Origin of the sequence: Streptomyces sp. CB01249 (assembly GCF_001905735.1) — a bacterium.
Taxonomy (GTDB): Bacteria; Actinomycetota; Actinomycetes; order Streptomycetales; family Streptomycetaceae; genus Streptomyces.
On record NZ_LISW01000004.1, the window covers coordinates 170,961 to 285,397 of the forward strand.

At 70.3% G+C, this 114,437-nt stretch carries 106 protein-coding genes and 3 tRNA genes (2 of these 109 cut by a window edge); 60 read left to right on the top strand and 49 right to left on the bottom strand.

Annotation, left to right across the window (positions count from 1 at the left end; all coding sequences use genetic code 11):
- From AMK18_RS20345 to AMK18_RS20365, 5 genes are all read left to right on the top strand, one after another.
- Positions 1-374 carry the 3' portion of a phage holin family protein gene (locus AMK18_RS20345; RefSeq protein WP_018101858.1) on the top strand. 4 nt of this gene lie to the left of the window's left edge, so the window shows 374 of its 378 coding nt (coding positions 5-378); its start codon lies off the left edge, out of view; it ends in the stop codon at positions 372-374.
- 86 nt (positions 375-460) lie between these two features.
- The gene (locus AMK18_RS20350) at positions 461-1,591 is read left to right on the top strand and encodes a cystathionine gamma-lyase (RefSeq protein ID WP_073863840.1); all 1,131 of its coding nucleotides are present in this window, start codon (positions 461-463) and stop codon (positions 1,589-1,591) included.
- A 212-nt stretch (positions 1,592-1,803) separates the two neighbouring features.
- On the top strand, positions 1,804-2,700 hold the full coding sequence (locus AMK18_RS20355) for a LysR family transcriptional regulator (protein ID WP_073863841.1): 897 nt from the start codon (positions 1,804-1,806) through the stop codon (positions 2,698-2,700).
- A 63-nt stretch (positions 2,701-2,763) separates the two neighbouring features.
- Positions 2,764-3,243: an NUDIX domain-containing protein gene (locus AMK18_RS20360; protein WP_073863842.1), complete on the top strand. Its 480-nt coding sequence runs from the start codon at positions 2,764-2,766 to the stop codon at positions 3,241-3,243.
- A gap of 138 nt (positions 3,244-3,381) precedes the next feature.
- Positions 3,382-4,266: a GNAT family N-acetyltransferase gene (locus AMK18_RS20365; RefSeq protein ID WP_073863843.1), complete on the top strand. Its 885-nt coding sequence runs from the start codon at positions 3,382-3,384 to the stop codon at positions 4,264-4,266.
- 10 nt (positions 4,267-4,276) lie between these two features.
- Here the strand turns inward: AMK18_RS20365 and AMK18_RS20370 are convergent, their stop codons facing one another.
- Positions 4,277-5,488 (bottom strand): MFS transporter, encoded by a 1,212-nt coding sequence (locus AMK18_RS20370; protein WP_073863844.1) that lies wholly within the window; start codon positions 5,486-5,488, stop codon positions 4,277-4,279.
- A 137-nt stretch (positions 5,489-5,625) separates the two neighbouring features.
- On the opposite strand from AMK18_RS20370, the gene AMK18_RS20375 reads away from it, so the two are divergent.
- Genes AMK18_RS20375 through AMK18_RS20385 form a run of 3 tightly spaced genes read left to right on the top strand, consistent with a single transcriptional unit; the run spans position 5,626 to position 7,761 of the window.
- Positions 5,626-6,087 (top strand): MarR family winged helix-turn-helix transcriptional regulator, encoded by a 462-nt coding sequence (locus tag AMK18_RS20375; protein ID WP_018101864.1) that lies wholly within the window; start codon positions 5,626-5,628, stop codon positions 6,085-6,087.
- A 28-nt stretch (positions 6,088-6,115) separates the two neighbouring features.
- Complete coding sequence (locus tag AMK18_RS20380; protein ID WP_018101865.1) at positions 6,116-6,568, top strand: GNAT family N-acetyltransferase; 453 nt, start codon at positions 6,116-6,118, stop codon at positions 6,566-6,568.
- Positions 6,569-6,597: 29 nt separating this feature from the next.
- On the top strand, positions 6,598-7,761 hold the full coding sequence (locus AMK18_RS20385; protein ID WP_073863845.1) for a winged helix DNA-binding domain-containing protein: 1,164 nt from the start codon (positions 6,598-6,600) through the stop codon (positions 7,759-7,761).
- A gap of 64 nt (positions 7,762-7,825) precedes the next feature.
- On the opposite strand, the gene AMK18_RS20390 is transcribed toward AMK18_RS20385, so the two are convergent.
- Positions 7,826-9,208 (bottom strand): serine hydrolase domain-containing protein, encoded by a 1,383-nt coding sequence (locus AMK18_RS20390; RefSeq protein WP_073864205.1) that lies wholly within the window; start codon positions 9,206-9,208, stop codon positions 7,826-7,828.
- A 59-nt stretch (positions 9,209-9,267) separates the two neighbouring features.
- Positions 9,268-10,746, bottom strand: coding sequence for a replicative DNA helicase (gene dnaB / locus AMK18_RS20395; RefSeq protein ID WP_018101868.1), 1,479 nt, complete (start codon positions 10,744-10,746; stop codon positions 9,268-9,270).
- Between the two features lie 459 nt (positions 10,747-11,205).
- On the opposite strand from dnaB, the gene AMK18_RS20400 reads away from it, so the two are divergent.
- Positions 11,206-12,543 carry an MATE family efflux transporter gene (locus AMK18_RS20400; protein WP_018101869.1) on the top strand — a complete coding sequence of 446 codons (1,338 nt, stop codon included), beginning with the start codon at positions 11,206-11,208 and terminating at the stop codon, positions 12,541-12,543.
- Positions 12,544-12,629: 86 nt separating this feature from the next.
- Here the strand turns inward: AMK18_RS20400 and rplI are convergent, their stop codons facing one another.
- The 4 genes from rplI to rpsF all read right to left on the bottom strand — a co-directional run bounded on the left by rplI (position 12,630) and on the right by rpsF (position 14,342).
- A complete protein-coding gene (rplI, locus tag AMK18_RS20405) occupies positions 12,630-13,076 on the bottom strand; it encodes a 50S ribosomal protein L9 (RefSeq protein ID WP_018101870.1) in 447 nt (148 codons plus the stop codon).
- 18 nt (positions 13,077-13,094) lie between these two features.
- Positions 13,095-13,331 (bottom strand): 30S ribosomal protein S18, encoded by a 237-nt coding sequence (gene rpsR, locus AMK18_RS20410; protein ID WP_003967857.1) that lies wholly within the window; start codon positions 13,329-13,331, stop codon positions 13,095-13,097.
- Positions 13,332-13,374: 43 nt separating this feature from the next.
- Positions 13,375-13,977 (bottom strand): single-stranded DNA-binding protein, encoded by a 603-nt coding sequence (locus AMK18_RS20415; RefSeq protein WP_018101871.1) that lies wholly within the window; start codon positions 13,975-13,977, stop codon positions 13,375-13,377.
- A gap of 74 nt (positions 13,978-14,051) precedes the next feature.
- On the bottom strand, positions 14,052-14,342 hold the full coding sequence (gene rpsF / locus AMK18_RS20420; protein WP_018101872.1) for a 30S ribosomal protein S6: 291 nt from the start codon (positions 14,340-14,342) through the stop codon (positions 14,052-14,054).
- A gap of 278 nt (positions 14,343-14,620) precedes the next feature.
- Here rpsF and AMK18_RS20425 point away from each other — a divergent pair, with 278 nt between their 5' ends.
- The 3 genes from AMK18_RS20425 (at position 14,621) to AMK18_RS20435 (ending at position 17,354) form a co-directional block, all read left to right on the top strand.
- On the top strand, positions 14,621-14,935 hold the full coding sequence (locus tag AMK18_RS20425; RefSeq protein ID WP_073863846.1) for a hypothetical protein: 315 nt from the start codon (positions 14,621-14,623) through the stop codon (positions 14,933-14,935).
- 162 nt (positions 14,936-15,097) lie between these two features.
- A complete protein-coding gene (locus AMK18_RS20430; protein ID WP_018101874.1) occupies positions 15,098-16,216 on the top strand; it encodes a lipid II:glycine glycyltransferase FemX in 1,119 nt (372 codons plus the stop codon).
- Positions 16,217-16,322: 106 nt separating this feature from the next.
- Positions 16,323-17,354 (top strand): alanine racemase, encoded by a 1,032-nt coding sequence (locus AMK18_RS20435; protein ID WP_018101875.1) that lies wholly within the window; start codon positions 16,323-16,325, stop codon positions 17,352-17,354.
- 22 nt (positions 17,355-17,376) lie between these two features.
- On the opposite strand, the gene AMK18_RS20440 is transcribed toward AMK18_RS20435, so the two are convergent.
- Positions 17,377-18,882: a glycosyltransferase family 87 protein gene (locus tag AMK18_RS20440; RefSeq protein ID WP_073863847.1), complete on the bottom strand. Its 1,506-nt coding sequence runs from the start codon at positions 18,880-18,882 to the stop codon at positions 17,377-17,379.
- An 88-nt stretch (positions 18,883-18,970) separates the two neighbouring features.
- Positions 18,971-21,730 carry a transglycosylase domain-containing protein gene (locus AMK18_RS20445; protein WP_073863848.1) on the bottom strand — a complete coding sequence of 920 codons (2,760 nt, stop codon included), beginning with the start codon at positions 21,728-21,730 and terminating at the stop codon, positions 18,971-18,973.
- Between the two features lie 387 nt (positions 21,731-22,117).
- Between AMK18_RS20445 and AMK18_RS20450 the strand changes: the two genes are divergently transcribed.
- The 4 genes from AMK18_RS20450 (at position 22,118) to AMK18_RS20465 (ending at position 25,958) form a co-directional block, all read left to right on the top strand.
- Entirely contained in the window at positions 22,118-22,822 is a 705-nt protein-coding gene (locus tag AMK18_RS20450) for a PadR family transcriptional regulator (RefSeq protein WP_018101878.1), read from the top strand.
- Between the two features lie 62 nt (positions 22,823-22,884).
- Positions 22,885-23,967 carry an inositol-3-phosphate synthase gene (locus AMK18_RS20455; protein ID WP_018101879.1) on the top strand — a complete coding sequence of 361 codons (1,083 nt, stop codon included), beginning with the start codon at positions 22,885-22,887 and terminating at the stop codon, positions 23,965-23,967.
- Between the two features lie 114 nt (positions 23,968-24,081).
- A complete protein-coding gene (locus AMK18_RS20460) occupies positions 24,082-25,347 on the top strand; it encodes an MFS transporter (RefSeq protein WP_073863849.1) in 1,266 nt (421 codons plus the stop codon).
- Positions 25,348-25,391: 44 nt separating this feature from the next.
- Complete coding sequence (locus AMK18_RS20465) at positions 25,392-25,958, top strand: LppU/SCO3897 family protein (protein ID WP_018101881.1); 567 nt, start codon at positions 25,392-25,394, stop codon at positions 25,956-25,958.
- Positions 25,959-26,085: 127 nt separating this feature from the next.
- Here AMK18_RS20465 and AMK18_RS20470 read toward each other — a convergent pair whose 3' ends face one another.
- Positions 26,086-27,528, bottom strand: coding sequence for a CCA tRNA nucleotidyltransferase (locus AMK18_RS20470; RefSeq protein ID WP_073863850.1), 1,443 nt, complete (start codon positions 27,526-27,528; stop codon positions 26,086-26,088).
- A gap of 181 nt (positions 27,529-27,709) precedes the next feature.
- On the opposite strand from AMK18_RS20470, the gene AMK18_RS20475 reads away from it, so the two are divergent.
- The 3 genes from AMK18_RS20475 to AMK18_RS20485 all read left to right on the top strand — a co-directional run bounded on the left by AMK18_RS20475 (position 27,710) and on the right by AMK18_RS20485 (position 34,047).
- Positions 27,710-30,007 (top strand): DUF6049 family protein, encoded by a 2,298-nt coding sequence (locus tag AMK18_RS20475; RefSeq protein WP_073863851.1) that lies wholly within the window; start codon positions 27,710-27,712, stop codon positions 30,005-30,007.
- Between the two features lie 49 nt (positions 30,008-30,056).
- Complete coding sequence (gene murJ / locus AMK18_RS20480) at positions 30,057-32,213, top strand: murein biosynthesis integral membrane protein MurJ (RefSeq protein ID WP_073863852.1); 2,157 nt, start codon at positions 30,057-30,059, stop codon at positions 32,211-32,213.
- Between the two features lie 133 nt (positions 32,214-32,346).
- Positions 32,347-34,047 (top strand): protein kinase family protein, encoded by a 1,701-nt coding sequence (locus AMK18_RS20485; protein ID WP_073863853.1) that lies wholly within the window; start codon positions 32,347-32,349, stop codon positions 34,045-34,047.
- 84 nt (positions 34,048-34,131) lie between these two features.
- Here AMK18_RS20485 and AMK18_RS20490 read toward each other — a convergent pair whose 3' ends face one another.
- Positions 34,132-34,584: a DUF2690 domain-containing protein gene (locus tag AMK18_RS20490; protein ID WP_073863854.1), complete on the bottom strand. Its 453-nt coding sequence runs from the start codon at positions 34,582-34,584 to the stop codon at positions 34,132-34,134.
- Between the two features lie 155 nt (positions 34,585-34,739).
- Here AMK18_RS20490 and sigM point away from each other — a divergent pair, with 155 nt between their 5' ends.
- The 4 genes from sigM to trxA all read left to right on the top strand — a co-directional run bounded on the left by sigM (position 34,740) and on the right by trxA (position 37,956).
- Positions 34,740-35,477, top strand: coding sequence for an RNA polymerase sigma factor SigM (sigM, locus tag AMK18_RS20495; protein WP_073863855.1), 738 nt, complete (start codon positions 34,740-34,742; stop codon positions 35,475-35,477).
- The gene (locus tag AMK18_RS20500; RefSeq protein ID WP_073863856.1) at positions 35,474-36,469 is read left to right on the top strand and encodes an anti-sigma factor family protein; all 996 of its coding nucleotides are present in this window, start codon (positions 35,474-35,476) and stop codon (positions 36,467-36,469) included. Before sigM ends, AMK18_RS20500 begins: the two co-directional genes overlap by 4 nt.
- Positions 36,470-36,601: 132 nt before the next feature.
- The gene (trxB, locus tag AMK18_RS20505; RefSeq protein WP_018101889.1) at positions 36,602-37,567 is read left to right on the top strand and encodes a thioredoxin-disulfide reductase; all 966 of its coding nucleotides are present in this window, start codon (positions 36,602-36,604) and stop codon (positions 37,565-37,567) included.
- Positions 37,568-37,617: 50 nt separating this feature from the next.
- Positions 37,618-37,956, top strand: a complete 339-nt coding sequence (gene trxA, locus AMK18_RS20510; protein WP_018101890.1) for a thioredoxin — start codon at positions 37,618-37,620, stop codon at positions 37,954-37,956.
- Between the two features lie 89 nt (positions 37,957-38,045).
- On the opposite strand, the gene AMK18_RS20515 is transcribed toward trxA, so the two are convergent.
- The 9 genes from AMK18_RS20515 to rpmH form a co-directional block, all read right to left on the bottom strand.
- Positions 38,046-38,663 carry a GNAT family N-acetyltransferase gene (locus AMK18_RS20515; RefSeq protein ID WP_073863857.1) on the bottom strand — a complete coding sequence of 206 codons (618 nt, stop codon included), beginning with the start codon at positions 38,661-38,663 and terminating at the stop codon, positions 38,046-38,048.
- A 161-nt stretch (positions 38,664-38,824) separates the two neighbouring features.
- Positions 38,825-39,907 (bottom strand): ParB/RepB/Spo0J family partition protein, encoded by a 1,083-nt coding sequence (locus AMK18_RS20520; RefSeq protein ID WP_026171361.1) that lies wholly within the window; start codon positions 39,905-39,907, stop codon positions 38,825-38,827.
- Positions 39,904-40,980, bottom strand: coding sequence for a ParA family protein (locus tag AMK18_RS20525; RefSeq protein ID WP_073863858.1), 1,077 nt, complete (start codon positions 40,978-40,980; stop codon positions 39,904-39,906). Before AMK18_RS20525 ends, AMK18_RS20520 begins: the two co-directional genes overlap by 4 nt.
- 204 nt (positions 40,981-41,184) lie before the next feature.
- A complete protein-coding gene (rsmG, locus tag AMK18_RS20530) occupies positions 41,185-41,901 on the bottom strand; it encodes a 16S rRNA (guanine(527)-N(7))-methyltransferase RsmG (protein WP_018101894.1) in 717 nt (238 codons plus the stop codon).
- Positions 41,902-42,009: 108 nt separating this feature from the next.
- Positions 42,010-42,519 carry a Jag family protein gene (locus tag AMK18_RS20535; protein ID WP_018101895.1) on the bottom strand — a complete coding sequence of 170 codons (510 nt, stop codon included), beginning with the start codon at positions 42,517-42,519 and terminating at the stop codon, positions 42,010-42,012.
- Between the two features lie 14 nt (positions 42,520-42,533).
- The gene (yidC, locus tag AMK18_RS20540; RefSeq protein ID WP_073863859.1) at positions 42,534-43,793 is read right to left on the bottom strand and encodes a membrane protein insertase YidC; all 1,260 of its coding nucleotides are present in this window, start codon (positions 43,791-43,793) and stop codon (positions 42,534-42,536) included.
- Between the two features lie 3 nt (positions 43,794-43,796).
- On the bottom strand, positions 43,797-44,156 hold the full coding sequence (gene yidD, locus AMK18_RS20545) for a membrane protein insertion efficiency factor YidD (protein WP_073863860.1): 360 nt from the start codon (positions 44,154-44,156) through the stop codon (positions 43,797-43,799).
- Positions 44,153-44,524, bottom strand: coding sequence for a ribonuclease P protein component (rnpA, locus tag AMK18_RS20550; RefSeq protein WP_073863861.1), 372 nt, complete (start codon positions 44,522-44,524; stop codon positions 44,153-44,155). Before rnpA ends, yidD begins: the two co-directional genes overlap by 4 nt.
- A gap of 21 nt (positions 44,525-44,545) precedes the next feature.
- A complete protein-coding gene (gene rpmH / locus AMK18_RS20555; protein ID WP_006348049.1) occupies positions 44,546-44,683 on the bottom strand; it encodes a 50S ribosomal protein L34 in 138 nt (45 codons plus the stop codon).
- Between the two features lie 382 nt (positions 44,684-45,065).
- On the opposite strand from rpmH, the gene dnaA reads away from it, so the two are divergent.
- The 9 genes from dnaA to AMK18_RS20605 all read left to right on the top strand — a co-directional run bounded on the left by dnaA (position 45,066) and on the right by AMK18_RS20605 (position 57,713).
- A complete protein-coding gene (gene dnaA, locus AMK18_RS20560; protein ID WP_073863862.1) occupies positions 45,066-46,865 on the top strand; it encodes a chromosomal replication initiator protein DnaA in 1,800 nt (599 codons plus the stop codon).
- A 952-nt stretch (positions 46,866-47,817) separates the two neighbouring features.
- On the top strand, positions 47,818-48,948 hold the full coding sequence (gene dnaN, locus AMK18_RS20570) for a DNA polymerase III subunit beta (protein ID WP_018101898.1): 1,131 nt from the start codon (positions 47,818-47,820) through the stop codon (positions 48,946-48,948).
- A gap of 128 nt (positions 48,949-49,076) precedes the next feature.
- Complete coding sequence (gnd, locus tag AMK18_RS20575; RefSeq protein WP_026171362.1) at positions 49,077-49,955, top strand: phosphogluconate dehydrogenase (NAD(+)-dependent, decarboxylating); 879 nt, start codon at positions 49,077-49,079, stop codon at positions 49,953-49,955.
- An 84-nt stretch (positions 49,956-50,039) separates the two neighbouring features.
- The gene (gene recF / locus AMK18_RS20580) at positions 50,040-51,170 is read left to right on the top strand and encodes a DNA replication/repair protein RecF (protein WP_073863864.1); all 1,131 of its coding nucleotides are present in this window, start codon (positions 50,040-50,042) and stop codon (positions 51,168-51,170) included.
- Positions 51,167-51,730 carry a DUF721 domain-containing protein gene (locus AMK18_RS20585; protein ID WP_073863865.1) on the top strand — a complete coding sequence of 188 codons (564 nt, stop codon included), beginning with the start codon at positions 51,167-51,169 and terminating at the stop codon, positions 51,728-51,730. Before recF ends, AMK18_RS20585 begins: the two co-directional genes overlap by 4 nt.
- A 354-nt stretch (positions 51,731-52,084) precedes the next feature.
- Complete coding sequence (gyrB, locus tag AMK18_RS20590; protein ID WP_018101901.1) at positions 52,085-54,166, top strand: DNA topoisomerase (ATP-hydrolyzing) subunit B; 2,082 nt, start codon at positions 52,085-52,087, stop codon at positions 54,164-54,166.
- 46 nt (positions 54,167-54,212) lie between these two features.
- Positions 54,213-56,867 (top strand): DNA gyrase subunit A, encoded by a 2,655-nt coding sequence (gyrA, locus tag AMK18_RS20595; RefSeq protein ID WP_073863866.1) that lies wholly within the window; start codon positions 54,213-54,215, stop codon positions 56,865-56,867.
- Between the two features lie 93 nt (positions 56,868-56,960).
- A complete protein-coding gene (locus AMK18_RS20600; protein WP_026171363.1) occupies positions 56,961-57,560 on the top strand; it encodes a DUF3566 domain-containing protein in 600 nt (199 codons plus the stop codon).
- A gap of 76 nt (positions 57,561-57,636) precedes the next feature.
- Positions 57,637-57,713, top strand: a tRNA-Ile gene (locus AMK18_RS20605).
- 73 nt (positions 57,714-57,786) lie between these two features.
- On the opposite strand, the gene AMK18_RS20610 is transcribed toward AMK18_RS20605, so the two are convergent.
- Complete coding sequence (locus AMK18_RS20610) at positions 57,787-58,110, bottom strand: SCO4225 family membrane protein (protein WP_026171364.1); 324 nt, start codon at positions 58,108-58,110, stop codon at positions 57,787-57,789.
- 172 nt (positions 58,111-58,282) lie between these two features.
- Complete coding sequence (locus tag AMK18_RS20615) at positions 58,283-58,666, bottom strand: DUF6344 domain-containing protein (RefSeq protein WP_018101905.1); 384 nt, start codon at positions 58,664-58,666, stop codon at positions 58,283-58,285.
- A gap of 295 nt (positions 58,667-58,961) precedes the next feature.
- Between AMK18_RS20615 and AMK18_RS35275 the strand changes: the two genes are divergently transcribed.
- From AMK18_RS35275 to AMK18_RS20630, 3 genes are all read left to right on the top strand, one after another.
- Positions 58,962-59,096 carry a DLW-39 family protein gene (locus AMK18_RS35275; protein ID WP_003958712.1) on the top strand — a complete coding sequence of 45 codons (135 nt, stop codon included), beginning with the start codon at positions 58,962-58,964 and terminating at the stop codon, positions 59,094-59,096.
- A 150-nt stretch (positions 59,097-59,246) separates the two neighbouring features.
- The gene (locus AMK18_RS20625) at positions 59,247-61,208 is read left to right on the top strand and encodes a vWA domain-containing protein (protein ID WP_241836609.1); all 1,962 of its coding nucleotides are present in this window, start codon (positions 59,247-59,249) and stop codon (positions 61,206-61,208) included.
- A 17-nt stretch (positions 61,209-61,225) separates the two neighbouring features.
- Positions 61,226-62,560: a hypothetical protein gene (locus AMK18_RS20630; protein ID WP_073863868.1), complete on the top strand. Its 1,335-nt coding sequence runs from the start codon at positions 61,226-61,228 to the stop codon at positions 62,558-62,560.
- A gap of 22 nt (positions 62,561-62,582) precedes the next feature.
- Here the strand turns inward: AMK18_RS20630 and AMK18_RS20635 are convergent, their stop codons facing one another.
- Both AMK18_RS20635 and AMK18_RS20640 read right to left on the bottom strand, forming a co-directional pair.
- A complete protein-coding gene (locus AMK18_RS20635) occupies positions 62,583-63,905 on the bottom strand; it encodes a serine/threonine protein kinase (RefSeq protein ID WP_073863869.1) in 1,323 nt (440 codons plus the stop codon).
- Positions 63,906-63,963: 58 nt separating this feature from the next.
- Positions 63,964-64,512 carry a helix-turn-helix domain-containing protein gene (locus AMK18_RS20640; RefSeq protein WP_026171365.1) on the bottom strand — a complete coding sequence of 183 codons (549 nt, stop codon included), beginning with the start codon at positions 64,510-64,512 and terminating at the stop codon, positions 63,964-63,966.
- Positions 64,513-64,680: 168 nt separating this feature from the next.
- On the opposite strand from AMK18_RS20640, the gene AMK18_RS20645 reads away from it, so the two are divergent.
- Positions 64,681-64,753 (top strand) — tRNA-Ala (locus tag AMK18_RS20645).
- 79 nt (positions 64,754-64,832) lie between these two features.
- On the opposite strand, the gene AMK18_RS20650 is transcribed toward AMK18_RS20645, so the two are convergent.
- Positions 64,833-65,564, bottom strand: coding sequence for a DUF5324 family protein (locus tag AMK18_RS20650; protein WP_018101910.1), 732 nt, complete (start codon positions 65,562-65,564; stop codon positions 64,833-64,835).
- A 336-nt stretch (positions 65,565-65,900) separates the two neighbouring features.
- Between AMK18_RS20650 and AMK18_RS20655 the strand changes: the two genes are divergently transcribed.
- Together AMK18_RS20655 and AMK18_RS20660 are read left to right on the top strand one after the other, a co-directional pair.
- Positions 65,901-66,428, top strand: coding sequence for a peptidylprolyl isomerase (locus AMK18_RS20655; RefSeq protein WP_018101911.1), 528 nt, complete (start codon positions 65,901-65,903; stop codon positions 66,426-66,428).
- A 155-nt stretch (positions 66,429-66,583) separates the two neighbouring features.
- Positions 66,584-67,483, top strand: a complete 900-nt coding sequence (locus tag AMK18_RS20660) for a rhomboid family intramembrane serine protease (protein ID WP_073863870.1) — start codon at positions 66,584-66,586, stop codon at positions 67,481-67,483.
- A 320-nt stretch (positions 67,484-67,803) separates the two neighbouring features.
- Here AMK18_RS20660 and crgA read toward each other — a convergent pair whose 3' ends face one another.
- Positions 67,804-68,058, bottom strand: a complete 255-nt coding sequence (gene crgA / locus AMK18_RS20665) for a cell division protein CrgA (RefSeq protein WP_018101913.1) — start codon at positions 68,056-68,058, stop codon at positions 67,804-67,806.
- A gap of 141 nt (positions 68,059-68,199) precedes the next feature.
- On the opposite strand from crgA, the gene AMK18_RS20670 reads away from it, so the two are divergent.
- From AMK18_RS20670 to AMK18_RS20690, 5 genes are all read left to right on the top strand, one after another.
- Entirely contained in the window at positions 68,200-68,967 is a 768-nt protein-coding gene (locus tag AMK18_RS20670; RefSeq protein WP_073863871.1) for a DUF881 domain-containing protein, read from the top strand.
- A 94-nt stretch (positions 68,968-69,061) separates the two neighbouring features.
- A complete protein-coding gene (locus AMK18_RS20675) occupies positions 69,062-69,247 on the top strand; it encodes a hypothetical protein (RefSeq protein ID WP_018101915.1) in 186 nt (61 codons plus the stop codon).
- A complete protein-coding gene (locus AMK18_RS20680; RefSeq protein ID WP_018101916.1) occupies positions 69,244-69,882 on the top strand; it encodes an aminodeoxychorismate/anthranilate synthase component II in 639 nt (212 codons plus the stop codon). The genes AMK18_RS20675 and AMK18_RS20680 overlap by 4 nt, the downstream gene beginning before the upstream one ends.
- The gene (locus tag AMK18_RS20685) at positions 69,879-71,204 is read left to right on the top strand and encodes a class E sortase (protein ID WP_073863872.1); all 1,326 of its coding nucleotides are present in this window, start codon (positions 69,879-69,881) and stop codon (positions 71,202-71,204) included. The genes AMK18_RS20680 and AMK18_RS20685 overlap by 4 nt, the downstream gene beginning before the upstream one ends.
- Positions 71,205-71,237: 33 nt before the next feature.
- A complete protein-coding gene (locus AMK18_RS20690; RefSeq protein WP_018101918.1) occupies positions 71,238-71,966 on the top strand; it encodes a class E sortase in 729 nt (242 codons plus the stop codon).
- An 80-nt stretch (positions 71,967-72,046) separates the two neighbouring features.
- Here the strand turns inward: AMK18_RS20690 and pknB are convergent, their stop codons facing one another.
- The 6 genes from pknB to AMK18_RS20720 form a co-directional block, all read right to left on the bottom strand.
- Complete coding sequence (gene pknB, locus AMK18_RS20695; protein WP_073863873.1) at positions 72,047-74,038, bottom strand: Stk1 family PASTA domain-containing Ser/Thr kinase; 1,992 nt, start codon at positions 74,036-74,038, stop codon at positions 72,047-72,049.
- A gap of 167 nt (positions 74,039-74,205) precedes the next feature.
- Entirely contained in the window at positions 74,206-75,663 is a 1,458-nt protein-coding gene (locus tag AMK18_RS20700; protein ID WP_018101920.1) for a peptidoglycan D,D-transpeptidase FtsI family protein, read from the bottom strand.
- Entirely contained in the window at positions 75,660-77,072 is a 1,413-nt protein-coding gene (locus AMK18_RS20705) for an FtsW/RodA/SpoVE family cell cycle protein (RefSeq protein ID WP_018101921.1), read from the bottom strand. Before AMK18_RS20705 ends, AMK18_RS20700 begins: the two co-directional genes overlap by 4 nt.
- A 23-nt stretch (positions 77,073-77,095) precedes the next feature.
- The gene (locus AMK18_RS20710; protein WP_073863874.1) at positions 77,096-78,604 is read right to left on the bottom strand and encodes a Stp1/IreP family PP2C-type Ser/Thr phosphatase; all 1,509 of its coding nucleotides are present in this window, start codon (positions 78,602-78,604) and stop codon (positions 77,096-77,098) included.
- Between the two features lie 129 nt (positions 78,605-78,733).
- Positions 78,734-79,246 (bottom strand): FHA domain-containing protein FhaB/FipA, encoded by a 513-nt coding sequence (locus tag AMK18_RS20715; RefSeq protein WP_018101923.1) that lies wholly within the window; start codon positions 79,244-79,246, stop codon positions 78,734-78,736.
- A 10-nt stretch (positions 79,247-79,256) separates the two neighbouring features.
- A complete protein-coding gene (locus AMK18_RS20720; protein WP_018101924.1) occupies positions 79,257-80,150 on the bottom strand; it encodes an FhaA domain-containing protein in 894 nt (297 codons plus the stop codon).
- A gap of 360 nt (positions 80,151-80,510) precedes the next feature.
- Here AMK18_RS20720 and AMK18_RS20725 point away from each other — a divergent pair.
- Positions 80,511-80,593 (top strand) — tRNA-Leu (locus AMK18_RS20725).
- A 107-nt stretch (positions 80,594-80,700) separates the two neighbouring features.
- On the opposite strand, the gene AMK18_RS20730 is transcribed toward AMK18_RS20725, so the two are convergent.
- Entirely contained in the window at positions 80,701-81,150 is a 450-nt protein-coding gene (locus AMK18_RS20730; protein ID WP_073863875.1) for a MarR family winged helix-turn-helix transcriptional regulator, read from the bottom strand.
- A gap of 111 nt (positions 81,151-81,261) precedes the next feature.
- Between AMK18_RS20730 and AMK18_RS20735 the strand changes: the two genes are divergently transcribed.
- The 4 genes from AMK18_RS20735 (at position 81,262) to AMK18_RS20750 (ending at position 85,430) form a co-directional block, all read left to right on the top strand.
- Positions 81,262-82,356 (top strand): hypothetical protein, encoded by a 1,095-nt coding sequence (locus AMK18_RS20735; RefSeq protein WP_073863876.1) that lies wholly within the window; start codon positions 81,262-81,264, stop codon positions 82,354-82,356.
- A 146-nt stretch (positions 82,357-82,502) separates the two neighbouring features.
- Entirely contained in the window at positions 82,503-84,002 is a 1,500-nt protein-coding gene (locus tag AMK18_RS20740) for a DUF2252 domain-containing protein (RefSeq protein WP_073863877.1), read from the top strand.
- Between the two features lie 93 nt (positions 84,003-84,095).
- Complete coding sequence (locus tag AMK18_RS20745; RefSeq protein WP_198957047.1) at positions 84,096-84,998, top strand: hypothetical protein; 903 nt, start codon at positions 84,096-84,098, stop codon at positions 84,996-84,998.
- A gap of 87 nt (positions 84,999-85,085) precedes the next feature.
- Positions 85,086-85,430 (top strand): rhodanese-like domain-containing protein, encoded by a 345-nt coding sequence (locus AMK18_RS20750; RefSeq protein ID WP_018101929.1) that lies wholly within the window; start codon positions 85,086-85,088, stop codon positions 85,428-85,430.
- Between the two features lie 50 nt (positions 85,431-85,480).
- Here AMK18_RS20750 and AMK18_RS20755 read toward each other — a convergent pair whose 3' ends face one another.
- The 5 genes from AMK18_RS20755 to paaA are packed head-to-tail and all read right to left on the bottom strand — an operon-like array spanning position 85,481 to position 89,038.
- The gene (locus AMK18_RS20755) at positions 85,481-86,539 is read right to left on the bottom strand and encodes a 2Fe-2S iron-sulfur cluster-binding protein (RefSeq protein WP_073863879.1); all 1,059 of its coding nucleotides are present in this window, start codon (positions 86,537-86,539) and stop codon (positions 85,481-85,483) included.
- Entirely contained in the window at positions 86,540-87,040 is a 501-nt protein-coding gene (gene paaD / locus AMK18_RS20760; RefSeq protein ID WP_018101931.1) for a 1,2-phenylacetyl-CoA epoxidase subunit PaaD, read from the bottom strand.
- Positions 87,034-87,735, bottom strand: a complete 702-nt coding sequence (gene paaC, locus AMK18_RS20765; protein WP_073863880.1) for a 1,2-phenylacetyl-CoA epoxidase subunit PaaC — start codon at positions 87,733-87,735, stop codon at positions 87,034-87,036. The genes paaD and paaC overlap by 7 nt, the downstream gene beginning before the upstream one ends.
- The gene (gene paaB / locus AMK18_RS20770; protein WP_018101933.1) at positions 87,732-88,022 is read right to left on the bottom strand and encodes a 1,2-phenylacetyl-CoA epoxidase subunit PaaB; all 291 of its coding nucleotides are present in this window, start codon (positions 88,020-88,022) and stop codon (positions 87,732-87,734) included. Before paaB ends, paaC begins: the two co-directional genes overlap by 4 nt.
- A complete protein-coding gene (gene paaA / locus AMK18_RS20775) occupies positions 88,019-89,038 on the bottom strand; it encodes a 1,2-phenylacetyl-CoA epoxidase subunit PaaA (protein ID WP_073863881.1) in 1,020 nt (339 codons plus the stop codon). The genes paaB and paaA overlap by 4 nt, the downstream gene beginning before the upstream one ends.
- A gap of 103 nt (positions 89,039-89,141) precedes the next feature.
- Between paaA and AMK18_RS20780 the strand changes: the two genes are divergently transcribed.
- The 3 genes from AMK18_RS20780 to AMK18_RS20790 are packed head-to-tail and all read left to right on the top strand — an operon-like array spanning position 89,142 to position 91,788.
- Positions 89,142-89,849: a DUF5819 family protein gene (locus AMK18_RS20780; protein WP_073863882.1), complete on the top strand. Its 708-nt coding sequence runs from the start codon at positions 89,142-89,144 to the stop codon at positions 89,847-89,849.
- The gene (locus tag AMK18_RS20785) at positions 89,846-91,096 is read left to right on the top strand and encodes an HTTM domain-containing protein (protein WP_073863883.1); all 1,251 of its coding nucleotides are present in this window, start codon (positions 89,846-89,848) and stop codon (positions 91,094-91,096) included. The genes AMK18_RS20780 and AMK18_RS20785 overlap by 4 nt, the downstream gene beginning before the upstream one ends.
- Entirely contained in the window at positions 91,093-91,788 is a 696-nt protein-coding gene (locus AMK18_RS20790) for a TrmH family RNA methyltransferase (RefSeq protein WP_073863884.1), read from the top strand. The genes AMK18_RS20785 and AMK18_RS20790 overlap by 4 nt, the downstream gene beginning before the upstream one ends.
- 142 nt (positions 91,789-91,930) lie before the next feature.
- On the opposite strand, the gene paaN is transcribed toward AMK18_RS20790, so the two are convergent.
- Positions 91,931-93,631 (bottom strand): phenylacetic acid degradation protein PaaN, encoded by a 1,701-nt coding sequence (paaN, locus tag AMK18_RS20795; protein WP_073863885.1) that lies wholly within the window; start codon positions 93,629-93,631, stop codon positions 91,931-91,933.
- Positions 93,632-93,754: 123 nt separating this feature from the next.
- On the opposite strand from paaN, the gene AMK18_RS20800 reads away from it, so the two are divergent.
- Positions 93,755-94,357 carry a TetR/AcrR family transcriptional regulator gene (locus AMK18_RS20800; RefSeq protein WP_018101939.1) on the top strand — a complete coding sequence of 201 codons (603 nt, stop codon included), beginning with the start codon at positions 93,755-93,757 and terminating at the stop codon, positions 94,355-94,357.
- 22 nt (positions 94,358-94,379) lie between these two features.
- Here the strand turns inward: AMK18_RS20800 and AMK18_RS20805 are convergent, their stop codons facing one another.
- On the bottom strand, positions 94,380-94,901 hold the full coding sequence (locus AMK18_RS20805; protein ID WP_234011792.1) for an Lrp/AsnC family transcriptional regulator: 522 nt from the start codon (positions 94,899-94,901) through the stop codon (positions 94,380-94,382).
- Positions 94,902-95,102: 201 nt separating this feature from the next.
- Between AMK18_RS20805 and pdhA the strand changes: the two genes are divergently transcribed.
- From pdhA to AMK18_RS20840, 7 genes are all read left to right on the top strand, one after another.
- Complete coding sequence (gene pdhA / locus AMK18_RS20810; RefSeq protein WP_073863886.1) at positions 95,103-96,266, top strand: pyruvate dehydrogenase (acetyl-transferring) E1 component subunit alpha; 1,164 nt, start codon at positions 95,103-95,105, stop codon at positions 96,264-96,266.
- Positions 96,263-97,294 (top strand): alpha-ketoacid dehydrogenase subunit beta, encoded by a 1,032-nt coding sequence (locus AMK18_RS20815; RefSeq protein ID WP_018101942.1) that lies wholly within the window; start codon positions 96,263-96,265, stop codon positions 97,292-97,294. Before pdhA ends, AMK18_RS20815 begins: the two co-directional genes overlap by 4 nt.
- Complete coding sequence (locus tag AMK18_RS20820; protein WP_073863887.1) at positions 97,294-98,646, top strand: dihydrolipoamide acetyltransferase family protein; 1,353 nt, start codon at positions 97,294-97,296, stop codon at positions 98,644-98,646. The genes AMK18_RS20815 and AMK18_RS20820 overlap by 1 nt, the downstream gene beginning before the upstream one ends.
- A 64-nt stretch (positions 98,647-98,710) precedes the next feature.
- Positions 98,711-99,559: an NTP transferase domain-containing protein gene (locus AMK18_RS20825; protein ID WP_073863888.1), complete on the top strand. Its 849-nt coding sequence runs from the start codon at positions 98,711-98,713 to the stop codon at positions 99,557-99,559.
- Positions 99,556-101,271 (top strand): molybdopterin molybdotransferase MoeA, encoded by a 1,716-nt coding sequence (locus tag AMK18_RS20830; RefSeq protein ID WP_073863889.1) that lies wholly within the window; start codon positions 99,556-99,558, stop codon positions 101,269-101,271. Before AMK18_RS20825 ends, AMK18_RS20830 begins: the two co-directional genes overlap by 4 nt.
- A 20-nt stretch (positions 101,272-101,291) precedes the next feature.
- Positions 101,292-102,365: a potassium channel family protein gene (locus AMK18_RS20835; RefSeq protein WP_018101946.1), complete on the top strand. Its 1,074-nt coding sequence runs from the start codon at positions 101,292-101,294 to the stop codon at positions 102,363-102,365.
- 32 nt (positions 102,366-102,397) lie between these two features.
- Complete coding sequence (locus tag AMK18_RS20840; protein WP_073863890.1) at positions 102,398-103,387, top strand: NAD(P)H-quinone oxidoreductase; 990 nt, start codon at positions 102,398-102,400, stop codon at positions 103,385-103,387.
- A gap of 62 nt (positions 103,388-103,449) precedes the next feature.
- Here the strand turns inward: AMK18_RS20840 and AMK18_RS20845 are convergent, their stop codons facing one another.
- From AMK18_RS20845 to AMK18_RS20870, 6 genes are all read right to left on the bottom strand, one after another.
- The gene (locus tag AMK18_RS20845; protein WP_026171369.1) at positions 103,450-104,001 is read right to left on the bottom strand and encodes a bacterial proteasome activator family protein; all 552 of its coding nucleotides are present in this window, start codon (positions 103,999-104,001) and stop codon (positions 103,450-103,452) included.
- A 94-nt stretch (positions 104,002-104,095) separates the two neighbouring features.
- Positions 104,096-106,951 carry an FtsX-like permease family protein gene (locus tag AMK18_RS20850; RefSeq protein WP_073863891.1) on the bottom strand — a complete coding sequence of 952 codons (2,856 nt, stop codon included), beginning with the start codon at positions 106,949-106,951 and terminating at the stop codon, positions 104,096-104,098.
- A complete protein-coding gene (locus AMK18_RS20855) occupies positions 106,948-107,715 on the bottom strand; it encodes an ABC transporter ATP-binding protein (protein ID WP_018101950.1) in 768 nt (255 codons plus the stop codon). The genes AMK18_RS20850 and AMK18_RS20855 overlap by 4 nt, the downstream gene beginning before the upstream one ends.
- A gap of 39 nt (positions 107,716-107,754) precedes the next feature.
- A complete protein-coding gene (locus AMK18_RS20860; protein ID WP_018101951.1) occupies positions 107,755-108,378 on the bottom strand; it encodes a PadR family transcriptional regulator in 624 nt (207 codons plus the stop codon).
- Positions 108,379-108,451: 73 nt separating this feature from the next.
- Positions 108,452-108,763, bottom strand: a complete 312-nt coding sequence (locus tag AMK18_RS20865) for a hypothetical protein (RefSeq protein ID WP_239079328.1) — start codon at positions 108,761-108,763, stop codon at positions 108,452-108,454.
- A gap of 228 nt (positions 108,764-108,991) precedes the next feature.
- Complete coding sequence (locus AMK18_RS20870; RefSeq protein ID WP_073863893.1) at positions 108,992-110,629, bottom strand: protein kinase domain-containing protein; 1,638 nt, start codon at positions 110,627-110,629, stop codon at positions 108,992-108,994.
- Positions 110,630-110,988: 359 nt separating this feature from the next.
- On the opposite strand from AMK18_RS20870, the gene AMK18_RS20875 reads away from it, so the two are divergent.
- Positions 110,989-112,689, top strand: a complete 1,701-nt coding sequence (locus AMK18_RS20875; protein ID WP_073863894.1) for a protein kinase domain-containing protein — start codon at positions 110,989-110,991, stop codon at positions 112,687-112,689.
- A 7-nt stretch (positions 112,690-112,696) separates the two neighbouring features.
- Here the strand turns inward: AMK18_RS20875 and AMK18_RS20880 are convergent, their stop codons facing one another.
- The 3 genes from AMK18_RS20880 to AMK18_RS20890 form a co-directional block, all read right to left on the bottom strand.
- Positions 112,697-113,698 (bottom strand): phosphotransferase, encoded by a 1,002-nt coding sequence (locus tag AMK18_RS20880; RefSeq protein ID WP_073863895.1) that lies wholly within the window; start codon positions 113,696-113,698, stop codon positions 112,697-112,699.
- A gap of 63 nt (positions 113,699-113,761) precedes the next feature.
- Entirely contained in the window at positions 113,762-114,187 is a 426-nt protein-coding gene (locus AMK18_RS20885) for a pyridoxamine 5'-phosphate oxidase family protein (protein WP_018101956.1), read from the bottom strand.
- A 74-nt stretch (positions 114,188-114,261) separates the two neighbouring features.
- Positions 114,262-114,437, bottom strand: partial view of a response regulator gene (locus tag AMK18_RS20890; protein ID WP_026171370.1) — the final stretch only. The gene runs 484 nt beyond the window's last position; 176 of the gene's 660 nt are visible here — the last part of the coding sequence; its start codon lies beyond the right edge, outside the window; it ends in the stop codon at positions 114,262-114,264.

Below are 114,437 nucleotides of genomic sequence, written 5' to 3' on the forward strand. Positions count from 1 at the left end.
AGAATTTCGTAGTCAAGACGATCGCCAACGCGGGTGCGCTGGCCGTGGCCATCTGGCTGGTCCAGGACATCACGCTGACCGGCGGCAGCACCGGCCGCAAGGCCCTGACCCTGGTCCTCGTCGCGCTGGTCTTCGGCCTGGTCAACGTCGTGGTCAAGCCGATCGTGAAGCTGCTCACCCTGCCGCTCTTCATCCTCACGCTGGGCCTGATCACCCTCGTGGTGAACGCCCTGATGCTGCTGCTCACCTCGTGGCTGGCCGGAGTGCTCGACCTGAGCTTCCACGTCGAGGGCTTCTGGACCGCTGTCCTCGGCGGCCTGATCGTCTCGATCGTGTCCTGGGCGCTGAACGTCGTCCTCCCGGACGAGGACTGATCCGCCCGGCGGGAAGCGACCCGCGTCCACCTGAAACAGTGCGACCAGGACCGGTGACCGGCCGGGGAGAGAAGCGAGGAAGAACCATGAGTACCCAGGGCGACGGAACGCGCGCGGTACGCGCGGGACTGCCGGAACCGCAGCAGTACGAGCCCACCCTCCCCGGACCGGTCTTCGCCGCGCACTTCCACCTGTCGGGCGAGCCGACCGGCCCCTACACCTACGGCCGGGACGGCAACCCGACCTGGACCCGGCTGGAAGAGGCCATCGGGGAGCTCGAAGCACCGGGCGAGGACGTCGAAACCACCGTCTTCGCCTCCGGAATGGCGGCGATCTCGGCCGTCCTGCTCTCCCAGGCGCGCACCGGCGACGCCGTCGTCCTCCCCGATGACGGCTATCAGGCGCTTCCCCTGCTGCGCGAGCAGCTGGAGGCGTACGGCGTCGAGGTGCGGACCGCGCCGACCGGCGGCGACGCACAGCTCGCCGTCCTGGAGGGGGCCAAGCTCCTGTGGCTGGAGACGCCCTCCAACCCAGGTCTCGACGTCTGCGACGTACGGCGCCTCGTCGAGGCCGCGCACGCCGGCGGCACGCTGGTCGCCGTCGACAACACCCTCGCGACCCCGCTCGGCCAGCGTCCGCTGGAGCTGGGCGCCGACTTCTCCGTGGCCAGCGACACGAAGGGCATGACGGGCCACGGCGACCTGCTGCTCGGCCACGTGACCTGCCGCGACCCCGAGCTCACGGCCGGAGTGCGGCGCTGGCGCAAGATCGCCGGCGCGATCCCCGGCCCGATGGAGGCCTGGCTCGCGCACCGGTCGCTGGCCACGCTGGAGCTGCGGATCGAGCGGCAGTGCGCCAGCGCCCTCGCGCTCGCCGAGGTGCTCGCCAAGCACCAGGCCGTGTCCGGGCTGCGCTACCCCGGCCTGCCCACCGACCCCTCGTACGCGAACGCGGTACGCCAGATGCGGCGCTTCGGCTCCGTGGTGTCGTTCGTACTCGCCGACCGGGGGACCGCGGAGCGCTTCCTCGCGGCCCTGCGGCTGGTCGAGGACGCCACCAGCTTCGGAGGCGTACGCTCCACCGCCGAGCGGCGGGGCCGCTGGGGCGGCGACGCCGTGCCGGAGGGCTTCATCCGCTTCTCCGTCGGCGCCGAGAACACCGCCGACCTGGTGGCCGATGTCGAACAGGCACTGGCCGCAGCCACCGCCGGGAACTGATCCCGTCGCGCGGTACGGCGGTCCGAGCCTCCCCCCTCGTGGCTCGGACCGCCCCGGCCCCTCCCGTTCTCCTCGTGAAGAGCCGCCACGACAAGGCTAGTTGACTCTGCGTCAGTGTCCAATCACAGTAGCGGCAGCGACCTATCGACATATTTATAGTTGTCCGGGGTCCTATCGGATACGTCACTGCGTGAGGGCGGGAGGGACGAGACGTGGATCTGGCCCTGTTGCGCACCTTCGTCACCGTCCATCGAGCCGGCTCGTTCACCCGCGCCGCCGCGCTGCTGGGCCTCTCACAGCCCGCCGTGACCTCCCAGATACGCACCCTGGAACGGCAGCTGGGCCGTCCGCTGTTCCTGCGCAGGGCCAGGGGAGTCACCCCGACGACGATCGGCGACGAACTCGCGCACCGGGCCGCCCCGCACCTGGACGCGCTGGTCGAGATCGCCGAGACCGACCTCGATGAGGAGTCGGGCGTACGGACCCTGCATCTGGCGGGCCCACCGGAATTCCTCTCCGCGCGCGTCCTGCCCGCACTCACACCGCTGATCGCCCAGGGCCTCGCACTGCGCGGTTCGTTCTCCGCCGACACGGACGAGACCCTGGAGGGCCTGGCCGCCGGTCACCACGACCTGGCCGTCGTGACGGTCCGGCCGCGTGGGGAACTGCTCACCGCCACCCCGCTCTGCGACGAGGAACACGTCCTGGTCGCCGCCCCGCGCTGGGCCGCCCGGCTGGGGCCGGGCACGCTGCGACGCAACGGTCCCGTGGTCCTGGAGCAGCTGCCCGTGGTGGAGGTGCACGAGAGCCTGCCGCTCGTCTCCCGCTACTGGGCCGCCGTCTTCGACAGTGCGCCCGCGGCCGCCGGCGCCGTCATCGCCCCCGACCTGCGGGCGGTCCTGGAGTGCGCGGCCGCCGGCGCCGGGCTCGCCGTGCTGCCGCGCTATCTGTGCGAGGACGCGCTGGAACGCGGCGAGGTGGTGGCGCTTCTCGATCCTCCGGTCCCGCCCCTGCGCACGTACTTCCTGGCCGCGCGGACCGGCACGCTCGCGCTTCCGCATCTCGCCAGGGCACACGAATGGCTGCTGCGGGCGGCGGGCGACTGGTGACCGCAGGAGCACCCGACAGCGCCCCGGTGTTTCAGAACGGGTCCCGTGGGCCACGCTTCTGCCATGACCGAACGTCCTGTGGTCAAGCGCACCGCACGCGCCATCCTGCTCGACGGTGACGACCTCATCCTCATCAAGCGCACCAAGCCCGGCGTTGACCCGTACTGGCTCACGCCGGGTGGCGGCGTCGAGCCCGAGGACGCCACTGTTGTCGACGCCCTGCACCGCGAAGTGGACGAGGAACTGGGCGCCAAGATCACCGACGTGGTGCCCTGCTTCGTGGACACCGTGGAGCACATCGAGGAGGGCGGGGTGAAGGGCGTCAAGGTCCAGCACTTCTTCGTCTGCCGCCTCGACTCCATGGACCTGTCCCTGCGCCACGGCCCCGAGATCGACGCCCCCTGCGGCGCGTACGACGTCGTACGCGTGCCCTTCAGCCGGGTCGGCATCGCCGCGGTGCACCTCGTACCGTTGTCGTTGCGCCACTACCTGGACGGCAACATCGAGGGGGTCCGGGCCTTGCACGCCGCCGACCTGGGCTGACGCACCGGCTCTCGCGCCTGCTCGTGTTTCACGTGAAACCGTGCGCGGCCGAGGGCCGGGCCCAAATTTCGCTGCGGGACCCGGCCAGTTCCGGTAAAGCGGTGGACGGGCGATCACAGGTCGGAGAGCCTGGCCCGTATGCCCAGCTCATTGCCCCGCCCGCTGTCCGATCTCCCCGTCCGGCGCCTCACTCGGGACGACCTGGTCGTCTGCGCCGATCTCAGCGAGGACCGGGGCTGGCCGCGCGATGAGGAGCGCTGGGCGCTGCTGCTCGCCGCCGGTACGGGCTACGGCATCGATGACCCCGACAGCAAGGGCCTGATGGCGAGCTGCGTGGTGGTCCCGTACGGCCCCGAGATGGCCGCCGTCGGCATGCTGCTGGTCGCCGGGCGCCATGCCCGGCGCGGAGTCGGCCGGTATCTGATGCAGCGGGTGATCGAGGCCGCAGGAGACACCCCGCTCAGCCTCCATGCGACAGCGACGGGCCGCCCCCTCTACGAAGAGCTCGGATTCATGCCGGTCGGACGCACCGTCCGCCTGAAGGGGGCCTTCGCACCGGCTGCGGCAGCCGACCCGAAGTCCCTCGGCGGCTCGGGGACCGTCATCCGGTCTGCTTCCGCCCACGACCTGCGGGCGGTGGTACAGCTGGACTCGGTGGTCTTCGGGCTCGACCGTACGCATCTGCTGACCCGGCTCCCGGCGTTCGCCGACCATCTGCGGGTCGCCGAGGAGGACGGGGAGCTGACCGGGTTCGCCGCGCTCTCGCCGAGCGCGGCGAACCATGCGGTGGGCCCGCTGATCGCCAAGGACACCTCCACCGCGAAGCTGCTCGTGGCCTCGCTGGCCGAGGCGACGGACCGGCCGCTGCGCGTGGACGTCGACGCCCGCCACGAGGACCTGCTGGACTGGCTCGGACGCTGTGGACTGCGGTCGAGCTCGGAGACCACGGTGATGGCGCTCGGCGGACGGCAGTACGCGGACTGGCCCCGGTACTTCGCGCCCTTCAGCCTGGCCACGGGCTGACCCCCAGGAATCAGCTCCGGGGCTCGGGGACCATCGCCGGCTCCGGGGTGTGGGTGGCGACGAGACGGCTCGGTGCGGTGGTACGACGCTCCAGCGCGCTGGAGGCGAGGGCGACGACCAGCGCCGATGCCGCGAGTGCCGCTCCGACCCAGTTGGGGGCGGTGTAGCCGAGACCGGCACCGATGACGATCCCGCCGAGCCAGGCCGCGAGTGCGTTGCCGAGGTTGAAGGCACCGATGTTCATCGCGGAGGCCAGCGTCGGAGCGTCCACCGCCTGGTCGAGCACCCGCTTCTGGAGCGGAGGCACGGTCGCGAAGCCGAAGGCACCGATCAGGACGAGGGTGACCGCGGCCGCGACCTTGTTGTGGGCGGTCAGGGTGAACAGAGCCAGGACCAGGGCGAGGCCGCTCAGCGACACGGAGAGCATGAGCGTGGGGCGGCGGTCGGCGTACCTGCCGCCGATCAGGTTGCCGCCGACCATGCCGAGACCGAAGAGGACGAGCAGCCAGGTAACGGCGGAGGCCGAGTACCCGGCGGTCTCCGTCATCATCGGCGTGATGTAGGTGATCGCCGCGAAGACGCCGCCGAATCCGAGGACCGTCATCGCCATGGCGAGCAGGACCTGCACATTGCGGAAGGCTGCGATCTCCTGCCGCAGCCTGACGCCCTCGGCGCGGGGCTGTTCGGGGACAAGCCGGGCAACGCCGAACAGGCCGAGAACACCCAGCGCGGCGACCAGGAAGAACGTGACCCGCCACCCGGCGTGTTGTCCGACGTAGGTGCCCACCGGCACCCCGACGACGTTGGCGACGGTGAGCCCGGTGAACATCAGGGCGATGGCGCCCGCCTTCTTCTGCGGGGCAACCAGATCGGCCGCCACGACCGCTCCGATGCCGAAGAAGGCACCGTGAGCGAGCGAGGCGATCACACGGCCGACGACCATCACTTCGAAGACGGGGGCGGCCGCGGTGATCACATTGCCGACGATGAACAGGCCCATGAGGATCATCAGCATCCGCTTGCGGCTGACCCTCGTGCCGAGCGCGGTCATCAGCGGCGCCCCGAGCACGACGCCGAGCGCGTAGCCCGTGGCCAGGAAACCTGCGGCCGGGATGGACACCTGGAAGTCGGCGGCCACCTCGGGGAGCAGCCCCATGACCACGAACTCGGTGGTCCCGATACCGAATGCCCCGATGGCCAGGGCGAGGAGTGCGAGTGGCATGGGTTCCCTTCCCAGACGATTGCTACTGCGCCTTACATGCGTAGACAATAGTTGCAGACGCTCTTTAATTGCAAGCGCTGGCTATTGCGGGCGTCGGCTACTCTGGACGTAAGCAGCTCCGGCACGGAGGAGAGACCATGACAGCCACGGACCCGGCCCTCACCGCCCTCTCCCAGGGCTGGATCGCGCTGTCCCTGCTCCACGGGAAGATCGAGAACCGCATCGAGCGGGCCCTGCAGAGCGGCCACGACCTGAGCGTGCGCGAGTACTCCCTGCTGGACGTGCTCAGCCGCCAGCACAGCGGTCCGGGCGGACACCTGCAGATGAAGCAGGTAGCGGACGCCGTCGGACTGAGCCAGAGCGCCACCACGCGCCTGGTCACCCGCCTGGAAGACCGCGGACTGCTGACCCGGTACCTCTGCGACACCGACCGCAGGGGCATCTACACCGACGTCACCCCCGACGGGCTCACGCTGCTGTCCGAGGCCCGCCCCACCAATGACCGCGCTCTGCGCATCGCGCTCGACGAGGCCGCCGAGAATCCGGAACTGGCCCCGCTCGTCCGGGCCGTCGAGGAACTGAAGGCCGTCCCCGCTTAGGCCCTGCCGACTGCGTAGGCTGCGGATCATGAGCGATCTGGAAATACGCCGCGCGACCGCTGACGACCTGGCCGAGATCGTGGCCCTGCTCGCCGACGACCCGCTGGGCGCGCAGCGCGAGTCGCCGGGCGACCTCGCGCCCTACCGAGCGGCGCTCCGGCGGCTGGCCGACGACCCGAATCAGCACATGATGGTCGCCGTGCGCGAGGAGCGCGTCGTCGGGACTCTGCAGTTGACCGTGATCCCGGGGCTGTCCCGGCGCGGTTCGACCCGGTCCGTGATCGAGGGTGTCCGCATCCACGCGGACGAACGGGGAAGCGGTCTCGGCACCCGGCTGATCCAGTGGGCAGTGGACGAATCGCGCCGGCAGGGCTGCCAACTGGTCCAGCTCACCTCCGACACGTCCCGCACCGACGCGCATCGCTTCTACGAGCGGCTCGGGTTCGTCGCCAGCCACGTGGGCTTCAAACTCGCCCTCTGACCCGCCTGCCGCGTTCCCGAGGAGCCGCCGTGCAACGCATCAGTGACGAACAGCGCCGTATCCGGATCGTCCGCCGTCATCTGCTGACCCCCGGGGAACGGGTCTCGTCGCCCGTCGCGGTGGCCGACGCCCTCGTCGCACTCCACGCGACCGACGCGGCCACCGTCTTCCTCTCGGCCTGCGCCAGGCTCGCCGAGCCGGACACCGCCGCGGTGGAACGGTGTCTCTACGAGGACGTCTCGCTGGTGCGGATGCTCTCCATGCGCAACACCCTCTTCGTCGTGTCGAACGAGATGGCCCCGCACGTCGAGGCGGCGAACGCGCGCGCTGTGGCCGCCAAGGAGCGCCGCAACCTGCTCAAGCATCTCCGCGAGGACGGAAACGGCCTGGACGAACGCTGGCTCGACCAGACCGAGAAGAGCGCCCTCGCCTTCCTGGAAGACAGCGGTCCGGTCTCGGGCAGCGAACTCGCCGCCGGTGTGGCCGCCCTTCGCACAAAGATCACCGTCTTCCCCGGGAAGAAACAGGAAACGGTCCAGGGCGTAGCGACCCGGGTGATCCGGGTACTGGCCGCCGAGGGCAGGATCCGCAGGGACCGGCCACGGGGCTCCTGGACCTCCAGCCAGTTCCGCTGGGCCCTGGCCCGCCCCCGGCCGGTGGAGGACACCGCTCCGGCCCAGGCGGAACTGGCCCTGCGCTGGCTCCGGGCATACGGTCCGGGCACGGAGGCCGACCTGAAGTGGTGGACCGGCTGGGGCACCCGCGAGGTCCGTACCGCTCTCGCGGCGGTCGGAGCAGTGGAGGTACGACTCGACAACGGGGCTCCGGCCTGGGTCGCCCCCGGAGACACGGAGTCCGAGCCCGCCCAGGCCCGCTGGGCGGCCCTGCTGCCCGGGCTCGACCCGAGCGGCATGGGCTGGGCGGACCGCGGCTTCCATCTGCCGGCCGAGCACCGGGCAGCCCTCTTCGACCGCTCGGGCAACATCGGCCCCACGGTGTGGTGGGACGGCCGGATCGTGGGCGGCTGGGCCCAGCGAGGCGACGGTGAGCTCACCTGGCGGCTGCTGACCGACCCCGGCCGGGAGGCCACGGCAGCGATCGAGACCGAGGCGGCCCGGCTGGCGGACTGGGTGGAGGAAGCCCGGATCACCCCGCGCTTCCGGACCCCGCTGGAAAGGGAGTTGACCGCCTGAGCGGCTGTGCTGCCCGTTTCACGTGAAACGGGCAGCACCTGTCTCTAGGGACGTCCGGTTGCGCTCAGTCCCCCAGCCCGCGCCACCCCTCCTCGTCCACACCACCGGGTACCGCCGCGACGGGGCCGTACGGCTCACGCGTGAAGACGAAGGACCCCAGATCGAGGTGGCTCACGCTGCCGTCCGCGTTCCGCACGATCCGCAGCGTCTCCCCCGCGTAGTAGCCGTCCAGGCCGACCCAGGTGCCGTCGGGGCGCGCGGTGAAGCGGGCACCGCGGCCCTGCCCGTTCACCTGCCGCAGCTCCAGCCCGCGATCGGCGGTCAACGTCAGGATGTTGGGGCGCGTGGCCCAGTACCACGGCCCGGTCAGGGCAAGGAGTTCCGCGTCCACCTCGGGCAGCGGGCGCCACGGCTCAGGGATGCGGGGCTCGGCCTCGGCGACGATGTCCACGAGGTCGGCGGCCACTTCGCCGATCGCGACCCCGGACGTCGCGTTGACGAGCACCACGGCCGTCACGTCGTCCTCGGTGCTGACCCAGAGGGCGGCCAGGAATCCGGGAAGCGAGCCCGTGTGCCCGATGAAGGTCCGGTCCTTGCGCCGGACCAGCTGCAGCCCCAGGCCGTAATGATCGGCCCACTCACCGGGCGCGGGAGCGGCCGACGGCTGCTTCATCTCCTCCACGGAAGCCGCGGCGAGCACCCGGTCGTCGCCCCCGGCGAGGAAGGCCGCGAAGCGGAGCAGGTCCGCGGTCGTGGACCAGAGCTGTCCGGCGGGCGCCATCAGGCCCAGGTCCTCGGCCGGTTCGGGAAGCAGGGCGTCCGCCCAGGGGTGCACCGCCCAGCCTCCGGCGTGCGGGGCCTGTGGAAGCGAACTGGTCCGGTGCATACCGAGGGGTTCCAGCACCTCGCGGCGCAGTACCTCCTCCCAGGACGCCCCGCGCACGGCCTCGACCAGCGAACCGAGCAGCGTGTAGCCCGGGTTGGAGTAGTGATGCCGGTTGCCCGGCGGGTGCATCGCGACCTGCTCATCGAGCACATCCGCGAGCGTGGGCCGCAGGCTGCCAGGGGTCCGCTCCCACCAGGGCGCGGTCGTCTCGGCTCCGAGCCCCGCGCTGTGGCCGAGCAGCTGATGAATGGTCACGTCCCCCGCACCGGTGCCGGGCAGGTGCTTCTCCAGCGGATCCGCCAGGCCGAGCAGCCCCTCGTCACGCAGCCGCATCACCAGGACGGCGGTGAAGGTCTTGGTGAGAGACCCGATCCTGAACTGCGTGTCGGAGTCCGGGGCGTGGCCGTCGACGCAGCTGCGCGCCCCCTCCCAGACCACCTGGCCCTGCCGTTGCACGGCGGCGACGAGAGAAGGGGTGCGTCCTTCGGCCTGAGCCGTGGCGACGCGGTGCAGCAAGGCCCGCCGGGTACCGGGAAGCAACTGTTCAGCTGGAGAAGTCATCATCAACAACTACCGCTCGCACCGGCGGAAGGCGACTCCATTTCCCGGTCCGGTGCCGGTCAGGTCTGCGCCATGTCCACGAAGCGGGAGTAGTGGCCCTGGAAGGCGACGGTGATCGTCGCCGTGGGGCCGTTTCGGTGCTTGGCCACGATCAGGTCCGCTTCGCCGGCGCGCGGCGACTCCTTCTCGTACGCGTCCTCGCGGTGCAGCAGGATCACCATGTCGGCGTCCTGCTCGATGGAGCCGGACTCACGGAGGTCGGAGACCATCGGCTTCTTGTCCGTGCGCTGCTCGGGGCCACGGTTCAGCTGGGAGAGCGCGATGACCGGCAGCTGGAGCTCCTTGGCCAGGAGCTTGAGGTTTCGCGACATGTCGGAAACCTCCTGCTGACGGCTCTCGGCACGCTTCGAACCGCCGGACTGCATCAGCTGGAGATAGTCGATGACCACCAGCTTGAGGTCGTTGCGCTGCTTGAGGCGACGGCACTTCGCCCGGATCTCCATCATGGAGAGGTTGGGGGAGTCGTCGATGTAGAGCGGGGCCGCGGAGACGTCCGGCATCCGCCGGGCCAGCCGCGTCCAGTCCTCGTCGGTCATCGTGCCGGAACGCATGTGGTGAAGGGCCACGCGTGCTTCGGCGGACAGCAGACGCATCGCGATCTCGTTGCGCCCCATTTCCAGGGAGAAGATCACGCTGGGCATGTTGCTCTTGATCGAGCAGGCACGGGCGAAGTCCAGGGCGAGGGTCGACTTACCCATGGCGGGACGGGCTGCGATGACGACCATCTGGCCCGGGTGCAGACCGTTGGTCAGGGCGTCGAGGTCGGTGAACCCGGTGGGCACGCCCGTCATTTCGCCGCTGCGGGAGCCGATCGCCTCGATCTCGTCGAGGGCGCCTTCCATGATGTCGCCGAGCGGCAGGTAGTCCTCGCTGGTCCGCTGCTCGGTGACGGCGTAGATCTCCGCCTGGGCCGAGTTCACGATGTCATCGACATCGCCGTCGGCCGCGTATCCCATCTGCGTGATCTTCGTACCGGCTTCCACGAGCCGCCGCAGGACAGCGCGTTCGTGGACGATCTCCGCGTAGTACGAGGCGTTGGCCGCCGTCGGCACCGACTGGACCAGGGTGTGCAGATAAGGCGCCCCGCCCACCTTGGTGATCTCGCCGCGCTTGACCAGCTCGGCGGCCACGGTGATCGGGTCGGCGGGCTCGCCCTTGGCGTAGAGGTCGAGGATCGCCTGATAGACGGTCTCGTGCGCGGGGCGGTAGAAGTCGTGGCCCTTGATGATCTCCACGACGTCGGCGATGGCGTCCTTGGACAGCAGCATGCCGCCGAGCACGGACTGCTCCGCGTCCAGGTCCTGGGGCGGCACCCGCTCGAAGCCGGCGGAACCGCCTTCCCAGTCGGTGGACTCACGGCCGCGGTCGTGGCGGTCGCCCCGGTCGCGGTCCTCACCCCGGCGCTGGCGGGATACGGGCAGCCGGTCACTGGGGCCGGTGTCCGCCCATGGGTCGTCCAAGGGTTCGGGAATGCTCATCCGGCCACCTCCTCCCGTCCGCTCCGCGGACCTAGCCGTGCTCCTCTTTCTTACGGCACGGCACCGACAAACAAGACCCCCGACTCCGGTTCCGGTGTGTCGAGTTCTGCGGTGTCGCAGAGCCGAAACAGGGTGGGGGCGCCGGACTACGGTAGGCGGCTCCGCACCGTCAGCCAATCTGGTTATCCACAGGCCCTGTGGATGAGCGGGCAGATGCTGTGGAGAACCCCTCGGAACCTGTGCACGGACCGGGGGACAGCACTGTGGACAAACTCATAGACCACCTGCAAATACCGCTGTGACCTGGCCTTTTCCCATCCACCGGCTGTGGGGGAGAAAAAGTTGGACGCTCAGGGCGAGATCATCCCGTGCCCGGTGCAAGAGTTGCCCACAGGCAAGCAAATGTAAGGACCCATAGCCGATTGCATCTCTTACCTGTGGAAGATTAGATTGGCTGCCATGATCCAGCCACCGGGAACCCCGTCTTCCCGCCGCCGACGGCACGACCGCGAGATCATCGCGCTCGCCGTCCCGGCCTTCGGCGCGCTCGTGGCCGAGCCGCTTTTCGTGATGGTCGACAGTGCCATCGTCGGCCATCTCGGCACCCCCCAGCTGGCCGGACTGGCGGTCGCCGCCGCCCTTCTGACCACCGCCGTGAGCATCTTCGTCTTTCTCGCGTACGCCACCACGGCAGCGGTCGCCCGCCGGGTGGGCGCCGGAGATCTCGCCTCCGCGATCCGCCAGGGCATGGACGGCATCTGGCTGGCCCTCCTGCTCGGTGTCGCCGTCATCGCCCTGACGCTTCCCCTCGCCCCCTGGCTCACCGAGGTGTTCGGCGCCTCCTCCACAGCGGCGCCCCACGCCATCACCTATCTCCGGATCTCCAGCCTCGGCATCCCCGCGATGCTGGTGGTGATGGCCGCGACCGGGGTACTCCGGGGCCTCCAGGACACCCGCACCCCGCTCTACGTCGCCGTCGGAGGCTTCGCAGCCAACGCGGCCCTCAACGCCGGCCTCGTCTACGGCGCCGGCCTGGGCATCGCCGGCTCGGCCTGGGGCACGGTCATCGCCCAGCTCGCGATGGCGGCCGCGTATCTGGTCGTCGTCGTGCGGGGAGCGCGGCGCCACGGCGCGTCCCTGCGCCCCGACGCCGCGGGCATCAGGGCCTGTGCCCAGGCGGGTGCGCCCCTCCTGGTCCGGACGCTGTCGCTGCGGGCCGTCCTGCTCATCGCCACGGCGGTCGCCGCCCGGCTCGGCGACACCGATATAGCCGCCCACCAGATCATCCTCTCCCTGTGGAGCCTGATGGCCTTCGCCCTCGACGCCATCGCCATCGCCGGGCAGGCCATCATCGGGCGCTACCTGGGCGCGAACGATGCGCAGGGCGCACGCGAGGCGTGCCGTCGGATGGTGGAGTGGGGCATCGCGTCCGGTGTGGTCCTGGGCGTGCTGATCGTCCTGGCCCGGCCGCTGTTCGTCCCCCTGTTCACCAGCGACACGGCGGTCCAGGATGCCCTGCTGCCCGCCCTGCTGGTGGTGGCGGCCACCCAGCCGATCGCCGGCGTCGTCTTCATCCTGGACGGCGTGCTGATGGGTGCCGGCGACGGGCCGTACCTGGCCTGGGCCATGCTCGTCACACTGGCCGTCTTCGCCCCCGCGGCCCTCCTGGTCCCCACTCTGGGCGGCGGGCTCGGCGCGTTGTGGTGCGCGATGGCACTGATGATGATCGTGCGGATGGCGACGCTCTGGCTCCGTACCCGCTCCGGGAAGTGGCTGGTCACCGGCGCGACCCGCTGACCGATTCGGCATGTTTCACGTGAAACGGCGAAGGGCCGCACCCCGGAGGGTGCGGCCCTTCACTGTTCTGCTGAGGTGCGGCCCGATCAGGCAGCAACAACCTCGACGCCGAGCTTCGCAGCGACCTCGGGGTGCAGACGGACGGACACCTGGTGCCCGCCCAGCGTCTTGATCGGCGAACCGAGCTCGACGCGACGCTTGTCGACGTCCGGACCACCGGCGGCCTTGATCGCCGAGGCGATGTCGGCCGGGGTGACGGAGCCGAAGAGCCGGCCGGCGTCGCCGGAGCGAACGGCCAGACGGACCTTGACGGCCTCGAGCTTGGCCTTGACCTCGTTGGCCTGCTCGATCGTCGCGATCTCGTGGATCTTGCGGGCGCGGCGGATCTGCGCCACGTCCTTCTCGCCGCCCTTGGTCCAGCGGATGGCAAAGCCACGCGGAACCAGGTAGTTGCGGGCGTACCCGTCCTTGACGTCGACGACGTCGCCAGCGGCACCGAGGCCGGTGACTTCCTGGGTGAGGATGATCTTCATGATTCGGTCACCCTTCCCTTATCGCGCGGTGGACGTGTAGGGCAGCAGCGCCATCTCACGGCTGTTCTTGACTGCCGTGGCGACGTCACGCTGGTGCTGCGTGCAGTTGCCGGTGACGCGGCGGGCACGGATCTTGCCGCGGTCGGAAATGAACTTCCGCAGCATGTTCGTGTCCTTGTAGTCCACGTACTGGGTCTTGTCCTTGCAGAACGCGCAGACCTTCTTCTTAGGCTTGCGCACAGGCGGCTTCGCCATGGTGTTTCTCCTGTGTGATCAAGAAGTGGGGGTACGAGCTTCCCTAGAAGGGGGGCTCGTCCGAGTAGCCGCCGCCGGAACCGCCGGAGCTTCCGCCCCAGCCGCCTCCGCCGCCGCCCTGCTGGCCCCCGCCCTGGCCGCCGGCAGGCGCGCTCGTGGCCCACGGGTCGTCGGCGGGAGCACCGCCACCACCCTGCTGGCCACCACCGGGACCGCCGCCCCAGTTACCGCCGCCCTGCTGGCCGCCGCCGTATCCACCCTGGCCGCCCTGACCACCGCGACCGGTGGTCTTGGTGACCTTGGCCGTGGCGTTCTTGAGGCTGGGGCCGACTTCCTCGACATCCAGCTCGTAGACCGTGCGCTTGACGCCCTCGCGGTCCTCGTAGGACCGCTGCTTCAGCCGGCCCTGCACGACAACGCGCATGCCTCGCGTGAGCGACTCGGCGACGTTCTCCGCCGCCTGCCGCCAGACCGAGCAGGTGAGGAACAGGCCTTCGCCGTCCTTCCACTCATTGGTCTGCCGGTCGAAGATGCGGGGAGTGGACGCGACACGGAACTTCGCGACCGCCGCACCGGACGGGGTGAAGCGCAGCTCGGGGTCGTCGACGAGATTGCCGACGACCGTGATGACGGTCTCGCCTGCCATGGATGAACCTCTCGGCGGGGATTGCTTCTGGCTGCTTGCTGCTACTCGAACCCGATGACCGCTGAGCTAGAAGCTCAGTGGATCTCGGGACGGAGGACCTTGGTCCGGAGGACCGACTCGTTCAGGTTCATCTGGCGGTCGAGCTCCTTGACGACCGCAGGCTCGGCCTGCAGGTCGATGACCGAGTAGATGCCCTCGGGCTTCTTCTTGATCTCGTAAGCGAGACGACGACGGCCCCAGGTGTCGACCTTCTCAACCTTTCCTTCGCCCTCACGGACGACGGAGAGGAAGTTCTCGATCAGCGGGGAGACTGCGCGCTCCTCGAGATCGGGGTCGAGGATGACCATCACCTCGTAGTGACGCATGTGGAACCCACCTCCTTTGGACTCAGCGGCCACGGTCGTTCCGTGGCAGGAGGGTCGTGATGCGTTGAGCAACGGTGCCCGAGTAAAACAGCCCCCACTGACAACGCCCTCGATGAGGAGGGGCGGTCCATGCGGGCCTGGGCAGACACCGGTGCAGACCGTCCAGAGTACCCGCAGACCGGCTTCCGGTTGAAATCCGGTGGTCAGGGGACGCAATCTGTACACATCGGGTGTGAGCGGCGCCACAACCGCGCCGCATGTCGGCCAGGAGGTACTCCATGGCACACGTAACGCGGACCCGCCCCTCCGTCTCGCTCTTCGCCACGGACGGCAGGCCCCATCCGCTGCAGGGCGCGCTCGTGGTGATCACGCTCGTCCTCGGCGCCCTCGCCTTCGTCTCGGCGATGTTCCACAACCTGCATCTGCTCAGCTCGTGGGCGGGCCTCATCGGGATCCTCACGGGGGCGTACGGCCAGTACATCTCCGTCACCACGCGCGAGAGGTTCCCGCTGATCATCGGCATGGGCGCGTCCGCCCTCGGGTTCTTCCTCGGGATGGCCCACGGCGGACTCTTCGGCGGCGTGATCGGCTGACCTCCCGGGTCCGGCCCGGGCGGCTCCGTCACCGGACGGGGCCGCCCCCGCACGCGTACAGGCACACGGGGCCAGACAGCTCGCTCCACGGCCACAGTAGGCTTCGGCGCGAGAGCCGGAGCCCCTGACCGATGGGGACACACCTGCCGAGGAGCGCCCCGCATGAGCCTGACCCTGAGGACCATCAGCCGAGAGCAGCATCTGGCCTACATCCAGAGTCTGCCCGCGGCCAGCCACATGCAGGTCCCGGCATGGGCGGATGTGAAGGCAGAGTGGCGCTCCGAGAGCCTGGGCTGGTTCGACAAGACCGGTCAGCTCGTCGGCGCCGGCCTGGTGCTCTACCGGCAGCTCCCCAAGATCAAGCGCTACCTGGCGTACCTGCCCGAGGGCCCGGTCATCAACTGGTACGCCCCGAACCTGAGCGACTGGCTTGAGCCGATGCTGGCGCACCTCAAGCAGCAGGGCGCCTTCTCGGTGAAGATGGGCCCGCCGGTGGTCATCCGCCGCTGGGACGCCGCGGCCATCAAGGGCGGCATCCAGGACCCGGACGTGAAGCGCCTGCGGGACGTCGAGGCCACGCACATCGAGCCGCGCGCCTTCGAGGTCGCCGACCGGCTGCGGAAGATGGGCTGGCAGCAGGGCGAGGACGGCGGCGCCGGCTTCGGTGACGTACAGCCCCGCTACGTCTTCCAGGTGCCGCTGGCGAACCGCTCGCTGGAGGACGTCCACAAGGGCTTCAACCAGCTCTGGCGGCGCAACATCAAGAAGGCCGAGAAGGCCGGCGTCGAGGTCGTCCAGGGCAGCTACGCGGAGCTCTCCGAGTGGCAGCGGCTGTACGAGATCACGGCGGAGCGCGACCGCTTCCGCCCGCGCCCGCTCGGCTACTTCCAGCGCATGTGGACGGCCCTCAACAGCGAGGACCCCAACCGGATGCGGCTCTACTTCGCCCGTCACGAGGGCGAGAACGTCGCGGCGGCGACCATGCTGATCGTCGGCGGACACGTCTGGTACTCGTACGGCGCCTCGGCCAACCACAAGCGCGAGGTCCGCCCCTCGAACGCGATGCAGTGGCGGATGCTGCGCGACGCGTACGCCATGGGCGCCACGGTCTACGACCTGCGCGGCATCTCCGACTCGCTGGACGAGACCGACCACCTCTTCGGTCTGATCCAGTTCAAGGTCGGCACCGGCGGCCAGGCCGCGGAGTACCTCGGCGAGTGGGACTTCCCGCTCAACAAGCTGCTCCACAAGGCGCTCGACATCTACATGTCACGCCGCTGATCCGAGCCCCACAGCTGACGAAACCGTCTTCATTGGTTTCAATGGGGCCTGAACACGCTTCTCCTCCCTGATCCACCGCAGCCACCAGAAGGGTTCCGGACCGGCCATGGCGCTCTCCCTGTACGTCGACACCGCGCGCTGGCGGGCGCACCAGAAATCCGTTATCGACCAGTTCCCGGGCATCGTTCCGGTCTGCAAGGGCAACGGGTACGGCTTCGGTCACGAGCGGCTGGCCGACGAGGCGATCCGCTTCGGGTCCGACATCCTCGCGGTCGGCACCACCTACGAGGCCGCCCGCATCAAGGACTGGTTCAGCGGTGACCTGCTGGTCCTCACGCCGTTCCGGCGCGGTGAGGAACCGGTGCCGCTGCCCGACCGCGTCGTACGGTCCGTGTCCTCCGTGGACGGGGTGCACGCCCTGGTGGGCGCCCGGGTCGTCATCGAGTGCATGAGCTCGATGAAGCGCCACGGCGTCAAGGAGGAGGAGCTCGGGCAGCTGCACGCGGCCATCGAGGACGTACGCCTGGAAGGCTTCGCCCTCCACCTGCCGCTGGACCGTACGGACGGGTCGGACGCGGTCGAGGAGGTCATCGCGTGGATGGACCGCCTGCGGGCGGCCCGGCTTCCGCTGCACACGATGTTCGTCAGCCACCTGCGCGCCGACGAGCTCGCCCGGCTGCAGCAGCAGTTCCCGCAGACCCGGTTCCGCGCCCGCATCGGCACCCGGCTCTGGCTCGGGGACCACGAGGCGACGGAGTACCGGGGCGCCGTGCTCGACGTCACCCGCGTCGTCAAGGGCGACCGGTTCGGCTACCGGCAGCAGAAGGCCGCGTCCGACGGCTGGCTGGTCGTCGTCGCCGGCGGTACCTCGCACGGCGTGGGCCTGGAGGCCCCGAAGGCGCTGCACGGCGTGATGCCGCGCGCCAAGGGTGTCGCCCGGGCCGGCCTGGCCACCGTGAACCGCAACCTTTCCCCGTTCGTCTGGGCGGGCAAGCAGCGCTGGTTCGCCGAACCGCCGCACATGCAGGTGTCGATCCTGTTCGTGCCCTCGGACGCCGAGGAGCCCCGGGTGGGCGACGAGCTGGTGGCCCACCTGCGCCACACGACCACGCAGTACGACCGCATCGTCGAACGCTGAGTCCGCGCGCCGCCCGCCCCGCTCAGTCGGCGGCGGGCGTGCCGGCCGTACCCCACTCCACCCGCGGCCCGGGCGCCGCGGGCAGCGCCTCCCGGCGTGCCGCACCGGTATCGACCAGGTGGGACAGTACGAACACGTCCTCGGCCCCGTCGAGCACCCCGCCCGACGGGTCGTCCGAGCCGTCGCGCCGCACCCCGTCGCGTTCCGGCATCACGATGTCCCGTACGACGACGGCGCACAGGTACAGCGTGCCCAGCAGATGCAGCACGATCGCCAGCTGGTAGCCCTCCGTCGGCAGCCCCTGGTGCTTGTCGCCGCTCGTCGTGTAGGCGAGGTACAACCAGATCCCGAGGAAGTACAGGACCTCGCACGTCTGCCAGATCAGGAAGTCCCGCCAGCGGGGCCTGGCCAGCGCGGCGAGGGGGATCAGCCACAGCACGTACTGCGGTGAGTAGACCTTGTTGACGAGGATGAACACCGCGACGACGAGGAACGCGAGCTGCGCGAAGCGCGGCCGGCGCGGTGCCGTCAGGGTCAGGACGCCGATCGCGGCGCACAGCGCGATGGTGGCCACCGTCGAGACGGTGTTGACCGTGCCGACGTCGATGGACTCACCGGTGCGCTGCGTGATGACCAGCCAGAACGATCCGAAGTCGATGCCGCGTTCCTCGCTGAAGGTGTAGAACTTCTTCCACCCCTCGGGCGCGAAGACCATGACCGGCAGGTTGACCACCAGCCAGGAGCCCGCCGCTCCCAGCGCCGCCGCCCCGAACTCCCGCCACTTGCCCGCCCGCCAGCACAGGACGAACGCGGGCCCCAGCAGCAGGACGGGGTAGAGCTTCGCGGCCGTCGCCAGGCCGATCAGGATGCCGAACGCCAGCGGGCGGCTCCGGGACCACATGAGCATCGCCCCGGCCGTGAGAGCCACGGCCAGCAGGTCCCAGTTGATCGTGGCGGTGAGCGCGAAGGCGGGCGCGAGCGCCATCAGCAGGCCGTCCCAGGGGCGCAGCCGGTGCGTGCGCGCGACGCAGACGGCGATCACTGCGGTGCAGATCATCAGCATCCCGGCGTTGACCAGCCAGTACGTCTGCTCCTGCCCCTGGATGGAACCGCCGCCCGGGGTCAGCCAGGCCGCGACCTGCATGAACACCCCGGTGAGGACGGGGTACTCCAGGAACTGCATGTCCCCGGGCAGCCGGTCGAAGTACGGCACCAGTCCGTCGGCGAAGCCGCGTCCCGAGTACAGGTGCGGGATGTCCGAGTAGCACGCGTGCGTGTACTGGGAGCCGGCTCCCCTGAACCAGGCCCAGTTGTAGCAGGGCAGCTTCTGCACCATGCCGAGCGCGAACATCCCGATGGCCACCAGGGCAATCGCCCCCACCGGGGTGAGCGCGGCGCTGCCGAGCCGCGACCAGCGGCCCGACCTCCCGCCGATCAGCTCGCTCCCGGCCGCCGCGACCTCGTCCCGGTGCGTGGGCCGTACGACGGGCCGTTCCTGGTGCACGCTCGTGTCCTCTGCGCTTGGCATGCCGCACATCCTGCCGTACGGCGCTGTGGAAAGGACGAGGGCCGCTGCACCGGGGTGCCGCGGCCCTCATCAACTGCTGTACCGGGCTCTACCCGGTCGTACCACCCCACCAGCTGGTGGTCCCGGTGCTGTTGTTCCCGGTGCCGTTGGTGTTGCCCCCGGTGGCGCCGTTGTTGGTTCCGGTGCCCCCGTCCGAGCCGTCGTCCCCACCCGTCGTGCCGGTGGAGGTGCCGGTATCCGTTCCGCCGTCGTTGCCCTGGCTCGTACCGGTATCCGTACCGCCGTCGTTGCCCTGAACGGTGCCCGCGTTGGCGCCGCCATTGTTGTTCTGGCAGTTCCAGTCCCACGTACCGCAGGTGTCGCTCGGGTCGGGGGTCGGGACGTCCTGCGTGGGCGTGGGCGTCGGGGTCGGCTTCGTCGTCTCGGTCTCGGTCGGCGTGGGCGTGGGCGTCGGCGAGGGCTTCTTGGACGCGCCGCCGCCGTAGACCTTGTCCCCGATCGGTTCCGCCTTGGGGAAGGGCTCCGCCTTCACCTTCTTCATCGCCTCGACCATGTAGTCGTGCCAGACCTGTGCGGGGAACGACGCACCGTGGATCTTGTCCTTGCCACCGGTGCCGTACATCTTCTCGAACGCACGGTTCTTGTGCTTCTCGTTGTCGTCCAGCCGGTACATGCTGATCGCAGTCGACAGCTGCGGCGTGTAGCCGACGAACCACGCGGACAGGTTGTCGTCGGTCGTACCCGTCTTGCCCGCGACCTCACGGCCGGGAAGCTGGGCGGACGTACCGGTGCCCTTCGCCACGACGTTCTTGAGCACGTCCGTGACGTTGTCGGCGATGACGCTGTCGAAGGCGCTCTTGGTGACCGCCTTGTGCTGGTACTCCGGCTTGCCGCGCTTCTTCACCTCGGTGACGGAGTACGGATCGCGCTGCTGGCCCCGGGCCGCGAAGGTGGCGTAGGCGCCGGCCATGCTCGTCGTGCTGGGCGAGGACGTACCGATCGAGAAGGACGGCACGCTGGAATCCGCCATGTACCGGTCGTCCTTCAGGCCCGCCGCTATGGCCGCCTTCTTCACCTTGTCCGTGCCGACGTCCATGCCCAGCTGCACGTAGGGGGAGTTGGCGGACCACTGCATGGCCTCACGCAAGGTGATGTTGCCGTACGACTCGTGGTCGTCGTTGGTCTGCAGCCACTCCTTGCCGGCCTTGTCGGTCCAGACGTCGCCGTTGTACTTCTTGATCTTCAGCTTGTTGGCGCCGTTGTAGATGCTGAGCGGTGAGACCTTCGTACGCTGCGACTCGTCCTGCTCCGCGTCGCCGGACGGGTCCCGCTTGCCGTACTCCATGGCGGCTGCCAGCACGAAGGGCTTGAAGGTCGAGCCGACGGCGGCGCCGGTGGGGTCGGCGTTGCTCTGGTAGTGCTTGGTCGCGTCCACACCACCGTAGATCGCCTGGATCGCGCCGGTCTTGGGGTCGACCGACGAACCGCCGAACTGCACATGGGTGTCTTCCGGGCGCTTCTTCGGGTCGATGTTCTCGTCGTAGACGCGCTTGACAGCCTTGCTCAGCTGATTGACCTTCGTCTGGTCGAAGGTCGTGTGGATCTCGTAGCCGCCCTGGTCGAGCATGTCCTTGTTGATCTTGGTGTGCTCGTAGATCTCGGCATTGGCGGTGTTGACGAGGTAACCGATCTGGCCGCCCAGCTGCGCGGCCCGCTTCGGCTTGTCGGGCGTCGGGAACTTCGTGTACTTGGCCCGCTCCTCCTGCGACATGCGGCCGTCCTTCACCTCCTCGTCGAGGATCCACTTCCAGCGCTTCGTCGCCCGCGCGAGGTTCTTCGCCGGAGTCGCCTGCACCGGGTCGACCTCCGGCGCACCGGCCGGGTCGTAATAGCTGGCGCCCTTGAGGAGGCTGGCCAGGAAGGCGCACTGGCTCGCGTTCAGGTCCTTGGCGTCCACGCCGTAGTACGTACGGGCCGCGGCCTGGATGCCGGAGGCGCCGCGCCCGTAGTACGAGACGTTCAGGTACCCGGCCATGACGTCCTTCTTCTTCATCTCGCTGCCGACCTTGAGCGTGATGAAGAGTTCCTCGAACTTGCGGCTGAGAGTCTGCTCCTGTGACAGCCGCGAGTTCTTGACGTACTGCTGGGTGATGGTCGAACCGCCCTGGGTCTGGCCGCCCTTGGCCATGTTGAAGACGGCCCGGGCGATACCCATGGGGTCGATGCCGTGGTCGGTGTCGAAGGACTTGTTCTCGGCCGAGATGACGGCGTTGCGCATCGCCTCGGGGATCTGCGCGTAGTCGATGACCTGGCGGTTGACCTCACCGCCGGTGGCCACCATCTGGCTGCCGTCCGCCCAGTAGTAGACGTTGTTCTCCGCCTTCGCGGCGTCCTTGACCTCCGGCTTGGCGACCATCGCGTACGCGAGGCCGGCAAGGCCCATCAGCAGGCCGAGGAAGCCGATGCACAGGCTGGACACCAGCTTCCAGGACGGAACCCAGCGGCGCAGACCCTGACGGCCGGCGCGCGGGTAGTCGATGAAGCGCTTCTTGCCCGGACGCCTGCCTCCGCGCCCGCCACCCTCGTGCCCGCCGTCCCCGCCACCGCGACGCCGTCCACCGCCGCCGCCGTCGGAACCTCCACGGCCTCCGCCGCCTCGCTGGGCCGCCCGTCTGGCGGCCGCACGACCTGCGTACGGGGCCTCCTCGCCGTGCGAGCCGGAAGGTGAGGCTGAAGTTACTCCGCGTGACGGTGCTGCGCGGCGTCCTGAGGACTGCTGGGCGGCGCGTCGGGCCGCGGCACGTCCGCCGCCTTGCGGTTGCGACGTCTTGCGACGGTGCTCGCTCATCGAACGACTACTCCTCGGGCAGGCGAGAACGCCTGGAAGCGGCAGGTGAGATCCGGTCCCCCGAATGACGGGCCGGCCCGGCGACGGGCTCGCCCGCTATGCGTCCGGATGGCCCGCGAGCACTCACGCATGCGCGCGTCTCGCGGTTCCCGGTGGTCTGCATGCCGCACAGACTACGCACGGTCAAAACCCTCCTGGGACCGAACTTCACCCCAAATAACGCAAGTCGGTTCCTACGAATTGGCGATGTGACGCCGCTCACTGAGGCTCCCCTTGTCGGCGCCGCCGGTCCGATCTATCGTGCTGATGTATCGAGTCGATACATCAGCTCGGTACATCGATTCGGTACAAGGGACCGTGAGAGCACTCGGAGAAGGAGGGGCGAGGTTGAGCAGACGTTCCGGCATCCTCGAGTTCGCCGTCCTCGGACTGCTCCGCGAATCCCCGATGCACGGCTATGAGCTGCGCAAACGCCTCAACACCTCGTTGGGCATCTTCCGTGCCTTCAGTTACGGGACGCTCTACCCCTGCCTCAAGACGCTGGTCGCCAGCGGCTGGTTGATCGAGGAACCGGGGACCGCTCCGGCGGAGGCGGCACCCGGCTCCGGCCGGCCCGTCGCTCCCGCCTCGTCCCTGGCGGGGCGCCGAGCCAAGATCGTCTACCGATTGACGGCTGAAGGTAAGGAGCACTTCGAGGAGCTGCTCTCGCACACCGGCCCCGATTCCTGGGAGGACGAGCACTTCGCGGCTCGCTTCGCCTTCTTCGGGCAGACGGAGCACGACGTGCGCATGCGGGTGCTGGAAGGCCGTCGCAGCCGGCTGGAGGAGCGCTTGGAGAAGATGAGCGCCTCTCTGGCCCGCACCCGTGAGCGCCTCGACGACTACACACTTGAGCTGCAGCGACACGGCATGGAGTCCGTGGAGCGCGAAGTGCGCTGGCTGAACGAGCTCATCGAGAGCGAGCGGTCGGGACGGGATCAGCGACGATCCTCGCCCGAGGGCTCAGCTCAGCAGAAGACCTCAGGAGAGCCTGACGGCCTGCCCCGGCGGGGAGACAACCCGCCGGATCCGTCCGGCGACACCGCCAAGTGAGTTCACCGCAGATCCGCGGCGGGCTCATCAGAAACATCCATTACACACAGGGAGCAACCGGAATGGGTTCGGTTCGCGTAGCCATCGTCGGCGTGGGCAACTGCGCCGCCTCGCTGGTCCAGGGCGTCGAGTACTACAAGGACGCCGATCCGGCCGGCAAGGTGCCCGGTCTGATGCACGTCCAGTTCGGCGACTACCACGTGCGGGACGTCGAGTTCGTCGCCGCCTTCGACGTCGACGCGAAGAAGGTCGGCCTCGACCTCTCGGACGCCATCGGTGCGAGCGAGAACAACACCATCAAGCTCTGCGACGTGCCGAACGCCGGTGTCACCGTCCAGCGCGGCCACACCCACGACGGCCTGGGCAAGTACTACCGCCAGACCATCGAGGAGTCGGCCGAGGCCCCGGTCGACGTCGTCCAGATCCTCAAGGACCGCAAGGTCGACGTCCTGGTCTGCTACCTCCCGGTGGGTTCCGAGGTGGCCGCGAAGTTCTACGCCCAGTGCGCCATCGACGCCAAGGTCGCGTTCGTCAACGCTCTTCCGGTCTTCATCGCCGGCACCAAGGAGTGGGCGGACAAGTTCACCGAGGCCGGTGTCCCGATCGTCGGCGACGACATCAAGTCGCAGGTCGGCGCCACCATCACGCACCGCGTGATGGCGAAGCTCTTCGAGGATCGGGGCGTCATCCTGGACCGCACGATGCAGCTGAACGTCGGCGGCAACATGGACTTCAAGAACATGCTCGAGCGTGAGCGCCTGGAGTCCAAGAAGATCTCCAAGACGCAGGCCGTCACCTCGCAGATCCGTGACCGCGAGCTCGGCGCGGACAACGTCCACATCGGCCCGTCGGACTACGTGGCCTGGCTGGACGACCGCAAGTGGGCGTACGTGCGCCTCGAGGGCCGTGCCTTCGGTGACGTCCCGCTGAACCTGGAGTACAAGCTCGAGGTCTGGGACTCCCCGAACTCCGCCGGTGTCATCATCGACGCCGTCCGCGCGGCGAAGATCGCCAAGGACCGCGGTATCGGTGGCCCGATCCTCTCGGCCTCCTCGTACTTCATGAAGTCCCCGCCGGTCCAGTACTTCGACGACGAGGCCCGCGAGAACGTCGAGAAGTTCATCCGCGGTGAGGTCTCCAACTGACTCCCGTGAGTCAGCCGCGCAGATGAGGAGCGGCAACGCTTCTCGGCTGCCGCGCCGTTGAGGGCCCCTGGGCAATCCGCCCGGGGGCCCTCGTCGTGTGTGACCCTTGCTCCCATGCCCGTCGCGCGCGACCTGCGCATACTTCTCCGCCTCCCGGACTTCCGCCGTCTGCTGGCCGTGCGGGTCCTGTCCCAGTCGGCCGACGGCGTCTATCAGGTGGCGCTGGCCACGTACGTGGTCTTCTCGCCGGAGAAGCAGGCGTCCGCCGGGGCGATCGCCTCGGCCATGGCCGTGCTGCTGCTCCCCTATTCACTCGTCGGACCCTTCGCGGGCGTGCTGCTGGACCGCTGGCCCCGGCGTCAGGTCTTCGTCTACGGCAACCTGCTGCGCTCCGGGCTCGCCTGCTGCACCGCCCTCCTGATCATCCTCGGGGCTCCGGCATGGCTGTTCTACGCCTCCGCGCTGTGCGTCACCGCGGTCAACCGCTTCGTCCTCGCCGGTCTCTCCGCCGTTCTGCCACGCGTGGTCAAGCGGAAGCATCTGGTGCTCGCCAACTCGCTGTCGCCGACCGCGGGCACCCTTGCCGCCACCGCGGGCGGCGGACTCGCCTTCGTAGTACGGCTGCTGGCGGCCTCGGACTCCGCCGTGGTGCTGCTCGGGGCGGCGCTCTACCTCGCCTCGGCGCTGGCGGCGCTGAGCCTGGCTGCGAAGCTCCTCGGACCCGACCGCGAGCCCGGCCGCATGTCGCTACGGGCAGCGCTGACGGCAGCGGCCGGAGGACTCCTCGACGGACTGCGGCACTTGCTGAAGCACCGGGGCGCGTCCCGGGCGCTGGCCGCGATGACGGTGATCCGGTTCTGCTACGGGGCGCTGACCGTCATGGTCCTGATGCTCTGCCGGTACGCCTGGACGGAGAACGAGGACGATGGTCTGGCGCTCCTCGGCCTGGCGGTGGTCGTTTCCGGCGCCGGGTTCTTCGCGGCGGCCGTACTGACTCCCTGGGCCGCGGGGCGGCTTGGGCGGCTCCGTTGGATGGTGGTGTGCGCGGGCACCGCCGCGGTCCTCGAACCGGCCCTGGGGCTGTGGTTCGCTCCGGCGCCAATGCTCGTCGCCGCGTTCGTCCTCGGCCTCGTCACACAGGGGGCGAAGATCGCCACGGACACCGTGGTGCAGACCTCCGTGGACGACGCCTACCGGGGCAGGGCCTTCTCGTTCTACGACGTGCTGTTCAACGTAGCCTTCGTCGCCGCGGCGGCGGTCGCCGCGCTGATACTTCCGCCTGACGGGCGGTCCGTGGTGCTGGTGATCGGTGTGGCGCTGCTCTACGCAAGTTCTGCCCTGTGCCTCGCGCATTGGAGTCGGGGCGGTGATGTCCTATAGCGTGCCCGCGTCAAACACGACGCACGAATCACGGGGGAATCCAGATGACTTACCCGCCACAGCAGGGCAACGGCCCCTACGGCCAGCAGCCTCAGCCCTACCCGCCGCAGCAGGGCGGATACGGCTACCCGCCGCAACAGCCCCAGCAGGGGTGGGGCGGCCCGCAGCAGCCGCAGCAGCCGCAGGGCTGGGGAGCCCCTCAGCAGCCACAGCAGCCCCAGGGGTGGGGCACCCCTCCGCAGGGGCCTTCACAGCCCTCGGGCGGCAAGAAGGCGTTCCTCGCCACCCGCAACATCATCATCATCGTCGTGGGCCTCGTCGTGCTCGCCGGGCTGAAGTTCGGCCTGGGTGACATGTTCGAGTCCGACGCCAAGGCCGCTGCGGTCGGGGACTGCTTCGAGAACAAGGGCACCAACTACAACCCGGACATGAACTCCGTCGACTGCAGCTCGTCCGCCGCCGAGTACAAGGTCGCCGAGGTGCACGACAACACCACCGACACCGACCTCTGCGACCCGGAGAAGTACTCCGCCTACACCGAGAGCTCGGGTCGCCGTAAGAGCCGGAACAGCGTGGTGCTCTGCCTGACGCCGCTCAAGCCGACCGGCTGAACCTCCGCAGTACCCAGAAGACCGACCGAGGGCGTTGTTTCACGTGAAACAACGCCCTCGGCGTATGCGTCGGCGCTCATGTTTCACGTGAAACATGAGCGCCGACGCATGGAACGAAGCGAGAGCGTCAGCTCTGCGCCTCCCACCACTTCTTCAGTTCCGCGACCGCCGTGTCGTGCTCCAGCGGACCGTTCTCCAGGCGCAGTTCCAGCAGGAACGCGTACGCCTTGCCGATGACCGGGCCCGGGCCCACACCCAGGACCTGCATGATCTCGTTGCCGTCCAGGTCCGGCCGGATCGCGTCCAGCTCCTCCTGGCTCTTCAGCTGGGCGATGCGCTCCTCAAGCCCGTCGTAGGTGCGCGAGAGGGCAGCGGCCTTGCGCTTGTTACGCGTGGTGCAGTCGGACCGGGTCAGCTTGTGCAGCCGCTCCAGAAGCGGACCGGCATCCCGTACGTAGCGGCGCACCGCGGAGTCGGTCCACTCGCCGTCGCCGTAGCCATGGAAGCGCAGGTGCAGCTCCACCAGCTTCGAGACGTCCTTGACCATCTCGTTGGAGTACTTGAGCGCCGTCATGCGCTTCTTGGTCATCTTGGCGCCCACCACCTCGTGGTGGTGGAAGGAGACCCGCCCGTCCTTCTCGAAGCGCCGCGTCCTCGGCTTGCCGATGTCATGGAGAAGAGCGGCGATACGCAGAACGAGGTCCGGCCCGTCCTCCTCCAGGGCGATCGCCTGCTCCAGGACGGTCAGGGAGTGCTCGTACACGTCCTTGTGCCGGTGGTGCTCGTCGCTCTCCAGCCGAAGCGCCGGCAGTTCGGGCAGGACCTGCTGGGCCAGGCCCGTCTCCACGAGGAGCGACAGGCCCTTCCGGGGATGAGAGGAGAGCAGGAGCTTGTTCAGCTCCTCACGCACCCGCTCGGCGGAGACGATCTCGATCCGGCCCGCCATCTCCGTCATGGCGTCGACGACCTCGGGGGCCACCTCGAAGTCGAGCTGTGCGGCGAACCGTGCCGCCCGCAGCATGCGCAGCGGGTCGTCGGAGAACGACGCCTCAGGCGTCCCGGGAGTACGCAGGACCCGCTCGGCCAGGTCCTTCCGGCCGTCGTGGGGGTCGATGAAGACCTTCTCCGGCAGCGCGACGGCCATGGCGTTGACCGTGAAATCGCGCCGCACGAGGTCGTCCTCGATGGAGTCGCCGTAGGACACCTCCGGCTTGCGCGAGGTCCTGTCGTACGCCTCCGACCGGTACGTCGTGACCTCGATCTGGTAGCCGTGCTTCTGCGCCCCCACCGTGCCGAAGGCGATCCCGACCTCCCACACGGAGTCGGCCCACGGCCTGACGATCTTCAGCACGTCCTCGGGGCGGGCGTCGGTCGTGAAGTCCAGGTCGTTCCCGAGCCTGCCGAGAAGTGCGTCACGGACCGAGCCGCCGACCAGTGCGAGACTGAATCCGGCATCCTGGAATCGGCGGGCGAGATCGTCGGCGACCGGGGCGACCCGCAGCAGTTCGCTGACTGCGCGGTGCTGCACCTGGGTCAGGGCGCTGGGGTTGTCTGCGTTGGCATTCGGCACAACAGAAAAGGGTACGTGCACGGACCGGTCCGGGCGTCACCCATTTCCCGGGCCCTGCGAGACTCTCCCGATCATGCAGCGCACTCCCCGGCACTTAGCCCCGACGCACCTCGTTACCATGCGGGGACGCAGCAACGGACGACGATCCACAGCAGTTGACGATGACGAGGGACGGGTACGCGTGGCCGAGGCGGCAGACATCCAGGGGATGAATCCCTCTCCTGCCCGCCGGTGGCTGCGGCGCACAGCCGCCGTGCTCGCCGGGGCGCCGCTCGTCGCCGCCCTGCTGGCGGGCGCCGCCGCCCCGTCGGCGCGGGCCGACGCCCCGGCCAAGGCTCCGACGGGGTCCAGCACGGTGTCGGTGTCCCTGGACGACATCACCCCCAGCGCCCCGGAGAAGGGGGACACGCTGCGGATCTCCGGAACGCTGACCAACAAGGGCAAGGAGACGGTCACTGACGCCCAGGTCGACCTCCGGGTCGGCCCCCGTCTCTTCAGCCGGACCGCCATCGACGCGGCCGCTCGGCGCACGGGATACCTGCCCGGTACCGACCCCTATCCGATCGGCGGCAAGTACACGGTCGAGATCGACAAGCTGCGCTCGGGAATCAGCCAGGACTTCACGCTGTCCGTACCGGTCAGCAAGCTGAATCTCGGGGACGACGGGGTCTACCAGCTGGGCGTCTCGCTGTCGGGGCGCACCTCGCACACCGTGTACGACCAGGTGCTCGGCATCAAGCGGACCTTCCTGCCCTGGCAGGACGGCGACCGCGACTCCAAGATCGGCCTCAGCTACCTCTGGCCGCTGATCGCGTCCGCGCACCTCACGGCCGAGACTGGCTCGGACGAGCAGCAGACCCCGGTATTCGCCGATGACGACCTGGCCGCGGAGATCGCGCCGGGCGGCCGACTCGAACAGATGGTCTCCCTGGGCAGCCGGCTGCCTGTGACCTGGGTCATCGATCCGGACCTGCTGGCCAGCGTCGACGCGATGACCAAGCCCTACCGGGTCAAGTCCGGCGACACCACGGTCGCCGGGACGAACCAGGACGTGGCCAAGAAGTGGCTGACCTCCCTGGAAGCGGCGGTGTCCGAGGGCAAGGTCGTGGCCCTGCCGTTCGGCGACCCGGACCTGGCCTCGATCGCCCACCGGGGCAAGAACGTCTCCGGCACCCTCAGCCATCTGCAGACCGCCAGTGAGGTCGCCGGGATGACGGTGGAGACGATCCTCCACCTGAAGCCGTCCACCGACTTCGCGTGGCCCGTCGACGGTGCGGTGGACCCGTCGATCGTGGACGTCGCCACCTCGGCCGGCGCCCACCATGTGATCGCCCGCAGCGACAGCCTCGACGAGACCGGGAACCTGGTCTACACGCCTTCCGCCGCCCGCCCGATCGGCGGCGGCACCACGGCGGTCGTCTCCGACGCGAGGCTCTCCACGGCCTTCCAGGGCGACATGGGCAACGCCGGGAGTTCCACGCTCGCCGTGCAGAAGTTCCTCGCCCTCACCCTCGCCCTGGCCGAGCAGGACACGGACAAGGACCGTTCCGTCGTCGTCGCACCCCAGCGCACGCCCACGGTCGCCCAGGCGCAGTCGATGGCACGCGCCCTCCACGCACTGGACGACGACCGCTGGACGAAGTCCGAGGGGCTGGCCCAGGCGGCGGCGACCAAGCCCGACTCCGAGGCGACCACCGATGTGCCTCCGGCGTCCCGGTACCCCAAGAAGCTGCGCCGCCAGGAGCTGCCCACCCAGGCGTTCCAGGACATCAAGTCCATCCAGTCCTCGCTCAACAACTTCCAGGTCATCCTGACCCACCCCGAGCGGGTGGTGACCCCCTTCGGCAACGCCGTCAACCGGTCCATGTCGACCTCGTGGCGGGGGAAGCCGCTGAAGGCCCAGCAGTACCGGGACTCGGTCCGCACCTATCTGCAGGGGCTCGTCGGCGAGGTCCAGCTCGTCCCGAAGTCGGACATCACGCTGTCCGGCCGCAGCGCCACGATCCCGGTGACCGTGCAGAACAGACTGCTGCAGGACGTCGATCACCTGGTGCTGCGGCTGAAGTCGGACAACGCGACACGGCTCAAGCTCAACGACGGCGGCAGCATCGCGGAGCAGCCCATCCAGATCGGCGCCGGGCACAGCCAGTCCGTGAAGTTCGACGCGGCGGCCAACATCAACGGCCAGGTCCAGATGACCGCGCAGCTCTACACGGAGGACGGGACTCCGTACGGTGAGGAGATGGCCTTCACCGTGAAGGTCTCCGAGATCACCCCGACGGTGCTTCTGGTCATCGCCGGCGGGCTCCTGCTGCTGGTGCTGGCCGGCATCAGGATGTATGCACATCGCAAGCGCGCCAACGCGGGCGGCGCGGCGGGCGACGACGGCAGTGAACCCGAGCAGCCGAGTGACCCGACGCCGGACACCGGTCCCGAAAGCGCGGAGCCGTCGGGCACGGGTGAGAAAGTGGACCGTTGAGCGATGTCTGTCGTGGCCGGTCGGCCGGGGACGATGAGGTGGGGTTTCGATGAACGCGCCGTACGACGGTGACCGCGGTCAGGGTACGGGCGGGGCCGGGTACTCCGGCGGCCCTCCGGTGCCCCCTGACCCGCAGCAGCAACCGGCGCCGGACCCGTATCTGCAGTCCGCGTACGACTACGACCCGTACCGGGCGCAGGACCTCTCGGCCCAGGACCCGGTGGACGAGGCGCTGTACGACCGCGCCGCGCATCCGCCGCCGCCTCCTGGCACCTACCAGCAGCCGCAGCCTCTCTATCAGCAGCCGCCGTCGCCCCAGTACGCCCCCGACCCCCGCATCTGGGCCCAGACACCGCCGCCCGAGCCCGCCGGACCCTCGCGCCACCTCCCGTACGGAGACAACGCCGCGACGACCCAGTTCGTGGGCGTGGACGACCTCGTCACGCAGGCTTCCGCGGACCGCGACGAGCCCGACGCCTTCGCCCACCTCTTCCGCGATCAGGAGGGCCCCGCGAATCCGGGCGCCTCTCCGGCCCCGGCCCAGCCCGAGCCCGCCCCTGCGCCGGCCAAGTCCGGCGGCCGCGCCTCCAGCCTGCTGAAGTCCAGCGCGGTCATGGCGGCCGGCACGCTCGTCTCGCGCCTCACCGGCTTCGTCCGCAGCCTCGTGATCACCGCGGCGCTCGGCGCTGCCCTGCTCGGCGACAGCTTCACCATCGCGTACACGCTGCCCACGATGATCTACATCCTCACCGTGGGCGGCGGCCTCAACTCGGTCTTCGTCCCCCAGCTCGTCCGCTCGATGAAGGACGACGAGGACGGCGGCGAGGCGTACGCCAACCGGCTCCTGACCCTCGTGATGGTCGCCCTCGGCCTCATCGTCGCCGTGGTGGTCTTCGCGGCCCCCTGGCTGATCCGGCTGATGTCCTCGACGATCGCGGACGACCCTGCGGCCAACAACGTCGCCGTGACGTTCGCCCGCTACTGCCTGCCCACCATCTTCTTCATGGGTGTGCACGTCGTGATGGGGCAGATCCTCAACGCCCGCGGGAAGTTCGGCGCGATGATGTGGACTCCGGTCCTGAACAACATCGTCATGATCTTCACGTTCGGGATGTTCATCTGGGTCTACGGCACGTCCCACGAGTCCCACATGGGCGTGGACACGATTCCGCCGGAGGGCGTGCGCCTGCTGGGCATCGGCACCCTGCTCGGCCTGGTCGTGCAGGCGCTGGCCATGATCCCGTATCTGCGCGAGGCCGGCTTCCGCTTCCGTCCGCGGTTCGACTGGAAGGGCCACGGGCTGGGCAAGACGATAAAGCTCGCGAAGTGGACGGTGCTGTTCGTCTTCGCCAACCAGGCCGGTGTGCTCGTCGTCACCCAGCTCGCGACCTCGGCCGGCAAGGCGTCCGGGAAGAACGGCGCGGGTTTCCTCGCCTACTCCAACGCCCAGCTGATCTGGGGCATGCCGCAGGCGATCATCACCGTCTCGGTCATGGCCGCCCTGCTGCCCCGGATCTCCCGGGCCGCCCACGACAACGACCCCGGCGCCGTGCGCGACGACATCTCGCAGGGGCTCCGCAACTCCGCCGTGGCCATCGTCCCGGTCGCCTTCGCGTTCCTCGCCCTGGGCGTGCCGATGTGCACCCTGCTCTACTCCTCCAGCGGCCCCGAGGCCGCCCGCTCCATGGGCTTCATCCTGATGGCCTTCGGCCTCGGCCTGATCCCCTACTCCGTGCAGTACGTCGTGCTGCGCGGTTTCTACGCGTACGAGGACACCCGGACGCCGTTCTACAACACGGTCATCGTCGCCCTGGTCAACGCGGCGGCCTCCGCCCTCTGCTACGTCGTGCTGCCCGCCCAGTGGGCCGTGGTCGGCATGGCCGCGTCGTACGGCCTGGCCTACACCGTCGGCGTCGGGATCGCCTGGCGCCGGCTGCGCAACCGCCTGGGCGGCGACCTGGACGGCGCGCACGTGGTCCGCACCTACGCCAGGCTGTGCCTCGCCGCGCTTCCCGCCACCGTGGTCGGCGGAGCCGCGGGCTTCGGCCTCCTGCAGGTGCTCGGGGAAGGCGCCTTCGGCTCGCTCGTCGCGCTGATCTGTGGCGGTGCCCTGCTGCTGGGAGTGTTCTTCGTCGCGGCGAGGAAAATGCGGATCGAGGAGATCAACGGCATGGTCGGCATGGTCAGGGGGCGGCTCGGCCGCTGAGCCCGGCCGGTCCGCACAACCATCGCCGGTCTCCGCGTGTCGTGCATAGCGCCGGAGTGTGGGCACAATTGGCGTGACTGTGCAGAGCAGAGCTGGCTGGCATCGCGCAACGGATGGGGAGGCAGGAACGACGGTGGCGGAACGTAGCACGGCTGCCGTCGACGTGGCCGACAACAGCGGGGACAAGCCGCTGACCGCCAAGGCGGACGAGGCCACGACCGACGGTACGGCAGAAGCGCAGGACGCGGCGGACACGGGCTCCCAGGAGGAGACCGACGAGACAGCCGCATCGAAGACCTTCCCGGCCACCCCGGATCTGCACAGCGGTCACAAGCTGGCCGGCCGGTACCGGCTGGAGGAATGCGTCACCCGGCTGGACGGGTTCAGCAGCTGGCGGGCCGTCGACGAGAAGCTCCGTCGCGCGGTGGGGGTCCACCTCCTGCCCGCGGACCACCCGCGGGCACGCTCGGTCCTGGCCGCCGCCCGGTCCTCCGCGTTGCTGGGCGACCCGCGCTTCGTGCAGGTCCTGGACGCCGTCGAGGAGGACGAGCTCGTCTACGTCGTCCACGAGTGGCTTCCCGACGCCACCGAGCTCACGGCCCTGCTGAGCGCGGGCCCGATGGACGCCCACGACGCGTACCAGCTCGTCAGCCAGGTCTCCCAGGCCATGGCTGCCGCGCACCGGGAGGGCCTGGCCCACCTGCGGCTCACGCCGGGGGCCGTGCTCCGCAGCTCGTCCGGCCAGTACCGCATCCGCGGCCTCGCGGTGAACGCCGCCCTGCGGGGCATCACGTCCGACGGCCCCCAGCGCGCCGACACGGAGGCGATCGGGGCCCTGCTGTACGCCGCGCTGACCCAGCGCTGGCCGTACGAGAGCGATGCGTACGGGCTCACCGGTCTGCCCAAGGGGATGGGGCTGCTCCCGCCCGACCAGGTGCGGGCCGGAGTCCACCGGGGCCTCTCCGAGATCGCCATGCGGGCGCTCGCCAACGACGGTGCCACGGCGTCCCGCCAGGAGCAGCCGTGCACCACGCCCGACGAGCTCGCCAAGGCCGTGGCGGCGATGCCCCGCATCCCTCCGCCCGAGCCCGTCTTCACCGCCCCGCCCGAGTACCAGCGGACCACCTACCAGCAGGGCACGTACGGAAGGCCGGCGGCGGCCGGTGCCGTTGTCACCCAGCCCGTCGTGCCGGTGCCCCCCGCACCCTTGCAGAGCCGCACCGGCAAGGCGCTGAAGTGGGTCGTGTCCGCGCTGCTGATCGCCGCCCTGGGCCTGGGCAGCTGGCAGCTCGCCGAGACGCTCATCGACCGGGACAACAACTCGGGCGGTGACCCCGGCACCACCCAGTCCAACCCGGAGAACAACGACACCCCGCCGGTCGAGAAGAGCAAGCCCGTTCCGATCGTCACCGCGCAGGACTACGACCCGCTCGGCGCCGACGGCAGTGAGAAGCCGCAGAGCATAGGCAACGTCTACGACGACGACCCGAGCTCGTACTGGCACACGGACTGGTACGCGTCAGCCGAATTCGGCAATCTCAAAACAGGCGTCGGCGTCGTCCTCGACCTCGGCAAGACACAGCGCGTCGGCAAGGTGGACGTGTCCTTCCTCGGCGGCGACACCTCGGTCGAGCTGCGGACCGCCGACGGCTCCACGGTGCCGACGAGCCCCACCGGTTTCGACAAGGTCGCCCAGGGGTCGGGGACCCAGGTGTCGCTGAAGCCCTCCAAGCCCGTGCAGGCGCGGTACCTGCTCGTCTGGCTCACCAAGCTCCCGCCGAGCGGCGAGGGCAACTACCGGGGGAAGGTCTCGGACATCAAGGTCACCAGCTGACGGCTTCGCACACGAGAATGGGGCTGGGCCGGATCCGAGGATCCGGCCCAGCCCCATTTCCCTGCCCGCGTGCCGACGCACAGGTCAGTACGAAGGCGTCTTCGAGTGGAGGCTCACGTTGTCGTACTGGGACCAGCCTTCCGCATATGCGGAGAGCGGATCCTTGTCGTAGACCATGGCCGTGTAGCAGGTATAAGTACCGAGCGACGAGCTGTAGGAAAGCTTCGAACAGTTATAAGATTTACCGTCCGAGTTCCGCACGATCTGGGCCTTGCCCCACACGTCCTCGGAAAGGCTGATCCGCGCCCACGCGGTGTGGCACTTGACGCTGTACCGCAGCTCAATGGCACCGAGCGTCCAGCTGGAGGTGCCGATCAGCGAGCGCTTCACGGTGGTGGCGTCGCCGGAGCACCCGGCGGAAATGGGATTCTTCCCGTCCATCGAATAGATGGCCGCCTGTGCGCTGCCCGGGAGCAACGCCACGAGCACGGGTGCGACGAGAACGGCCGGGAGAACCTTTCCCAGATATCGCTTCATATGCCTCGGCCTCACATGGTCCCCTTTCTGATTTCCCTCAATATTGGGCGGACAGGGCACCTCAGAAGCGCGACCGAATCGCGCCTTTTCATCATTCATACAATCCACCCGAACTCGCCATTTACTTCCCGGCGCGGATCGGTTTGAATGCACGGATGGCGACAGCTGAGGGGGGAGACCGCGAGCACTACGGCTCCGGTGCCGCCGATCCACCGAGCGACGCGGACCTCCTCGCGCAGCATGTCGCCGGTGACCCCGATGCCTTCGGCGAGTTGGCCCGACGCCATCGCGACCGGCTGTGGGCCGTGGCCCTGCGGACGCTCGGCGACCGCGAGGAAGCGGCCGACGCCGTACAGGACGCCCTGATCTCCGCCTTCCGCGCCGCCCACACCTTCCGGGGCCAGTCCGCCGTGACCACCTGGCTGCACCGCATCACGGTGAACGCCTGCCTCGACCGCGTCCGCAAGGCAGCGTCCCGGAAGACCTCGCCCGTCGACGACCCGGAACGGCTCGACCAGCTGCTGGAGCCCCATGAGTCCGCGGAGGCCCCCGCAGAACGCCATGATCTCCACCGCGAACTCCTCGCCGCGCTGGCCACTCTCCCCGCCGAGCAACGCGCGGCACTCGTCCTCGTGGACATGCAGGGGTACCCGGTGGCGGAGACCGCTCGCATCCTCGATGTACCCGTGGGCACCGTGAAGAGCCGCTGTGCACGGGGCCGGGCCCGCTTGGCGCCGCTGCTGACGCATCTCCGCAGCGACGGCCGCGCCGACGAGACACCCGGCACGGAAGGGAACCGGACGCCCAGAGCATCCGTCCCACCGGCAGCCGGGCCACGAGACACGGGCACGAGCGACCCCACTGTGATGAAGGGCGGAGGTGGACACCGATGACGTCAACACCCGGCACAACCCAGCACCCGGAAGTCTCGGAAATCTCCGACCTGACCGAGGACCTGCTCCCCGGCGCCCGTGCAGCCGAGATCCGCAACCACCTGGACGACTGTGAGCTCTGCGCCGATGTCCTCGCCTCCTTGGAGGAGATTCGCGGGCTGCTCGGCGACCTGCCCGCCCCCGAGCCCATGCCCACAGACATCGCCGACCGCATCGATGCCGCGCTCGCCGCCGAGGCACGGACTCATCGCGCGGCGCCGGATGCGGCGACCGATGTTTCACGTGAAACAGAGCCGCCGCCGGAGCCCAGGCACATAGCCGGGAACCCTCCCTCCCGGTCGCATGCCCCTGATCGCCCGGCCGGGCATGCGCATGCGAACACCGGCCCCGGCCGGCGTCCAGGCCGGAGGCGTCGCCGTACCGCTCTGCTCGCCTCCGCATTCGGGGCCGCTGCTCTGGTCGGCATGAGCGTCTTCCTGCTGCAGAACGTCCCGGGAGCCGAGCGAAGCGACACCTCCGCAGCCGGGGTCAGCCAGGACACGACGGCCACGGCCCCGAAAAGCCGCTCGCAGGAGTTCTCCGCAGCCACCCTCGAGGACCAGGTCCACACACTGCTGGGCCGGACCTCCGGCACGGAGAGCCCACAGACCCCCAAGGGGAACGACGAGGCTCCCTCTATCGGATCCCAGTCCTCACCCCACTCCCAGCCGTCGCTCCAAGCGGATCCCTCGGGCTCCCTGTCCCCCGAGTCCCCGCTCCGGGCCCCCGCAGTGCCCGTGCCTGCGTGCGTGGAAGAAGGCATCGGCCGCAACAGCCCGGCGCTCGCCGTCGAGAGGGGCAGCTACGAGGGCACCGACGCGTTCCTCGTCCTCCTGCCTCATCCCACGGACCCGGACAGCGTTCAGGCGTATGTGGTGGACGCGGCCTGCGTGGGAGCCGAGCCTCCCGCCAAGGGGAAGCTGCTGCTGACACACGCCTACGCGCGCCGCTGAGAACGCGCCGCCAGCCGCCCCGGCACATCGGGAATGCATCCCCCGTAGGATCCGTTGGGTGGGGTGAGAGTCGTTGAACCGGCCCCAGTAGGCGTGGACAGTAGGCAGTCTGCAGAGACGAGGAAGAAACCCGTGAGCGACGTGCGTAATGTGATCATCATCGGCTCCGGCCCGGCCGGCTACACAGCCGCCCTGTACACCGCGCGCGCCTCGCTGAAGCCGCTGGTCTTCGAAGGGGCCGTCACCGCCGGTGGCGCGCTCATGAACACCACCGACGTGGAGAACTTCCCGGGCTTCCAGGACGGCATCATGGGCCCCGAGCTCATGGACAACATGCGCGCCCAGGCCGAGCGGTTCGGCGCCGAGCTGGTCCCGGACGACGTGGTCTCCGTCGACCTCACCGGTGACATCAAGACCGTCACCGACACGGCAGGCACCGTGCACCGCGCCAAGGCGGTCATCGTCACCACGGGCTCCCAGCACCGCAAGCTCGGACTCCCCAACGAGGACGCCCTCTCCGGACGTGGCGTCTCCTGGTGCGCGACCTGCGACGGCTTCTTCTTCAAGGACCAGGACATCGCCGTGGTCGGCGGTGGCGACACCGCGATGGAGGAGGCGACCTTCCTCTCGCGCTTCGCCAAGTCGGTCACCATCATCCACCGCCGCGACACCCTGCGCGCCTCCAAGACCATGCAGGATCGCGCCTTCGCCGACCCGAAGATCAAGTTCGCCTGGGACAGCGAGGTCGCCGGAGTCAACGGCGAGCAGAAGCTCTCCGGCGTGACGCTGCGCAACACGAAGACCGGCGAGACGTCCGAGCTGCCCGTGACCGGCCTGTTCATCGCCGTCGGCCATGACCCGCGCACCGAGCTCTTCAAGGGCCAGCTCGAACTCGACGACGAGGGCTACCTGAAGGTCGACGCACCTTCGACGCGTACCAACCTGTCCGGGGTCTTCGGCGCCGGCGACGTCGTCGACCACACCTACCGCCAGGCGATCACCGCAGCTGGCACCGGCTGCTCCGCCGCCCTCGACGCAGAGCGCTTCCTCGCCGCACTCGCCGACGACGAGAAGGTCGCCCCCGCGGCCGCCGTCTGACCCACGCCTCACTCACATCCCCACACACCCCGCGAAGTTAGGAGGCCGCCGTGGCCGGCGCCCTGAAGAACGTGACCGACGACTCCTTCGAAGAGGTCGTCCTCAAGAGCGACAAGCCTGTGCTGGTGGACTTCTGGGCCGCCTGGTGCGGCCCGTGCCGCCAGATCGCTCCGTCGCTGGAGGCCATCGCGGCCGAGCACGACGAGATCGAGATCGTGAAGCTCAACATTGACGAGAACCCGGCCACCGCTGCCAAGTACGGCGTCATGTCCATCCCGACGCTGAACGTCTACCAGGGCGGCGAGGTCGCCAAGACCATCGTCGGCGCCAAGCCGAAGGCCGCCATCCTCCGCGACCTCACGGGCTTCATCGCCGACAAGGACCAGTAAGGCAGAAGCTGCGTCCGCTTGTTTCACGTGAAACGGGCCCGTCCTCCTCAGGACGGGCCCGTTTTGCATGCGCCCATGGGGCTCGCACCTCACAACGGCCGCAGCGCAGGCTCCTTCTGTACCGCTCCGAGGAGCCGGTCCAGGGCCAGCTCGACGTCTTCCTTCCAGGAGAGCGTCGTGCGCAGCTCCAGCCGCAGCCGAGGGTGCACCGGGTGCGGGCGTACCGTCTTGAACCCCACCGCCAGAAGGTGGTCGGCAGGCAGCACGCAGGCCGACTCCTTCCACCGGGCATCTCCGAAGGCTTCGATCGCCTTGAAGCCCCGGCGGATCAGATCCTTGGCAACGGTCTGCACCATGACCCGTCCCAGCCCCTGTCCCCGGTAGCCCGGCATGATCAGCGCGGTCATCAGCTGAACGGCGTCGGGGGAGACGGGGCTCGTCGGGAAGGCAGTGGCGCGCGGAACGTATGCGGGTGGTGCGTAGAGCACAAAGCCGGCCGGCACGTCATCGACGTAGACCACCCGCCCGCAGGAGCCCCACTCCAGAAGAACCCCGGAGATCCACGCCTCCTTCTCCCGGTCGGATGTCCCGCTCTTCACGGCGGCCTCTCCGCTGACCGGGTCGAGCTCCCAGAAGACGCAGGAGCGGCAGCGCCGGGGGAGGTCGGGAAGGTTGTCCAGCGTGAGCGGTACGAGCCGACGCCCCATGAAGGCTGTTCCTCACTTCTCTCGCCCACTGCGTCATGGACGGAAATGCCCTGCCACAACGCATCGTAACCACCGCCGGATCAAGCCGACACCGCGAGAGAGCAAAGGGCGGGCTGTGATCCGTGAACCGGAAACAGCCCGCCCTCAGGGTGCGGCGTATGTCAGCTCTCGTCGTCCTCGGCCGACTCCTCGGAGGGGGCCTGGTCCAGCACCCGGCCCTCGCCCGGGGCGAGGCTGCCGAGAATGCGGTCCAGGTCCTCCATCGAGGCGAACTCGACGACGATCTTGCCCTTCTTCTGCCCGAGGTCGACCTTCACCCGGGTCTCGAAGCGGTCGGAGAGCCGCGATGCCAGATCGGAGAGCGCCGGGGAGAGCCGCGCCCCGGCCCGAGGCCCCTTGGCCTTCTTGGCGCTCGTGGGCCTGGAGCCCATCAGCGTCACGATCTCCTCGACCGCTCGCACCGAGAGCCCTTCGGCCACGATCCGATGGGCCAGCTTGTCCTGCTCCTCGGAGTCGTCCACCGACAGCAAGGCACGTGCGTGGCCCGCCGACAGCACCCCAGCGGCGACCCTGCGCTGCACCGGCGGGGACAGCCGCAGCAGACGCAGGGTGTTGGACACCTGCGGCCGCGAACGGCCGATCCGGTCCGCCAGCTGGTCATGCGTGCACTTGAAGTCCTTGAGCAGCTGGTCGTAGGCGGCCGCCTCCTCCAACGGGTTCAGCTGCGCCCGGTGCAGGTTCTCCAGGAGGGCGTCCAGGAGAAGCTTCTCGTCGTCCGTGGCCCGGACGATGGCCGGGATGCGCTCCAGGCCCGCTTCGCGGCAGGCCCTCCAGCGCCGCTCGCCCATGATGAGCTCGAAGCGGTCGGCCCCGATCTTGCGCACCACGACCGGCTGAAGAAGACCGACCTCCTTGATGGAGGTGACCAGCTCCGCGAGCGCGTCCTCGTCAAAGACCTCACGCGGCTGACGCGGGTTCGGCGTGATGGAGTCGAGCGGCACCTCGGCGAAGTACGCGCCGGCCACATCGCCCGGGCCCGTCGGCTCGGACCCCGACATCGGCGAGCTCGGCTCGGGCACGACGGGAGTGGCCCCGAGCGTGGCCACCTTGGCGGCGGCCACGCCCCGCTCCGTGGTCAGTACGGGCGAGGAAGCCCCGGAGCCGGCGGACAGCTGCTTCTCCTGCGGAGCGGCTGGGATCAGGGCACCGAGCCCTCGCCCCAACCCTCGACGACGCTCACTCACTGGATCCCCTCCGAATTGCTCTGCTGACTGATCGAACCGCCCGTGTGGGCGTGCTGTCCCTCGTAGTGCACCCCAACCCCGCGCAGCGCGATCTCGCGGGCTGCTTCGAGGTACGAGAGCGACCCGCTGGACCCGGGGTCGTAGGTGAGCACGGTCTGGCCGTAGCTCGGTGCCTCGGAGATGCGGACCGACCGGGGGATGCTGGTCCTCAGCACCTCCTTGCCGAAGTGGCTGCGGACCTCCTCCGCGACCTGTGACGCCAGCCGGGTCCGGCCGTCGTACATGGTGAGCAGGATGGTCGAGACATGGAGGTCGGGGTTCAAGTGGCCCCGTACCAGCTCGACATTCCGCAGGAGCTGACCCAGACCCTCCAGCGCGTAGTACTCGCACTGAATGGGGATCAGCACTTCCGCACCGGCCACCAGTGCGTTGACCGTCAGCAGGCCCAACGAGGGCGGGCAGTCGATCAGGATGTAATCCAGCGGCTGCTCATACGCCTGGATGGCGCGCTGGAGTCGACTCTCCCGCGCCACCAGCGACACCAGCTCGATCTCCGCACCGGCGAGATCGATGGTGGCCGGGGCGCAGAAGAGACCTTCGACGTCCGGGACGGGCTGAACCACGTCCGAGAGCGGCCTGCTCTCCACCAGAACGTCATAGATCGAGGGAACTTCGGCGTGGTGATCGATACCCAAAGCCGTCGAGGCGTTGCCCTGCGGGTCGAGGTCGACCACTAGGACCCGTGCCCCGTGCAGTGCCAGCGACGCGGCGAGGTTGACCGTCGAGGTGGTCTTGCCCACCCCGCCCTTCTGGTTGGCCACGACCATGACGCGGGTCTGCTCGGGACGTGGCAGCCCCTCGCTGGCTCGGTCAAGGGCCTCCACTGCCAGCTGGGCCGCACGACCGATGGGTGTGTCGTCCATCGGCGGCAGTGTTTCACGTGAAACACCGTTCCCCGCCGATTCGGTTCGGGGGCCGGGGACCGGATCGGTCATCGGCCCCGCGATGTTGGCGTCGGACCGCAAGGATTCACTCTCCTCGACTTCAGGCTCGCAATGAGCAGAGCCTGTCATGGTTTCGGGGTCGTGAACCAGCGAGGCCCGCTCTTCTGTGGATGAAACCACTTCTGTGGACAACTCCGTAGCCCTAACGGGCCTGCGATGGGGAGGGGCGGCTGCCTCATGACCGCGGCCGATGATTCCATGCAGCAGAGAACGACGTTTCACGTGAAACACGATGCCTCCGCAGCGTAGCTACGGAGCTACGACACGCAGGGCTCAGCGACGACGTCGCGTCCGGCTCGTTCGCGCAGCCTTGGCTCGCTTTGCGGCGAACCTCACACCCCCCGGGCTCTCACCGACCACCACCCGGACCACGGTGGACGTGGGGTCGACCACGCCTTCGCCGACATGCAGCACCTCGGTGTCCACCACGCCCAGCTTGCTGAGCGCGGCCCGAGCACCGTTGATCTCCTCCTCGGCGGTGTCGCCCTTGAGCGCGAGCATCTCGCCGTACGGGCGCAGCAGGGGCACGCCCCAGCCGGCCAGACGGTCCAGAGGGGCCACCGCCCGGGCGGTCACCACATGCACCGGCTGCAGGGAGCCGAGAACCTCTTCGGCCCGGCCGCGGACCACCGTCACATGATCGAGCCCCAGCAGCTCCACGACCTCCTGGAGGAAGTTCGTCCGACGCAGCAGCGGTTCCAGGAGGGTGATCTTCAAGTCCGGGCGCACCAGCGCCAACGGAATGCCCGGCAGCCCGGCCCCGGACCCGACGTCGCAGACCGTGACTCCCTCGGGAACGACCTCGGAGAGCACCGCGCAGTTCAGCAGATGCCGCTCCCAGAGGCGCGGAACCTCGCGCGGCCCGATCAGCCCGCGCGTGACACCCGCGTCCGCCAGCAGCTCCGCGTACCGGACAGCCTCGGGAAAGCTCTCGCCGAATACCTCCCGGGCCTCGTCGGGCGCCTGGGGAAGCGCTACTTCCTCCGTCACGGGGGACCGTCCTTCCATACCGCACTACCGCACCATGGTGGCTGTCTATCAGGCTGACAAAGATCGGCCCCGTCTGCGAACAGACGGGGCCGACAGGTAAGGAGCCGGTCAGGCCGGCAGGACGACGACGAAGCGCTGCGGCTCCTCGCCCTCCGATTCGCTGCGCAAGCCCGCCGCGGCAACCGCGTCGTGCACGACCTTGCGCTCGAACGGCGTCATCGGGTCCAGCTTCACCGGCTCACCGGTGCTCTTGACCTCGTCCGCCGCCTTGGCACCCAGCTCGGCGAGCTCCGTGCGCTTCTTGGCCCGGAAACCGGCGATGTCCAGCATCAGACGGCTCCGGTCACCGGTCTCGCGGTGCACGGCGAGGCGCGTCAGCTCCTGAAGCGCCTCCAGGACCTCACCGTCGCGCCCCACGAGCTTCTGCAGCTCGCGCGCCGAGTCGCTGATGATCGAGACTGCGGCCCGGTCCGCCTCGACGTCCATGTCGATGTCGCCGTCGAGGTCGGCGATGTCGAGCAGGCCCTCAAGGTAGTCCGCTGCGATCTCCCCTTCCTGCTCAAGGCGGGTCAAGGTGTCGCTGCCCTCAGCGGCCGTGGAGGTGGTGCCTTCCGTCACGGATGGACTCCTTCTTACTTCTTGGACGGGTGCTTGGGCCGCTGCGGGCCCTTGCGCTGTCCGGACTTGGCTTGGCGTGAGGAGCCGGACGCGGCCTTGCCCGCCGGCTTCGACTTGTCGTCCTGCGCGGAGCTCTTCTTCAGGGAGGTCTTGGACGCCTGCTCTTCGGAGTCGTCGCCGGCTCCACCCTGGTGGGCCGCACCGGTCTGGCGCTGCGCCTTCGTCTGCCGCTTGGGCTGCTGGCGACGCTGCGGGGCACTGCCCTCGGCCTCGGCGGCGGCGGTGTCGCTCTTGGTGACCGTGCCGTCCTCCTGGGGAGCGAGGCCGAGCTTGGCCAGTCCGACGACGAACTTCCGCTCGATGTCATTGCGGTCCGGGCCCTTGGCCACGATCCGCTTGACGGTGTTGCGCCGGGTCCGGCCGCGGACCTCACCGTGCGCGGTGACGCTCTTCAGCACGCGCCCGAGGTACTGCTCCTGCGCCTTGCTGCCCGGCGTCGGGTTCTGGTTGATCACGTACATCTGCTGACCCATGGTCCAGACGTTCGTGGTGAGCCAGTAGACGAGGACACCGACGGGGAAGTTGATGCCCATGACCGCGAAGATCAGCGGGAAGATGTACATCAGCATTTTCTGCTGCTGCATGTACGGCGTCTTGACCGTCAGGTCGACGTTCTTCGTCATCAGCTGGCGCTGCGTGAAGAACTGCGAGGCCGACATCATCACGATCATGACCGCGGTGACGACCCGGACGTCGGTCAGCGAAGCGCCGAGGGCGTCGACCTTCTCCGCGCTGTCCATGAACTTGGCGGCCAGCGGAGCACCGAAGATGTGGGCCTGACGGGCGCTGTCCAGCAGCGACTGGTCGATGACGCCGATCTTCTTGTTCGAGGCGATCGCGGAGAGTACGTGGTACAGCGCGAAGAAGAACGGCGACTGCGCGATGATCGGCAGGCACGAGGAGAGCGGGTTGGTACCCGTCTCCTTGTACAGCTTCATCATCTCTTCGGACTGACGCTGCTTGTCGCTCTTGTAGCGCTCCTGGATCGCCTTCATCTTCGGCTGGAGCAGCTGCATGTTCCGCGTCGACTTGATCTGCTTGACGAACAGCGGGATCAGACAGATACGGATGAGCACCACGAGGGACACGATGGACAGGCCCCACGCCCATCCGGTGTCTGGGCCGAAGATCGCCCCGTACAACTTGTGGAACTGGACGATGACCCAGGAGACGGGCCAGGTGATGAAGCTGAACAGACTGGCAATCGTGTCCACTAATCAGGCTCCTTGAGCATTGGGCGAAGTCTCTGCGGCCGAACTCGGGAGCTCGGTGGCCGAACCCCCGGGAGGCACGTCAGCGGCGGAGTCCCCGCCCTTGCTGCCGCGTATGGCGCTGCGCAGCAGTTCGTGCCAACGCGGACGTTTGCGTGGTGGTACGTAGTCCACGCCGCCGGGTGACCACGGATTGCATCGCAGGATGCGCCAGGCTGTCAGCGCCGTTCCCTTGATCGCTCCGTGCCGGTCGATCGCCGTATATCCATAGTGGGAACACGACGGGTAGTAACGGCAGACAGGCCCGAGAAGTGGGCTGATCGTCCACTGGTACAGCTTGATGAGAGCCAGCAGCGGGTACTTCATCGCACGCCCCCTCCCAGCAGCCGCTGCAAGGCGGCGTCCAGGTCTCGGGCCAGCTGTTCATGGCCGGCGTCGCCCGATCCGGGCAACGCTCGTACGACAACCAGGCTACCGGGGGGCAGCAGGGCGAGCCGTTCTCGGACCAGGTGGCGAAGCCTGCGCTTCACCGCTGTGCGGACGACCGCACCACCCACGGCTTTGCTGACAACGAAACCCGCACGCGGCGGGGGAACGTTCTCCCCAGGCACGTGCGGGTCGGTTGCACCGCTTCGTAGATGGACGACGAGGAGCGGGCGACCGGCCCGGCGTCCTCGTCGTACCGCGGTCGCGAAGTCCTCGCGCCGCCTCAGCCGATTCTCGGAAGGCAGCACGTCATGACGACCTGTACGCGATCAGGCGGACAGGCTGGCGCGACCCTTGCTACGGCGGGACGCGAGAATCGCGCGGCCGGCACGGGTACGCATACGCAGCCGGAAGCCGTGGGTCTTCGCGCGACGACGGTTGTTCGGCTGGAAGGTGCGCTTGCTCACTCGGGGGCTCCAGAAATGACTCGTGTGTTGGCGGGACATCGCCTGGCTGTCACCGTGCGCCCACGAGAGACTCGCGTAAACGCCCTAGTGCACCGCATTCACAATCACAGATCGTGATCTTTGCCCATCGGAGGCAGGCGGCAGCAGCCATCGACAACTCGACCTGGTCACGGTACGCGCGGCTACGCCATCCGGTCAAACCGACCCTGTCGGACCCCCCATTGTGCACAGGCTGTGGACAACGACTTGAACCGCGCGGGTCGGGCTGACTACCGTGGCTGAACTCCGGTTCTTTTTCTTCCCGCCTGCCGGTCCTCACCCACCCCGACCCAAACCGTCCCGAGAACCACACATTCGTGGGACCAGCGAGAGAGCGTGCCCTGTGGCTGACGTACCTGCCGATCTTGCCGCAGTGTGGCCGCGAGTGCTGGAACAGCTCCTCGGGGAGGGGCAGCAGGGCATCGAGCCGAAGGACAAGCAGTGGATCGAACGCTGCCAGCCGCTCGCCCTGGTCGCCGACACCGCGCTCCTCGCCGTCCCCAATGAATGGGGCAAGCGGGTCCTCGAAGGCCGCCTCGCCCCCCTCATCAGCGAGACGCTGAGCCGCGAGTGCGGGCGCCCCATCCGGATCGCGATCACGGTGGACGACTCCGCGGGCGAGCCGTCCGGCCCCCCGGCGCCCCCCATGCACCAGTCCCCCCAGCCGTCCCACCGTTACCAGGGCCCTCAGCATGACGAGGGCCGGCACGGCGACGCGTACGACGGCTACGGGAGCCGGCCCTCGGACGACGGCATGCCCACCGCGCGGCCCGCCTACCCGGACTACCAGCAGCAGCGCCCGGAGCCCGGCGCCTGGCCGCGCACCCAGGAGGACCTGTCCTGGCAGCAGCCCCGGCTCGGCGGGTTCCAGGACCGCGAGCCGGCGCCCGAGCAGTGGCGCGAGCCGTACGGCGGCGGCCGCCCCCCGCAGCACGACTACCGTCAGCAGCCGCCCGAGCGCCAGGGGTACGAGCCCCAGCACACCGAGCGCCCCCGTTCCGAGCGCCCCGAGCTGCCGGAGCCGCAGCACCGCGCCGGCACCGGCCGCCCCGGCGGAGCCCCGGGCCCGATGGGCGCACAGCCCGCACCGGCCCCCGGCCCCGGCGAGCCGCACGCCCGGCTGAACCCGAAGTACCTCTTCGACACCTTCGTCATCGGGGCCTCGAACCGCTTCGCGCACGCCGCGGCCGTGGCGGTGGCCGAGGCGCCCGCGAAGGCGTACAACCCCCTGTTCGTCTACGGGGAGTCGGGTCTCGGCAAGACGCATCTGCTGCACGCCATCGGGCACTACGCGCGGAGCCTCTACCCGGGCACCCGGGTGCGGTACGTGAGCTCCGAGGAGTTCACCAACGAGTTCATCAACTCGATCCGTGACGGCAAGGGCGACACCTTCCGCAAGCGGTACCGCGACGTCGACATCCTGCTCGTGGACGACATCCAGTTCCTGGCGAGCAAGGAGTCGACGCAGGAGGAGTTCTTCCACACCTTCAATACGCTGCACAACGCCAACAAGCAGATCGTGCTGTCCTCCGACCGGCCGCCGAAGCAACTGGTCACTCTGGAGGACCGGTTGCGGAATCGTTTCGAGTGGGGGCTGACGACCGACGTACAGCCTCCCGAGTTGGAGACCCGGATCGCGATCCTGCGCAAGAAGGCGGTGCAGGAGCAGCTCAACGCCCCGCCGGAGGTGCTGGAGTTCATCGCCTCGCGCATCTCGCGCAACATCCGTGAGCTGGAGGGCGCTCTCATCCGGGTGACGGCCTTCGCGAGCCTCAACCGGCAGCCCGTGGACCTGGGGCTCACGGAGATCGTGCTGAAGGACCTGATCCCGGGGGGCGAGGACACCGCCCCCGAGATCACGGCGTCCGCCATCATGGCGGCGACCGCGGACTACTTCGGCCTGACGGTGGAAGACCTCTGCGGATCGTCGCGCAGCCGGGTGCTGGTGACGGCGCGGCAGATCGCCATGTACCTGTGCCGTGAGCTGACCGATCTCTCGCTGCCGAAGATCGGTGCGCAGTTCGGCGGCCGGGACCATACGACGGTGATGCACGCGGACCGCAAGATCCGGGCGCTGATGGCGGAGCGGCGCTCCATCTACAACCAGGTCACCGAGCTCACCAACCGCATCAAGAACGGCTGACGGCGCCCCGCGCCGACTCCCGCACGTACCCGAAGGGCGCTGTGCGGACTCGTCAGGAGTCCGCACAGCGCCCTTCCGTGTTCCCCGAAAAGCGCCTCGCAACCCCCTCCGCGCGGCTCCCGGCGCGTGCCGGCCGTCCACCGGGTCCACTCCCTGAGGCCCTGGCCTGTTCGATTAGCCGGGAGGTCACGGGTGTTCTCCACAGATCCGGGCACTTTTTTCCCTCCACAGCCTGGGGATCCAAAAGTTGTCCATACTGCATCCACAGGCAGAACCTCCGGGAGGACATCGGGCCAGCTCAGCGGGTTGGGGATTTGTGGTCAACGATGATCCACAGCCTGTGGACAAGATTTTCGTCCACAGGCTGTGCTCAAGGTTGTCCACTGGCTGCCCACAGGTCCGAGGCCGTTTTCCCCAGCAGGAGGCCGCTTCTCCACATCGCTGTCCACTGTTCGGCAACACGACAGGCCCCATCACCGTCCCGAGTGAAAGGCGTCACACCAAGAGGCAGGGTTGGCCTGTGGGGAACGGGGGTAAAGCTGGGGACAGACCTGGGGAGAAACTGCCCTCCCCTGTGTACGGGTTGTGCACAACTTCCGGGTGTCCACAGAAAGCCCGGGTTGTCCACCGGTTCCGCCCACAGGGTCGGTGGATAAAAAACAGGCTCTGAGCTGCGAAAACGGGGTTATCCACGGTTTCCACAGGGCCTACTACTACCACCACCCATAGTTAGCCCGGAATCCGTTTCGAAGTGGGGCCTGTGCACAACTCGCCCTCGGAGCGCTCCGGGCCGCTCGCCGCGATTTGACCCCGAGCAGCAACGAGTGTCGGTGCGGTGCGTCAGACTGGTCCCCGGCGTCCTCCCCCTGTCATCGGCGGAGCGACCCGACCAGACGACGAAGGCCGACGACGACGAAGGCCGACAGGGCGAAGACAGCAGGAGGCGGTTCCGGTGAAGATCCGGGTGGAGCGCGATGTACTCGCGGAGGCGGTGGCCTGGGTGGCCCGCAGCCTTCCGGCCCGTCCGCCGGCGCCCGTTCTCGCGGGCCTTCTGCTGAAGGCCGAGGACGGAGCGCTCAGCTTCTCCAGCTTCGACTACGAGGTCTCGGCGCGGGTCTCGGTGGAGGCCGAGGTCGAGGAGGACGGCACCGTCCTCGTCTCCGGCCGGCTGCTCGCCGACATCTGCCGCGCCCTGCCCAACCGGCCGGTGGAGATCTCCACAGACGGTGTACGGGCGACCGTCTCCTGCGGCTCCTCGCGATTCACACTCCACACCCTTCCTGTGGAGGAGTACCCGGCGCTTCCGCAGATGCCGACCGCGACGGGCACTGTGCCGGGTGAGGTCTTCGCCTCCGCCGCCGCCCAGGTCGCCATCGCCGCGGGCCGCGACGACACGCTGCCCGTCCTGACCGGCGTCCGCATCGAGATCGAGGGCGACACCGTCACCCTCGCCTCCACCGACCGCTACCGCTTCGCGGTACGCGAGTTCCTGTGGAAGCCGGAGGACCCGGAGGCCTCCGCAGTCGCCCTGGTGCCCGCCAAGACGCTGCTCGACACCGCCAAGGCCCTCACCAGCGGTGACACGGTCACCCTGGCGCTGTCCGGCTCCGGCTCCGGCGAAGGGCTCATCGGGTTCGAGGGCGCCGGACGGCGTACGACCACCCGACTGCTCGAAGGCGACCTGCCGAAGTACCGGACGCTCTTCCCCACCGAGTTCAACTCGGTCGCCGTGATCGAGACCGCCCCCTTCGTGGAGGCCGTCAAGCGCGTCGCCCTGGTGGCCGAGCGCAACACCCCGGTGCGGCTGACCTTCGAGCAGGGCGTCCTGATCCTGGAGGCCGGCTCCAGCGACGACGCACAGGCTGTGGAAAGGGTCGACGCCGTGCTGGAGGGCGACGACATCTCGATCGCCTTCAACCCGACCTTCCTGCTCGACGGGCTCAGCGCCATCGACTCCCCGGTCGCCCAGCTCTCGTTCACGACCTCCACCAAGCCGGCGCTGCTCAGCGGCCGCCCGGCCGTGGACGCCGAGGCGGACGACGCGTACAAGTACCTGATCATGCCGGTCCGCCTCTCCGGCTGACCTCCCCCGGCCCCGCCCCGGCGGGGCCCGACGGGCGTGTTCAGCGCCGAGCACGCCCGGCGTCCTGTCCCCTTCCGGGCGTAGGCTCGGAAGCGGGTACGAATCGGCACAACGCTAAGGAATCTCTGATGGAGCTCGGTCTCGTCGGCCTCGGCAAGATGGGCGGCAACATGCGCGAGCGCATCCGCCGCGCAGGCCACACCGTCATCGGTTACGACCGCAACGCGGATCTCGCCGATGTCCACAGCCTGGAAGAGCTTGTGGGCAGCCTCAAGGGTCCCCGGGTCGTGTGGGTGATGGTCCCGGCCGGAGCCGCGACCCAGTCCACCGTGGACGAACTGGCCGAGCTCCTTTCACCCGGCGACATCGTCGTGGACGGCGGGAACAGCCGCTGGACCGACGACGAGAAGCACGCGGAGGAGCTGCGCGCCAAGGGCATCGGCTTCGTGGACTGCGGCGTCTCCGGCGGCGTCTGGGGCCTGGAGAACGGCTACGCGCTCATGTACGGCGGCGACGCCGAGGACGTGGCGAAGGTCCAGCCGATCTTCGACGCCCTGAAGCCCGAGGGCGACTTCGGCGCGGTCCACGCGGGCAAGGTCGGCGCCGGCCACTTCGCCAAGATGGTCCACAACGGCATCGAGTACGCCATGATGCAGGCGTACGCCGAGGGCTGGGAGCTCCTGGAGAAGGTCGACTCCGTCACCGACGTGCGCGAGGTCTTCCGCTCCTGGCAGGAGGGCACGGTCATCCGTTCCTGGCTGCTCGACCTGGCGGTCAACGCCCTGGACGACGACGAGCACCTCGACAAGCTCCGCGGCTACGCGGCCGACTCGGGCGAGGGCCGCTGGACGGTCGAGGCCGCGATCGACAACGCGGTGCCGCTGCCCGCGATCACGGCGTCGCTCTTCGCGCGCTTCGCCTCGCGCCAGGACGACTCCCCGCAGATGAAGATGATTGCCGCACTGCGCAACCAGTTCGGTGGCCACGCGGTCGAGAACAAGAAGTAACCCCGCAACGAGAAGCGGGAGGGGCCGACCGCCCCTCCCGCCGACGGAGCACGGAGCAGGAAGCCGGGAAGGTCGGCGCACCACATGCACGTCACGCATCTGTCGCTGGCCGACTTCCGTTCGTACGCCCGGGCCGAGGTGTCCCTCGACCCGGGCGTCACCGCGTTCGTGGGGGCCAACGGCCAGGGCAAGACGAATCTGGTGGAGGCCGTGGGCTATCTCGCCACGCTCGGCAGCCACCGCGTCTCCTCCGACGCCCCGCTCGTCCGCATGGGCGCCGAGCGCGCGGTGATCAGGGCGGCCGTCACCCAGGGCGAACGCTCGCAGCTGGTCGAGCTGGAGCTCAACCCGGGCCGGGCGAACCGCGCCCGGATCAACAGATCGTCGCAGGTCAGACCCCGTGACGTGCTCGGCATCGTGCGGACGGTGCTGTTCGCTCCCGAGGACCTGGCCCTGATCAAGGGCGACCCCGGCGAGCGCCGGCGGTTCCTGGACGAGCTGATCACCGCGCGGTCGCCGCGGATGGCCGGGGTGCGCTCCGATTACGAGCGCGTGCTCAAGCAGCGGAACACGCTGCTGAAGTCCGCCGCGATGGCCCGCAGGCACGGCGGGCGCTCCCTGGACCTGTCGACGCTCGACGTGTGGGACCAGCATCTGGCCGGGGTGGGCGCGGAGCTGCTGGCCCAGCGCCTGGACCTGATCGCCACGCTCCAGCCGCTGGCGGACAAGGCGTACGGGGACGTGGCGCCGGGCGGCGGCCCGGTGGCGCTGGACTACCGCAGCTCCGTCGGCGGCGAGGCCGGCCCCGCGCGCACGCGTGAGGAGCTGTACGGACAGCTCATCGAGGCCCTGGCCGGGGTCCGCAAGCAGGAGATCGAGCGCGGAGTGACGCTGGTCGGCCCGCACCGCGACGACCTGGTGCTCGGGCTGCGCGGGATGCCCGCCAAGGGGTACGCGAGCCACGGGGAGTCCTGGTCGTACGCGCTGGCGCTGCGCCTCGCCTCGTACGAGCTGCTGCGCGGCGAGGGCAACGAACCGGTGCTGGTGCTGGACGACGTGTTCGCCGAGCTGGACGCCCGCCGCAGGGAGCGGCTGGCGGAGCTGGTGGCGCCCGCCGAGCAGGTGCTGGTCACCGCGGCGGTGGACGACGACGTGCCGGGGGCGCTCGCGGGGACGCGGTACGCGGTGTCCGCCGGCGAGGTGGAGCGGGTATGAGCGGCGACGGTGCGGGGAAGATCCCCGGCGGCGAGGACGGGGGGAAGCCCGCGGAGCCGTCCGGTGTGGACCTGGCCCGGGTCGCCCTGCGCGCGGCCAAGGAGCAGGCGCGGGCGCGCGGCGAGGCGGCGCAGCAGAAGAAGCAGGCCAGGCGCGGCGGCGGGCTGCGCTCCGGGGCGCGGCGGGACGGCCGCGATCCGCTGCCGCTGGGCGCCGCGATCAACCGGCTGATCACCGAGCGCGGCTGGGAGACCCCGGCGGCGGTCGGCGGGGTGATGGGCCGCTGGCCGCAGATCGTCGGCGACGACCTCGCGCTGCACTGTGTGCCCGTGCGGTACGACGAGGAGCCGGACCAGCGCGTCCTGACGGTGCAGTGCGATTCGACGGCCTGGGCGACGCAGCTGCGGCTGCTGGCTCCCCAGCTGGTGGCCCGGCTCAACGCGGACCTGGGCAACGGCACGGTGCGGATGATCAAGGTGCTGGGTCCCGGCGGCCCGCAGCACCGGTTCGGCCCGCTGCGCGCCCCGGGCAGCACGGGCCCGGGCGACACCTACGGCTGACCCGCCGCGACCTGCGCTTTTCGTGCCCGTAGCCGACTGTGTGCCGCGCTCCGGCTGCCCGGGAATCCGATGACGTTTCACGTGAAACCAGGTGGTGGTGAGCGGGCGTCCCTCACCGTAGCGGGAGGCTGACAGGCCGAAGCGCTCAACGCCTGCGTGAGCCCCTTGAGGCCCCGTCCCGGATATGGGGAGTCGTCAGCCGCTCATTCAGGGCGGCACATGCGTACTCAGGTACCCGCAAACCCCCATTCGGGTCGGCGCTACCGGTAGACTGATGAACAATCCCGTGTCTTGCGGGATTCGTCGATACAAGCCGAACGACGCAGCCGCTCCCGCCTGCCCGGAGAACGGCCTGTGCTGTGCCAGAAAGGGCGCTTCGTGGCCGATTCCGGCAACCCCAACGAGAACATTCCGTCCACCCAGGGCGACGCCGCTGCCGCCCCGGCCGAGGCGCAGCCCTCGTACGACGCCAGCGCGATCACCGTGCTGGAGGGTCTGGACGCGGTCCGCAAGCGACCTGGCATGTACATCGGCTCGACCGGTGAGCGCGGTCTCCACCACCTCGTGCAGGAGGTCGTGGACAACTCGGTCGACGAGGCCATGGCCGGGCACGCGGACTCCATCGACGTCACGATCCTCGCTGACGGCGGGGTGCGCGTGGTCGACAACGGCCGTGGCATCCCGGTCGGCATCGTGCCGTCCGAGGGCAAGCCGGCCGTCGAGGTCGTCCTCACCGTCCTGCACGCGGGCGGCAAGTTCGGCGGCGGCGGTTACGCCGTCTCCGGTGGTCTGCACGGTGTCGGTGTCTCCGTGGTCAACGCCCTGTCCACGCGGGTCGCCGTCGAGGTGAAGACCGACGGGTACCGCTGGACCCAGGACTACAAGTTCGGTGTCCCGACCGCCCCGCTGGCGCGTAACGAGGAGACCGACGAGACGGGCACCAGCGTCACCTTCTGGGCCGACGGCGACATCTTCGAGACGACCGAGTACTCCTTCGAGACGCTCTCGCGCCGCTTCCAGGAGATGGCCTTCCTCAACAAGGGCCTCACCCTCAAGCTGACCGACGAACGCGAGTCGGCGAAGGCGACGGCCGGTGCGGACAGCGCCGAGGCCGTGGAGGTTCCCGAGGAGGAAGTGGCCCGCTCGGTCACGTACCACTACGAGAACGGCATCGTCGACTTCGTCAAGTACCTCAACTCCCGCAAGGGCGACGTCATCCACGAGTCGGTGATCGACATCGCGGCGGAGGACAAGGACCGGCTGCTGTCGGTCGAGATCGCCATGCAGTGGAACACGCAGTACAGCGAGGGTGTGTACTCCTTCGCCAACGCGATCCACACGCATGAGGGCGGTACGCACGAGGAAGGCTTCCGCGCCGCGCTGACCTCGCTGGTCAACCGCTACGCCCGCGACAAGAAGCTGCTGCGCGAGAAGGACGACAACCTCACCGGCGAGGACGTCCGCGAGGGTCTGACCGCGATCATCTCGGTGAAGCTGGGCGAGCCGCAGTTCGAGGGCCAGACGAAGACCAAGCTGGGCAACACGGAGGCCAAGACCTTCGTGCAGAAGGTCGTCCACGAGCAGCTGACGGACTGGTTCGACCGCAATCCCAACGAGGCGGCCGACATCATCCGCAAGGGCATCGCCGCCTCGACCGCCCGTGTGGCGGCCCGCAAGGCGCGCGACCTGACCCGGCGCAAGGGGCTGCTGGAGAGCGCGTCGCTTCCCGGCAAGCTCAGCGACTGCCAGTCGAACGACCCCACCAAGTGCGAGATCTTCATCGTGGAGGGTGACTCCGCAGGCGGCTCGGCCAAGTCCGGCCGCAACCCGATGTACCAGGCGATCCTGCCGATCCGCGGCAAGATCCTGAACGTCGAGAAGGCCCGGGTCGACAAGATCCTCCAGAACACCGAGGTCCAGGCGCTGATCTCGGCGTTCGGCACCGGGGTCCACGAGGACTTCGACATCGAGAAGCTCCGCTATCACAAGATCATCCTGATGGCGGACGCCGACGTCGACGGCCAGCACATCAACACCCTGCTGCTGACCTTCCTGTTCCGCTTCATGCGTCCGCTGGTCGAGGCCGGCCACGTCTACCTGTCGCGCCCCCCGCTGTACAAGATCAAGTGGGGCCGTGACGACTCCGAGTACGCGTACTCGGACCGCGAGCGGGACGCCCTGGTCGCGCTCGGCAAGCAGAACGGCAAGCGGATCAAGGAAGACTCGATCCAGCGCTTCAAGGGTCTCGGCGAGATGAACGCCGAGGAGCTGCGCGTCACCACGATGGACGTCGACCACCGGGTGCTCGGCCAGGTCACGCTGGACGACGCGGCGCAGGCCGACGACCTGTTCTCGGTGCTCATGGGCGAGGACGTCGAGGCGCGGCGCTCGTTCATCCAGCGCAACGCCAAGGACGTCCGCTTCCTCGACATCTGAGTCGGCCGTACAAGCAAGCCGTAGCGCGAAAGGACTTTGACCAGCAATGGCCGACGAGAACACCCCCGCACCCGTGACGCCCGAAGAGGTTCCGCCCGTCGAGGGCGTGGGCATGCGTGTCGAGCCCGTCGGGCTCGAGACGGAGATGCAGCGCTCCTACCTCGACTACGCGATGTCCGTCATCGTCTCGCGTGCGCTGCCCGACGTGCGGGACGGCCTCAAGCCCGTCCACCGCCGGGTGCTGTACGCGATGTACGACGGCGGCTACCGGCCCGAGAAGGGCTTCTACAAGTGCGCCCGTGTCGTCGGTGACGTCATGGGTACGTACCACCCGCACGGCGACTCCTCGATCTACGACGCCCTGGTCCGCCTGGCCCAGCCGTGGTCGATGCGCATGCCGCTGGTGGACTCCAACGGCAACTTCGGTTCCCCGGGCAACGACCCGGCCGCCGCCATGCGGTACACCGAGTGCAAGATGATGCCGCTGTCCATGGAGATGGTCCGGGACATCGACGAGGAGACCGTCGACTTCCAGGACAACTACGACGGCCGCAACCAGGAGCCGACGGTCCTCCCGGCGCGCTTCCCGAACCTGCTGGTCAACGGCTCCGCGGGCATCGCGGTCGGCATGGCGACCAACATCCCGCCGCACAACCTGCGCGAGGTCGCGTCCGGCGCCCAGTGGTACCTGGAGAATCCGGAGGCCTCCCAGGAGGAGCTGCTGGACGCCCTGATCGAGCGGATCAAGGGCCCGGACTTCCCGACCGGCGCACTGGTCGTCGGCCGCAAGGGCATCGAGGAGGCGTACCGCACGGGCCGTGGCTCGATCACGATGCGCGCGGTCGTGGCGGTCGAGGAGATCCAGAACCGCCAGTGCCTGGTCGTCACGGAGCTTCCGTACCAGACCAACCCCGACAACCTCGCGCAGAAGATCGCCGACCTGGTGAAGGACGGCAAGGTCGGCGGCATCGCCGACGTGCGCGACGAGACCTCCTCGCGTACCGGCCAGCGCCTGGTCGTCGTGCTGAAGCGGGACGCGGTCGCCAAGGTCGTCCTGAACAACCTGTACAAGCACACCGATCTGCAGAGCAACTTCGGCGCCAACATGCTGGCGCTGGTGGACGGGGTGCCGCGCACCCTGTCGATCGACGCGTTCATCCGCCACTGGGTGACGCACCAGATCGAGGTCATCGTCCGGCGTACGAAGTTCCGGCTGCGCAAGGCCGAGGAGCGCGCGCACATCCTGCGCGGCCTGCTGAAGGCCCTGAACGCCATCGACGAGGTCATCGCCCTCATCCGGCGCAGCCAGACCGTCGAGATCGCGCGTGAGGGCCTGATGGGCCTGCTGGAGATCGACGAGCTCCAGGCGAACGCGATCCTGGAGATGCAGCTGCGCCGGCTGGCCGCGCTGGAGCACCAGAAGATCACCGCCGAGCACGACGAGCTCCAGGCGAAGATCAACGAGTACAACGCGATCCTGGCCTCGCCGGCGCGGCAGCGGCAGATCGTCAGCGAGGAGCTGGCGGCGATCGTCGACAAGTTCGGCGACGACCGGCGTTCCAAGCTGGTGCCCTTCGAGGGCGACATGTCCATCGAGGACCTGATCGCCGAGGAGGACATCGTCGTCACGATCTCCCGCGGCGGCTATGTGAAGCGCACCAAGACGGACGACTACCGCTCGCAGAAGCGCGGCGGCAAGGGCGTGCGCGGCACGAAGCTGAGGGAAGACGACATCGTCGACCACTTCTTCGTGTCCACGACGCACCACTGGCTGCTGTTCTTCACCAACAAGGGCCGGGTCTACCGGGCCAAGGCGTACGAGCTGCCGGACGCCGGCCGGGACGCGCGCGGCCAGCACGTGGCGAACCTGCTGGCCTTCCAGCCGGACGAGCAGATCGCGCAGATCCTGGCGATCCGCGACTACGACGCGGCGCCCTACCTGATCCTGGCCACCCAGGGCGGCCTGGTGAAGAAGACCGCGCTGAAGGACTACGACTCGCCCCGCTCCGGCGGCGTCATCGCCATCAACCTGCGGGAGACCGCGGACGGCGCCGACGACGAGCTGATCGGTGCGGAGCTGGTCTCGGCCGATGACGATCTGCTGCTCATCAGCAAGAAGGCCCAGTCGATCAGGTTCACCGCTACGGACGAGGCGCTGCGGCCGATGGGCCGCGCCACCTCGGGCGTCAAGGGCATGAGTTTCCGCGAGGGAGACGAACTGCTCTCGATGAATGTCGTCAGGCCCGGTACTTTCGTGTTCACTGCCACCGACGGCGGGTACGCGAAGCGGACCGCGGTCGACGAGTACCGCGTCCAGGGTCGCGGTGGCCTCGGCATCAAGGCCGCCAAGATCGTGGAGGACCGGGGCTCGCTGGTCGGCGCGCTGGTGGTGGAGGAGACGGACGAGATCCTCGCCATCACGCTCGGCGGTGGTGTGATTCGTACGCGAGTCAACGAAGTCAGGGAGACGGGCCGTGACACCATGGGCGTCCAACTGATCAATCTGGGCAAGCGGGATGCCGTCGTCGGCATCGCCCGCAACGCCGAGGCGGGCCGCGAGGCCGATGAGGTCGACGGACCCGTCGACAGCGACGCCGAAGGCGGGACGACCGAGGCGACCACGGCCGACGAGGCCGCCGGCAGCACGGTCGACAGCAATGTCGAGGACACGTCGTCCTCGACCGGGGAGCACGAGGAGTAGAGCGTGAGTGGAGCCACGGGCGCCGGTTCGGCCGCTTCCGGAGCCGGAGGTAACGGTGCCCGTGGCCCCGCCACGGACTCCCAAGGGGGCACTGTGACGGATACGCGGGGCCCTCAGCCCCAGTACGAGGGTTACGCGACCGGGCCCCTGCCCGGCGAGCGGGAACCCGCACCGGGCCAGGCGGGCCCGTACCACCCGCCGCAGGCCTACCCCTCGCCTCCGGGCGGGACCCAGGGCGGTGGGCGGCCCTACGGTGCTCCGCAGGGCGTGGGGCCGTCCCAGACGGCCCGCAAGCCCCGGACGGGGGCGCGGACCACTCCGCGTACCCGCAAGGCGCGCCTGCGCGTGTCCAAGGCCGATCCGTGGTCGGTGATGAAGGTCAGCTTCCTGCTGTCCATCGCGCTCGGCATCTGCACGGTGATGGCGTCGGCGGTCCTGTGGATGGTGATGGACGCGATGGGTGTCTTCTCCACCGTGGGCGGCACCATCAGCGAGGCGACCGGCTCCAACGAGGGCAACGGCTTCGACCTCCAGGCGTTCCTGTCGCTGCCCAGGGTCCTGATCTTCACCTCGGTCATCGCGGTGATCGACGTGGTCCTGGCCACCGCGCTGGCGACGCTGGGCGCCTTCATCTACAACCTGTCGGCGGGCTTCGTGGGCGGTGTCGAGCTCACGCTGGCGGAGGACGAGTAGCCCTCCGGGTATCGATTTTGGGACTGGCCCCGACGTGCGCTAATCTTCAGAAGTCAGCGCGACGGAAAAGCGCGGCGGGGCTATAGCTCAGTTGGTTAGAGCGCATCCCTGATAAGGATGAGGCCACAGGTTCAAATCCTGTTAGCCCCACCAGTACGAAGGCCCCCCACCGGAAACGGTGGGGGGCCTTCGGCGTTGTCCGAGGCGATCACGCGATCAGGTTGCGCTATCTCGTGGCCGTACGCCGCAGGCGGCCGCGCAGCGTCTCCGTCACGGCGCCCAGGACGAACGCCTGGACCAGGGCGCTGAGGACGATCCCGCCGGCCAGGAACCAGTACGAGACGTCGGCCGGGCCGCCGGCCTCCGCACCCACCATGGCGAACAGCAGGGATGCCGGGGCGGTGAGCAGGAACGGCCAGACCCCGACGAGGCCGGGGTCCCCGAAGGTCGCGACGGCCGCCTCGAACACGATGGAGGCGCCGACGATCCCCAGGTACACGGCGGAGACGCGGTTGGCGAAGGTCAGGCGGAACAGGGCGCGAGCGTGCATGGGATTCCCCCCGGAGTAGCGGTGCTTGGTGTCCTCCATGCTCGCGGCGGACCGTGCTCCGGGCGTGAGTACACCTACTCATCCGGCATGCGGGAAAGCCTGGGCGCACGGGAAAGCCCCCGTCCGGTGTGAACCGGCCCGGGGGCTCAGGGGGTCAGGTGCTGCGGCGCTGTCACGGTGGGAGGAGCGAGGCGTCCTGCGCCAGGGTGCCGTGCGAGCTGCGGGCGGAGCCCGTGGTGTTCACGGTGTTCTTCGTGTCTGCGGACAGATGCCGGGTGGCGGGTGAGGAGCCGTGTGCCTCGGCGCGGATGCGCTGCTTCATCGTGGGCGGCAGCGCCCGGTCACGCGGAAGGGTCCATCGCACCGAAGGTCCGGTCGCTGTTGCGCGGTCGGCGGGCGTGTGCTCGTGGGCCGTGGCCGCCGGCTCCGTGTTCGTGTTCGTGGCCGGCGCCTGCGCGGCGGTGGCCGTGGAGCTCGCGAGGCCCAGGGCCGCGAGGAGTGCGAAGAACGCGGTGACGAGGGCGGTCCAGATGTTCTTGGCCGAGACGGTGCTCATGGCCCCTCACTTTCGGGTGGTCCGGTTTGCTTACCTTTCCGATGATGTGGATCCGGCCCGCGATTTCGTGGACCGACGCCGCGCATGCGCCGATCTTCAGATGAACACCACTCGTATGGTTCAACCGGCCCGCTCCGGCCTTCCGTGAGGGCTTCCGAGGGGGACGCACAGAGGGGTTCCGGCCGCACGCCGGCAGGCGCCAATTGGGTTGCGGGGAGGTCACCGGTCGATATCGGCCGGTGTGTATAGTCGGGCGGCAGAAGTCCCCTACGCCAACGAAGGACGAGGTCGCGCGGTGAAGAAGCTTCTCCTGGTCGCACTGGCCGCCATCGGCGGGCTCCTCGTGTACCGCCAGATCCAGGCGGATCGCGCCGAGCAGGATCTGTGGACGGAGGCGACCGACTCCGTGCCCGCGGGTTCGGGTGTCTGAGACGGAACAGCCTGGTACGAGCCCCGGTCGCTGACGCGGCCGGGGCTTCGTGCTGTTGCGGGACCGTGACAGCCGTGCTCTTGAGTTCGCGCAAGCAAATCAATAGCTTGCGTGAGCAAAGACATTAGCTGTTCGGTCGAGGGGGCACGGGTGAGGACTGGCCATCACCGCGGCGGTGCGCGGGCGGGGATTCTGATCGGTGGGGCACTGTTCGCCCTGGTGGCGGGCGCGCTACCCGCCCCGGCGGCAACGTCCGCCCACGGGGCACCGGCGGCCGCGCGGTCCGGCGGCAACGGCAGCCTGGTGATGGTGCTCGACTCGTCCGGCTCCATGGGGGACGACGACGGCACCGGCCGCACCCGGATGGAGAGCGCCCGCGCGGCCGTCTCCACGGTGGTGGACGGCCTTCCGGAGGGCTTCCCGACCGGGCTGCGGGTCTACGGCGCCGACCGGCCGCACGGCTGTACGGACACCCGCCTCGTCCAGCCGGTGCGCGCGCTGGACCGGGGCGGTCTCAAGCGGGCGGTCGAGGCGGTGCGGCCCCGGGGCGACACCCCCATCGGCCTCTCGCTCCGCAAGGCGGCCGAGGACCTGCCCGAACCGGCGGACGGCGCCATCGGCACGCGCTCGATCCTGCTGGTCTCGGACGGCGAGGACAACTGCGGTGCACCGGCGCCCTGCGAGGTTGCCGAGCGGCTCGGCGGGGAAGAGCCCGGGCTGCGCATCGACACCGTCGGCTTCCAGGTGAAGGGCCCCGCCCGCGAACAGCTGGAGTGCATCGCGCGCGCGGGCAACGGCCGTTACTACGACGCACCGGACGCCGACGCGCTGGCCCGCCAACTCCAGCGCGCCGCACGGCTCTCGGCGGACGGCTACCGGCTGAAGGGGCGCCGGGTGACCGGCGCGGCCACGGCCGACCGGGCACCCGTACTGACCCCCGGGCAGTACCTGGACACCATCGGGCCGGGCGAGAAGCGGTACTACGCGGTCGACTTCGACGCCGCCTCCACGGCGGACCTCGCCGCGACAGCGGTCCCGCAGCCGGGGGCGGCGGTGGACACGTTCGACGCCCTGACCACCAGGATCGAGCACACCGGACACGGGTACTGCGCGACGGACACCGAGCGCTTCTCGCAGCGGGAGGGCGCGGTGCCGCTGACGGCCGCCGTCGCCCGGGTCCCCTCGCCGGACGGCGGCCGCGTCTGCGACCGTGCGGGCCGCTACCGGCTCGTGGTGGAGCGGACGAGCAAGAAGGGCTCGGACGCGGCCCGTTGGCCCCTTGAGCTGGTGTACGGGGCCGAGGCGCCGCTGGCGGAGGGGGTGACGCCCGCCCAGTCGGAGACGGAGTTCGGCGAGGGCGACGCGACCGTCGCGCTGCCGACGGGCGACCCGCGCGATGTGCGGGGCGGCACCGGCTTCAACGACGCGCGGGAGCTCGGCCCCGGCGTGTGGCGTGACCGCGTCCTGCCCTCGCAGACCCTCTGGTACAAGGTCCCGGCGGGCTGGGGCCAGCAGGTGTCCTACACCGTCGAGTTCGCGAACGAGCCCACGGTGGACCGGGCCCACTCCACGTACTCGTACGGCGCGACCCGGCTCTACACCCCGGCCCGGTTCCCGCTCGACGGGGGCGGTGAGTTCCACGGGAGCACGCTGTACGACGGCAGCCCCGCGGCGGTCCGGATGGGCGGGGTCCCGGTCGCCTGGACCAACCGCTACGAGAGCCGGTCCTACGTCCAGCCGGTGCGCGTCGGGGGCGACTTCTACATCTCGGTGACGCTGGGCGCGCGGGCCGCGGAGATCGCGGAGAACCCGGAGATCGGTGTGGTGCTGCGCGTGGCGGTGCTGGGCGAGGAACGCTCCGGGCCGGGACGCGACGCCCCGGCGGTTACGGGACCGGCGGGCGGGAAGACCGGCGGCGCCGAGGGCGCGGGGTCGGACAAGCAGGGCGATTCGGCCGCCGCCGCAGACAGTGGCGGTGCGGGAGGGGCAGGATGGGCGGTCGTTGCGGCCGCGGGCGCGGGGGCTGCCGCCATGGCCGCGGTTCTGGCCGTGTTCGTATATGTACGCGGCCGCCGGAGGGCAGCCGTACGGATGACGAGGGGAAGCGCGTGATGAGGCGGCGCAGCAGGATGCGGGGGGCGCTCGCGGCGGTGGCGGCGGTGTTCGCGGTGGCGGCGCTGCCGGGACAGGCGTACGCGGCCGGTGCCCCCGGCTCGTACACCTTCGATCCGGGCGCCGAGTCGGCGGTCGGCGCCGACATCAGTGCCGAGGCGACGAAGCTGAAGCCGGGCGGGGTCTACAAGAGCGCGATCCGGAGCGGCCAGAAGCTGTACTACCGGCTGGACCTGGACGCGAAGACGAACGCCTACGTCTCCGCCGTCGTCGTGCCGAAGGGCGGCGGCAAGGTGTCGTACGGGGACGGGATCACGGTCAGCATCCGGGACAGCTCGGACGACGAGTGCAGTTCGCAGGACGCCGTGTTCGGGAGCGCGCAGTACCCGCGCCCCATCGCCGCCTATGCCTCCCGGCGGATCGACAAGGACGGCACCTGCCAGGACGCCGGTACGTACTACGCGCTGATCGAGCGGGAGACCAAGGAGACCTCGGACCAGGGGGAGTGGGACCTGGAGCTGCGTTACGCCTCCGAGCCGGAGCTCGCGAACGCCTCCTCCGCGCCGACCACCGCTCCGACGTCCTGGGCGTCCGCCTCACCGCAGCCGCCCGCCGCCGCCACGGACAACACCCGCCGAGGAGGCGCCGGTTACTACGACGCCACGAGCCTGGAGACCGGCGAGTGGAAGGACCGGATCGAGCCCGGGCAGACCCTCTTCTACCGGGTGCCGGTGGACTGGGGCCAGCAGCTCTTCGCCACGACCGAGCTGAGCAACAGCCCCTCCGAGAAGAGCGCGTACGTCAGCAGTGCGCTGGCGGTGTCGCTGGAGAACCCGGCACTGGGGCACGTCACCGAGGTGTCGCCCACGTCCTATTCGGGAAAGCCGGTCTCCGTTCCCTTCGACCCGCTGCCCCCGGTGGCGTACCGGAACAGGTACGACTCCAGTGACGATGTCGGCGGGATGCGGTTCGCGGGCTGGTACTACCTCTCCGTCACGCTGAGCCCGGACGTCGCGAAGCCGTACGGGCAGAAGCCGATCGCGCTGACCCTCAAGATCAGTGTGAAGGGCGAGGCGGGGAAGTCGCCGTACAAGGGCGATGCCGGGATCTTCTCCGTGACCCAGGGCGACAAGGACGCGGCGCGGGAAGGGCAGAGCGGCGCGCAGGCCGCCGAGGCCAGGAGCGAGCGCTCCACGATGAAGCTGGTCGCGGCGGCCGGAATCGGCGCCGGCACCGTGCTGGTGCTCTGGCTGGGGGCGTGGACCCTGATCGCGCGACACCGTGCGGCTGCCGCACCGGCCGCGCCCACGGGCGGGCAGTACCCGTACGGAGGGCCGCCTCAGGCCTGGTAGGCGCGGGCGGCAGGCCCCGTACTCAGGACTGGGTCAGCGCCCAGATGCCCACGGCGAAGCAGACCAGCGCCACCAGCAGGACCGGGACCGCCACCTTCGGGGACGGTCCCGGACGCGTTCCGGGGGCGGACGCCGGTGCCTGTGCCTGGAAGGGAGCTGCCCCTTGCTGGGGGGCCGTGTAGGGGTGGGTGAAGGAGCGATCCTGCGGACCGGGGGCCGGCGCGTGCACGGGCGCTGCGTCGGGGGCGGTGTAGGCGGCCGGCTGCGGATAGCCGTACGGGGCCGCGGGTGCGGCGGTTTGCGGGGCGTGGTGCGAGGGAACGGCCGGCCCGGGGGGCGGGAGGTGGAAGCTGCCCGTCTCGGACATGGGAGCGGGCGCCGGGGCTTGCTGGGGCGACGGAGGCGCGGTCGGCTGACCGCTTGTCTGAGGACCGGGTGACTGTGCTGCCGCCGGGCCGTCGGACCGCAGGGGGCCGTCGGGGCCGAATCCCTCGGGAAGCGGGCCGATCTGGTCGAAGACCTCCACCGGCTCCTCGGCGTCCGAGGGCTCGGGAAGCATCTCGACGGCGGCGTTCAGGGCCTTGCGCGCGCCCGTGGCCGTACGGAAACGGTCCTGCGGGTCCGGCTGCAGGAGCCCCGCGATGACCTGCCACAACGGCTCCGGGACGCCGTCAGGGGCACTGGGCGTGCCGTGCTCCGCGAAGTGTTCGATGAGCTCCTGCGAGTCGGGCTTGGTGCCCTGGAGCAGATAGAGGGCGACCAGGCCGACCGCGAAGAGGTCCGCCGGGAAGTCCGGCTCGGCGCCCATCATCTGCTCGGGCGCGAAGTAACCGAGCGTCCCCACCACGTAGTTCGTCTCGGTGAGGCGCGGCTCGCCCTTGCGCATGGAGATGCCGAAGTCCGACAGCCGCAGATGCGGGCGGCCCCGGCCGGTGGCCTCCATGAGGATGTTGGCCGGTTTGATGTCCCGGTGCACCACGCCCTCGGCGTGCACCGTCGAGAGACCGGCCAGCAGCTGGTCGAGCAGGGTGCAGACGAAACGAGGGGGCAACGGGCCGTAGTCGCCGATGACATGGGCCAGCGAGCCGCCGCTGACGAGGTCCATGGTGAAGAGGACCTGGTCGTCGTCGGCGGCCCAGCTGGCCGGCGCCAGCACATGGGGGTGCTCGATGCGCAGCGCCTGTTCACGGACGAAGCGGAGCAATGTGTGCGCGTCGCTCTGCTGGAGCACCTTGGCCGCCACATAGCGGCGGCGCCGGTGGTCCCAGGCGCGCCACACGGCACCGACCCCACCGCGTCCGATCGGATCGACCAGTTCGTACCGTCCGGCGAAGACCTCACCCATGGCGCTGCGCCCGCTCCCCGTTCGTGTTTCCGGCCCGTGCCCCCGTACCGTGCGGGGCCTAGCTCTGGTGGCTCTCGTAGTGCGCCACCGCTTCCGCGGTGCGCCCCGCTCCGTACACCCGGAGGAACTCTGCCAGTTCCGGGTGCGTCGGGGCGAGGGAGTCCGCCGCATCGATGATGTCACCGGCGGCCGAGACCGACCGCAGCAGCGACTGGATCTCCCGGACCACCCGGCGGACGGTGGGTGCTCCGCCGGTCGATGTGGTCTGGCCGGTGCCGGAGAGGACCGAGCCGCCCTGGGACTTCTTGATCTCCTCCATCCGGGCCGTGGCCTCGGCGGCGCTGACGCTGCCGTCGGCGACCTGTCCGGCCAGCTCCTGAAGGGCCTGGACGCGCTGGACGACAGCCGGGTTGCCGATCTTCGCGCGCTGACCGCTCATGAGCTGGGAGAGCATGGGAGCGGACAGTCCGAGTGCCGCGGCGAGGCGGGCCTGGTTGAGGCCGAGGTCGTCGATCAGCCGGCGGAAGAGCGCCCCCAACGGCTCCCCGTACCAACTGCGCTGGAGGTCTCTGGCTCTGGCCGTCGCCTCTTGCTGCGCTGCATCCATTGCGTCTCCCCTTCGCATCGGCTTCGCTGCTGCGAACCTCGACCAGCATCTTACGGAGCGTGGTCGCGCACGGGGAGTCCCCGAATTTTTGCAGGATCACCGGGGTGAGCCGGTACTCTGTTCTGCGGCGGTGGCCGGAACATCGAGGTGTTCGGGCTGCGTGCTGTCGGGGCCTTAGCTCAGTTGGTAGAGCGCTGCCTTTGCAAGGCAGATGTCAGGAGTTCGAATCTCCTAGGCTCCACACCCCGAGAAACCCCCTGATCTGCGGAAACGCGGATCAGGGGGTTTCTTTGCGCGGGCTGTCGCGCGGTGTGCGCGGGTCAGGCGCGGTCGTCCAGGCCCGTGCCCTCCGGGCCGTCCTCGCCGGCCGCCTCGGCGTCGGCCTGCTTGGCCTCGACCTCGGGGTCCAGGAGGGTCGAGGTGTGCGGGCTGCCGTCGACGGAGGACAGCGGGGCGCGGTCGTCCACCTCGGTGGGGGCGGGCGGCTCCACCAGCCACTCGGGGTTGGCCTGCTTGTCCCACCAGCGCCACACCGCGTAGCCGGCGGCCGCGAGGATGCCGGTCACGGCCAGGCCCTTGAACGCCTTGCCCGCCCTGGCCCGCCGCTCGTGCTTCCGGGCCAGCTTGCGGATCTGCTTGGCCGTGACCTGGCCGCGCAGTGCGGCCACCGCGGCGGCGCTGCGGGCGGCGGCTTCCTCCGCCACCGGCTGGGCGGCGGCCCGGGCGCTCTCGATGCGCGGGACGGTGTAGTCCGCGGCGCTGCGGGCGGCCTGACGGGTGCGGAGCGCGGCGCGCTGGGCGGCCTCGTCGACCTTGGGGGGTACGTGCGTGCGGGCGAGCTCGATACGCGGGGCGACGTGCGCGCCGTACTGCACACGGGCCTGCTTGGCTGCCTTCGACACCTTCGGTGCGAGCAGCGTGCGGGCCTCGTGCGCATAGTGAACGGCCTGGTCCTTGGCCGAGTCGGCGTAGGGCGCCACCACTTCCGCGGCGTGCTGCACGCTGTCCCTCGCCGAGTCGGTTGCGGCACGCACGCTGTCGATGCGGGTCACGGGATCCTCCTCCTTGGTGGCGGGTAGGTACTCCGCCTTTCCACCCAATTCGAGATCATGCCTGCGTGGGCCCTGTGCGGCATGTGGGGCGGGCATCCGGGTCATTCGGTACCTCCCGACGACCATGCCATGGTTCATCCGGTATCGCGCCGGTTCGTCACGCACTTGGCCGCATCGATTGTGCCGCGGCGGCGCGGAGGCGACCGGCTCCCGCCTCGGACGCCGCGGGGGCGGCCCGTGCAAGGATCGGAGCGTCGGTCCGGCCCCGTCAGCGGTGCGGTCCGGCGCGCAGCGCAGACGCGCAGAGCACACGTGCAGACTCACGGAAGGCAGATCGTGGCCGAGCAGCTTTACGCCACCTTGAAGACCAATCAGGGCGACATCGAGATCCGGCTCCTGCCGAACCACGCTCCGAAGACGGTCAAGAACTTCGTCGAGCTCGCCGAGGGGGAGCGCGAGTGGACCGACCCGGCCACGGGGCAGCCGACCCGGGCCCGGCTGTACGACGGCACCGTCTTCCACCGCGTGATCAGCGGTTTCATGATTCAGGGCGGTGACCCGCTGGGGAACGGCACGGGTGGCCCCGGGTACAAGTTCGCGGACGAGTTCCACCCCGACCTCGCCTTCACCAAGCCGTATCTACTCGCCATGGCCAACTCCGGACCCGGCACCAACGGCTCGCAGTTCTTCATCACGGTCTCGCCGACGGCCTGGCTGACCAACAAGCACACGATCTTCGGCGAGGTGGCGGACGCGAAGAGCCAGCAGGTGGTGGACGCCATCGCGGGCACCGCGACCAACGCGCGTACCGACCGGCCGGTGCAGGACGTCGTCATCGAGTCGGTGAGCGTGGAGAAGCGCTGATCGCCCAGCGCGTCCGTCCGCTCACTCTCCGATTTCACGTTCGGGAACCAACCGCCCCGCCCGTCCGTATCTCATGGCAGAACGGATGCGCGGGGCGGTGTCGTCCGCATCCGTGCGACGACGAGGACCGAGGGGACCGGGAAGCCATGGGACCGATGGACCAGCAGCCGCCGGGCGCGGCCGGAACACCCCCGCCCGTCGAGGGGCCGGCCCACTGCTACCGGCACCCGGACCGGGAGACGGCGGTCCGGTGCGTCCGCTGCGACCGGCCCATCTGTCCGGACTGCATGGTCGACGCGTCGGTCGGCTTCCAGTGCCCGGACTGCGTCCGCCGGGGATCCGGTACGGGGCACAGCGCCTCGGCCGCCCGCCCGCGCACGCTGGCCGGAGGCGTCGTCGCGGTGGACCCCCGGCTGGTCACCAAGATCCTGATGGGGATCAACCTCGCGGTGTTCGTCGCGGTCCTGGCCGACGAATCGCTGGTCGACCGCCTGATGCTGCTCGGCCGCGCCAACTTCTACTACGGCGGGCCGCCCGAGGGCATCGCGGAGGGGCAGTGGTACCGGCTGGTGACGTCGATGTTCCTGCACCAGGAGGTGTGGCACATCGCCTTCAACATGCTGGGGCTGTGGTGGCTGGGCGGACCGTTGGAGGCGAAGCTGGGCCGCGTCCGCTTCCTCGCGCTCTATCTGCTCTCCGGGCTGGCGGGCGGCGCCCTGACGTACTGGCTCGCGGAGCCGAACCAGCCGTCGCTGGGAGCCTCGGGCGCCATCTACGGTCTGCTGGGCGCCACCGCCGTACTGATGCGCCGGCTGAACTACGACATGCGGCCGGTCATCGCGATCTTCGTGCTTAACCTGATCATCACCTTCAACCCCTGGGGCGGGATCGCCTGGCAGGCGCATGTCGGGGGCCTGATCGCCGGAGTGCTGATCGGGATCGGCATGGTGCACGCCCCGCGTGAGCGGCGGGATCTGGTGCAGTTCGGGACCTGCGCCCTGGTGCTCGTGGCCGTCGTCCTGATCGTGGTGACGAGAACGGCAGCCCTGACCTAGAGGGCGCCTCCGACTGTCTCCACAGGACAGTTGTGGACCATTTGTGACCGGAGTTGTCCACAGGGTTCCACAGCATGATCCGGATCTTGTGCATAGTGCGGGAACAGCTGTGCCCCTTGTCCCTGAGCTGGGTTTTTCCAGTCGGGACAAGGGGCGTCCCGCCCCGGGGCGGGGGCGGCTGCAGTCACACCGGCGTCAACGGCCTGAGAGTTATCCACAGATCGTCTGACCTTTTCCCCCACCTGTGGATAACGCTGTGGGTAACTCAGGGCAGGGGTTGCGGAGCAGGGCCGGCGTGTGGTTCTACGCGGTCGCGCGGGCTACTTCCACTGGGTGGAGACGCCGAAGCCGCCGGCGATGAAACCGAAGCCGACGACGATGTTCCAGTTCCCCAGCGACTTCACCGGCAGATCGCCGTCGGTCACATAGAAAACGACGATCCAGGCCAGCCCGATGAGGAACAGCGCCAGCATCACGGGCGCCACCCAGCTACGGCTGGTCAGCTTTATGTTGGTCGCCTGCTTCGCCGGGGGCGGCGTGAAGTCGGCCTTCTTGCGGATCCGTGACTTCGGCACGAGGAACTCTCCTGTCGATGCGCTGCGTGACCGCGCAGGGAACTGTGGCTGGCGCCGGGGCGGGGCGCGAGGGGGAATGTGGCCTCCCCCGGGCGTCCGTTAGCGTAGTCCTTCCGTGGCACCGAAGGAGATAAGGGTACGTTGAGCAATTCTGCCGACTCTCCCCCCGGGCCGGTCCGCCGCACCTTCCGGCACCCGGCCAGAGTGCTCACGGCTGCCGTTTTCGCCCTTGCCGGACTCATCTTCGTGACCAGCGCGAATACGGCGAAGGGCACCAATATCCGGACCGACGCCTCACTGCTGAAGCTTTCCGACCTCATCCAGCAGCGCAGCGAGAAGAACGCCGCCCTGGAGGAGTCCGCCGCATCCGTGCGCGAGGACGTCGACAGCCTGGCCCAGCGCGACAACGGCAGCACCAGGGCGGAGGCCGCCAGGCTCAAGGCGCTGGAGCGGACCGCGGGCACCACCGAGCTGTCCGGCCCGGCCGTCTCCGTCACGCTCAACGACGCCCCGCCCAACGCCACCGCCAGCCCCGGCTACCCCGACCCGCAGCCCAACGACCTGGTCATCCACCAGCAGGACCTCCAGGCCGTCGTCAACGCCCTGTGGCAGGGCGGCGCCAAGGGCGTCAAGGTCATGGACCAGCGGCTGATCTCCACCAGCGCCGTGCGCTGCGTCGGCAACACCCTGATCCTCCAGGGCCGGGTCTACTCGCCCCCGTACAAGATCACCGCGGTCGGTGACACCGCTGCGCTGCGACGGGCGCTGGACTCCTCGCCGGCGATCCAGAACTACCTGCTGTACGTGAAGGCGTACGGGCTCGGCTGGAAGGTGGACGAGCAGGGGACCGCGACCCTCCCCGGCTACTCGGGCACGGTGGACCTGCACTACGCGGAGCCGGTGAAGTAGCAGACGGCGACAGGCGCCGCACAGCTTTCCACAGGCATCCCACGCCGGGCCCCGGGCCCTTTAGTCTGGACCCGGTACCGAATGGAGGGTCTGGATGTACAGCTGGATCTGGCGGCATCTGCCGGGCAACGTGTGGGTGCGTGCGTTCATTTCGCTCGTGCTCGCCCTGGCGGTCGTCTATGTGCTGTTCCAGTACGTCTTCCCGTGGGCGGAGCCGCTGCTTCCGTTCGGCGACGTGACGGTCGACGGAGCGAGCGCGCCGACGGGGGCCGCCCGGTGAGCGCCCGCATCCTGGTCGTGGACAACTACGACAGCTTCGTCTTCAACCTCGTCCAGTACCTCTACCAGCTCGGTGCCGAGTGCGAGGTGCTGCGCAACGACGAGGTGACCACGGCCCACGCGCAGGACGGCTTCGACGGCGTCCTGCTCTCCCCCGGCCCCGGCACCCCGGAGCACGCGGGCGTCTGCGTCGACATGGTGCGGCACTGCGCGGCGACCGGCGTCCCGGTCTTCGGGGTCTGCCTGGGCATGCAGTCCATGGCGGTGGCGTACGGCGGCGTCGTCGGCCGCGCCCCCGAGCTGCTGCACGGCAAGACCTCGCCGGTGCTCCACGAGGGCGCGGGCGTCTTCGCCGGACTGCCCTCGCCGTTCACCGCGACCCGCTACCACTCGCTCGCCGCCGAACCGGACACCGTGCCCGACGAGCTGGAGGTCACCGCGCGGACCGCCGACGGCATCATCATGGGCCTCCGCCACCGCGAGCTGGCCGTCGAGGGCGTGCAGTTCCACCCGGAGTCGGTGCTCACCGAGCACGGCCACCTGATGCTGGCCAACTGGCTGGTGCGCTGCGGGGACACCGGAGCCGTCGAGAGGTCGGCGGGGCTCGCTCCGGTGGTGGGCAAGGCCGTCGCGTGACCCCACCCCGCCACGGAGCCGGGGCCGGGCAGGACGACCCGCACGATCCGCGGGCGTACGAGGACCCGGGCGCGTTCGAGGCGGCGGTCCACCGGCTGGCGGACCCGTTGAACGACCCGCTGCCGGGCCCGGAGCCCGTGGCCCCGGAACCCGTGGTCCCGCAGCAGGCGCCCTACGAGCCACAGAGCCCTCAGCAGGCCCCGCAGGAGTGGTACGACCCCGATGGGTACCAACGGGACTGGTACGGCCACCAGGAGCCCGTACAGCCGCCTCTGGAGGCATCGCCGCCCGCGCCCGCCCCGCACGTCCCGGTCGGTCCGGGCCCCGCGGCCGTTCCGCAGCACCCTGCCTCCGAGGCCGTGGAGCCGGCCACGGAGGTCCTCGGCCGAATAGACGCGGGTGACCCGGTCGTGCCGGCGCCCCGCCCGGAGCCGGAAGCGCTCGCCGAGGCCGACGAGCCCGGAGGCGTACCCGACGCGGCCACGCCCACGCCCCCGCCCACCGGCGGACGCGCCGAGCGCAGGCGTGCCGCCAAGGGGCGCGGCCGCAGGCGTCCCGCACCGCGGCCCGGTCCCGAGAGCGCGGCCCCGGCGAAGCCCATGACGCGCATGGAGGCGCGCCGCGCGGCCAAGGCCGCCAAGGACAGCCCCGCAATCGTCATCAGCCGGGGCATCGGCGAACTCTTCATCACCCTGGGCGTCCTGATGCTCCTGTTCGTCACCTACCAGCTCTGGTGGACGAATGTGCGCGCCGACCAGATCGCCGGCCGGGAGACGCACAAGATCCAGGACGACTGGGCCAAGAACGAGAAGACCCCCGAGAAGCAGGAAGCGTTCGAGCCGGGGCAGGGCTTCGCCATCATCCACATCCCCAAGCTGGACGTCGTCACGCCGATCGCCGAGGGCACCAGCAAGGAGAAGGTCCTCGACCGGGGCATGGTCGGCCACTACAGCGAGAAGCCGCTGAAGACGGCGATGCCCTCTGCGAAGGAGGGCAACTTCGCGCTGGCCGGCCACCGCAACACCCATGGCGAACCGTTCCGCTACATCAACCGCCTGAAGCCCGGCGACCCGATCGTGGTCGAGACCCGGGAGGCGTACTACACGTACGAGATGACGAGCGAGCTGGCGCAGACCTCGCCCTCCAACGTCTCCGTGATCGCGCCGGTGCCGGAGCAGTCCGGGTTCACCAAGCCCGGCCGGTACATCACCTTGACGACGTGTACGCCGGAATTCACGAGTACGTACCGTTTGATCGTCTGGGGCAAGATGGTCGACGAACGGCCGCGCAGCGAGGGGAAGCCCGACGTGCTCGCGGACTGAACGGGCCGGACGCCATGAAGACAGGGCGGTGCGATGACAGCGACGACCGAGGACCAGGAACGGACCGACGAGTCCGCGCCACCTACGCGGAAGGGCGGTCGCCATCCCTTCGCGACCGCGGTCAGTGTCTTCGGTGAACTGCTCATCACCGCAGGTCTGGTGCTCGGCCTCTTCGTCGTCTACTCGCTGTGGTGGACGAACGTGCTCGCCGACCGCGAGGCCACCAAGCAGGGCCACACCGTCCGCGACAAGTGGGCCGACGGCCCCGGCGCGCTGGACACCAAGGACGGCATCGGCTTCCTCCACGTCCCGTCTATGAAGAACGGCGAGGTGCTCGTCAAGAAGGGCACCGACACCGACATCCTCAACGACGGCGTCGCCGGCTACTACACCGATCCGGTGAAATCCGCGCTCCCCTCCGCCAAGGAGGGCAACTTCTCGCTGGCCGCCCACCGGGACGGGCACGGGGCGAAGTTCCACAACATCGACAAGGTGCACACCGGGGACGCGATCGTCTTCGAGACGAAGGACACCTGGTACGTCTACAAGGTGTTCAGCGAGCTTCCGGAGACGTCCAAGTACAACGTCGACGTGCTGGGCCCCGTCCCGAAGGGCTCGGGCGCGAAGAAGGCCGGCCGCTACATCACGCTCACGACCTGCACCCCGGTCTACACGTCCAAGTACCGCTACATCGTCTGGGGCGAGCTGGTCCGCACGGAGAAGGTCGACCGCGACCGCACGAAGCCGGTGGAGCTGCGCTGACGGTTGTGCTGTGACGCCGGAGGGCCCCGGTCACCTTCGCGGTGACCGGGGCCCTCCGTTCGTACGGGGTGCGGAGCGGGTCAGTGACCCCTGCCGCCGTTCGGGCCGCCGAAGATGTTGCCGCCGGCGTCGATGGTGTTCAGGGTGACCGTGCTTCCCTTGTCCACCTGCTGGTTCGCCCCGGGGGTGCTCATGACCACCTTGGCGTCCGGCTTGTCGACCGAACCGGGACCGAGTGCGACGACCAGGCCCATGCCCTCCAGCTGAGCCTTCGCGTCCTGGTACGACTTGCCGGCGATGTCGTCCGGGATGGTGACCTTCTCCGGCTCGGCCGGGCCCTTGGAGACCTTGAGGATGATCGAGGTGTCCTTGCCGACCTTCTCGTTGGCCGCGGGGGTCTGCTCGACCACCGTGCCTGCGGGCTTGTCGGAGTCGACATCGCTACGACCGATGTTCTTGAAGCCGTTCCCGGTCAGCTGGTTCACCGCGTCGTCGTAAGAGCGACCCGTCACCGGTGGCATGGTGAGCAGCTTCTCCGTGGCGACCTTGAGCGTGACCTCGGAGTTCTCCTCGGCCTTCGTGTCGCCCTTCGGGGACTGCTCCAGGACGGTGCCGGGATCGGCCTGGTCGGACTCGACCGAGGTGACGTTGACGGTGAAGCCGCGCTTCTCAAGGATTTCGCGGGCGTTGTCCTCGGACTTCTCGGTGACATCCGGAACCTCGACCTTCGGCGGGCCGCTGGAGACGAAGACCGTGAGGGTCTCCTGCTCCTTCATCTGCCCGTCCTCCGGCGTCTGGCGGCAGATCTTGCCCTTGGGCTGGTCCTTGCACTCTTCCTTCGGGCCGACCTTCAGAATGATGTTGGTGTTGTCGGCCTGTTTCTGGGCGTCCTGGACCGTGCTGCCGACCACGTTGGGCACGTCGAACGCGCCGTCGTCGCCACCGTCGCCGCCGAAGACCGCCTTGCCGATGAGGATCGCGCCGATCAGCACCAGGATGCCCGCGACGACCAGGAGGATCGTCGAGGTGTGGTTCTTCTTCTGCCTGCGGCGGTCGGGGCGGTCGTCGTAGCCGTAGCCCCCGTCGTCCGGGTTCACTGGCGGCAGCATCGACGTGCGCTCGCCGCTCTGGTCGGCGGCGCGCAGGGCGGTGGTGGGCTGGTCGTTGTCGTACCCGCCGGGGTAGCCGCCGCCGTAACCCGCCGCACCCATCGCGGCGGTCGCGGCGACCGGCTGGCCGTCGAGGCACGCCTCGATGTCGGCGCGCATCTCGTCGGCCGACTGGTAGCGGTAGTCCGGGTCCTTGGTGAGGGCCTTCAGCACGATCGCGTCCATCGCGGGCGTGATCTCGGGATCGAAGTTGCTCGGCGGCTGCGGCTCCTCCCGTACGTGCTGGTACGCGACCGCCACCGGGGAGTCCCCGACGAACGGGGGCCGGACGGTCAGCAGCTCGTAGAGCAGGCAGCCGGTCGAGTAGAGGTCGGACCGTGCGTCGACCTGCTCGCCCTTGGCCTGCTCCGGGGAGAGGTACTGGGCGGTGCCGATGACGGCCGCGGTCTGGGTCATCGTCATGCCGGAGTCGCCCATGGCGCGGGCGATGCCGAAGTCCATGACCTTGACCTGTCCGGTCCGGGTCAGCATGACGTTGGCCGGCTTGATGTCCCGGTGGACGATGCCCGCGCGGTGCGAGTACTCCAGCGCCTGGAGGATGCCCACCGTCATTTCGAGCGTCCGCTCGGGCAGCAGTCTGCGCCCGGAGTGCAGCAGCTCGCGGAGCGTCGAGCCGTCGACGTACTCCATGACGATGTACGGGATGGAGACCCCGTCGACGTAGTCCTCGCCGGTGTCGTACACCGCGACGATCGCCGGATGGTTGAGCGAGGCGGCGGACTGGGCCTCACGGCGGAACCGGGCCTGGAAGGACGGGTCACGGGCGAGGTCCGCCCGGAGCGTCTTCACGGCGACGGTGCGGCCGAGCCGGGTGTCGTGGGCGAGGTAGACCTCGGCCATGCCACCACGGCCGAGCACCGAGCCCAGCTCGTACCGGCCGCCTAGGCGACGCGGCTCTTCCATAACTGTTCCAGCCCTCTCCGTCAGTCCTGACCGCACCGGTGTGCGGTCCGGCGGTGTGCTGTTCGCGCATACGCTACCGGCCGCGCATCAGCTGATCGGCCCGCAGGCAATACCTGATATCCGACCGGTATCCGCAGAGGCGCTTTCGCGGCCGGGTGTGAGCGGTCTCACTTCTCGCTGTCGATGACCGCCTTCATGACCGCCTTCGCGATCGGGGCGGCCAGGCCACCACCGGAGATGTTCTCGCGGGTGGCGCTGCTGTCCTCCACGACGACGGCCACCGCCACCGGCGAACCGTTGTCGGTCTTCGCGTACGAGATGAACCACGCGTACGGGTTGCCCTTGTTGTTCAGACCGTTCTGGGCGGTACCGGTCTTGCCGCCGACCGTGACGTTCGGGATCTGGGCCCTCGTGCCCGTGCCCTCCTTGACGACGGTCTCCATCATTTCCTGAAGCTTCTGGGCGTTCTCCGCCGAGAGGGGCCGGCTGAACTCTTCCTTCTCGTGCGTGTAGATGACGTCCAGGTTGGGCGCCTTGCGCTCGGCGACCATGTACGGCTGCATGAGCTTGCCGTCGTTGGCGACGGCGGAGGCGACCATCGCCATCTGGAGCGGGGTGGCGCGGTTGGACGCCTGGCCGATGCCGGCCATGGCGTTCTGCGGCCGGTTGTCCTCGGGGTACACGCTGGCGTTCGAGCGGACCGGGGTGAAGATCTCCTTGTTGAAGCCGAACTTGCCGGCCTCGTCGATCATCTTCTGGTTGCCCAGGTCATCGCTGATCTTGCCGAAGACGGTGTTGCAGGAGTACCGCAGCGCCTCGCGGAGCGAGGCGTTCTTGCACGGGATGCTGCCCTCGTTGGGCAGGTCGTCGGTCGACTGCGGCAGGCGCCAGGGAAGCGGCGACTTCGTGTCCTCGTCGATGTCGTCGTAGAGCCCGTTCTCCAGGGCGGCGGCCGCGGTGACGACCTTGAACGTCGAGCCGGGCGGGTAGGTCTCGCGCAGCGCCCGGTTGAGCATCGGCTTGTTCTTGTCGTCCTTCAGGGACTGCCACGCCTTGCTGTCGGACACGCCGTTGCCCGCGAAGGACGAGGGGTCGTACGAGGGGGTGCTGGCGAGCGCCAGGATGGCGCCGGTCCGCGGGTCGAGGGCGGCGACGGCGCCCTTCTTGTCGCCGAGGCCCTCGAAGGCGGCCTTCTGGGCCGCGCCGTTGAGCGTGGTGACGACGTTGCCGCCGGTCCTCTCCTCACCGGTGAACATCGACATCGTCCGGTTGAAGAACAGCTGGTCGTCGTTGCCGGTGAGGATGCCGTCCTCGAGGTTCTCCAGCTGGGTGGCGCCGAACGCCTGCGAGGAGTAGCCGGTCACGGGGGCCCACATGGGGCCGTCCTTCCAGACCCGCTTGTACTTGAAGTCGCTGCCCTTGGTCTCGGCGGACCCGGTGATCGACTTGCCGTCCACGATGATGTTGCCGCGCTCATGGGCGTACCGCTCGATGCGGACGCGGCGGTTCTCGTCGCGGGTGTTGAGGGCGTCGGCCTTCACGTACTGCAGGTAGTTGGTCCGCGCGAGCAGGGCGAAGATCAGGACGCCGCAGAAGATCGCGATCCGGCGCAGGGGCTTGTTCACGGGCGGACCACCTGGGTCATCTCGGCGTCGGTCGAGGGTGCGGGGGCGGGCGCGGGGCGGCGGGCGGTGTCGCTGATGCGGATGAGGATGCCGATCAGGGCCCAGTTGGCGATCACGGACGAACCACCGGCCGCGAGGAACGGCATCGTCATACCGGTGAGCGGGATCAGACCCATGACGCCGCCGGCGACCACGAAGACCTGGATCGCGAAGGCGCCGGAGAGGCCGATCGCGAGGAGCTTGCCGAACGGGTCGCGGGCGGCGAGCGCCGTGCGGACACCGCGTTCCACGATGAGGCCGTAGACCAGCAGGACGGCCATCATCCCGGCGAGGCCGAGCTCGTCACCGACGGTGGCGAGGATGAAGTCGGCGTTGGCGGCGAAGCCGATCAGGTCGGAGTGGCCCTGGCCCCAGCCCGAGCCGAGCGTGCCGCCCGACCCGAAGGACATGATGGCGTTGCCGATCTGCTCGCAGGCGCCGTCCGTGTGGAAGCACTTGAACGGGTCCTGCCAGGCGGTCACACGGGCCTCGACGTGCGGCTCGAAGGTCGCGACGCCGACGGCTCCGGCCGCCGACATCAGGAGACCGAAGACGATCCAGCTGGTCCGCTCGGTGGCGACGTACAGCATGATCACGAAGAGGCCGAAGAACAGCAGTGACGTTCCGAGGTCGGTCTCGAAGACCAGGATCAGGATCGACAGCGCCCAGATGACGAGGATGGGGCCCAGGTCGCGTCCGCGCGGCAGGTACAGCCCCATGAAGCGGCGGCTGGCGAGCGCCAGCGCGTCCCGTTTGACCATGAGATACCCGGCGAAGAAGATCGCGATGATGATCTTCGCGAACTCTCCGGGCTGGATGGAGAAGCCGGCGATGTTGATCCAGATCTTCGCGCCGAACTTGGCCGGGAAGAACATCGGCAGGATCAGCAGGAACAGCGCGGCCGCCATCGAGATGTACGTGTAGCGCTGCAGGATGCGGTGGTCCTTCAGCAGCAGCAGTACGCCGACGAAGAGCGCCACACCGACCGCCGAGTACATCAGCTGACGGGGGGCGGACGGGGTGAACACCCCGAAGGCGCTTTCGGCGTCCCTGATCAGCTTCGGCGACTGGTCGAGCCGCCAGATCAGCACCAGCCCCAGCCCGTTGAGCAGCGTGGCCAGCGGCAGCAGCAGCGGGTCCGCGTACCGGGCGAACTTCCGCACCACGAGATGGGCGACACCGCCGAGCAGGACGAGCCCCGCCCCGTAGCCGAACATGCCGGACGGCAGTTTGCCGTCCATGGCCAGGCCCACGTTGGCGTAGGCGAACACCGAGATGGCGATGGCGAAGCCCATCATCATCAGTTCGGTGTTGCGCCTGCTCGGTGCGTCGATCGCGCCGATCGTGGTCGTGTTGGTGACAACGCTCATGGTGCTGAAGGCCCCCTACGGCTCTACTTCTTACCGCACTGCGGGACCAGCTTCTTCTCTTCCTCCGAGAGGCTGGGCCCAGGAGTGGGAGTCGTGGAAGTCTGCTCGGACTTGGTGTCGCCACCGGATGTCTTGGAGGACTTCGACGCCTTGGTGGCGTCGGTGTCCGTGCCCTGCGCCTGGCCCTCGTCCCCGTGCTCCTTCTCCGAGGCACGGCGCTGCTCGTCCTTCTTGCAGGCGGATGCCTGGGTGGAGAGCTCGGTGATCTTCTCGCGGGCGTCGGCTAGGCTGCCCTCGGCGATCGTCGCCTCGACCTTCTTGCGCTGGTAGGGCGGGAGGTACTTGAGTTCGATCTCGGGATGGTCGGTCTCGACCTTCGAGAGCGAGAGCCAGCCGAGTTCCTGGCTGATGCCCCGGTACAGCGCGACGTTGTCGTTCTTCGCGCCGACGTAGAACTGGGTCTGGGTCCAGCGGTAGCCGCCGTAGAGCCCGCCGCCGACGACGGCCAGCGCGAGCACCACGTACAGGGAGCGCTTGAGCCACTTGCGGCCGCCGCCCTGCTTGACGAAGTCGTCGTCGGAGTAGGACCCGAAGGACCCCTCGGGCATCCCGTCGTAGCCGGAGTCGTCGCCGCTGCCGGGCGGGCCGAAGCTGCCGGAGGGCGGCGGTACGGGACGGCCGAGGCCGGCCGCACGGCCCGCCGGCGTCTGCATCGCGCCGCCGTCGTTCAGCTGGGCCGCCTGGTTCTCGGCGACCGCGCCGACGACGACCGGGGTGTCATTGAGCTGCCCGGCCAGGGTGTCGTTGCTGTCGACGTCGAAGACATCGGCGACGATGCAGGTGATGTTGTCCGGTCCGCCGCCGCGCAGGGCGAGCTGGATCAGGTCCTGGATGGTCTCCTGCGGGCCCTGGTAGCTGGCGAGCGTCTCCTCCATCGTCTGGTGGGAGACGACGCCGGAGAGCCCGTCGGAGCAGATCAGGTAGCGGTCGCCGGCCCGGACCTCACGGATGGAGAGGTCGGGTTCGACGTGGTCGCCACTGCCCAGCGCGCGCATCAGCAGGGAGCGCTGCGGGTGGGTGGTGGCCTCCTCCTCGGTGATCCGGCCCTCGTCCACCAGCCGCTGGACCCAGGTGTGGTCCTGCGTGATCTGGGTGAGCACGCCGTCGCGCAGCAGGTACGCGCGCGAGTCGCCGACGTGCACCAGGCCGAGACGCTGGCCGGTCCAGAGCAGGGCGGTGAGCGTGGTGCCCATGCCCTCCAGCTGAGGGTCCTCCTCGACCATCATCCGCAGCTGGTCGTTGGCCCGCTGGACCGCCGTACCGAGCGAGGTGAGGATGTCGGAGCCCGGGACGTCGTCATCGAGCTGGACGAGGGTGGAGATCACCTCGGAACTGGCGACCTCACCGGCCGCCTGGCCGCCCATGCCGTCGGCGATCGCGAGGAGACGGGGACCGGCGTAGCCGGAGTCCTCGTTGCCCTCCCGGATCATGCCCTTGTGCGACCCGGCGGCGAAGCGCAGGGACAGACTCATGCGCACCTCACCCGTCGGTTCGGGGTACAGCCGGTCTCGAGCCACACTGCCCACCCTCCGGTCGGGAGCCTGGCCGGGTCCGATGCCCGGACCCCCGCGGCTCGCTCGCTCCGCTCGCTCATTGTCGTACTACTTCCGCAGCTCGATGACGGTCTTGCCGATCCGGATCGGCGCGCCCAGCGGAACGGGCGTCGGGGTGGTGAGGCGGGTCCGGTCCAGGTACGTGCCGTTGGTGGACCCGAGATCCTCGACGATCCACTGGCCGTCACGGTCGGGGTAGATCCTGGCATGCCTGCTGGACGCGTAGTCGTCGTCCAGCACGATCGTTGAATCATGGGCCCGGCCGAGCGTGATGGTCTGCCCCTGGAGCGCCACCGTGGTGCCGGTGAGCGTGCCTTCGGAGACGACCAGCTTGGTCGGCGCACCCCGGCGCTGGCGGCCGGGCTGCTGGCGCTGCTGCGGCGGTGCCGCGTTCTGGCGTCCCTGGGGCGGACGCGCGTCGTTCGCGGTGCGGCGTGAGCCGCGCTGCGTGACGCGTGTTCCGAACAGGTCGCTGCGGATGACCTGGACGGCCACGATCACGAACAGCCACAGAACAGCCAGGAAACCTAGCCGCATGACCGTCAGGGTCAGCTCTGACATTGCCCCCGCTTCACCCTTCGGCTTGCCGGTAAACGATGGTGGTGCTGCCCACGACGATCCGCGAGCCGTCGCGGAGCGTAGCGCGGGTGGTGTGCTGCCCGTCTACCACGATGCCGTTGGTAGACCCGAGATCCTGGATCGTCGAGGGCGTTCCGGTCCTGATCTCACAGTGCCGGCGGGATACGCCGGGGTCGTCGATCCGCACATCGGCATCGGTGCTGCGGCCCATGACTAGTGTCGGGCGGGAGATCTGGTGGCGGGTGCCGTTGATCTCGATCCAGCGCCGCACCTGCACGTTCGGCAGGGAGGTGGGGGTGGCCGGCGGACGCCGGTCGGAACCGCCGTGACGCCCGGCGCCCGGCGGCGGACCGGCGGGCATGGGCGGGGCGGAGGTGGGCGGGTAGCCGTAGCCACCGGGGGCCTGCGGAGCGGAACGGCCCGGGTACCCCTGGGGGGACTGGCCGCCGTAGCTCTGGCCCTGACTCGGTGCCTGGCCATGACCCTGCCCTTGGCCCTGGCCCTGTGACGAACTCGACGCCAGGGTGCGGCTGCGGACCCGGTAGAGACCGGTGTCGAGATCCTCGGCCTTCTCCAGGTGGACCTTGATGGGGCCCATGAACGTGTACCGCTGCTGCTTGGCGTAGTCCCGGACGAGGCCGGAGAGCTCGTCGCCCAGCTGGCCGGAGTACGGGCTCAGGCGCTCGTAGTCGGGGGCGCTGAGCTCGACGATGAAGTCGTTGGGGACGACGGTGCGCTCACGGTTCCAGATGGTGGCGTTGTTGTCGCACTCCCGCTGGAGGGCACCCGCGATCTCGACCGGCTGGACCTCGGACTTGAAGACCTTGGCGAAAGTGCCGTTGACCAGACCTTCGAGACGCTGCTCGAAACGCTTCATCACTCCCATGGGGCACCTCCTCCGGTGTCATCGTCCCTGTACTGCTTACTGATCGTATCCACGCGTCGGGAAATCGGCTGGTTCCCCTTGTCTGCCCTGGGGACGAGTGTCCCCCCTCACACGGATCGTAGAGGTGGCCTCCTCACAGTGTCCCGCACCTTGGACGCACTCAGGAGGAGTGGGGGCGACCTCTGGGGGTTCCCGGTTCCTTTCGGACGTTCTGCGCACGTCGGCCGAGCGTGCGGCGAGTGCCCGGTGATCGGGCGGCGAAACAACGGATGTGAATCCACCCTGTCCAGCGTGCTAATCTTCCGGATGTCGCCAGGCGATCGCACCGAAAAAGTGAGAGAGCCCGGAAGCACCACTCTTGCGCGAGTGGCGGAACGGCAGACGCGCTGGCTTCAGGTGCCAGTGTCCTTAGGGACGTGGGGGTTCAAATCCCCCCTCGCGCACAAGAAGGAAGCCCCCCAGGCATCAGCCTGGGGGGCTTCTTCAGTTTGAGGACGCTCCCGCCCCTGCGTGCTTCGCTGTGTGTTTGGTTTCACGTGAAACGCCCGTTTTACGCGTGCGGGGCGTCACCCGTGGCGTTGTAGCGCAGGAGGTACGCGGCGAACCGGCCGAGGTCATCCTCCGTCCAGTCCGCAAGGCGTTCCTGGTAGGCCGCGCGCCGACTGGCCTGGGTGGCGGCGAGGGCCTGTGTTCCGGCCTCGGTGGGGTGCAGAACCTGGATGCGGTGGTCGTCCGGGTCGGGGTGGCGCTCGACCAGGCCGAGCTTCTCCAGGGTGCCGATCTGCCGGCTGACCGTGGACTTGTCGAGCATGTAGTGCGCCGCCAGATCGGTCGCACGGCACCCCTGCTGGTCATCGATGTGCGCCAGCAGCGTGTACGAGACGAGCGGCAGCTCGGGGTGGAGCCGGGCCGCGGCGGCCCGCGCGCGGCGGGCGAAGGCGGTCAGTTCGCGCTGGATGACGTCCAGCGACTCCTCGCGTTCTCCGGGGGTGCCTGACACGGGTTCGCCTTCCTCGAAAGTTCAGTTGTAGAGTACAACGGAATTGGAGTTGTAAAAGCCAACCAGTTGAGTTGTAAAAACCAACTACCTGGCCGATCGTCTGGAGCCCCCATGTCCGCAGGCCCGAGCGCCGCCGCCGGCTCTCCGGCGGGCGCGCTGCGTCACGTACTGAGCCACCTCGTCACCCCGCTGCTGATGTGCATCGGCATGGGCCTCGCCTACCTCGGCGCCTTCCACGCCCCGCAACCGCACGACCTGCGGGTCGACGTGGTCGGCTCGGGGCCGTCCGCGCAGGTGCTGGCGCAGACCCTCCAGGACAAGGGGGACGGGGCGCTGAGCGTGCGTACCGTCGCCGACCGCGCCACCGCCGCCGAGCACCTGCGCACGCAGGACAGCTACGGCGCCTACATCCCCGGCAGGGCCCCCGAACTGCTCGTCGCCTCCGCCTCCTCCGACACCAGCGCGACGGCGGTCGAGAAGGTCTTCACTCAGGTCGCGGCCGGACAGGGCGTCCCGCTGAAGGTGACGGACACCGCGCCCACGGCCGACGGCGACCCGACCGGCCAGGGCATCTTCTTCCTGCTGGTCGCCGTGAGCATCGGCTCGTACGCCTCCGTCGCCGTGATCGGTGGCGCCGGAGCGGCCCTGCGGCTGCGGGTCCGGGCGGCGCTGGCGCTGGGCGCCTCGCTGGTGGTCAGCGCCATCGGGGCGGTGTTCGCGGGGCCGCTGTTCGGTCTCGTGGACCACGGGCTCGCGGGGCTCTGGGCCATGGCGTGGCTCTACTCGGCGGGCATCCTGCTGATCGGTGTGGGCTTGCACACGTTCCTCAAGCGGTGGACCACGCTCGGCGTGATGGTGCTGTTCGTCATGCTCAACTTCACCAGCTCCGGCGGGATCTTCCGCCCCGAGCTCCAGCCCGGCTTCTTCGGGGCGCTGCACTCCTTCTGGAACGGGGCGGGCTTCGTGGAGGGCGTGCGCAGCCATGTGTACTTCGGCGGACACGCGCTGGGCGGGAATCTGCTGGTGCTGGCGCTCTGGTTCGTCGCGGGCATGGTGCTGACGGGGCTCGCGGGCCTGGCCGAGGCGAGGCGGCGTCCGGCGGCCGACCTTGCGGCCGTCGCTCCTGCCGCCACCGCCACCGCCGGTCCGGTGCGGCCGTCGGCCGAGGAGGAGGAAGAGGAGATGGAGGAGGCGGTGGGGGTCTGAGCGGCTGACCAGCGGGGGAGAGCCCGGCCCCGGAGTTATCCACAGGGGCAGACGGCGATCGGTGTACGGCGGTACCGTCGGCGGCAGTTGATGTTGGGGCAGGTCCCGGCGGCTGCGCCGGGCGGGGGCGGGGGAGGCTGCGCGCCATGGAAAAGACCGGAACGGGACTGCCGCCGGTACGACTCGTTGAACTCGGCGGTGAGGCCGCAGTCGCGGGGGCGGTGCTCCCCGCGGCCGCGGGTGGGCCGCGCATACCGGCCGTGCCGGGGTTCGCCCACCGTACGGACGGGACGGACGCGGAGGCCGGGGGCCGGCCGAAGGAGAAGGGCAAGGCGCTGCGGGCGCGGGTGCCCCGGTCCGCGCACGCGACGCTGGACCTGCCGTCCGGGCGGCCGGACGCGGTGCGCGCGGTCGAGGAGTCCAACCGGGGCCGGGTGGCGGAGCTGACGCCGATACGGGTGGGCCGGATGGCCGCCACGCCCTTCGCCTTCCTGCGCGGCTCGGCCGGGCTGATGGCCCACGACCTGGTGGGTACCCCCGTCACCGGGATCGCCGCCCAGCTCTGCGGCGACGCGCACGCGGCCAACTTCGGGCTGTACGGCGATGCGCGGGGCGGCCTCGTCATCGACCTGAACGACTTCGACGAGACCGTGGCCGGGCCCTGGGAGTGGGACCTCAAGCGCCTGGCGACCTCGCTGGTGCTCGCGGGCCGGGAGGCCGGTGCCGACGAGGACACCTGCCGCAAGGGCGCGTACGACACCGTGGGCGCCTACCGGCGGACGATGAGGCTGCTGGCCCGGATGCCCACGCTCGACGCGTGGAACGCCATCGCGGACGAGGAGCTCGTCTCCCACACCGACGCGCGGGACCTGCTCGGCACCTTGGAGCGCGTCTCCGAGAAGGCCCGCAACAACACGAGTGCGCGGTTCGCGGCGAAGTCCACGGAGGACTGCGAGGACGGCGGCCGCCGCTTCGTGGACGCGCCGCCGGTGCTGCGCCGGGTCCCGGACGCGGAGGCCGCGGCCGTGGCGGCGGGTCTGGGGGAGTATCTGGGGACCGTCTCCGAGGACCGGCTGCCGCTGCTGGCCCGGTACGCGATCCATGACGTGGCGTTCCGGGTGGTCGGCACCGGCAGCGTGGGCACCCGCTCCTACGTGGTGCTGCTGCTGGACCACCGGGGGGAGGCGCTGGTGCTCCAGGTGAAGGAGGCCAGGCCCTCGGTGCTCGGGCCGCATCTGGCCGCCGTGGGGTTCGCGGTGCCGGAGGTCGCGCACGAGGGGCGGCGCGTGGTGCTCGGGCAGAAGCGGATGCAGGTCGTCAGTGACCACCTGCTGGGCTGGACGACGGTGGACGGCCGGCCCTTCCAGGTGCGCCAGTTCAGGAACCGCAAGGGGAGCGTCGATCCCGCCGCCCTGGCCGCCGACCAGGTGGACGACTACGGCCGGATGACCGGTGCGCTGCTGGCGCGGGCCCACGCGCACAGCGCGGACCCGAGGCTGCTGGCGGGCTACTGCGGCAAGAACGACGAGCTGGACGAGGCGGTGGCGGCGTTCGCGGTGACCTACGCGGACCGCACGGAGGCGGACCACGGGGAGCTGGTGCGGGCGATCGGGGCGGGGCGGGTCCCAGCGGAGCGGGGGGTGTGAGGGGCGGGCACGCCCGGCCGTCGGCAGGAGGCGTGAGGCCTGCCGGGGCCACCGCGGGTCCACGGGGGCGGGCCGGGGCCATACGCTGGACGGGTGACCCACGAAGCACCCGGGGTGCCGACCTCCCCGAATGACGATGACCTGCAGGACGAGGCCAGGCCGGCCGCCGGCCGCGAGGAGGCGGCGGAGACCGGGACCGGTGAGGCCGGGACCGGCGCGCGGGAGCGGCCTGAGGCACGGCTCGCACAGGCGGTGCGGGTGGCCGAGCAGGCGCTGATCGAGTTCGAGATCGCGGTGGAGACGTTCCGGGTCGAGGTGGAGAACTTCTCCCGGCTGCACCACCAGCGGCTGGGTCCGATGTACGCGCGGCTGGACGAGCTCGACGCGCAGATCGCCGAGGCGCGGGCGGCGAAGACCGGTGACCCCGAGGACGTGCGCAAGGCCGAGGAGGCGCGGTCGGTCGTGATGCCCATGCCGGGCGTGGACGAGCTGTTCCACGACTGGATGGACTCCGAGGGCCTGTCCCCCGAGGCGTCGGCCATGCTGACCGATCAGAAGGTGCGCCCGCCCAAGCGGGTCCGCCCCACCGACGAGGCGCGCAAGCTGTACCGCGACCTGGTCCGCAAGGCGCACCCGGACCTGGCCCAGGACGAGGCGGAGCGGGCCAGGCGGGACGAGTTCATCGCGCGCGTCAACGCCGCCTACGGACGCGGCGACGAGGCCCAGCTCAACGAACTGGCCGAGGAGTGGGCGGCGGGACCGGCAGCACCGCGCCAGGAGCTGAGCGAGGCCGACGAGCTCTACGCCCGGCTGGACTGGCTGACCCAGCGCAAGGAACTGCTGACCGAGTGGGCCCAGGAGCTGGAGGAGAGCGCGATCGGCGCCATGCTGCGGATGGCCCCGGACGACCCGGACCAGCTGCTGGAGGAGATCGCCGAACAGCTGCTGGGCGAGGTCTCGCAGCGGGAGGCGGAGCTCGCGGCTCTGGTGCAGTAGCGTTTTCGGTGGCCCGAGCGCACTGATTCGGTGACCCCGAGCGCACTGACGAGAGCCCGAGCGCACTGACGAGAGAAGGCATGACCCATGAATTTCGGCCCGCTTCCCACGGTCGATGTCGCGTCCGTCCCGGCGGACGGCCTCGTGCTGGACGTCCGGGAGAACGACGAGTGGGTGGCCGGACACGTCGAGGGCGCCCTGCACATCCCCATGAGCGACTTCGTGGGCCGCTTCGGTGAGCTGACCGAGGCGGTGGAGGACGGCCGCCGGGTGCACGTGATGTGCCGGGTCGGCGGCCGGTCCGCCCAGGTCACCCAGTACCTGGTGCAGCAGGGCATCGACGCCGTCAACATCGACGGCGGCATGCTCGCCTGGGACGGCGCGGGCCGCCCGATGGTCACCGACAACGGCACCCCGGCCTTCGTCGCCTGACGCGACCCCCTCCGGTCGTCCGGCGCCGGGGCCATCCGGCGCCGGGGGCGTCAGCGGTCGAAGTCGAGCTCCACTTCCTCGGTGACCGGACGGGACTGGCAGGCCAGCACGTAACCCGCGTCCGTCTCCTCCGGCTCCAGGGCGTAGTTGCGGTCCATCCGCACCTCGCCGGAGACCAGGAACGCCCGGCAGGTGCCGCAGACGCCGCCCTTGCACGCGTACGGGGCGTCCGAGCGGCTGCGCAGCACCGTCTCCAGCAGCGACTCGCCCCCCTCGACCGGCCAGGTGCCGGAACGGCCGTCGAGCGTCGCCGTCAGGACACCGCCGACCGGCGTTTCGACCCGGGGCCCGGCGGGCGCGGCGGGGGTGTCCTCGACGTGGAAGATCTCCTGGTGGATGCGGGAGCGGTCCACGCCCAGCCCGTGCAGCGCGACCTCGGCGGCCCGGACGAGGCCCAGCGGCCCGCACAGGAACCAGCCGTCGATCTCCGCCACCGGCAGCAGCGCAGGCAGCAGCCCGGAGAGCCGCTCGCCGTCCAGCCGGCCCGAGGGCAGACCGGCCTGCTGCTCCTCCCGGGACAGGGCGGTGACGAGCTGGAACCGGTCCGGGTAGCGGTCCTTCAGGTCGGCGACCTCGTCCAGGAACATCGTCGAGGCGGCGGTTCGGTCGCTGCGGACCAGGCAGAACGTGGCGTTCGGCTCCCGGGCGAGCAGGGTGGCCGCCATGGACAGCACCGGGGTGATGCCGCTCCCGCCGACGATCGCCGCGAACTGCCCGGCGCGGGGCGTCAGGACGAAGCGCCCCATCGGGGGCATCGCCTCGATCGTGTCCCCGACCAGCAGCTCCTTGAGCGCGTACGTGGAGAACGCGCCGCCGTCCACGAGGCGGATGCCCACCCGCAGCGCCGGACCGGCCGAGGGCTCGGGGGCCGGTGCGCAGATCGAGTACGAGCGGCGGACCTCCTCGCCGTCCACGGTGTAGCGGACGTTGAGGTGCTGGCCGGGCTTGTGCCGGAAGGTCTCGTGCAGGCCGGGCGGGACGGCGAGGGTGACGGCCACCGAATCGTCCGTGAGCCGCTCGATCCCGCTGACCCGGAGCGGATGGAACATCTACAACTCCTTGAAGTGGTCGAACGGCTCCTGGCAGGCCACGCAGCGCCGGAGCGCCTTGCACGCCGTGGAGGAGAACCGGCTCAGCAGCTCCGTCTCGGTGGAGCCGCAGTGCGGGCAGCGCACGGACAGGGCCAGCGGCACCGGACCGCCGGACGCGGTGTCGTGCGGCCGGGGCGGGGCTATGCCGAACTCCGCCAGCTTCCGGCGTCCTTCGGCGCTCATGTCGTCCGTCGACCAGGCGGGCGACAGGACCGTCTCCACGGACACCTCGGCCACGCCGTGGTCGTGCAGCACGCGCTCGATGTCCGCCGACATCGCCTCGATCGCCGGGCAGCCGGTGTATGTCGGCGTCAGTCTGACCGTGACATGGTCCGGGTCGTGCACCTCCACGCCGCGGACCACTCCCAGGTCCTCCAGCGTCAGCACGGGGAGCTCCGGGTCCGGGACGGAGCCCGCGAGGCTCAGCAGCTCCTCCTCGACGGAGGTCCAGGTCACCATGACGCCCCCGGGTGGCTGCGGTGCAGGTGCTGCATCTCGGCGAGCATCCGGCCGAAGGACTCCGTGTGGATGCCCTGCCGGCCCGCGCCCGCCGTCCAGGCACCGGACTGCGGGCCCGTCGGCACGGTCAGGGTGGCCCGGCCGAGGACGTCGGTGACGGCCTCCAGCCAGCGGCTGTGCAGCGCCTGCCAGTCGGCGTCGACGCCCTCGACCGGCTGGAACAGCTCGCCGGTGAAGCGCCACAGCGCGTCCACCGCCCGCTGCATCCGCTCGTGGCTCTCGTCCGTCCCGTCACCGAGGCGCAGCGTCCACTGCTCGGCGTGGTCCCGGTGGTAGGCGACCTCCTTGACCGCCTTGGCCGCGATCTCCGCGAACGGACCGTCCCCGGCGGCCAGCTGCTCGTACAGGCCCTGCTGGTGGACCGAGAAGTAGAGCTGCCGGGCAATGGTGTGGGCGAAGTCGCCGTTGGGCTGCTCGACCAGCTGAAGGTTGCGGAAGGCGCGTTCCTCGCGGAGGTAGGCCAGTTCGTCCTCGTCGCCCGCGAGGGAGAGCAGCAGTCGGGCCTGGCCCAGCAGGTCGAGGGCGATGTTGGCGAGGGCGACCTCCTCCTCCAGCACCGGGGCGTGGCCGGCCCACTCCCCCAGCCGGTGCGACAGCACCAGCGCGTCGTCGCCCAGGGCGAGGGCCGCGGTCACAGGTGCTTCACCCCGTCCGGGATCTCGTAGAACGTGGGGTGCCGGTAGGGCTTGTCACCGGCCGGCTCGAAGAAGGAGTCCTTCTCGTCCGGCGACGACGCCGTGATCTGGGCGGAGGGCACGACCCACAGCGAGACCCCTTCGGACCGCCGGGTGTAGAGGTCGCGCGCGTTGCGCAGGGCCATTTCGGCGTCCGGCGCGTGGAGGCTGCCGGCGTGGGTGTGGGAGAGCCCGCGCCGCGAGCGGACGAACACCTCCCACAGCGGCCAGTCCGTCGAGCTGCTCATGCTGTCGCCTTTCCGTTCAGTACGGCCTGGTCCGCGCCGAGTGTGTGCTTACTGGCGTATGCGGCGGCGGCCTCGCGGACCCAGGCGCCTTCCTCGTGCGCGCTGCGGCGCTGGGTGAGGCGCTGCTCGTTGCACGGGCCGTTGCCCTTCAGGACCTCCTGGAACTCCGTCCAGTCGATCGCGCCGAAGTCGTGCCTGCCGCGTTCCTCGTTCCACCGGAGGTCCGGGTCGGGGAGGGTCAGGCCGAGTGCCTCGGCCTGGGGGACGCAGATGTCCACGAACCGCTGCCGCAGCTCGTCGTTGGAGTGCCGCTTGATCTTCCAGGCCATCGACTGCGCCGAGTGGGCCGAGGCGTCGTCCGGCGGGCCGAACATCATCAGGGACGGCCACCACCAGCGGTTCACCGCGTCCTGGGCCATCTCGTGCTGTGCGGGGGTGCCGTTGCTCAGCGCGAGGAGCAGTTCGTACCCCTGGCGCTGGTGGAACGACTCCTCCTTGCAGATGCGGACCATCGCGCGGGCGTACGGGCCGTAGGAGCAGCGGCACAGGGGCACCTGGTTGGTGATCGCGGCGCCGTCCACGAGCCAGCCGATGGCGCCGACGTCCGCCCAGGTCAGCGTGGGGTAGTTGAAGATCGAGGAATAGCGCTGGCGCCCAGCGTGAAGCTTGTCGAGCAGTTCCTCGCGGCCGGTGCCCAGGGTCTCGGCCGCGCTGTACAGATACAGGCCGTGCCCGGCCTCGTCCTGCACCTTGGCCATGAGGATCGCCTTGCGGCGCAGCGAGGGGGCGCGGGTGATCCAGTTGGCTTCCGGCTGCATGCCGATGATCTCGGAGTGGGCGTGCTGGGCCATCTGCCTGACCAGCGAGGCGCGGTACGCGTCGGGCATCCAGTCGCGCGGCTCGATGCGCTCGTCGGCCGCCACCGCCGCGTCGAAGGCGGCCTGGAGGGCCGCGTCGGGCCCCGCTCCGTCGCCTGCTGCCGTCTGCGCTGTCTGGCTCGCAGTCACTGCCGCCATCCCGGACTCCCTACCGACCGATCGTTCGGTTCAATGTCTTCAATGGTGAGTCCGGGGCCCGTAGGGTGTCAACCCTGTGGATAACCGACGCGATCGGGGCGGGATGGATTCGGACGACGACAGGGTCGCCAGCGACGAGGGCGGACCCGTTCCCGCCGTCGAGGCGGCGCCCGCGACGGCCGGCGGAATGGCCGGGCTCTCGTTGCCGTACCAGATCGGCGCCGCCGTGGCGCTCGCCGCCTTCGGGGTGCTCGCCTGCATGCAGCTGGCCATGATCTTCCTGCACGTCGCGCCCTCCAACACGCTCACCAAGCAGCACGGCGCGGCGGTGGACGACTGGGTGTACCCCGAGTTCGAACAGAACTGGAAGCTCTTCGCACCCAACCCCCTGCAGCAGAACGTGTCCGTTCAGGTGCGCACCGAGATAGCCGGGGCCGACGGCCCCCGCACGACGGCCTGGCGGGACCTCTCCGCCGAGGACGGCCAGGCGATACGCGGCAATCTGCTGCCCAGCCACGTCCAGCAGAACGAGCTCCGCCGGGCCTGGGACTTCTACACCGGATCGCACGACGACAAGAACCGGGCCAACGGCCTGCGCGGCACCCTGTCCGAGAAGTACGTCCGCCGCCTCGTGATGCTGCGCGTCGGCGGCCAGGACGACGGCGGGACCGTCCTGAGGATCCAGGTCAGGTCCGAGATACGGTCCGTCGCGGCGCCCGAGTGGAGCGACGAGAAGATCAGCACCGGCCCGTCCTATCGCGTCCTGCCCTGGTGGACGGTCACCGCCGACGACCTGGGGGCGGCCCAGTGAGCACCCCGCATCCGAGCCGCGGCCTCGCCGGCTTCATCCAGCGCATCACGGCCTCGGCCCTCGGCCCGTACCAGAGCGCCGTCATCCGCATCGGCTTCTCGGGCACCTTCCTGTTGTTCCTGCTCCGGGAGCTGCCGCACCGGCACGAGATGTACGGCCCCGACGCGCCCTGGCGCTGGGACCTGGCGCGGCAGCTGATATCCGGGAACCAGGCCTTCACGACCCTCATGTGGTCGGACAGCAACCTCTGGTTCGAGACCGTCTACGCGCTGGCGCTGGTCTCGTCCCTCCTGCTGATGCTCGGCTGGCACACCCGCGCCGTCTCCGTGGTCTTCATGGCCGGAGTCCTCTCGCTGCAGAACCGCAGCATCTTCATGGGCGACGGCGGCGACAACGTCATCCATCTGATGGCCATCTATCTGACGCTGACCCGCTGCGGGCAGGTCTGGTCGCTGGACGCCCGACGGGCGCGGCGCCGCGAGTCGGAGGAGTACGCCGACCTGGCGGCCGGTGGGCGACGGGTGCCCGGGGAGGCTGCCGGGATCGTGCTGTGGGTGGTGCTCGGCGCCGTCCTGGTGGGCGCCTCGGTGGCGGGCGGCCTGGGCGGGACCGTGTGGCTGCCGCTCCTCCTGTGGTGCCTGTGGCTCGGCCAGGGCGCCTGGTGGGCCGTGAACCGGTACGCGCCGCGCAACGAGCTCCGTGCCCTTCTCGACGTCATCGCCAACCTCGCCCACAACGCCACCCTCGTCGTGATCATGGCCGAGGTGTGCCTGATCTACGCGACGGCCGGCTGGTACAAGATCCAGGGCTCGCGCTGGCAGGACGGCACCGCGCTGTACTACCCGCTGAAGCTGGAGTACTTCACTCCGTGGCCCGCCCTGTCGGACCTCCTGGCCTCCAGCGGCGTCATGGTCATGGTGCTCTCGTACGCCACGGTCATCGTGCAGGTGGCCTTCCCGTTCACCCTCTTCAACCGGCGCGTGAAGAACTTCCTGCTCGGCGCGATGATCTGCGAGCACGCGGGGATCGCGCTCCTGCTGGGGCTGCCGTTCTTCTCGATGGCCATGATCGCCGCGGACGCCGTCTTCCTGCCGACCGCCTTCCTGGTGTGGCTAGGTGCGCGGGTGGCGGCCGGGCGCGAGCGGGTGTTCCGGCGGCGGGTACGGGTACCGGCGCCGCGTGCCGTCGGCGGCGGCCCGGAGGCACCGGAGCCCGGCGGCGACGGGAGCCATACCCTCGTCGGGTGAGCAGTGAGACCGGCAGCACCGGTGAGACCAGCGGCAGCGGCGCGCCCGTGGGCGACGAGCCCGCGCAGTACGACGAGGGGTTCGGGACGGAGATCGGTGTCGGGCCGCATCCGCTGCCCTGGCCCGAGGACGAGCGGTACGACCCCGAGCTGCTGGCCGGTGGCGACCGGCGCAATGTGGGCGACGAGTACCGGTACTGGACCCGTGAGGCGATCGTCGCCGACCTCGATCTGCGCCGCCACGATTTCCACGTGGCCGTGGAGAACTGGGGCCACGACTTCAACATCGGGTCCGTGGTGCGGACCGCGAACGCGTTCCTGGCCAAGGAGGTGCACATCGTCGGGCGGCGGCGCTGGAACCGGCGCGGGGCGATGGTCACCGACCGCTACCAGCATGTCCGGCACCATCCCGACACCGCGAGCCTGACCGCCTGGGCGGCCGCCGAGGGGCTGCCGATCGTTGGCATCGACAACCTGCCGGGCGCGGTGCCGTTGGAGCGGACGGTGCTGCCTCGGCGGTGTGTCCTCCTGTTCGGGCAGGAGGGGCCGGGGTTGACGGAGGAGGCTCGGCGGTGTGCGGAGGTGGTGTGTTCCATTGCGCAGTTCGGGTCTACGCGGTCGATCAATGCGGGGGCGGCCGCCGCCATCGCTATGCATGCCTGGGTGGCTCGGTATGCGGTGATTCCTGGGTGAGGTGGGGGTGGCGCGGGGCGGGGTGGGGCGTGCGCCTGCGGCGGGCCCTTTCCCCTCCCCGCCCCTTCCCGTAACCGGGGCTCCGCCCCGGACCCCGCGCCTCAAACGCCGGCGAGGCTGAGAATTACGCCCGGGGCGGGCCTCAACTCTGGCGGCGGACCTCGATCGTGCGGAAGCGGTTCGAGACGAAGGCGCCGTCGCAGAGGGCCGCGTTGGCTGCTGGGTTGCCGCCTGAGCCGTGGTAGTCGGAGAACGCCGCCGTCTGGTTGACGTACACGCCGCCGGTGAGGTTCAGGGAGAGTTGGGCGGACTCGTCCAGGCAGACGTCCTCCAGCGCGCGCTCCACCTCCGGGGACGTCGTGTACGCGCCGACCGTCATCGCGCCCTTTTCGCGGATCGTGCGGCGCAGTAGCTCCAGGGCGTCCGGCGTCGAGTCGACCGCGACCGCGAAGGAGACCGGGCCGAAGCACTCCGAGAGGTACGGGGCCTCGCCGTCCGACTTGGCGGCGTCGAGCTTGACGATCACGGGGGTGCGGACGGTGGCGTCCGGGAAGTCCGGGTTGGTCACCTCGCGGGACGGGAGCGCGACCTCGCCCAGGTGGGCCGCCGCTTCCAGACGGGCCTTCACGTCCGGGTTGACCAGGGCGCCCAGCAGGCCGTTCGCCCTGGCGTCGTCGCCCAGGAGGCCGGTGACGGCGGCGGCGATGTCGCCGACCACGTCGTCGTACGACTTGTCGCCCGCGTCCGTGGTGATGCCGGAGCGGGGGATGAGGACATTCTGCGGGGTGGTGCACATCTGGCCGCTGTACAGGGAGAACGAGAACGCCAGGTTGGCGAGCATGCCGCGGTAGTCGTCCGTGGAGTCCACGACGACCGTGTTGACGCCGGCCTTCTCCGTGTAGACCTGGGCCTGGCGGGCGTTGGCCTCCAGCCAGTCGCCGAACTCCGTGGAGCCCGTGTAGTCGATGATCTTGATCTCGGGGCGGACCGCCAGCGTCTTGGCGATGCCCTCACCCGGGCGCTCGGCGGCCAGGGCGACGAGATTCGGGTCGAAACCGGCCTCCGCGAGCACCTCGCGCGCCAGCTGGACCGTGAGGGCCAGCGGGAGCACCGCGCGGGGGTGGGGCTTGACCAGGACCGGGTTGCCCGTGGCGAGAGAGGCGAAGAGGCCCGGGTAGCCGTTCCACGTGGGGAAGGTGTTGCAGCCGATCAGCAGCGAGATGCCGCGGCCCGCCGGGATGAACGTCTTGTGCAGCGCGAGCGGGTCGCGCTTGCCCTGCGGCTTTGACCAGTCGGCCGTCCGGGGCGCGCGGAGCTGCTCCTCGTAGGCGTAGGCGACGGCTTCGAGGCCGCGGTCCTGGGCGTGCGGGCCGCCGGCCTGGAACGCCATCATGAACGCCTGGCCGCTGGTGTGCATCACGGCGTGGGCGAACTCGTGGGTGCGGGCGCTGATCCGCGCCAGGATCTCCAGGCAGACCAGGGCCCTGGTCTCGGGGCCCGCCTCGCGCCAGGCCGGGATGCCCGCCCGCATCGCCGGAAGCAGCACGTCCAGGTCCGCGTGCGGGTACTCGACGCCGAGCTCGGGGCCGTACGGAGAGACCTCCCCGCCCGTCCAGCCGTCGGTGCCCGGCTGCCCGAGGTCGAGGCGGCCGTGCAGCACGGCGTCGAAGGCGGCCTTGCCCTCGGCGGCGCCGAGGCTTCCCGGAGCGCCGCCCTCTCCGTACGCCTTCGGGTGCTCGGGGTGCGGGGACCAGTAGTCACGCGTGCGGATCGCCTCGAGGGCCCGGTCCAGCGTGGAGCGGTGCCTCTCGGACAGCAGGTGCGGGGAGAGCTCGGCGGCCATGACGGACCAACTCCTCATCGAGCTGGGCAGGGACGGGCGGACAGAGTTAGAGTAACCGAACGATCGGTCGGGACAAGGGGGCCCACGAAACCTGTGGACAACTCGTAGGGGAGGATCGCGGACATGACCACGGCCAAGCGGGACACGTACACACCGGAGACTCTGCTGACCGTCGCCGTCCGTGTGTTCAACGAGCGCGGCTACGACGGCACGTCCATGGAGCACCTGTCCAAGGCGGCCGGAATCTCCAAGTCCTCCATCTACCACCACGTCGCGGGCAAGGAGGAACTGCTGCGCCGTGCGGTCAGCCGGGCGCTCGACGGGCTGTTCGGGATCCTTGACGAGCCGGGTGCGACGCGAGGCCGCGCGATCGAGCGGGTCGAGTACGTCACGCGTCGTACCGTCGAGGTACTGATAGCCGAACTCCCCTACGTCACGCTGCTGCTGCGGGTGCGGGGCAACACGAAGACCGAGCGCTGGGCCCTGGAGCGGCGGCGCGAGTTCGACCAGCGGGTCGCCGAACTGCTGAAGGCGGCCGTCGCGGACGGTGATCTCCGCTCCGACGTGGACATACGGCTCGCGACGCGGCTGCTGTTCGGGATGGTCAACTCGCTGGTCGAGTGGTATCGGCCGCTGCCCGACGGCGGCGCGGACGGGGAACGCCTCGCCGACACGGTGGTGCGGCTCGCCCTCGACGGCATGAAGGCCGGTCCGGACCGCCGTTGACCACGGGCCTGCCCGTATCCGCTCAGGCGAGCTCGGTGGGGCGGTCCGGCCCCGGGTCCAGGTCTGTTTCCTCGAACACCAGCAGCGTGCGCGTGGAGAGCACTTCCGGAATGGCCTGAATGCGGGTCAGCACCAGCTCGCGCAACGTCCGGTTGTCCGGTGTGTGCACCAGGAGCAGGACGTCGAAATCGCCGCTGACCAGCGCGATATGGGTGGCTCCCGGCAGCGCCTGGAGCTGTTCCCGGACGGTCCGCCAGGAGTTCTGGACGATCTTGAGCGTGATGTACGCGGAGGCGCCCTGCCCCGCCCGCTCGTGGTTCACCCGTGCGCCGAAGCCCCGGATCACCCCGTCCTCGATGAGCCGGTTGATCCGGGCGTACGCGTTCGCGCGCGAGACGTGCACGCGGTCGGCCACCGACCGTATCGAGGCGCGTCCGTCCGTCTGGAGCAGTCGCAGGATGGCGTGGTCGATGGAATCGAGCGGGCGTGCCGGTGGAACGTGGCCCGGCCCCTCGGCCCCGTCGGCCATTTGTTCAGCTGGCATGTTCCCGCGCCTCCCCGTCCTGGACGACCTGCCCCTATCCCAGGCTGCGGAAAACCGTTTGTCCACAGGCTGGCGGTGCCTGTAGCCAAAATGCGCTCGCGACCGAACAATCGGTAGGTGAGGCACGCCACACCTGTGCTTCACGCTGTTTTCGATATATCACCATATGTCGACACCCCTCGATGCTCGGAGGTGCCTGTCATGACGGTCCAAGAGCTGCCCGGTGCGGCCGCCTACCGGCCCACGCCGCCCCCGGCCTGGAAGCCGCTGACCGATCCCGCGCCGCTGCTCCCGGACCCGGAGCCGTACCGGGTCCTCGGTACGGACGCGGTGGCCGACGCCGACCCCGAGCTGCTGCTGCGGCTCTACGCGGAGCTGGTGCGCGGGCGGCGGTACAACGCCCAGGCGACGGCCCTGACAAAGCAGGGCCGGCTGGCGGTCTACCCGTCGAGCACGGGCCAGGAGGCGTGCGAGATCGCGGCCGCCCTGGTCCTCGAGGAGCGGGACTGGCTCTTCCCCAGCTATCGCGACACGCTCGCGGCGGTGGCCCGGGGTCTCGACCCGGTCGAGGCGCTGACGCTGCTCCGGGGTGACCGGCACACCGGCTACGACCCGCGCACGCACCGCATCGCGCCGCTCTGCACCCCGCTCGCCACCCAGTTGCCGCATGCCGTGGGCCTGGCCCACGCGGCGCGGCTGAAGGGCGACGACGTGGTCGCGCTGGCGATGGTCGGCGACGGCGGCACCAGTGAGGGCGATTTCCACGAGGCGCTGAACTTCGCGGCGGTCTGGAAGGCCCCGGTGGTCTTCCTCGTGCAGAACAACGGCTTCGCCATCTCCGTACCGCTGGCCAAGCAGACGGCGGCCCCGTCCCTGGCCCACAAGGCCGTGGGGTACGGCATGCCCGGCCGGCTGGTCGACGGAAACGACGCGGCCGCGGTGCACCAGGTGCTCTCCGAGGCGGTCGCCCGGGCCAGGAGCGGTGGCGGTCCGACCCTGGTCGAGGCGGTCACGTACCGGATGGACGCCCATACGAACGCGGATGACGCGACCCGCTACCGCGGCGACAGCGAGGTCGATGCGTGGCGGGACCACGACCCCGTCCAGCTCATGGAGCGCGAGCTGACCGGGCGCGGCCTGCTCGACGACGAGGGCGTGGAAGAGGCGCGGGCGGCCGCCGAGCGGATGGCGGCGGCGCTCCGGGAGCGGATGAACGCGGACCCGGTGCTCGACCCGATGGACCTCTTCACCCATGTGTACGCGGAGCAGACGGCGCAGTTGCGGGAGCAGGCGGCCCGGCTGCGCCAGGAGCTGGCCGCGGAGAACGACCAGCACGGCACGGAAGACGGGGGAACGGCGCGATGACCACGGCAGCGGTGACGGCCGGGGAGCGGACGGCGAAGGCCAAGCCCGCCACCATGGCGCAGGCGCTGGGTCGCGCGCTGCGCGACTCGATGGCCGAGGACCCCACGGTGCACGTGCTCGGGGAGGACGTCGGGACGCTCGGCGGGGTCTTCCGGATCACTGACGGCCTGGCGAAGGAGTTCGGCGACGAGCGCTGCACGGACACCCCGCTCGCCGAGGCGGGCATCCTCGGGGCCGCGGTCGGCATGGCGATGTACGGGCTGCGGCCCGTGGTCGAGATGCAGTTCGACGCGTTCGCGTACCCGGCGTTCGAGCAGCTCATCAGCCACGTCGCCAAGATGCGGAACAGGACCGGGGGCGCGATGCCGCTCCCGATCACCGTCCGGGTGCCCTACGGCGGCGGCATCGGGGGCGTCGAGCACCACAGCGACTCCTCGGAGGCGTACTACATGGCGACCCCCGGTCTCCATGTCGTCACCCCGGCCACGGTCGAGGACGCGTACGGGCTGCTGCGGGCCTCGATCGCCTCGGACGACCCCGTGGTCTTCCTGGAGCCGAAGCGGCTGTACTGGTCGAAGGCCGACTGGTCGCCGGAGCACCCCACCGCCGTGGAGCCCATCGGCCGCGCCGTCGTGCGCCGCCCCGGCCGCAGCGCGACCCTGATCACCTACGGGCCGTCCCTGCCCGTCTGCATGGAGGCCGCCCAGGCGGCGGTCGAAGAGGGCTGGGACCTCGAAGTGGTCGACCTGCGCTCCCTCGTCCCGTTCGACGACGAGACCGTCGCCGCCTCCGTCCGCCGCACCGGGCGCGCGGTCGTCGTCCACGAGTCCACCGGCTTCGGCGGCCCCGGCGGCGAGATCGCGGCCCGGATCACCGAGCAGTGCTTCCACCACCTGGAGGCGCCGGTGCTGCGGGTCGCCGGGTTCGACATCCCGTACCCGCCGCCGATGCAGGAGCGGCACCACCTTCCTGGTGTGGACCGGGTGCTCGACGCCGTCGCGCGGCTCCAGTGGGAGGCGGACAACTGATGGCCCAGGTTCTTGAGTTCAGGCTTCCGGATCTCGGCGAGGGGCTGACCGAGGCGGAGATCGTGCGCTGGCTGGTGGAGGTCGGGGACGTCGTCGCCATCGACCAGCCGGTGGTCGAGGTCGAGACGGCCAAGGCGATGGTGGAGGTGCCCTGCCCGTACGGGGGTGTGGTGACCGCCCGCTTCGGCGACGAGGGCGCCGAGCTGCCGGTGGGTGCGCCGCTGCTGACCGTGGCCGTCGGATCGCCCGTGGAATCCGCCGGGGACGGTGCGGACGCGGATTCCGGTACGGACTCGGTCACGGATTCCGGGTCCGGGAACGTGCTGGTGGGGTACGGGACCGGGGCGCCGCCGGTGCGGCGTCGGCGGGTCCGGCCGGAGGGGCTGAAGGCGGCGGTCGCCGTGTCCGTGGCGCCCGTCGAGGCCCCGGCCCCCACTCCCGACCCCGACCCCGCGCTCGGGCCGGTCGCGGTCGTGTCCCCGCTGGTCCGCAGGCTCGCGCGGCAGCACGATCTGGACCTGCGCCTGCTCGCCGGGTCGGGGCCCGACGGGCTGATCCTGCGCGCCGACGTCGAGTCCGCGATCCGGTCGGCCGCCGAGGCGCCCGCTCCGGAGGCCAGCGCTTCCTCCTCCCCCGCCGCTTCGTCCGCTGCCGCCGGTGAGCGGGTCGCGCTGCGCGGCGTACGGGGAGCGGTCGCCGACAAGCTGTCCCGCAGCCGACGGGAGATCCCCGACGCCACCTGCTGGGTCGACGCCGATGCGACCGAGCTGATGGCCGCGCGCGCCGCGATGAACGGCGCCGCCGGGGCCGGTGCGGCCAAGGTGTCGGTGCTCGCCCTCCTCGCCCGCATCTGCACGGCGGCCCTGGCCCGCTACCCGGAGCTGAATTCCACGGTGGACCAGGAGGCGCGCGAGATCGTCCGGCTGCCGCAGGTCCACCTCGGGTTCGCGGCGCAGACCGACCGGGGCCTGGTCGTCCCCGTCGTCCGCGACGCCCACGCCCGCACCACGGAGTCGATCGGCGCCGAGATCGCCCGGCTGACCGAGGCGGCCAGAACGGGCGCGCTGACGCCGGCCGAGCTGACCGGCGGCACGTTCACGCTCAACAACTACGGAGTCTTCGGGGTGGACGGCTCGACGCCGATCATCAACCACCCCGAGGCCGCGATGCTGGGCGTCGGCCGGATCGTCACCAAGCCGTGGGTGCACGAGGGCGAGCTCGCCGTGCGTCAGGTCGTCCAGCTGTCCCTGACCTTCGATCACCGGGTCTGCGACGGCGGCACCGCCGGGGGCTTCCTGCGGTACGTGGCGGACTGCGTGGAACAGCCGGCGCTGCTGCTCCGGAGCGTGTAGGGGGTCACCTGCCGGTGCGGGACCTGGCCGCCCGGGGCGTCGGCCGGGCCCGCATACTCGGGGCATGACCGCCTACGACGCCATCGTTCTCGCCGGAGGAGCCGCCAAGCGGCTGGGCGGTGCCGACAAGCCCGCCGTGCGGGTGGGCGGCCGTCCGCTCCTCGACCGGGTCCTCGCCGCCTGCCCCGACGCCGGGAGCACCGTGGTGGTGGGGGACCGGCGGCCCACCGCGCGGGCCGTGACCTGGGCGCGCGAAGTCCCGCCCGGCGGTGGCCCGTTGGCCGCGCTCGGTGCCGGGGTCCGGCACACCTCGGCGGAGCGGGTGCTCGTGCTCTCCGCCGATCTGCCGTTCCTGGGCGCCGATACGGTCGCCGCCCTGCTGACCGCCTCGGAGCGGGAGGGCGTCGAGGGTGCCCTGTGCTCCGACGAGGGCGGGCGCGACCAGCCGCTCGTCGCCGTCTACCGGGGCGAGCCGCTCCGGCACGAACTGGCCTGCCTCGCCGCCGAGCACGGGGGCCTGGGCGGGCTGCCGCTGAGGCTGCTCACGCAGGAGCTGACGCTGTGCCGGGTGGCGGCGGGCCCCCTCGCCTCGTTCGACTGCGACACCTGGGAGGACATCGCTTCGGCCCGGGCCCGGATCAGAGAACATGGGACGGTGCTGGACGAATGGATCACCGCAGTCAAGGAAGAACTCGGCATCGACCTCGACGTCGACACCGGCCTCCTGCTCGACCTCGCCCGTGACGCCGCCCACGGCGTCGCCCGGCCCGCCGCGCCCCTGACGACCTTCCTGGTCGGCTACGCGGCGGCGAAGGCGAGCGGCGACGGCGGAGGGCCCGAGGCAGTGGCGGAGGCCGCCCGCAAGGCGGCCGCGCTCGCGCTCCGGTGGGCGGACGAGAACGAGACGCCGTGACGGGGTCCGGGGGACCCGGGGGCCTCGGGGAGCCCGCAGACTCCGGCGCCCTTGGCGGCGGTGCCGCTCAGGCCTCCGGGCCGGAGGCGCAGGCGCAGGCCGATGAGGACCGGGCCGTCGCCCAGGCCTTGGCCCTCGTGAGCCGGCCGTCGCCCCGCGACGCGGAGACCACGCCGGTGGACGCGCCGTCCGACTGGCTCACCAGCCTCCACGACGACTGGCCGGACGCCCCGGCCCCCGGTGAGCGGCGCCGCACCCCCGCCGCGCAGGCCGACGACACTCCTTGGCAGTCCGGCGAGCCGGGCAACCGCCCCGCCGCGCCCTCGGAGCCCGGGCACGGCGGCAACCCGCTGAGGGACGCCGACTGCACGGACCAGCCGGAACGTCACGGCTCCGACCCGGCCCCCTCCCGGCCCGGCGTCTCCCCCGCCGGGGACCGGCCCGGCCCCCGGCCCCGCGCCCCCCGGCACGCAGCGCTCCCCTGGCCCGCGGCCCGGAGCATCGCCACCCGGGCCGGGCAGCGTGGTGCCGTGCGTACCGAATGGCTCGGGCTCGGCACGGTGCTGGGGCGGGTCCTGGGCGAGCCCTTGGCCGCGCTCACCGACCTGCCCTCCTTCGACACCTCGGCCATGGACGGCTGGGCCGTTGCCGGGCCCGGGCCCTGGCGCATCCAGGATGGCGGCGGCATCCTCGCCGGGCACGGCGCGCCCGCCCCGCTGCCCGACGGGGAGGCCGTGCGGATCGCCACGGGCGCCCGTATCCCCGCCGAGGGCACCGCCGTCATCCGCAGCGAGCACGCACACGCCGACGAGGCCAAGGGGCTGCTGTACGCGGAGCGGTCCGTGAGCCAGGGGCAGGACATCCGGCCGCGCGGTCAGGAGTGCCGGTCGGGGGAGATCCTGCTTCCCGCGGGCACGGTCGTCACGCCCGCCGTGCTCGGACTGGCCGCAGCCGCCGGGTACGACGAGCTGCCCGTCCGCGTCCGTCCGCGCGTCGACGTCCTGGTGCTGGGCGACGAACTGCTCACCGCCGGGCTGCCGCACGACGGGCTGATCCGCGATGCGCTGGGCCCCATGATTGGGCCCTGGGTGCACGCGCTGGGCGCCGAGGTCACGCCGCCGCGACGCCTCGGCGACGACGCGGAGGCCCTGGAGAAGGCGCTCACCTGCTCCGAGGCCGACCTGATCATCACGACCGGAGGCACCGCCGCCGGGCCCGTCGACCACGTCCACCGCGTCCTCGGCCGGATCGGGGCCGAGCTCCTGGTCGACGGGGTCGCCGTGCGTCCCGGCCATCCGATGCTGCTGGCCCGGCTCCCCTCCGACGGGCCCTGGATCGTCGGGCTGCCCGGGAACCCCCTGGCCGCCGTCTCCGGACTGCTCACCCTGGCCGGGCCGCTCCTCGGCGGACTGGCCGGACGCACCCCCGATGACCCCTACCGGGTGGCCGTGCGCGACGATGTGCACGGGCATCCGCACGACACCCGGCTGGTGCCCGTGGTCCACCGGGCGGCCGGAGAACCCGGAACCGCGGGCGGGGCGGAGCACGTCGTACCACTGCACTACAACGGTCCCGCCATGCTGCGCGGGATCGCCGCCGCGGACGGGTTGGCCGTCGTGGAGCCGGGCGGGGTACGGTCCGGCACCGAGGTGGAGATCCTCGATCTACCGTGGGCCCCGGCGACGCCGTGGACTGAAGGGTGTTTCACGTGAAACTTCCCGGCCAAGACGCGATGGCCAGGCGGGCGGACGAACAGGTCGTCCCCACCCGTGTGATGCTTCCGCGCAGGGTCGTGGACGGACCGGCCCGCCAGGTCGCCAAGCGGCTGATGATGGCTCTGATGGTCCTGGCCATCACGGTGTTCATCGTCTGGATCGACCGGGTCGGCTACCACGATGCCGCCGACGGCAAGGTCGACCTGCTGGACTCGGTGTACTACGCGACGGTCACCCTCTCCACCACCGGATACGGCGACATCACCCCGTACAGCGACGGTGCCCGTCTCATCAATGTGGTGCTCGTGACACCGCTGCGCGTGCTCTTCCTCATCATCCTGGTCGGCACCACCCTTGAGGTCCTCACGGAGCGGACCCGGGAGGACTTCCGGCTGAAGCGTTGGAGAACCAACTTGCGTGACCACACTGTCGTCGTCGGGTTCGGGACGAAGGGCCGCTCGGCCATCCAGACCCTGTGCGCCACCGGGCTGAGCAAGGAACAGATCGTCATCGTCGACCCGCAGTCCAAGGTGATCGAGATCGCCACCGCCGAGGGCTTCACGGGTGTCATCGGGGATGCCACGCGCAGCGATGTGCTGCTGCGGGCCGAGCTCCAGAAGGCCCGTCAGGTCATCATCGCCACCCAGCGCGACGACACCGCGGTGCTGGTCGCGCTGACCGCCCGCCAGCTCAACCGGGGCGCGAAGATCGTGGCCGCGGTTCGCGAGGAGGAGAACGCCCCGCTGCTGCGGCAGTCCGGTGCGGACGCCGTCATCACCAGTGCCAGCGCGGCGGGCCGGCTGCTCGGCCTCTCCGTGCTCAGCCCCAGCGCGGGCACGGTCATGGAGGACCTCATCCAGCAGGGCAGCGGCCTCGATCTGGTCGAACGGCCGGTGATAAAGAGCGAGGTGGGCAAGAGCGTGCGGGAGACCGACGACCTCGTCGTCAACGTCCTGCGGGGCCACCGGCTCCTCGGTTACGACGACCCGGCGGCGAGTCCCTTGCAGCTGACGGACCGCCTCATCACCATCGTCCGCGCCTCGAACGAGCCGCCCAGCTACCCGCCGCACCAGGGCATCCCGCGTTCCTGAGACCGCCCCGCCCACGGAGTAGCCTCGCGGCCATGCATGCGATCACGATCCCCGAACCCGGTGGCCCCGAGGCGCTCGTGTGGGCCGAGGTGCCCGATCCCGTCCCCGGCGACGGCGAGGTCCTCGTCGACGTCGCGGCCAGTGCGGTCAACCGGGCCGATGTGCTCCAGCGCCAGGGCTTCTACGACCCGCCGCCGGGAGCTTCCCCCTACCCGGGCCTGGAGTGCTCCGGCCGCGTCTCGGCCCTCGGGCCCGGAGTCACCGGCTGGGCCGTGGGCGACGAGGTGTGCGCGCTCCTCGCGGGCGGCGGTTACGCGGAGAAGGTCGCCGTTCCGGCGGGCCAGCTCCTCCCCGTACCCAAGGGGCTGGACCTCGTGCGGGCCGCGGCGCTGCCCGAGGTGACGGCCACGGTCTGGTCCAACGTGTTCATGGTGGCCCACCTCCGGCCCGCCGAGACCCTGTTGGTGCACGGCGGGTCCAGCGGCATCGGCACGATGGCGATCCAGCTGGCCAAGGCCGTCGGCGCACGGGTCGCCGTGACGGCCGGCAGCCCCGACAAGCTGGCGCGCTGCGCCGAGCTGGGGGCGGACATCCTGATCGACTACCACGAGCAGGACTTCGTGGAGGAGATCCGCGAGACCACGGCCGGGGCGGGCGCGGACGTCATCCTCGACATCATGGGCGCGAAGTACCTCGACCGGAACGTGCAGGCGCTCGCCGTCAACGGCCGGCTCGCGATCATCGGGCTCCAGGGCGGTGCCAAGGGCGAGCTGAACCTCGGCATGCTGCTCAACAAGCGGGCGGCCGTCACGGCGACCTCGCTGCGCGGGCGCCCGCTCGCCGAGAAGGCGGCGATCGTCGCGGCCGTCCGCGAGCACGTCTGGCCGCTCATCGAGGAGGGCGTCGTGCAGCCGGTGGTCGACCGCACGGTGCCGATGCGGGACGCCGCCGAGGGCCACCGGGTCATGGAGTCCAGCACCCACATCGGCAAGGTGCTGCTCCAGCCGCCGACGACCGTCTGAGCGCACGCGTACGAAAGGGGCCCGGCACACCGTCTGTGTGCCGGGCCCTCGTGCGTGGTCGGTTACAGGTACGGCCCCGAGCGGACCGGGCCGTGCGGGTCGATGCCGCCGTCCTCCTCCGGGCCGCTGCCGGGCGGCAGGGCGCGGCGCATCTGCTCCAGCTGGGCGCGGGCCGCCATCTGCTGGGCGAACAGCGCGGTCTGGATGCCGTGGAAGAGGCCCTCCAGCCAGCCCACCAGCTGGGCCTGGGCGATCCGCAGCTCCGCCTCGGAGGGGACCGAGTCCTCGGTGAACGGCAGGGACAGCCGCTCCAGCTCCTCCACCAGCTCCGGTGCGAGGCCGTCCTCCAGCTCCTTCACGGAACCGGCGTGGATCTCCTTGAGCCGCACCCGGCTCGCCTCGTCGAGAGGAGCGGCCCTGACCTCCTCCAGGAGCTGCTTGATCATGCTGCCGATCCGCATGACCTTCGCGGGCTGCTCGACCATCTCCGTCACCGGGACCTCCCGCGACTCGTCGTCCGTGCCACCGCCACCGCCGCCGATCGCCATTCCGTCCTGCCCCACTACGAGGACCTGGGGGTGCTCCTGCGACCGTTCATTCCTCGGCATCTCCATGCCGCCATTGTCTCGCACACACGGTGTTCAACCATGTGGTGCCCCCGGAAACGGCTGATCCACCGCATCCGGGGGCACCGAACGGTCCTACGGCTCAGCCGGCCCGCCTCGCCAGGGCCACCCGCGAGCGGGTGAAGACCGCCGCGAGGCCGCCCGCCAGCAGCGGGACCGCCACGGCCAGCAGGCCGATGGTCGCCCAGGGCAGCACGATCGGCGTGTACGCGGACTCCATGGGGTCCTCCCGCATGTACTCCATCGCCTCGCGCAGATCGACCAGCCGCAGAGCCACCGCGGGCACCAGACCCGCCGCCGTCCCGAGCAGCACCCCCGTCAGCGCCACCACCAGGCACTGGAATCCGGAGAGCGACCGCCGCACGCGCGGGGCCGCGCCGATCGCGCTGAGCGTGGTGAGGTCGGCCTCCGCGTCCGCCTTGGCCAGACCGGTCGTGATCGCGGCCGCGCCCACCGTCACCACCCCGGCGAACAGGGTGAGGATCAGCAGGATCGTGCTGCCCCGGTCGTTGGGCCCGGAGTTGCTCTGCACCCAGAGACCGCCCCCGGCCTGGTCGATGGCCGCGGTGACCCGCTGGTTCTCCGCGTCCGTGGGCTCGTGGCCGACGGCGTACACACTGCCGTACGGCTTCGTGTGCAGGCCGAGGCGTTCGGCGGTCCGCTGCGGGAGGATCATGCGGATGCCGGGCGTCGTGGCGTACTCGGGCTTCGCGATGTACACCTTCAGCCGGTCCGTCGTCTTCCGGGCGGGCCCGGGGTGCAGCTTGCGGTTCTTCTTGTCCTCGGCGTTGTACGTGTGGACGGCCTTGAGGGTGACCTCGCCGTTCTCCGCGTACGCCTCGTTGAGCAGGACCGGGGTGCCGGCCTTCAGCGCGGCGGCCGCCGCCGGGTCGTCCAGCTTCACGTACGTGCCGAGCAGTGCCGCGTCACCGACGACGATGTTGTCGGAGTCGTAGCTGAAGGACCCGGTGGAGGTGTGGACGTCCACACAGGCGGGGGTCCGCATCATCGCGCGGTGCTCGTCGGCGGAGAGCCGCGCGGCCAGCTCCTTGGCGCCCTTGGTGTCGAGCGGGCAGGTGTGGCCCTTGCCGGTCGGCTTGACCAGCGAGAGGGAGCCGCAGCCGCCGTTCTCGTCCTCGAAGTAGACGCTGCAGTCGCTGCCCGCCCAGACCCGGGAGATGTCGGCCCGGCGGCCGGTCACCGCCATGTCGTGCTCGACGGCGGCGCGGGCCGCCGGAAGCCGCTCGGCGGCCTCGGAGTCGCCGGCCGACAGGGCGATCGTGCCCTTGGTCAGCATCGGCATGTACGCGTAGTCGGACTCGGCCAGGCTGCTGGACATGTACGTCGCGATGGCCACGGAGCCCGCGACCGCTGCCATGACGGCGGCCACCGCCGGAGCGGTACGGCCCCGGTTGCGGGCCGCGTCCCGCAGCGCCATCCGCGGCGAGAGCGGAAGCCTGCGCCCGAGCCGCCCCAGCAGCCCGACGATCACCGGGATGCAGGCCAGCAGGCCCAGCTCGGCGACGACCGAGCCGCCGGCGACCAGCATGGAGTTGCCGCCGGTGCCCCCGTACACGGCGATCAGCACACCGAGCGCGAGCACGCAGGCGCCCGTGACCGGCAGCACCCGGGAGCTTCGGCGCACCCCGCGCCGGCCGGTCAGCGACTCCAGCACCGACTGCCGGCCGGCCACGATCGCCGGGGCGAACGCCGCCAGCAGGCCGGTGACCAGACCGAGCACGGCGATGACCAGGAGCTCGGCCGGGTGCAGCGCGAGGGAGCCGAAGCGGTGACCGGCCCAGCCCTCGATCAGCGGCCGGAACGCCACCGTCAGCACCAGGCCGGTCACGACACCGGCGACCGCGCCGACGCCGCCGAGGACGAGACCGCCCCCGAGGACCACGGCGCGGACCTGGCTCCGGTCACCGCCGCACGTGCCGAGCAGGCCCAGCTGGCGCCGGGAGCGGCGGGCGCCGACGGCGAACGCGGGTCCGGCCAGCAGCACGACCTCCAGGAGCGCCATCGCGACGACGGTGATCAGGGCGGCGCCGGTCTCGTCGGAGGTGTAGCTGCGGTCTTCGGCGTACTGCGGGTTCGTCCGCAGCAGCGGGATCTCGGAGTCGGGCGGCGGGTTCTCGAAGACCTGCCGGGAGGTGACGAGGGCACCGGCCTTGTTGGCGGCCAGCACGTCCTGCCAGCCGATCCCGGCGTCCCCGGCCCCCTCGACCAGCCACCGCGTCTCGCTCGGCTGGGGCGCGGGCACCTTCTTGTCGCGTCCGGCCAGGGCCGCCCAGGGGGCGATCACCGCGCCCGGTTCCGCGTACAGCGCCTTCGCCTCCAGGTCGGCGGGCAGCTCCACCGCACCGGTGATCGTGTACTTCTTGCCGGAGGTCGTCACCGTGACGTCGGAGCCCACATGCAGACCCGCCGAGTCCAGGAACGCCTCGGTGGCCACCAGCTCGCCCGCGGAGCGCGGGAACGCGCCCCCGACGAGGTCGATCCGCCCCCGGGCCATCCGGTCCGAGGTCCTGAACTCGGTGATCTCGGTGCTCGCGATGCCGTACGAGGTGGTGACGGTCGCGGACACGGACTGCTCGCTGACTGCCCGTACGCCCTTCGGGAACACGGCGCGCATGTCCACCGGCTTCGGCTCCTCGGAGGGCTCCTTGCCGCTCGCCCGGTCGTACATGTTGCCGTCGGGCATCTGCTGGATCGGACCCAGGCCGACGTCGCTGTACACCGCGTCGGCCGCGCCGATCTCGGCCGTCAGCCGCTCGGCCGGGCTCAGCTCCGCGCTGCGGTACGTGATGTCGGCGGCCGTCACCCCGAGGACCGGCAGCGCGATCATCGCGACCACCAGGGCGCTGCGGCCCTTGGCCCGGAGGGCGTCGCGGCGGGCTATCCGGAGGGCGGCGCGCCACCCCGTGAAGACGCTCACTCGGCTCCCCCGGCGGCCAGCAGCGAATCGGCCCCGGCCGTCAGCGTCTGGTCCACGATCGAACCGTCCCGCAGGAAGACGACCCGGTCCGCCCAGGCCGCGTACCGCGGTTCGTGCGTGACCATCACCCCGGCCGCGCCCTGGTCGCAGCGGTTGCGCAGGAGCGCGAGGACGGCCTCGCCGGTCTCCGAGTCGAGCGCCCCGGTCGGCTCGTCGGCGAGGACCAGGCGCCGGTCGCCCACCAGCGCGCGGGCGATGGCGACGCGCTGCTGCTGGCCGCCGGACATCTCGTCCGGGAAGCGGTCCGCGATCTCCAGGAGGTTCATCTCCTCCAGCGCGGCGCGGGCCTCCTTGCGGGCCTTGCGGACCGAGACGCCGTCCAGCTCGCGGGGCAGGGCGATGTTCTCGGCGGCGGTCAGGGCGGGGATCAGGTTGTAGTCCTGGAAGACGTAGCCGACGCTGCGGCGGCGCAGGGCGGCGAGCCCCTTGCGGCCGAGCGCGGAGATGTCCTGGCCCTCGATGATCACCTGGCCGCCGCTCGCGGTGTCGAGACCGCCGGCGAGGGTGAGCAGGGTGGACTTGCCGGAGCCGGACGGGCCCATGACGGCGACGAGCTCACCGGCGTGCACCGACAGGCTGATGCCGCGCAGCGCCTGCACCTCGGCGATGCCGGTGCCGTGGGTGCGGGTGAGCGAGCGGAGTTCGAGCACCGGCGCGTCCACCGGCAGGGCCGGGGCGGACGGAGACGGGACGTGCGGGGACATGATTCCCTCTCGGAACGGTGGATGTAGAGGGCGCCGGACTCAGCGGCGCGTGCGGGACCGGGCGGACGGCCGGGCGGCGGTGCGGGCGGCCGGGCCCGGCGACGGGCCCTCCTCCGGCTCCGTGGCGGCGGCTTCGGCGAGCCGGATCAGCCGGGCCTCGCAGTGGTCCAGCCAGCGCGCCTCGGCCTCGGCCTGGAAGATCAGCTGCTCCACGACGAGCAGCCACGCCACCTCGTCGCGGTTGGCGGGGGCCTGGGCGAGGGACTGCGCCTTGAGGCGGGTGTAGTCCTGCATGGCCTTCACCGTGTGGTGGCGCTGGGCCTGGATGACGGCCTTGATGTCGACGCCGGGCGCCCCGACCGCCATGGCCAGCTTGATGGCCAGCTCGTCACGGGGCGGGTTGCTGCGGTCGACCGGCGTCTCGAACCAGGCGCGCAGCTCGGCGCGCCCGGCGTCGCTGATCGAGTAGAGGGCGTGGCCCTGGTCGTCCTCGCCGTCCTGGGCGACCAGGCCGTCGCGCTCCAGCCTGCTCAGCGTCGTGTACACCTGCCCGACGTTCAGCGGCCAGGTGGAGCCGGTGCGCGACTCGAATTCGGTGCGGAGCTGGGAGCCGTAACGCGGCCCGCGCTCCAGGAGGGCGAGGAGCCCGTGACGGATCGACATACTGAGTATGTATACCGAGTATGTTGATCACCGCAAGTCTCCGCGGGCAGCGGTTCGGAAGGAGGGCCGTACGTCAGCGGGCCCGGCGCATACGCAGGGCGAGGAAGCCGAGACCCAGCCCGACCAGGGCGATTCCCGCGCCGAGCGACAGCTGCTGGAAGCGCCGCACGGTCGTCCCGCTCAGGGCCTGCCGGCCCTCGGGCGGGGGGTCGCGGAAGTCGGCCGGGTCGGGGGTGAAGACCGGCACGGCGGCGGATGCGGAGGGCGAGGGCCGCGGCTGCCGGTCCTCCAGCGCGTCCTGTTCGGCCACCTCGGCGGCCGAACGCCCGGGCCGCTGCCGCCCCGCCCCGGCGGGCCATCCGGCAAGCGGAGACTGCGCGTCCACGGGACGGGACGCGCTCGGCGAAGGAGAAGCGGAAGACGAAGAAGACGAGGACGAAGACGACGCGTCCGGAGCCGTCGCCCCCAGGGACGCGGCCGCCGTCAGCGCCAGGCAGGCCACGCCCCGAGAAGAGCGTGCGCGGAGCCGTCCCGAAGCCATGCGGTCACCGTCACACGCGACGGCACGACCGGCATCCCGGGTGAGGCGTACGGATGGCGGCCCGCCCGCGAACTACGCGGGGTCCCCCGTGGCGACCTCCAGCTCGAAGTGGGCGCCGGTCTCCGAAACCGCAGCTCCGGACGACGGGAACTGGTTGACGACCTGGTCCTCCGCGTACGCGTTGCCCGGGACCTTCTTCACCTTGAGCGTCCAGCCCGCCGCGTCCGCGCAGGCGCGCACCGAGAGCAGGTCCTTGTACATGAAGTTCGGGGCGTCGACCTTCTGCGGGTCGTCGGTGTCCTCCGACGCGGCCGAGCACTTCTCGGCATCGATCGTCCGGTTCCGCTCCGGATCGCGGTGCTCTCCGGACGGGGACTCGGTGGCCTTGGCGTCCGCGCCGCCCTTGTCGTCGCCGTTCATCGCGATGACCGTGATCAGGCCGCCGATCGCGACCAGCGCGACGACGATCGAGCCGATGATCACCGGCATGTTCCGCTTGGAGCCGCCGCCCGAGGCCGGTGACGTCGTCGTCTGCGGGGAGGCCGCGTACGGCGCGTGCGTCTGGTGCTGCAGCGGCGCCGGGCTCTGGTAGGCCGGGGCGCCCGTCTGCGGGTAGCCGTACGACGGGTTGGTGGCCGGGGCCGGCGTCGCCGGGCCGTACGGGCCGGGGGACTGGTACGGGCCCGGCTGGTACGGCGTCTGGACGCTGTGCGGGGCCGGGGCGGACTGGTCGACGGGCGGGAAGACTGCCGAGCCGACGCCCGAGCCGCTGTTGGCCGGGGCGCCGCCGTCGCCGACGATCACCGGGGCGCCGGTGTGACCGCTCGCGCTCAGCACGCGGGCGATCTCGTCCTGCATGGCCGCCGCGCTCGGGAAGCGCTCGTTCGGGTTCTTCTTGAGCGCGCGGGCGACGAGGGCGTCCATCGCGGGCGTCAGCGACCGGTTGATCGTGGACGGGGCGACCGGCTCCTCCTGCACATGCGCGTACGCGATGGCGAGCGGGGAGTCCGCGTCGAAGGGGAGGCGCCCGGTCAGCAGCTGGAAGAGCATGATGCCGACCGAGTACAGGTCGGAGCGCGCGTCGACGCCGCGGCCGAGGGCCTGCTCGGGGGAGAGGTACTGCGGGGTGCCGACGACCATGCCGGTCTGCGTCATCGACGTCACGCCCGACTGCATGGCGCGGGCGATGCCGAAGTCCATGACCTTCACGACGCCGCGCTTGGTCACCATGACGTTGCCCGGCTTGATGTCGCGGTGCACCAGGCCCATCTCGTGGCTGGTGTCGAGCGCGGCCAGCACGTCCGAGGTCACCTTGAGCGCCTTGTCGGCGGGCATGGCGCCCTGGGAGCGGATGTCCGCCGCGAGCACGGAGCCGAGCGGCTGCCCCTCGACGTACTCCATGACGATGTACGGCATCAGCGCGCCGCCGAGCTCGTCCTCGCCCGTGTCGAACACCGAGACGATGTTGGTGTGCTGGAGCTTGGCCACGGCCTGGGCCTCGCGGCGGAAGCGCTCGCGGAACGACTGCTCGCGGCCCAGCTCGGTGTGGAGCGTCTTGATGGCGACCTGTCGGTCGAGGGCGGAGTCGTACGCCAGGTATACGGACGCCATCCCGCCTTCGCCGAGCAGGTCGCGCAGCTGGTAGCGGCCGCCGGCGACGGACCCGCCCGCGTAACGACCCTGCGAACCGTGTCCGCCGTCGTGGCTCATGACTTGCTTCCCCCTCGGCGCGCGACTCCCGGGAACTCGGCGCGCGACTCACGCGATCATCCGTAATTACTGGCCAAGTCTGCCGTAGGGGTACGACACGTCAAGCCGGGTGCCCGTTCCGTGACCGTACGCGCTGGAAGCGTCTCGGAAGCGTTACAGGATCAGCATGGAATTTGCGTCGGGGGCGCGCCAGCCGATTGGATGGCCGGTCCGGCGCCGAATCGGCTTGTCCCATCGAGGCTGTAGCGTGACGGGGCAATGCGGCCGGCAGCGCAGCCGGCGACGCAGCAAGGCACCGTGAGACCCCGCGGGCGCGCGGACGCGCGGACGGACGCGGACAGATACGACGGCGAGGACTGATGGCACCCGAACCCGAAGCAAACGGCGGCGGCGTTCCGGATGGCACCGATTCCTGGGGCATCGGCGGGGTCGTCGGCGACGGACGCTACCGGCTGACCCACCGGCTCGGCCGGGGCGGCATGGCCGAGGTGTTCGCGGCGGAGGACGTCCGGCTCGGGCGCACGGTCGCGGTGAAGCTGCTGCGCTCCGACCTCGCCGAGGACCCGGTCTCCAAGGCCCGCTTCACGCGCGAGGCGCAGTCGGTCGCCGGGCTCAACCACCACGCGGTCGTCGCCGTGTACGACTCCGGCGAGGACACCGTCGCCGGGCAGACCGTCCCGTACATCGTGATGGAGCTGGTCGAGGGCCGCACCATCCGCGACCTGCTGATCAGCGCCGAGGCCCCGCCGCCGGAGCAGGCGCTGATCATCGTCTCCGGGGTCCTGGAGGCGCTGGCCTACTCGCACCAGCACGGCATCGTGCACCGCGACATCAAGCCCGCCAACGTGATCATCACCAACTCCGGCGCGGTCAAGGTGATGGACTTCGGCATCGCCCGCGCGCTGCACGGCGCGCAGTCCACGATGACGCAGACCGGCATGGTCATGGGCACGCCGCAGTACCTCTCCCCCGAGCAGGCGCTCGGCAAGGCCGTCGACCACCGCTCCGACCTGTACGCCACCGGCTGCCTGCTGTACGAACTGCTGGCGCTGCGGCCCCCGTTCACGGGTGAGACGCCGCTGTCCGTGGTGTACCAGCACGTGCAGGACACCCCGGTCCCGCCGTCGAACATCCTGGACTCGGTGCCGCCGGAGCTGGACGGGCTCGTCATGCGCTCGCTGGCGAAGGACCCGGACGACCGCTTCCAGAGCGCCGAGGAGATGCGCGGCCTGGTCCAGTACGGCCTGCAGATGCTCCAGGTGCAGGGCGGCCACACCGGTACGTGGAACACCGGCCCGGTCGTCCTGAACGAGGGCGCGGGCACCCCGCCCGGCGGCATGACCGGCGCCACCCGCGCCATGGGCGGCTACCCGCAGCACGGGGACACCTCGCAGGCGCCGATCCTGCCGCCGATGAACCCGGACGACGGGGGTTACGACGGCGGCAGCACCCGGCAGGGCGGCGGCCGCGGCAAGCTGTGGCTGTTCGTCGTGCTCGCCCTGATCGCGATCGGCGCGGGCGTGGCCATCGCGCTCAACGCGGCGAACGGGAGCGGCCAGAAGCACGAGAAGCAGCCCACGGAGACCTCCACTTCGCCGACGCCGACGGAGGATTCGCCCACCCCGACGCCCGACGACACCGAGGACAACACCCAGCAGCCGGGCGACAGCACCGGCGGCGGCTGGGACGACGACACCTGGTCGCCGTCGCCCACGCCGAGCGAGACCGCGGAGTCCCCGAGCGCCTCCTCGCCCCAGCCGGGCACGGGCGGATCGGACAACGGCGGCGCGGACGGCGGTAACGGCGGCAACGGCTCCGGCGGAAACGGCAGCAACGGTTCCGGCAACGGCGGTTCGGGCAACACCGGCGACACCGGTACGACCACCGAGGGCGGCAACACCGGCACCAGCGAGGGCGGCAACGCGGGTACCAGCGAGGGCACCGACGCCGGGGCCAGCGAAGGCGCGGCCGAGGGTTCGGAGGGCGCCCCGGGCGGTGCCGCGGCGGGCACGACCGCCGGAACGACGGCGGGCACGGCGGGTACGGGCACCGGCAACTGAGCCCTCCTCACCCCGTGAAGGCCGCGCGCACCGCCTCGTACTCACGGGTCCACCAGACCGCCAGGGCCGACACCGCGGGGAACTGCGGGTCGGCCCTGCGGTCGTCCAGGCAGTAGCGCCAGCGCAGTATCCAGAAGTCGTTGAGCCGCTCCCACCAGACCCGGTGCACCGCCGCCGCCAGCTCCGCCGGGTCCGCCCCGGCCGCCCGCCGGTAGGCCCGGGCGTAGGCGCGTACCTTCGCCAGGTCCAGCGCGCCGGCCGGCTGCACGAAGAAGATCGCGGCCGCCCGGACCGCCTCCTCCGCCCGGGGCTGGACGGCCAGCCGGTCCCAGTCCAGGATCGCGACCGGGTCGGCGCCCCGGTAGAGCACGTTCAGCGGGTGGAAGTCGCCGTGCACCCAGCCGGTCGCGGGCGCACCCGGGTCGGGCGGGCGGCGGTCGGCGTACCGTTCCAGCAGGGTGCGCCGCTCGCGCAGCCGGTGCTCGGCGAGCTCGTCGAAGGCGTCCCGGCCGGCGCGTCCGCGCGCGGCGGCGAGCAGATCGCCGATCAGCGCGAAGGTGTCGGCCGCCTCGGGGCTCGCGTAACCGGGCGGATGCCCGCCGCCGGTCCCCGTATCGCGTTCGGAGCCCATGACCTGCTCAAGACCGGTGTGTACGGCTCCGAGGAGCGTCCCGAGACGTGTCGACTGGGCGAGGGTGAGCTGGGCGCCGCCCCGGTGGAGGCCGTCGACCCAGGGGTGGAGGGCGTAGCAGCGGCCGGCGATCTCGGTGACGGTCCCGCCGTCGCGGTCCCGGACGGGCGGGGCGACGGGCACTCCGAGTAACTGGAGGCGCCGGGTCGCGCGGTGCTGGCGGACGATGGTGGCGCGCTCGCGGGTGGTGTCGTCCGAGTGATGTTTGAGGAAGTACGAGCCCCGCGTGGTGGACACCCGGTAACCGTGGTTGAGCAGGCCCTGGGAGAGCGGGGTGCAGCTGAGCGGCGCCCCGGCGCCCGGGTAGCGGCGAAGCACCTCGCCGACCGGCGGAACCGGCGGGGAGGCGACAGATGAGCGCGACACGCGTCAGATGTTAGATCACGCTGCGTTGCGGATCTGCCGGCTTGCGTGGAAGTCCAGAGTGTGCACCGTGACGAAGTGAGGTTCGAGCCAGAGGTACGAGGGGGCGAACGGCTCGCCGTTGACCTCGACGGGCGCGGGGCCGAAGCGCTCGCGCTGGGCGGGGGTCGGCTCCACGACCCGCGCGGGCCCGGTGAACTGCACGGACCACAGGTCCTCGGTGCCCACCGGGGCAGTGTTGAAGTTGTCCGCTCCATAGGCCACGACCGCGCCGTCGCAGGCGCCGTGGTGGCCGAGCCCGCTGTGCATGCGCAGCACGACGCGCCCGTCGATGACGATGTGCCGGGCCACGGTCAGCATCGGGAGGGCGCGCATGCTGGTCGCCAGCCGGCCGTAGGGGACCCGGCCGAGCAGGTCGATCGCGTGGAGTTCCTCGGTGGACATGCCTTCCACTGTCGGCCAGGGCATGTGGGCGGAATAAGAGGCCGGGGCCCCCGTTTCCCCGGGACCAAAGTCCCTCAGCGCTTCTCGGCCTGGAGCCGGGCCACGTAGGCGGCGGCCTGCGAGCGGCGTTCCATGCCCAGCTTGGACAGCAGGCTGGACACGTAGTTCTTGATCGTCTTCTCGGCGAGGTGCAGCCGTTCGCCGATCACCCGGTTGGTCAGCCCCTCGCCGATCAGGTCCAGGATCTTGC

Coding starts and splice junctions, on each gene's coding strand:
- AMK18_RS20350 (WP_073863840.1), top strand. CDS start 461: ATGAGTACCCAGGGCGACGGAACGCGCGCGGTACGCGCGGGACTGCCG.
- AMK18_RS20360 (WP_073863842.1), top strand. CDS start 2,764: ATGACCGAACGTCCTGTGGTCAAGCGCACCGCACGCGCCATCCTGCTC.
- AMK18_RS20365 (WP_073863843.1), top strand. CDS start 3,382: ATGCCCAGCTCATTGCCCCGCCCGCTGTCCGATCTCCCCGTCCGGCGC.
- AMK18_RS20370 (WP_073863844.1), bottom strand. CDS start 5,488: ATGCCACTCGCACTCCTCGCCCTGGCCATCGGGGCATTCGGTATCGGG.
- AMK18_RS20375 (WP_018101864.1), top strand. CDS start 5,626: ATGACAGCCACGGACCCGGCCCTCACCGCCCTCTCCCAGGGCTGGATC.
- AMK18_RS20380 (WP_018101865.1), top strand. CDS start 6,116: ATGAGCGATCTGGAAATACGCCGCGCGACCGCTGACGACCTGGCCGAG.
- AMK18_RS20390 (WP_073864205.1), bottom strand. CDS start 9,208: ATGACTTCTCCAGCTGAACAGTTGCTTCCCGGTACCCGGCGGGCCTTG.
- dnaB (WP_018101868.1), bottom strand. CDS start 10,746: ATGAGCATTCCCGAACCCTTGGACGACCCATGGGCGGACACCGGCCCC.
- AMK18_RS20400 (WP_018101869.1), top strand. CDS start 11,206: ATGATCCAGCCACCGGGAACCCCGTCTTCCCGCCGCCGACGGCACGAC.
- rplI (WP_018101870.1), bottom strand. CDS start 13,076: ATGAAGATCATCCTCACCCAGGAAGTCACCGGCCTCGGTGCCGCTGGC.
- rpsR (WP_003967857.1), bottom strand. CDS start 13,331: ATGGCGAAGCCGCCTGTGCGCAAGCCTAAGAAGAAGGTCTGCGCGTTC.
- AMK18_RS20415 (WP_018101871.1), bottom strand. CDS start 13,977: ATGGCAGGCGAGACCGTCATCACGGTCGTCGGCAATCTCGTCGACGAC.
- rpsF (WP_018101872.1), bottom strand. CDS start 14,342: ATGCGTCACTACGAGGTGATGGTCATCCTCGACCCCGATCTCGAGGAG.
- AMK18_RS20425 (WP_073863846.1), top strand. CDS start 14,621: ATGGCACACGTAACGCGGACCCGCCCCTCCGTCTCGCTCTTCGCCACG.
- AMK18_RS20430 (WP_018101874.1), top strand. CDS start 15,098: ATGAGCCTGACCCTGAGGACCATCAGCCGAGAGCAGCATCTGGCCTAC.
- AMK18_RS20435 (WP_018101875.1), top strand. CDS start 16,323: ATGGCGCTCTCCCTGTACGTCGACACCGCGCGCTGGCGGGCGCACCAG.
- AMK18_RS20440 (WP_073863847.1), bottom strand. CDS start 18,882: ATGCCAAGCGCAGAGGACACGAGCGTGCACCAGGAACGGCCCGTCGTA.
- AMK18_RS20445 (WP_073863848.1), bottom strand. CDS start 21,730: ATGAGCGAGCACCGTCGCAAGACGTCGCAACCGCAAGGCGGCGGACGT.
- AMK18_RS20455 (WP_018101879.1), top strand. CDS start 22,885: ATGGGTTCGGTTCGCGTAGCCATCGTCGGCGTGGGCAACTGCGCCGCC.
- AMK18_RS20460 (WP_073863849.1), top strand. CDS start 24,082: ATGCCCGTCGCGCGCGACCTGCGCATACTTCTCCGCCTCCCGGACTTC.
- AMK18_RS20465 (WP_018101881.1), top strand. CDS start 25,392: ATGACTTACCCGCCACAGCAGGGCAACGGCCCCTACGGCCAGCAGCCT.
- murJ (WP_073863852.1), top strand. CDS start 30,057: ATGAACGCGCCGTACGACGGTGACCGCGGTCAGGGTACGGGCGGGGCC.
- AMK18_RS20490 (WP_073863854.1), bottom strand. CDS start 34,584: ATGAAGCGATATCTGGGAAAGGTTCTCCCGGCCGTTCTCGTCGCACCC.
- sigM (WP_073863855.1), top strand. CDS start 34,740: ATGGCGACAGCTGAGGGGGGAGACCGCGAGCACTACGGCTCCGGTGCC.
- AMK18_RS20500 (WP_073863856.1), top strand. CDS start 35,474: ATGACGTCAACACCCGGCACAACCCAGCACCCGGAAGTCTCGGAAATC.
- AMK18_RS20515 (WP_073863857.1), bottom strand. CDS start 38,663: ATGGGGCGTCGGCTCGTACCGCTCACGCTGGACAACCTTCCCGACCTC.
- AMK18_RS20525 (WP_073863858.1), bottom strand. CDS start 40,980: ATGACAGGCTCTGCTCATTGCGAGCCTGAAGTCGAGGAGAGTGAATCC.
- yidD (WP_073863860.1), bottom strand. CDS start 44,156: ATGAAGTACCCGCTGCTGGCTCTCATCAAGCTGTACCAGTGGACGATC.
- gnd (WP_026171362.1), top strand. CDS start 49,077: ATGGAGCTCGGTCTCGTCGGCCTCGGCAAGATGGGCGGCAACATGCGC.
- recF (WP_073863864.1), top strand. CDS start 50,040: ATGCACGTCACGCATCTGTCGCTGGCCGACTTCCGTTCGTACGCCCGG.
- AMK18_RS20585 (WP_073863865.1), top strand. CDS start 51,167: ATGAGCGGCGACGGTGCGGGGAAGATCCCCGGCGGCGAGGACGGGGGG.
- gyrA (WP_073863866.1), top strand. CDS start 54,213: ATGGCCGACGAGAACACCCCCGCACCCGTGACGCCCGAAGAGGTTCCG.
- AMK18_RS20610 (WP_026171364.1), bottom strand. CDS start 58,110: ATGCACGCTCGCGCCCTGTTCCGCCTGACCTTCGCCAACCGCGTCTCC.
- AMK18_RS20615 (WP_018101905.1), bottom strand. CDS start 58,666: ATGAGCACCGTCTCGGCCAAGAACATCTGGACCGCCCTCGTCACCGCG.
- AMK18_RS20630 (WP_073863868.1), top strand. CDS start 61,226: ATGCGGGGGGCGCTCGCGGCGGTGGCGGCGGTGTTCGCGGTGGCGGCG.
- AMK18_RS20635 (WP_073863869.1), bottom strand. CDS start 63,905: ATGGGTGAGGTCTTCGCCGGACGGTACGAACTGGTCGATCCGATCGGA.
- AMK18_RS20640 (WP_026171365.1), bottom strand. CDS start 64,512: ATGGATGCAGCGCAGCAAGAGGCGACGGCCAGAGCCAGAGACCTCCAG.
- AMK18_RS20660 (WP_073863870.1), top strand. CDS start 66,584: ATGGACCAGCAGCCGCCGGGCGCGGCCGGAACACCCCCGCCCGTCGAG.
- AMK18_RS20675 (WP_018101915.1), top strand. CDS start 69,062: ATGTACAGCTGGATCTGGCGGCATCTGCCGGGCAACGTGTGGGTGCGT.
- AMK18_RS20690 (WP_018101918.1), top strand. CDS start 71,238: ATGACAGCGACGACCGAGGACCAGGAACGGACCGACGAGTCCGCGCCA.
- pknB (WP_073863873.1), bottom strand. CDS start 74,038: ATGGAAGAGCCGCGTCGCCTAGGCGGCCGGTACGAGCTGGGCTCGGTG.
- AMK18_RS20705 (WP_018101921.1), bottom strand. CDS start 77,072: ATGAGCGTTGTCACCAACACGACCACGATCGGCGCGATCGACGCACCG.
- AMK18_RS20710 (WP_073863874.1), bottom strand. CDS start 78,604: ATGAGTCTGTCCCTGCGCTTCGCCGCCGGGTCGCACAAGGGCATGATC.
- AMK18_RS20715 (WP_018101923.1), bottom strand. CDS start 79,246: ATGTCAGAGCTGACCCTGACGGTCATGCGGCTAGGTTTCCTGGCTGTT.
- AMK18_RS20720 (WP_018101924.1), bottom strand. CDS start 80,150: ATGGGAGTGATGAAGCGTTTCGAGCAGCGTCTCGAAGGTCTGGTCAAC.
- AMK18_RS20735 (WP_073863876.1), top strand. CDS start 81,262: ATGTCCGCAGGCCCGAGCGCCGCCGCCGGCTCTCCGGCGGGCGCGCTG.
- AMK18_RS20740 (WP_073863877.1), top strand. CDS start 82,503: ATGGAAAAGACCGGAACGGGACTGCCGCCGGTACGACTCGTTGAACTC.
- AMK18_RS20750 (WP_018101929.1), top strand. CDS start 85,086: ATGAATTTCGGCCCGCTTCCCACGGTCGATGTCGCGTCCGTCCCGGCG.
- AMK18_RS20755 (WP_073863879.1), bottom strand. CDS start 86,539: ATGTTCCATCCGCTCCGGGTCAGCGGGATCGAGCGGCTCACGGACGAT.
- paaD (WP_018101931.1), bottom strand. CDS start 87,040: ATGGTGACCTGGACCTCCGTCGAGGAGGAGCTGCTGAGCCTCGCGGGC.
- paaB (WP_018101933.1), bottom strand. CDS start 88,022: ATGAGCAGCTCGACGGACTGGCCGCTGTGGGAGGTGTTCGTCCGCTCG.
- paaA (WP_073863881.1), bottom strand. CDS start 89,038: ATGGCGGCAGTGACTGCGAGCCAGACAGCGCAGACGGCAGCAGGCGAC.
- AMK18_RS20780 (WP_073863882.1), top strand. CDS start 89,142: ATGGATTCGGACGACGACAGGGTCGCCAGCGACGAGGGCGGACCCGTT.
- paaN (WP_073863885.1), bottom strand. CDS start 93,631: ATGGCCGCCGAGCTCTCCCCGCACCTGCTGTCCGAGAGGCACCGCTCC.
- AMK18_RS20800 (WP_018101939.1), top strand. CDS start 93,755: ATGACCACGGCCAAGCGGGACACGTACACACCGGAGACTCTGCTGACC.
- AMK18_RS20805 (WP_234011792.1), bottom strand. CDS start 94,901: ATGCCAGCTGAACAAATGGCCGACGGGGCCGAGGGGCCGGGCCACGTT.
- pdhA (WP_073863886.1), top strand. CDS start 95,103: ATGACGGTCCAAGAGCTGCCCGGTGCGGCCGCCTACCGGCCCACGCCG.
- AMK18_RS20815 (WP_018101942.1), top strand. CDS start 96,263: ATGACCACGGCAGCGGTGACGGCCGGGGAGCGGACGGCGAAGGCCAAG.
- AMK18_RS20820 (WP_073863887.1), top strand. CDS start 97,294: ATGGCCCAGGTTCTTGAGTTCAGGCTTCCGGATCTCGGCGAGGGGCTG.
- AMK18_RS20825 (WP_073863888.1), top strand. CDS start 98,711: ATGACCGCCTACGACGCCATCGTTCTCGCCGGAGGAGCCGCCAAGCGG.
- AMK18_RS20835 (WP_018101946.1), top strand. CDS start 101,292: ATGGCCAGGCGGGCGGACGAACAGGTCGTCCCCACCCGTGTGATGCTT.
- AMK18_RS20840 (WP_073863890.1), top strand. CDS start 102,398: ATGCATGCGATCACGATCCCCGAACCCGGTGGCCCCGAGGCGCTCGTG.
- AMK18_RS20845 (WP_026171369.1), bottom strand. CDS start 104,001: ATGGAGATGCCGAGGAATGAACGGTCGCAGGAGCACCCCCAGGTCCTC.
- AMK18_RS20855 (WP_018101950.1), bottom strand. CDS start 107,715: ATGTCCCCGCACGTCCCGTCTCCGTCCGCCCCGGCCCTGCCGGTGGAC.
- AMK18_RS20860 (WP_018101951.1), bottom strand. CDS start 108,378: ATGTCGATCCGTCACGGGCTCCTCGCCCTCCTGGAGCGCGGGCCGCGT.
- AMK18_RS20870 (WP_073863893.1), bottom strand. CDS start 110,629: ATGAGCCACGACGGCGGACACGGTTCGCAGGGTCGTTACGCGGGCGGG.
- AMK18_RS20875 (WP_073863894.1), top strand. CDS start 110,989: ATGGCACCCGAACCCGAAGCAAACGGCGGCGGCGTTCCGGATGGCACC.
- AMK18_RS20885 (WP_018101956.1), bottom strand. CDS start 114,187: ATGTCCACCGAGGAACTCCACGCGATCGACCTGCTCGGCCGGGTCCCC.